This window comes from Flavobacterium turcicum, assembly GCF_011365745.1.
In the GTDB taxonomy this organism is placed as follows: domain Bacteria; phylum Bacteroidota; class Bacteroidia; order Flavobacteriales; family Flavobacteriaceae; genus Flavobacterium; species Flavobacterium turcicum.
Genome location: NZ_JAAOBY010000006.1, coordinates 73,741 through 189,083 on the forward strand (window position 1 = coordinate 73,741; position 115,343 = coordinate 189,083).

General features: G+C 35.4%; 104 protein-coding genes and 2 tRNA genes (1 of these 106 running past the window's edge). 51 read left to right on the top strand and 55 right to left on the bottom strand.

The window, feature by feature from the left end; all coding sequences use genetic code 11:
* Window positions 1-4: 4 nt before the first annotated feature.
* Together G9Q29_RS11080 and G9Q29_RS11085 are read right to left on the bottom strand one after the other, a co-directional pair.
* Window positions 5-77, bottom strand: a tRNA-Lys gene (locus G9Q29_RS11080).
* A 39-nt stretch (window positions 78-116) separates the two neighbouring features.
* Window positions 117-189, bottom strand: a tRNA-Lys gene (locus G9Q29_RS11085).
* Between the two features lie 127 nt (window positions 190-316).
* On the opposite strand from G9Q29_RS11085, the gene G9Q29_RS11090 reads away from it, so the two are divergent.
* On the top strand, window positions 317-835 hold the full coding sequence (locus G9Q29_RS11090; RefSeq protein WP_166137195.1) for a shikimate kinase: 519 nt from the start codon (window positions 317-319) through the stop codon (window positions 833-835).
* Here the strand turns inward: G9Q29_RS11090 and G9Q29_RS11095 are convergent.
* Window positions 827-1,327 carry a phosphoribosyltransferase domain-containing protein gene (locus tag G9Q29_RS11095; RefSeq protein ID WP_166137198.1) on the bottom strand — a complete coding sequence of 167 codons (501 nt, stop codon included), beginning with the start codon at window positions 1,325-1,327 and terminating at the stop codon, window positions 827-829. The genes G9Q29_RS11090 and G9Q29_RS11095 overlap by 9 nt on opposite strands.
* Window positions 1,328-1,396: 69 nt before the next feature.
* Window positions 1,397-1,786, bottom strand: coding sequence for an RNA-binding S4 domain-containing protein (locus G9Q29_RS11100; protein WP_166137201.1), 390 nt, complete (start codon window positions 1,784-1,786; stop codon window positions 1,397-1,399).
* An 80-nt stretch (window positions 1,787-1,866) separates the two neighbouring features.
* Between G9Q29_RS11100 and G9Q29_RS11105 the strand changes: the two genes are divergently transcribed.
* Complete coding sequence (locus G9Q29_RS11105; RefSeq protein WP_166137204.1) at window positions 1,867-2,859, top strand: FKBP-type peptidyl-prolyl cis-trans isomerase; 993 nt, start codon at window positions 1,867-1,869, stop codon at window positions 2,857-2,859.
* A gap of 70 nt (window positions 2,860-2,929) precedes the next feature.
* Here the strand turns inward: G9Q29_RS11105 and G9Q29_RS11110 are convergent, their stop codons facing one another.
* Together G9Q29_RS11110 and G9Q29_RS11115 are read right to left on the bottom strand one after the other, a co-directional pair.
* The gene (locus G9Q29_RS11110; protein WP_166137207.1) at window positions 2,930-3,883 is read right to left on the bottom strand and encodes a transketolase family protein; all 954 of its coding nucleotides are present in this window, start codon (window positions 3,881-3,883) and stop codon (window positions 2,930-2,932) included.
* Between the two features lie 103 nt (window positions 3,884-3,986).
* Window positions 3,987-4,841: a transketolase gene (locus G9Q29_RS11115; protein WP_166137210.1), complete on the bottom strand. Its 855-nt coding sequence runs from the start codon at window positions 4,839-4,841 to the stop codon at window positions 3,987-3,989.
* Between the two features lie 151 nt (window positions 4,842-4,992).
* On the opposite strand from G9Q29_RS11115, the gene G9Q29_RS11120 reads away from it, so the two are divergent.
* Window positions 4,993-5,568, top strand: a complete 576-nt coding sequence (locus G9Q29_RS11120; protein WP_166137213.1) for a Crp/Fnr family transcriptional regulator — start codon at window positions 4,993-4,995, stop codon at window positions 5,566-5,568.
* 218 nt (window positions 5,569-5,786) lie between these two features.
* Entirely contained in the window at window positions 5,787-6,881 is a 1,095-nt protein-coding gene (locus G9Q29_RS11125) for an alkene reductase (protein WP_166137216.1), read from the top strand.
* A gap of 114 nt (window positions 6,882-6,995) precedes the next feature.
* Here G9Q29_RS11125 and G9Q29_RS11130 read toward each other — a convergent pair whose 3' ends face one another.
* Window positions 6,996-7,280, bottom strand: a complete 285-nt coding sequence (locus G9Q29_RS11130) for a rhodanese-like domain-containing protein (RefSeq protein ID WP_166137218.1) — start codon at window positions 7,278-7,280, stop codon at window positions 6,996-6,998.
* 356 nt (window positions 7,281-7,636) lie between these two features.
* Between G9Q29_RS11130 and G9Q29_RS11135 the strand changes: the two genes are divergently transcribed.
* Together G9Q29_RS11135 and G9Q29_RS11140 are read left to right on the top strand one after the other, a co-directional pair.
* Window positions 7,637-8,014 carry a hypothetical protein gene (locus G9Q29_RS11135; RefSeq protein ID WP_166137221.1) on the top strand — a complete coding sequence of 126 codons (378 nt, stop codon included), beginning with the start codon at window positions 7,637-7,639 and terminating at the stop codon, window positions 8,012-8,014.
* 195 nt (window positions 8,015-8,209) lie between these two features.
* Entirely contained in the window at window positions 8,210-9,067 is an 858-nt protein-coding gene (locus G9Q29_RS11140; RefSeq protein ID WP_317164743.1) for an alpha/beta hydrolase, read from the top strand.
* Between the two features lie 53 nt (window positions 9,068-9,120).
* On the opposite strand, the gene G9Q29_RS11145 is transcribed toward G9Q29_RS11140, so the two are convergent.
* Complete coding sequence (locus tag G9Q29_RS11145; protein WP_166137224.1) at window positions 9,121-13,167, bottom strand: chemotaxis protein CheB; 4,047 nt, start codon at window positions 13,165-13,167, stop codon at window positions 9,121-9,123.
* Between the two features lie 626 nt (window positions 13,168-13,793).
* Between G9Q29_RS11145 and tgt the strand changes: the two genes are divergently transcribed.
* The 9 genes from tgt to G9Q29_RS11190 all read left to right on the top strand — a co-directional run bounded on the left by tgt (window position 13,794) and on the right by G9Q29_RS11190 (window position 22,389).
* Window positions 13,794-14,924, top strand: coding sequence for a tRNA guanosine(34) transglycosylase Tgt (gene tgt / locus G9Q29_RS11150; protein ID WP_166137227.1), 1,131 nt, complete (start codon window positions 13,794-13,796; stop codon window positions 14,922-14,924).
* Window positions 14,925-14,999: 75 nt separating this feature from the next.
* Window positions 15,000-16,088, top strand: a complete 1,089-nt coding sequence (locus G9Q29_RS11155; protein WP_166137230.1) for an LptF/LptG family permease — start codon at window positions 15,000-15,002, stop codon at window positions 16,086-16,088.
* The gene (locus G9Q29_RS11160) at window positions 16,075-16,965 is read left to right on the top strand and encodes a DMT family transporter (RefSeq protein WP_166137233.1); all 891 of its coding nucleotides are present in this window, start codon (window positions 16,075-16,077) and stop codon (window positions 16,963-16,965) included. Before G9Q29_RS11155 ends, G9Q29_RS11160 begins: the two co-directional genes overlap by 14 nt.
* A 112-nt stretch (window positions 16,966-17,077) precedes the next feature.
* Complete coding sequence (locus tag G9Q29_RS11165) at window positions 17,078-18,031, top strand: acetyl-CoA carboxylase carboxyltransferase subunit alpha (protein ID WP_166137236.1); 954 nt, start codon at window positions 17,078-17,080, stop codon at window positions 18,029-18,031.
* Between the two features lie 146 nt (window positions 18,032-18,177).
* Window positions 18,178-19,722, top strand: a complete 1,545-nt coding sequence (gene dnaB, locus G9Q29_RS11170; RefSeq protein WP_166137239.1) for a replicative DNA helicase — start codon at window positions 18,178-18,180, stop codon at window positions 19,720-19,722.
* A 167-nt stretch (window positions 19,723-19,889) separates the two neighbouring features.
* Window positions 19,890-20,285, top strand: a complete 396-nt coding sequence (locus G9Q29_RS11175) for a hypothetical protein (RefSeq protein WP_166137242.1) — start codon at window positions 19,890-19,892, stop codon at window positions 20,283-20,285.
* 2 nt (window positions 20,286-20,287) lie between these two features.
* Entirely contained in the window at window positions 20,288-20,929 is a 642-nt protein-coding gene (locus G9Q29_RS11180) for a hypothetical protein (RefSeq protein ID WP_166137245.1), read from the top strand.
* Window positions 20,926-21,717 carry a sensor histidine kinase gene (locus G9Q29_RS11185; protein ID WP_166137248.1) on the top strand — a complete coding sequence of 264 codons (792 nt, stop codon included), beginning with the start codon at window positions 20,926-20,928 and terminating at the stop codon, window positions 21,715-21,717. The genes G9Q29_RS11180 and G9Q29_RS11185 overlap by 4 nt, the downstream gene beginning before the upstream one ends.
* Before the next feature lie 3 nt (window positions 21,718-21,720).
* On the top strand, window positions 21,721-22,389 hold the full coding sequence (locus G9Q29_RS11190; RefSeq protein ID WP_166137251.1) for a response regulator transcription factor: 669 nt from the start codon (window positions 21,721-21,723) through the stop codon (window positions 22,387-22,389).
* Between the two features lie 14 nt (window positions 22,390-22,403).
* Here the strand turns inward: G9Q29_RS11190 and G9Q29_RS11195 are convergent, their stop codons facing one another.
* Entirely contained in the window at window positions 22,404-23,060 is a 657-nt protein-coding gene (locus tag G9Q29_RS11195; RefSeq protein WP_166137254.1) for a DUF547 domain-containing protein, read from the bottom strand.
* 336 nt (window positions 23,061-23,396) lie between these two features.
* On the opposite strand from G9Q29_RS11195, the gene G9Q29_RS11200 reads away from it, so the two are divergent.
* Window positions 23,397-24,653, top strand: a complete 1,257-nt coding sequence (locus tag G9Q29_RS11200; RefSeq protein WP_166137623.1) for an asparagine synthetase B — start codon at window positions 23,397-23,399, stop codon at window positions 24,651-24,653.
* 77 nt (window positions 24,654-24,730) lie between these two features.
* Here G9Q29_RS11200 and G9Q29_RS11205 read toward each other — a convergent pair whose 3' ends face one another.
* The 11 genes from G9Q29_RS11205 to G9Q29_RS11255 form a co-directional block, all read right to left on the bottom strand.
* A complete protein-coding gene (locus tag G9Q29_RS11205) occupies window positions 24,731-25,537 on the bottom strand; it encodes an endonuclease/exonuclease/phosphatase family protein (RefSeq protein WP_166137257.1) in 807 nt (268 codons plus the stop codon).
* Window positions 25,538-25,612: 75 nt separating this feature from the next.
* Window positions 25,613-25,909, bottom strand: a complete 297-nt coding sequence (locus G9Q29_RS11210) for a hypothetical protein (RefSeq protein ID WP_166137260.1) — start codon at window positions 25,907-25,909, stop codon at window positions 25,613-25,615.
* A 191-nt stretch (window positions 25,910-26,100) separates the two neighbouring features.
* Window positions 26,101-26,388, bottom strand: a complete 288-nt coding sequence (locus tag G9Q29_RS11215; protein WP_166137263.1) for a hypothetical protein — start codon at window positions 26,386-26,388, stop codon at window positions 26,101-26,103.
* Between the two features lie 176 nt (window positions 26,389-26,564).
* Entirely contained in the window at window positions 26,565-27,233 is a 669-nt protein-coding gene (locus G9Q29_RS11220) for a response regulator transcription factor (protein WP_166137266.1), read from the bottom strand.
* 9 nt (window positions 27,234-27,242) lie between these two features.
* Entirely contained in the window at window positions 27,243-28,925 is a 1,683-nt protein-coding gene (locus G9Q29_RS11225; RefSeq protein ID WP_166137269.1) for a tetratricopeptide repeat-containing sensor histidine kinase, read from the bottom strand.
* A gap of 178 nt (window positions 28,926-29,103) precedes the next feature.
* Window positions 29,104-29,448 (bottom strand): 50S ribosomal protein L20, encoded by a 345-nt coding sequence (gene rplT / locus G9Q29_RS11230; protein WP_086453231.1) that lies wholly within the window; start codon window positions 29,446-29,448, stop codon window positions 29,104-29,106.
* A 173-nt stretch (window positions 29,449-29,621) separates the two neighbouring features.
* Window positions 29,622-29,819, bottom strand: coding sequence for a 50S ribosomal protein L35 (rpmI, locus tag G9Q29_RS11235; protein WP_022827375.1), 198 nt, complete (start codon window positions 29,817-29,819; stop codon window positions 29,622-29,624).
* A 118-nt stretch (window positions 29,820-29,937) separates the two neighbouring features.
* Window positions 29,938-30,495: a translation initiation factor IF-3 gene (infC, locus tag G9Q29_RS11240; RefSeq protein WP_370637578.1), complete on the bottom strand. Its 558-nt coding sequence runs from the start codon at window positions 30,493-30,495 to the stop codon at window positions 29,938-29,940.
* 16 nt (window positions 30,496-30,511) lie between these two features.
* On the bottom strand, window positions 30,512-32,458 hold the full coding sequence (thrS, locus tag G9Q29_RS11245) for a threonine--tRNA ligase (RefSeq protein WP_166137272.1): 1,947 nt from the start codon (window positions 32,456-32,458) through the stop codon (window positions 30,512-30,514).
* Between the two features lie 294 nt (window positions 32,459-32,752).
* A complete protein-coding gene (locus G9Q29_RS11250; RefSeq protein WP_166137275.1) occupies window positions 32,753-33,361 on the bottom strand; it encodes a hypothetical protein in 609 nt (202 codons plus the stop codon).
* Window positions 33,361-33,861 carry an RNA polymerase sigma factor gene (locus tag G9Q29_RS11255; protein WP_166137278.1) on the bottom strand — a complete coding sequence of 167 codons (501 nt, stop codon included), beginning with the start codon at window positions 33,859-33,861 and terminating at the stop codon, window positions 33,361-33,363. The genes G9Q29_RS11250 and G9Q29_RS11255 overlap by 1 nt, the downstream gene beginning before the upstream one ends.
* A 267-nt stretch (window positions 33,862-34,128) precedes the next feature.
* On the opposite strand from G9Q29_RS11255, the gene G9Q29_RS11260 reads away from it, so the two are divergent.
* A complete protein-coding gene (locus G9Q29_RS11260; protein WP_166137281.1) occupies window positions 34,129-35,433 on the top strand; it encodes an NAD(P)/FAD-dependent oxidoreductase in 1,305 nt (434 codons plus the stop codon).
* Between the two features lie 48 nt (window positions 35,434-35,481).
* Here G9Q29_RS11260 and G9Q29_RS11265 read toward each other — a convergent pair whose 3' ends face one another.
* Window positions 35,482-36,543, bottom strand: a complete 1,062-nt coding sequence (locus tag G9Q29_RS11265) for a DUF3810 domain-containing protein (RefSeq protein ID WP_166137284.1) — start codon at window positions 36,541-36,543, stop codon at window positions 35,482-35,484.
* Between the two features lie 110 nt (window positions 36,544-36,653).
* On the opposite strand from G9Q29_RS11265, the gene G9Q29_RS11270 reads away from it, so the two are divergent.
* The gene (locus G9Q29_RS11270; protein ID WP_166137287.1) at window positions 36,654-38,117 is read left to right on the top strand and encodes an aminoacyl-histidine dipeptidase; all 1,464 of its coding nucleotides are present in this window, start codon (window positions 36,654-36,656) and stop codon (window positions 38,115-38,117) included.
* A 167-nt stretch (window positions 38,118-38,284) separates the two neighbouring features.
* Here G9Q29_RS11270 and G9Q29_RS11275 read toward each other — a convergent pair whose 3' ends face one another.
* The 3 genes from G9Q29_RS11275 to G9Q29_RS11285 all read right to left on the bottom strand — a co-directional run bounded on the left by G9Q29_RS11275 (window position 38,285) and on the right by G9Q29_RS11285 (window position 41,840).
* Complete coding sequence (locus tag G9Q29_RS11275) at window positions 38,285-39,052, bottom strand: carboxypeptidase-like regulatory domain-containing protein (RefSeq protein WP_166137290.1); 768 nt, start codon at window positions 39,050-39,052, stop codon at window positions 38,285-38,287.
* Between the two features lie 84 nt (window positions 39,053-39,136).
* A complete protein-coding gene (locus G9Q29_RS11280) occupies window positions 39,137-41,056 on the bottom strand; it encodes a DEAD/DEAH box helicase (RefSeq protein WP_166137293.1) in 1,920 nt (639 codons plus the stop codon).
* A gap of 205 nt (window positions 41,057-41,261) precedes the next feature.
* Window positions 41,262-41,840 (bottom strand): non-canonical purine NTP diphosphatase, encoded by a 579-nt coding sequence (locus G9Q29_RS11285; protein ID WP_166137296.1) that lies wholly within the window; start codon window positions 41,838-41,840, stop codon window positions 41,262-41,264.
* Window positions 41,841-42,102: 262 nt separating this feature from the next.
* On the opposite strand from G9Q29_RS11285, the gene G9Q29_RS11290 reads away from it, so the two are divergent.
* Window positions 42,103-44,487 (top strand): hybrid sensor histidine kinase/response regulator, encoded by a 2,385-nt coding sequence (locus G9Q29_RS11290; protein ID WP_166137299.1) that lies wholly within the window; start codon window positions 42,103-42,105, stop codon window positions 44,485-44,487.
* Here G9Q29_RS11290 and G9Q29_RS11295 read toward each other — a convergent pair.
* Entirely contained in the window at window positions 44,480-45,244 is a 765-nt protein-coding gene (locus G9Q29_RS11295) for an NYN domain-containing protein (RefSeq protein WP_187038256.1), read from the bottom strand. The genes G9Q29_RS11290 and G9Q29_RS11295 overlap by 8 nt on opposite strands.
* A 259-nt stretch (window positions 45,245-45,503) precedes the next feature.
* Between G9Q29_RS11295 and G9Q29_RS11300 the strand changes: the two genes are divergently transcribed.
* Window positions 45,504-46,766 (top strand): aminotransferase class I/II-fold pyridoxal phosphate-dependent enzyme, encoded by a 1,263-nt coding sequence (locus G9Q29_RS11300; protein ID WP_166137302.1) that lies wholly within the window; start codon window positions 45,504-45,506, stop codon window positions 46,764-46,766.
* A gap of 132 nt (window positions 46,767-46,898) precedes the next feature.
* On the opposite strand, the gene G9Q29_RS11305 is transcribed toward G9Q29_RS11300, so the two are convergent.
* Together G9Q29_RS11305 and G9Q29_RS11310 are read right to left on the bottom strand one after the other, a co-directional pair.
* On the bottom strand, window positions 46,899-48,017 hold the full coding sequence (locus G9Q29_RS11305) for a GTP cyclohydrolase (RefSeq protein WP_166137305.1): 1,119 nt from the start codon (window positions 48,015-48,017) through the stop codon (window positions 46,899-46,901).
* A 22-nt stretch (window positions 48,018-48,039) separates the two neighbouring features.
* Window positions 48,040-48,984 (bottom strand): transporter, encoded by a 945-nt coding sequence (locus G9Q29_RS11310; RefSeq protein ID WP_166137308.1) that lies wholly within the window; start codon window positions 48,982-48,984, stop codon window positions 48,040-48,042.
* 120 nt (window positions 48,985-49,104) lie between these two features.
* Here G9Q29_RS11310 and G9Q29_RS11315 point away from each other — a divergent pair, with 120 nt between their 5' ends.
* The 6 genes from G9Q29_RS11315 to G9Q29_RS11340 all read left to right on the top strand — a co-directional run bounded on the left by G9Q29_RS11315 (window position 49,105) and on the right by G9Q29_RS11340 (window position 56,008).
* A complete protein-coding gene (locus G9Q29_RS11315) occupies window positions 49,105-49,383 on the top strand; it encodes a DUF4834 family protein (protein WP_166137311.1) in 279 nt (92 codons plus the stop codon).
* 48 nt (window positions 49,384-49,431) lie between these two features.
* Window positions 49,432-51,849, top strand: a complete 2,418-nt coding sequence (locus tag G9Q29_RS11320; RefSeq protein ID WP_166137314.1) for a YfhO family protein — start codon at window positions 49,432-49,434, stop codon at window positions 51,847-51,849.
* 89 nt (window positions 51,850-51,938) lie between these two features.
* Window positions 51,939-53,228 (top strand): glycosyltransferase family 4 protein, encoded by a 1,290-nt coding sequence (locus G9Q29_RS11325; protein ID WP_166137317.1) that lies wholly within the window; start codon window positions 51,939-51,941, stop codon window positions 53,226-53,228.
* Between the two features lie 40 nt (window positions 53,229-53,268).
* Complete coding sequence (locus G9Q29_RS11330) at window positions 53,269-54,738, top strand: lipopolysaccharide biosynthesis protein (protein ID WP_166137320.1); 1,470 nt, start codon at window positions 53,269-53,271, stop codon at window positions 54,736-54,738.
* 161 nt (window positions 54,739-54,899) lie between these two features.
* Window positions 54,900-55,208 carry a hypothetical protein gene (locus tag G9Q29_RS11335; protein ID WP_205729861.1) on the top strand — a complete coding sequence of 103 codons (309 nt, stop codon included), beginning with the start codon at window positions 54,900-54,902 and terminating at the stop codon, window positions 55,206-55,208.
* Window positions 55,209-55,246: 38 nt separating this feature from the next.
* Window positions 55,247-56,008, top strand: a complete 762-nt coding sequence (locus tag G9Q29_RS11340) for a DUF3575 domain-containing protein (RefSeq protein WP_166137323.1) — start codon at window positions 55,247-55,249, stop codon at window positions 56,006-56,008.
* 72 nt (window positions 56,009-56,080) lie between these two features.
* On the opposite strand, the gene uvrA is transcribed toward G9Q29_RS11340, so the two are convergent.
* Window positions 56,081-58,864 (bottom strand): excinuclease ABC subunit UvrA, encoded by a 2,784-nt coding sequence (uvrA, locus tag G9Q29_RS11345; protein WP_166137631.1) that lies wholly within the window; start codon window positions 58,862-58,864, stop codon window positions 56,081-56,083.
* 182 nt (window positions 58,865-59,046) lie between these two features.
* On the opposite strand from uvrA, the gene G9Q29_RS11350 reads away from it, so the two are divergent.
* The 9 genes from G9Q29_RS11350 (at window position 59,047) to G9Q29_RS11390 (ending at window position 74,195) form a co-directional block, all read left to right on the top strand.
* Window positions 59,047-61,848, top strand: a complete 2,802-nt coding sequence (locus G9Q29_RS11350) for a helix-turn-helix and ligand-binding sensor domain-containing protein (protein WP_317164744.1) — start codon at window positions 59,047-59,049, stop codon at window positions 61,846-61,848.
* Window positions 61,849-62,084: 236 nt separating this feature from the next.
* On the top strand, window positions 62,085-65,135 hold the full coding sequence (locus tag G9Q29_RS11355; RefSeq protein WP_166137327.1) for a SusC/RagA family TonB-linked outer membrane protein: 3,051 nt from the start codon (window positions 62,085-62,087) through the stop codon (window positions 65,133-65,135).
* 11 nt (window positions 65,136-65,146) lie between these two features.
* On the top strand, window positions 65,147-66,625 hold the full coding sequence (locus G9Q29_RS11360; protein ID WP_166137329.1) for a RagB/SusD family nutrient uptake outer membrane protein: 1,479 nt from the start codon (window positions 65,147-65,149) through the stop codon (window positions 66,623-66,625).
* A gap of 19 nt (window positions 66,626-66,644) precedes the next feature.
* On the top strand, window positions 66,645-68,240 hold the full coding sequence (locus G9Q29_RS11365; protein WP_166137332.1) for a hypothetical protein: 1,596 nt from the start codon (window positions 66,645-66,647) through the stop codon (window positions 68,238-68,240).
* Window positions 68,241-68,269: 29 nt separating this feature from the next.
* The gene (locus tag G9Q29_RS11370) at window positions 68,270-69,919 is read left to right on the top strand and encodes a glycoside hydrolase family 16 protein (protein ID WP_166137335.1); all 1,650 of its coding nucleotides are present in this window, start codon (window positions 68,270-68,272) and stop codon (window positions 69,917-69,919) included.
* 73 nt (window positions 69,920-69,992) lie between these two features.
* Window positions 69,993-72,287 carry a beta-glucosidase BglX gene (gene bglX, locus G9Q29_RS11375; RefSeq protein WP_166137338.1) on the top strand — a complete coding sequence of 765 codons (2,295 nt, stop codon included), beginning with the start codon at window positions 69,993-69,995 and terminating at the stop codon, window positions 72,285-72,287.
* A gap of 6 nt (window positions 72,288-72,293) precedes the next feature.
* A complete protein-coding gene (locus tag G9Q29_RS11380) occupies window positions 72,294-73,049 on the top strand; it encodes a glycoside hydrolase family 16 protein (RefSeq protein ID WP_166137340.1) in 756 nt (251 codons plus the stop codon).
* A gap of 367 nt (window positions 73,050-73,416) precedes the next feature.
* Entirely contained in the window at window positions 73,417-74,001 is a 585-nt protein-coding gene (locus G9Q29_RS11385; RefSeq protein ID WP_166137343.1) for an RNA polymerase sigma factor, read from the top strand.
* Between the two features lie 50 nt (window positions 74,002-74,051).
* Complete coding sequence (locus G9Q29_RS11390) at window positions 74,052-74,195, top strand: hypothetical protein (RefSeq protein ID WP_166137346.1); 144 nt, start codon at window positions 74,052-74,054, stop codon at window positions 74,193-74,195.
* 77 nt (window positions 74,196-74,272) lie between these two features.
* On the opposite strand, the gene G9Q29_RS11395 is transcribed toward G9Q29_RS11390, so the two are convergent.
* Window positions 74,273-74,926, bottom strand: a complete 654-nt coding sequence (locus G9Q29_RS11395; RefSeq protein ID WP_166137349.1) for an endonuclease III domain-containing protein — start codon at window positions 74,924-74,926, stop codon at window positions 74,273-74,275.
* 230 nt (window positions 74,927-75,156) lie between these two features.
* Between G9Q29_RS11395 and bcp the strand changes: the two genes are divergently transcribed.
* Window positions 75,157-75,609, top strand: a complete 453-nt coding sequence (gene bcp / locus G9Q29_RS11400) for a thioredoxin-dependent thiol peroxidase (RefSeq protein ID WP_166137352.1) — start codon at window positions 75,157-75,159, stop codon at window positions 75,607-75,609.
* Between the two features lie 118 nt (window positions 75,610-75,727).
* Here bcp and G9Q29_RS11405 read toward each other — a convergent pair whose 3' ends face one another.
* Window positions 75,728-77,188, bottom strand: a complete 1,461-nt coding sequence (locus tag G9Q29_RS11405) for a TonB-dependent receptor (RefSeq protein WP_166137355.1) — start codon at window positions 77,186-77,188, stop codon at window positions 75,728-75,730.
* 94 nt (window positions 77,189-77,282) lie between these two features.
* On the opposite strand from G9Q29_RS11405, the gene G9Q29_RS11410 reads away from it, so the two are divergent.
* Entirely contained in the window at window positions 77,283-78,047 is a 765-nt protein-coding gene (locus tag G9Q29_RS11410) for an MBL fold metallo-hydrolase (protein ID WP_166137357.1), read from the top strand.
* An 11-nt stretch (window positions 78,048-78,058) separates the two neighbouring features.
* Entirely contained in the window at window positions 78,059-78,559 is a 501-nt protein-coding gene (locus tag G9Q29_RS11415; RefSeq protein ID WP_166137360.1) for a hypothetical protein, read from the top strand.
* A gap of 56 nt (window positions 78,560-78,615) precedes the next feature.
* Here G9Q29_RS11415 and G9Q29_RS11420 read toward each other — a convergent pair whose 3' ends face one another.
* From G9Q29_RS11420 to G9Q29_RS11435, 4 genes are all read right to left on the bottom strand, one after another.
* Complete coding sequence (locus G9Q29_RS11420; protein ID WP_166137363.1) at window positions 78,616-79,260, bottom strand: alpha/beta hydrolase; 645 nt, start codon at window positions 79,258-79,260, stop codon at window positions 78,616-78,618.
* Window positions 79,261-79,324: 64 nt separating this feature from the next.
* Window positions 79,325-79,657, bottom strand: coding sequence for a hypothetical protein (locus G9Q29_RS11425; RefSeq protein WP_166137366.1), 333 nt, complete (start codon window positions 79,655-79,657; stop codon window positions 79,325-79,327).
* The gene (locus tag G9Q29_RS11430) at window positions 79,657-80,913 is read right to left on the bottom strand and encodes a dihydroorotase (RefSeq protein WP_166137369.1); all 1,257 of its coding nucleotides are present in this window, start codon (window positions 80,911-80,913) and stop codon (window positions 79,657-79,659) included. Before G9Q29_RS11430 ends, G9Q29_RS11425 begins: the two co-directional genes overlap by 1 nt.
* A gap of 31 nt (window positions 80,914-80,944) precedes the next feature.
* A complete protein-coding gene (locus G9Q29_RS11435; protein ID WP_166137372.1) occupies window positions 80,945-82,867 on the bottom strand; it encodes a vWA domain-containing protein in 1,923 nt (640 codons plus the stop codon).
* Window positions 82,868-83,048: 181 nt separating this feature from the next.
* On the opposite strand from G9Q29_RS11435, the gene G9Q29_RS11440 reads away from it, so the two are divergent.
* The gene (locus G9Q29_RS11440) at window positions 83,049-84,161 is read left to right on the top strand and encodes a lactonase family protein (RefSeq protein ID WP_166137375.1); all 1,113 of its coding nucleotides are present in this window, start codon (window positions 83,049-83,051) and stop codon (window positions 84,159-84,161) included.
* A gap of 45 nt (window positions 84,162-84,206) precedes the next feature.
* Window positions 84,207-84,500, top strand: coding sequence for a hypothetical protein (locus G9Q29_RS11445; protein ID WP_166137379.1), 294 nt, complete (start codon window positions 84,207-84,209; stop codon window positions 84,498-84,500).
* A 261-nt stretch (window positions 84,501-84,761) separates the two neighbouring features.
* Here G9Q29_RS11445 and G9Q29_RS11450 read toward each other — a convergent pair whose 3' ends face one another.
* The 3 genes from G9Q29_RS11450 to G9Q29_RS11460 all read right to left on the bottom strand — a co-directional run bounded on the left by G9Q29_RS11450 (window position 84,762) and on the right by G9Q29_RS11460 (window position 87,784).
* Window positions 84,762-86,114, bottom strand: a complete 1,353-nt coding sequence (locus tag G9Q29_RS11450) for a DEAD/DEAH box helicase (protein ID WP_166137382.1) — start codon at window positions 86,112-86,114, stop codon at window positions 84,762-84,764.
* 65 nt (window positions 86,115-86,179) lie between these two features.
* Window positions 86,180-86,944 (bottom strand): TIGR02757 family protein, encoded by a 765-nt coding sequence (locus G9Q29_RS11455; protein WP_166137385.1) that lies wholly within the window; start codon window positions 86,942-86,944, stop codon window positions 86,180-86,182.
* A gap of 153 nt (window positions 86,945-87,097) precedes the next feature.
* On the bottom strand, window positions 87,098-87,784 hold the full coding sequence (locus G9Q29_RS11460; RefSeq protein ID WP_166137388.1) for an ABC transporter ATP-binding protein: 687 nt from the start codon (window positions 87,782-87,784) through the stop codon (window positions 87,098-87,100).
* Window positions 87,785-88,031: 247 nt separating this feature from the next.
* Here G9Q29_RS11460 and msrA point away from each other — a divergent pair, with 247 nt between their 5' ends.
* A complete protein-coding gene (gene msrA / locus G9Q29_RS11465) occupies window positions 88,032-88,580 on the top strand; it encodes a peptide-methionine (S)-S-oxide reductase MsrA (RefSeq protein WP_166137635.1) in 549 nt (182 codons plus the stop codon).
* 49 nt (window positions 88,581-88,629) lie between these two features.
* Window positions 88,630-88,929 carry a hypothetical protein gene (locus G9Q29_RS11470; RefSeq protein ID WP_166137391.1) on the top strand — a complete coding sequence of 100 codons (300 nt, stop codon included), beginning with the start codon at window positions 88,630-88,632 and terminating at the stop codon, window positions 88,927-88,929.
* A gap of 10 nt (window positions 88,930-88,939) precedes the next feature.
* Here G9Q29_RS11470 and G9Q29_RS11475 read toward each other — a convergent pair whose 3' ends face one another.
* The 6 genes from G9Q29_RS11475 to G9Q29_RS11500 all read right to left on the bottom strand — a co-directional run bounded on the left by G9Q29_RS11475 (window position 88,940) and on the right by G9Q29_RS11500 (window position 93,809).
* On the bottom strand, window positions 88,940-89,242 hold the full coding sequence (locus G9Q29_RS11475) for a DUF6787 family protein (protein WP_166137394.1): 303 nt from the start codon (window positions 89,240-89,242) through the stop codon (window positions 88,940-88,942).
* A 33-nt stretch (window positions 89,243-89,275) separates the two neighbouring features.
* Entirely contained in the window at window positions 89,276-89,716 is a 441-nt protein-coding gene (locus tag G9Q29_RS11480) for a DUF6146 family protein (RefSeq protein ID WP_205729862.1), read from the bottom strand.
* A gap of 89 nt (window positions 89,717-89,805) precedes the next feature.
* The gene (locus tag G9Q29_RS11485) at window positions 89,806-90,369 is read right to left on the bottom strand and encodes a DUF937 domain-containing protein (RefSeq protein WP_166137397.1); all 564 of its coding nucleotides are present in this window, start codon (window positions 90,367-90,369) and stop codon (window positions 89,806-89,808) included.
* Between the two features lie 96 nt (window positions 90,370-90,465).
* The gene (locus G9Q29_RS11490) at window positions 90,466-91,416 is read right to left on the bottom strand and encodes a D-2-hydroxyacid dehydrogenase (protein WP_166137400.1); all 951 of its coding nucleotides are present in this window, start codon (window positions 91,414-91,416) and stop codon (window positions 90,466-90,468) included.
* A 170-nt stretch (window positions 91,417-91,586) separates the two neighbouring features.
* Window positions 91,587-92,657 carry a 3-phosphoserine/phosphohydroxythreonine transaminase gene (serC, locus tag G9Q29_RS11495; protein ID WP_166137403.1) on the bottom strand — a complete coding sequence of 357 codons (1,071 nt, stop codon included), beginning with the start codon at window positions 92,655-92,657 and terminating at the stop codon, window positions 91,587-91,589.
* Between the two features lie 90 nt (window positions 92,658-92,747).
* The gene (locus tag G9Q29_RS11500) at window positions 92,748-93,809 is read right to left on the bottom strand and encodes an acyl-CoA reductase (RefSeq protein WP_166137406.1); all 1,062 of its coding nucleotides are present in this window, start codon (window positions 93,807-93,809) and stop codon (window positions 92,748-92,750) included.
* Window positions 93,810-93,943: 134 nt separating this feature from the next.
* Between G9Q29_RS11500 and G9Q29_RS11505 the strand changes: the two genes are divergently transcribed.
* Window positions 93,944-94,294 (top strand): 4Fe-4S dicluster domain-containing protein, encoded by a 351-nt coding sequence (locus G9Q29_RS11505; protein WP_166137409.1) that lies wholly within the window; start codon window positions 93,944-93,946, stop codon window positions 94,292-94,294.
* Window positions 94,295-94,425: 131 nt separating this feature from the next.
* Here G9Q29_RS11505 and G9Q29_RS11510 read toward each other — a convergent pair whose 3' ends face one another.
* The gene (locus G9Q29_RS11510) at window positions 94,426-97,074 is read right to left on the bottom strand and encodes a TonB-dependent receptor (RefSeq protein ID WP_166137412.1); all 2,649 of its coding nucleotides are present in this window, start codon (window positions 97,072-97,074) and stop codon (window positions 94,426-94,428) included.
* A gap of 285 nt (window positions 97,075-97,359) precedes the next feature.
* Here G9Q29_RS11510 and ychF point away from each other — a divergent pair, with 285 nt between their 5' ends.
* From ychF to G9Q29_RS11540, 6 genes are all read left to right on the top strand, one after another.
* Window positions 97,360-98,454, top strand: coding sequence for a redox-regulated ATPase YchF (ychF, locus tag G9Q29_RS11515; protein WP_166137415.1), 1,095 nt, complete (start codon window positions 97,360-97,362; stop codon window positions 98,452-98,454).
* Window positions 98,455-98,731: 277 nt separating this feature from the next.
* Window positions 98,732-99,397: a hypothetical protein gene (locus tag G9Q29_RS11520; RefSeq protein ID WP_166137417.1), complete on the top strand. Its 666-nt coding sequence runs from the start codon at window positions 98,732-98,734 to the stop codon at window positions 99,395-99,397.
* A 31-nt stretch (window positions 99,398-99,428) separates the two neighbouring features.
* Window positions 99,429-99,950, top strand: a complete 522-nt coding sequence (locus G9Q29_RS11525; protein ID WP_166137419.1) for an NADPH-dependent FMN reductase — start codon at window positions 99,429-99,431, stop codon at window positions 99,948-99,950.
* A 359-nt stretch (window positions 99,951-100,309) separates the two neighbouring features.
* Complete coding sequence (locus tag G9Q29_RS11530) at window positions 100,310-102,178, top strand: DNA topoisomerase IV subunit B (RefSeq protein WP_166137422.1); 1,869 nt, start codon at window positions 100,310-100,312, stop codon at window positions 102,176-102,178.
* 13 nt (window positions 102,179-102,191) lie between these two features.
* Window positions 102,192-103,298 (top strand): PDDEXK nuclease domain-containing protein, encoded by a 1,107-nt coding sequence (locus G9Q29_RS14950; RefSeq protein WP_166137424.1) that lies wholly within the window; start codon window positions 102,192-102,194, stop codon window positions 103,296-103,298.
* Complete coding sequence (locus G9Q29_RS11540; protein ID WP_166137427.1) at window positions 103,299-105,986, top strand: DNA gyrase/topoisomerase IV subunit A; 2,688 nt, start codon at window positions 103,299-103,301, stop codon at window positions 105,984-105,986. It begins immediately after the preceding gene.
* A gap of 98 nt (window positions 105,987-106,084) precedes the next feature.
* Here G9Q29_RS11540 and G9Q29_RS11545 read toward each other — a convergent pair whose 3' ends face one another.
* From G9Q29_RS11545 to G9Q29_RS11580, 8 genes are all read right to left on the bottom strand, one after another.
* Window positions 106,085-106,864, bottom strand: a complete 780-nt coding sequence (locus G9Q29_RS11545; RefSeq protein ID WP_166137430.1) for a TerC family protein — start codon at window positions 106,862-106,864, stop codon at window positions 106,085-106,087.
* A gap of 23 nt (window positions 106,865-106,887) precedes the next feature.
* On the bottom strand, window positions 106,888-107,262 hold the full coding sequence (locus tag G9Q29_RS11550; protein WP_166137433.1) for a DNA topoisomerase IV: 375 nt from the start codon (window positions 107,260-107,262) through the stop codon (window positions 106,888-106,890).
* Between the two features lie 162 nt (window positions 107,263-107,424).
* On the bottom strand, window positions 107,425-107,997 hold the full coding sequence (locus G9Q29_RS11555; protein ID WP_166137436.1) for a pentapeptide repeat-containing protein: 573 nt from the start codon (window positions 107,995-107,997) through the stop codon (window positions 107,425-107,427).
* A complete protein-coding gene (locus G9Q29_RS11560) occupies window positions 107,997-108,218 on the bottom strand; it encodes a DUF6095 family protein (protein ID WP_166137439.1) in 222 nt (73 codons plus the stop codon). Before G9Q29_RS11560 ends, G9Q29_RS11555 begins: the two co-directional genes overlap by 1 nt.
* Before the next feature lie 131 nt (window positions 108,219-108,349).
* A complete protein-coding gene (locus tag G9Q29_RS11565) occupies window positions 108,350-109,000 on the bottom strand; it encodes a hypothetical protein (RefSeq protein ID WP_166137442.1) in 651 nt (216 codons plus the stop codon).
* A gap of 50 nt (window positions 109,001-109,050) precedes the next feature.
* Entirely contained in the window at window positions 109,051-109,872 is an 822-nt protein-coding gene (gene murQ / locus G9Q29_RS11570) for an N-acetylmuramic acid 6-phosphate etherase (protein WP_166137445.1), read from the bottom strand.
* 166 nt (window positions 109,873-110,038) lie between these two features.
* Window positions 110,039-110,707: a ZIP family metal transporter gene (locus G9Q29_RS11575; RefSeq protein ID WP_166137448.1), complete on the bottom strand. Its 669-nt coding sequence runs from the start codon at window positions 110,705-110,707 to the stop codon at window positions 110,039-110,041.
* 82 nt (window positions 110,708-110,789) lie between these two features.
* The gene (locus G9Q29_RS11580; protein WP_166137451.1) at window positions 110,790-111,554 is read right to left on the bottom strand and encodes a class I SAM-dependent methyltransferase; all 765 of its coding nucleotides are present in this window, start codon (window positions 111,552-111,554) and stop codon (window positions 110,790-110,792) included.
* 69 nt (window positions 111,555-111,623) lie between these two features.
* On the opposite strand from G9Q29_RS11580, the gene G9Q29_RS11585 reads away from it, so the two are divergent.
* Complete coding sequence (locus G9Q29_RS11585; protein ID WP_166137454.1) at window positions 111,624-112,820, top strand: THUMP domain-containing class I SAM-dependent RNA methyltransferase; 1,197 nt, start codon at window positions 111,624-111,626, stop codon at window positions 112,818-112,820.
* 38 nt (window positions 112,821-112,858) lie between these two features.
* Window positions 112,859-113,098 (top strand): hypothetical protein, encoded by a 240-nt coding sequence (locus G9Q29_RS11590; protein ID WP_166137457.1) that lies wholly within the window; start codon window positions 112,859-112,861, stop codon window positions 113,096-113,098.
* Between the two features lie 37 nt (window positions 113,099-113,135).
* Here G9Q29_RS11590 and G9Q29_RS11595 read toward each other — a convergent pair whose 3' ends face one another.
* The 3 genes from G9Q29_RS11595 to rlmD form a co-directional block, all read right to left on the bottom strand.
* Window positions 113,136-113,969, bottom strand: coding sequence for a DUF6048 family protein (locus G9Q29_RS11595; protein WP_166137460.1), 834 nt, complete (start codon window positions 113,967-113,969; stop codon window positions 113,136-113,138).
* Window positions 113,941-114,492, bottom strand: a complete 552-nt coding sequence (locus G9Q29_RS11600) for a DUF6452 family protein (protein WP_225872930.1) — start codon at window positions 114,490-114,492, stop codon at window positions 113,941-113,943. Before G9Q29_RS11600 ends, G9Q29_RS11595 begins: the two co-directional genes overlap by 29 nt.
* Window positions 114,493-114,553: 61 nt before the next feature.
* Window positions 114,554-115,343 carry the 3' portion of a 23S rRNA (uracil(1939)-C(5))-methyltransferase RlmD gene (gene rlmD, locus G9Q29_RS11605; RefSeq protein WP_166137463.1) on the bottom strand. The gene runs 623 nt beyond the window's last position, so only the last 790 of its 1,413 coding nucleotides appear in the window; its start codon lies off the right edge, out of view — the gene reads right to left on this strand; its stop codon occupies window positions 114,554-114,556.

Genomic DNA, 115,343 nt, shown 5'->3' on the forward strand with positions numbered 1-115,343 from the left:
TTTGTGACCCGACTGGGGCTCGAACCCAGGACCCCATCATTAAAAGTGATGTGCTCTACCGACTGAGCTATCGAGTCATTGCTTTCAAGGAAATTATGTGTTGATCACTAAATTTGTGACCCGACTGGGGCTCGAACCCAGGACCCCATCATTAAAAGTGATGTGCTCTACCGACTGAGCTATCGAGTCATATTCTTTCCTTGAATGCGGGTGCAAATATAAGAACTAATTTCGGATTATTGCAAGCATTTTTATTATAAATTTGTCTTTTTTAAACAAAAAAACACAACACCTTAATTTGTAAGGTTTTATTAAGATGAAAAAAATCATATTATTAGGCTATATGGGCTGCGGGAAGTCTACTATTGCTAAAAAATTGTCAAAAAGTATTCAAGTCCCTTTTGTAGATTTAGATGAAATGATCGAAAAAAAGCTCAATTTATCTGTAAATGCTATTTTTGAAAAGCACGGAGAAATCTATTTTCGTAAAATAGAACACGAAGTTTTTGCCGATTTGATGCAATCAACAGAAGAAATGGTCATAGGTTTGGGCGGAGGAACGCCTTGTTATGCCAATAATCATGAATTTTTTAAAGGAGAAAACGTTTTTTCGATCTATTTGAAAGCTTCAATTGAGACTTTGTTTCAAAGATTGCATCAAAATAAAAGCAAACGACCACTTATAGCGAGTAAAAACGAAGAAGAAATGAGGGAATTTATAGCAAAACATTTGTTCGATAGAAGTTTTTACTATAATCAAGCACAGTATAAAATTGTGGTTGATGAGAAATCTATCGAACAAACGGTTTCTGAAGTTATTGCTCTATTAGCTTAAATAGGCGTAGTTGTCGCCGTTTTCGTCAAACACAACTTGTACATGCTCAAAAAGTGAGGTAGAAAGGGAGATACCTTTGAAATCGGCTTTTACAGGGTACTTTTTGTGATTTCGATCTACCAATACCGCTGTTTTGAATTTTTTCAGTGGTACATCAATAAAGTGTTTTACAGCATATATCAGTGTAGTGCCTGAATTGAGAACATCATCTACTAAAACTAGTCCTTTATTAGCGTATTGTTCTTGCGTTATCGAGGTCTCAATAGGCGACTGCGGATGTTGTTTGTTAATTTGTACCTCGCAAAGCGTAACCGTAAGTGGCGAAATAGTTTCTAGAACTGCTGCAATTTTTTTAGCAAATGTAAAACCGTTGCTTGCAATGCCAGCAATCACAATTTCTTGCTCATCAACAAAGGTTTCGTAGATTTGATAGGCAATTCGTTTTATTTTATGTTCTATTTCTTGATTGTTCAAGATGATATTTTTGCTCATTATATAAAGTTGTTGTTTTGCAGTATTATGTTGTAAAAATGATTTTTTTATTTGATGAGAAATTATGGTTTAATCCTCTTCTTCATCGGTGATTATCTCGTTCCCAAATTCATCAATGTCACGGCGGTCTTTTTTGGTTGGTCTTCCAGTTCCGTTTTTACGGTAATGTTCCTTGGATAATTTCAGCAATTCTAAATGCTGAAAAGCTTCGGCAGGCGTGTCGTTGCGGCGGTACATATCGACTAATTTCGCACCTATACGATTTTCAGGAATGTCAAGAACGGTTATGATTTGCGTTATTTGATCTTTTCTAAAGGTAATTTTATCGGTAGGGAAAACTTCCTTGGAGGCTTTGGCTACTTGGCCATTAACGGTAATATGGTTTTTTTTACAGGCCTCCGTTACCATGTTTCTGGTTTTATAATAACGAACACACCATAAATATTTATCTATTCTCATAATTTTTCTAAAATCAGCGTTAAATTGTTTACAAAAATCAATCAATATTGTATCTTGCGCACTTAAAAAATTTAGCTATAATGAACAAATTTAAGTATTATTTTATTTTATTAATTACAACAGTCTCTTTATTTTCATGTTCAAAAGATGAAGCGGCGGCATTGACACCACCACGAGAGTATGCTGCACAGTATAAGACTGAAAAAGCAGATATTGAGGAATACTTGACAACGTATTATATCGAAGATTTGAATCCTGATGTAGTTACTAAAATTAGTAAAATTCCTTCTGGTGGAACACAAAGATCCATTTTTAGTTATTTAAATAATGCCTCCTTTCCTAAATTATTGATGAAAGAGATAAGCTTTCACGATATAAAATATGAAGTATACTACATGGTATTGCGTGAAGGAGTAGGGCAAAGACCAACAAATACTGATGAGGTATTAGCTGCGTATAGCGGATCATATTTGTCTAGAAAAAAAGTGGCAGATGTAGAAACCTTGGAGGCTACTTTTTTTGAAGCTTCAAACACTCCTCAAAGTTTTTTTAATTTAACTACTACTATTTCGGGTTGGGGATTGACTTTTCCGGAATTTAAAACAGGAAATTATTCATCAAACCCTGATGGAACGATTTCGTATTCTGATTTCGGAGCCGGGATTTTGTTCTTGCCTTCAGGTTTAAGTTATTACTCACAAGGTCAAAATACTATTCCTGCTTATGCACCATTAATTTTTAGTATCAAATTGTTTGAAATTAATAGAACTGACAGCGATCTTGACGGTATTCCTAATTATTTAGAAGACTTAGATGGTGATGGTTATATGTACAATTATGCTAATACAACTAATTATCCTACTACTCCAGCAGATAATATTCGATATGCAGATGATACAGATAAAGACGGAATTCCAAATTTCCTAGATACTGATGATGATGGCGATGGTGTAAGTACACGAACTGAAATTACAGTTAACGGCAAGTTAATTCCTTTTGCTGACATTCCTAGTTGTGATGGTAATGTCACCAATCCAGCAAGAATAAAAAGGCATTTGGTTAAATGTAACTAGAAATTAAAAGGCATAAAAAAACCAGATTGCTAAGGCAGTCTGGTTTTTTTTATGGAATAAATCGAAAAGATTATTTTCTTTTCATTACTCTTTCTACTGCTTCGATAATGGCTTGATCGTTCAGTTTGTATTTCTCCATTAATTGTTCTGGAGTTCCTGATTCACCAAAGCTGTCATTTACCGCAACAAATTCTTGTGGAGCCGGACTGTTTAAAGCCAATACTCTAGAGATGCTTTCGCCAAGACCACCTAAAATATTGTGTTCTTCAGCAGTAACAATACATTTTGTTTTTGCTAAAGAATTCAAAATTGCTTCTTCGTCTAATGGCTTGATAGTGTGGATGTTGATTACCTCTGCAGAAATTCCTTTTTCTTCAAGAGCTTCAGCAGCTTGCAACGCTTCCCAAACCAAATGTCCTGTAGCCACAATAGTCACATCAGATCCTTCAGTTAAGGTGATTGCTTTACCAATTACGAATGGTTCGTCAGCTGGCATAAAGTTAGGCACAACCGGACGACCAAAACGCAAATAAGCTGGTCCGTTATGATCTGCAAGTGCTAATGTTGCTGCTTTGGTCTGGTTGTAATCACAAGTGTTAATTACGGTCATTCCAGGTAGCATTTTCATCAATCCGATATCTTCAAGGATTTGGTGTGTAGCACCGTCTTCTCCTAAAGTCAATCCAGCGTGTGAGGCGCAAATTTTTACATTTTTCTCAGAGTAAGCTACTGATTGACGAATTTGATCGTACACTCTTCCTGTAGAAAAGTTAGCAAAAGTTCCAGTAAAAGGAATTTTTCCTCCTACGGTTAATCCTGCTGCAATTCCGATCATGTTCGCCTCTGCGATTCCAATTTGGAAAAAACGCTCTGGATGGTTTTTCTTAAAATCGTCAAATTTTAAAGAACCAATTAAATCGGCACAAAGCGCCACCACATTTTCGTTTTTTTGACCTAGTTCAGTCATTCCCGCTCCAAAACCTGAGCGCGTATCTTTACTTCCTGTATTTGTATATTTTTTCATTATCGCTTTTTAAAATTGAAAGATTAAAAAATTGAAAGATTAAAATTTCTGAACTATTTCGCCATTGCGTCGGACAGAAATTGGCACTCCATAATTTTAATACTTAATAATCTGAGTTATCTCCGGTAGTTTCGTTTTGACTCAATGCAGTAGCCAATTGATCGTTGTTAGGTGCTTTACCATGCCATGCATGACTGTACATCATAAAATCGACACCGTTACCCATTTCTGTGTGCAACAATACGCAAACTGGTTTTCCTTTTCCAGTTCTTGATTTAGCATCGTTCATACCGGCAATAATAGCCTCGATATCGTTTCCTTTTTCAATTTCTAAAACATCCCAATCAAAAGCTTCAAATTTAGCACGGATACTTCCCATAGCTAAAACTTCGTCAGTAGTTCCATCAATTTGTTTCCCGTTCAAATCGATTGTTGCAATTAAGTTATCTACTTTTTTAGCAGATGCGTACATGATGGCCTCCCAGTTTTGACCTTCTTGTAATTCACCATCGCCATGTAGTGTGTAGATGATGTGATTATCACCATTCAATTTTTTAGCTTGGGCAGCACCAATACCTACAGATAATCCTTGACCTAAAGAACCAGATGCAATACGAACACCAGGAAGATGGTCGTGTGTAGTTGGGTGACCTTGTAATCTAGAGTTGATCAAACGGAAAGTAGCTAATTCAGCAACTGGAAAATAACCGCTTCGTGCCAATACACTGTACAATACAGGTGAAATATGACCATTAGAAAGAAAGAAAAGATCTTCACCTATTCCGTCCATTTCAAAACCTTCTTTGCGATCCATAATGTTTTGGTACAATACTACAAGAAATTCAGCACAACCTAATGAACCACCTGGGTGTCCTGAGTTGACTGCGTGTACCATGCGAAGAATATCTCTTCTAACTTGGATTGTTAAATCCTTTAATTGTTGTGTGTTTGGTTTCATTTGTGTGTTAAATTAGACTCCGCAAATATAATCAGATAATTTGATTAATATAAGGTTCCATTTTTAGATTTATCATTAGTTATCAAGGTTAAATTGTTATTAGTTGTAAATGCTACGCTACTGTTTTTACAGTATTTTGTAACTTGCAAACATGTTTGATCAATTGTTTAAAAGTATTCAAGAAAAGGTAGCTTTGAGTGAAGCAGAGCGCGAGTTGTGTAAAACTTATTTTGTGCCTAAGAAGGTGTTAAAAAAAGAAATGTTACAAGTTTCTGGCGGACTTTGCCAGTATAATATTTTTGTTGAAAAAGGAGTACTTCGATCTTTTTATGTCGATGAAAAAGGCAATGAACATACGATTCAATTTGCAGTCGAAGGCTGGTGGATTACTGATTTAGCTAGTTTTTTGACCCAAAGCACTTCTATTTACACGATTCAGGCGCTTGAGGATTCAGAGGTATTATTACTAACTTCAGCCACTCGTGAGGCTTTAATGGAGCAAGTGCCTTTATTTGAAAGATACCAGCGTTTGCTTTTGCAAAATGCCTACGTTGCCAATCAAGAGCGCATTAACAGTGTGCTGACTGCTACAGTAGAGGAGAAATACGTTCAATTGCTTCATCGTTATCCAAATATTGTTCAAAGAGTTCCGCAACACATGATAGCTTCTTATTTGGGTTGTACTCCGGCTACACTTAGTAGGGTTCGGAGAAAAATTAGCAGTTAAATTTTTTTATTTCAAACACGTTTCTTGTCCTAGGTCAACGAAATGAGTTTGGTTTCTGCTTTACCTTTGTACCATAAAGAAAGGAGATAGAACTTGTATCTGAACTGACTTGCATCAAGAAAATAATGTGTGTCTGTTTATTTTCTTCTCTTACTGACCGTTTTACAGCATAATTTGAATTTATGTAGTTGCGGTTTTAATTATCTAAAAAAAATCAAATGAGTAAATCAATTTTATTTCAGCCTTACACTTTAGGAAACAGTGTTTTAAAAAATCGAATGGTGATGGCGCCTATGACTCGCAGCCGTTCTAATAATGAAGGAAACGTTCCTACAGCACTTACAGCAGAATATTATGCACAAAGAGCAACAGCAGGTTTAATAGTTTCTGAAGGAACTTTTGTAAGCACGAAAGCAGTAGGTTTTATTAATGTACCAGGAATTTATAGTGAAGCGCAAACAGAAGGGTGGAAGCTGGTTACCAAAGCGGTACACGAAAAAGGCGGGACTATTTTTGCACAATTGTGGCATACAGGTCGCATGTCGCACCCTGATTTGCACAACGGCGAATTGCCTCATGCACCATCGGCATTGAATCCTTTTGCGCAAGCGTATACTAAAGATGGTTTTCAAGATACCGTAGTGCCAAAAGAAATGACAATCGAAGATATCAAACAAACTGTTTTAGATTTCAAAAATGGAGCGAAAAATGCAATTGCTGCAGGATTTGATGGTGTTGAATTGCATGCTGCTAATGGCTATTTGTTGCAACAATTTTTTAACGGTTATTCTAATCATCGTACCGATGCATACGGCGGATCTATTGAAAACAAATCAAAAATCCTTTTTGAGATTTTAGATGCTTTAAAAGAAGTTATCGATTATTCAAAAGTGGGAGTACGTTTGAATCCATCCTTGCATAATGCGCAAGGGATGATGTTGGATGAAGAAACAATTCCGACCTACGAATATATTGTTAACAAACTGAACGATTACGGATTAGCGTATGTTCACTTAACGGAACCTTTTACAGATGTTTCTGAAGTGCCTTTTGCAGTAACTCAAGTAGCCAAACATTTCAGACCATTGTACAAAGGAACTTTGATTATTAACAAAGGTTTCAATAAGGAAACAGGAATGAAAGTGTTAGAAGATGGTGATGCTGATTTGGTAGCTTATGGCGTTCCTTTTATTGCAAATCCTGATTTGGTAGCACGATATGAAACGGATGCGCCTTTGAACACACCTGATCCAACTACATTTTACACCGATACTGTAAAAGGATATACCGATTATCCAGCTTTGAATGACTAAGTCTTTTGATTATTGAAAAAATTGATTTAGACGAATCAATAAAATGCAAAAGCCCGCAAGTAGCGGGCTTTTACATTTTATTATTTCAATTGAAAATAATCATCATTTTAAATATTACTCAGCTTGTGCTTGCATAAAATTAACATCCAGCCAAGAACCTCCGTTATAACATTCAATTCCCTGAGCAGTGAGGAATACTTGTGCTTGACCGCTTCTGTTTCCAGAGGCACAAAATAAAATTAAAGGTGTTCTGAGTTCTTGAATTTCCTGTATTCTGTGTGGTATTTCTTGAATCGGGATATTTAAAGATCCTGCAACATGACCTCCAGTAAATTCTGCATAAGAGCGCACGTCAATTAAGGTTCCTCTTTCTTCTTTAATAATTTGGGCTATTTCCATTGGGATTATTTTTGTTTTGAATCTAGATTTTAATGGTACAAAAATAAAGCTTTATAGGTAACATTTTATTCAAACAGAAAAGTAGTGTTTATTCTTTTGTATGTTCAACTTAATTTAATGCTCCTGTTGCTAATTTTCTGGTGAATTTTGTTTAAGCTTTTGTGTGTTCATTGTAAGTTTCTGATCAATTTTAAATTAGTTTGTATAAACCTATGAAACGCACAAATACTATTTAGAGAGCATAAGACTTTGTTAAATACAACTTTATTAAAAATAGATAGGCTACCTTTATTAGAATACTAATAGTCAGTAAAATATAGCTGGTACAAAAGGTGTTATAACTTAAACAAACAATCATGTCACAGAACAGCAAAAAGCAGTTTGGAGTGTGGATGGATTCCCATCACGCTACCATTGTAGGAAGAGAAAATGTAGATTCCGGAGATTTTTTAGTACTAGGTCATGAAACCGTTGAGGCACAAGGTTACAATACCAGTGAAAATGCCGCTAATAATGCTGAGAGAGATCAGCTGCGAAAACTTTTTAAGAATATTACTGCTCACATGCAAAACGTAGATGAATTACACGTAACAGGAACAGGAACTGCTCAGGAGCAATTCATAAATTTTTTGAGTGAAACACCTCAGTACAAAAATGTAGTAGCTACAGAAAGTACTTCGAATAAAATGTCAGATCAAAGTTTAGTTGAATATGTGACAGCGCAATTTAATTAATCTAAATACCTCTTATTTGATTATTATTTGTTAATCAAAAGCGTCATTAAAAACGGTTGGTATCCTTGATATGGACCGTTTTTTTTGGGTTTTAAATCTACCAAAACTAAAAATGACTCTGAATCGAAAGGCCTATTTTAGAGACTTGCTAATGTCTATGAATTTTATAAATAGTATATTCGTAAAAAAAAATACATGATGCGTTTGTTTAAAATCTCTACTGTTTTAATATCGGTTTTTCTGATAACGAGTTGTGCCTCCAAAAAGACTACTAATATCGTTTACCAACCAACTACGGTTGAAAACGCAAGCACAGCGCCCAAGCTAAATATTTTTGTTCCTCGAAAAGTAAATCAAGCAGGTGCCAAAGTTTTGATTTTTGTTCATGGTGGAAATTGGAATAGCGGGCGTAAGGAAACTTATAATTTACTAGGTCGTAATTTTGCTAAAAGAGGAATTATTACCGTTATACCAGATTATAGCTTGAGTCCTGCGGTAAATTATGATGTCATGGCACAGCAAATTGCAACTGTAATTGAGTGGACTAAAAAGAATATTGGTCAATACAACGGTAATGCGAACCAAATTTTTGTAACTGGACATTCAGCAGGCGGACATCTCGGTGCCTTGGCGGTTATGAATCCTAAATATGGAGTACAACCTGCGAGTGTTGCCGGAATTATTTTAAACGATGCGGCTGGACTCGATATGAAAAACTATCTCGAGAAATTTCCTCCTACTAATCAAGATGATTATTTAGCAACTTGGACTGCAAATCCTGAACAATGGAAAGTAGCTTCGCCAATTTACTATGTTAATGCCCAAACACCGCCATTTTTATTGTATGTTGGTACAAAAACCTATCCCTCCATTATTGAGGGAACCCAACGTTTTGAAAAGGCTATCAAAGTTTTTCAGCCTGAGGTACAAACCATTCGTTTGAGGAAAAAGCATGTTCCTATGGTGGTACAATATTTTAAACCTTGGAGCGCCAGATTTGAAGAAATGATTAGTTTTATGGAAGAAAATTCAAAAGAGCGTTCATCAAAATAGTTTGATATACCCTCTTTAAATAGTATTAATTCATTTGACAAGTAAATGTCTTTTTAAGCCATCCATTTCCCAAGTGTTTCAATTAATTTTTCTTTGGTAATGGGTTTTGGTATGTAATCTACAAATCCGATTTCAAGGCATTTATCCTTGTCTCCAGACATTGCATTGGCGGTTTGTGCAATTACTTTGGCTTCAGGTTTAATGTCAAGTAACATTCGGGTAGCTTGATAACCATCCAAAAGAGGCATTCTAATATCCATTAAAACAATGGCAATATTGCTTTCTTTTTTGAAAATAGTTACTGCTTCTAGTCCGTTTTTAGCCCAGAGTACTTGTAGCGGAAACTCTTGAAGAATCGCTTTTAAATATAGTTGGTTGTTAATTTCATCCTCTACAACTAATATTTTTTTACCCTCAAAAATCGGGATTATGGAATCGAGGTTGGTGTTTTTTGCCTTGGAATTACTTTTTATAGGACGGTATGGAATTTCGAAAGCAAAAGTACTTCCTTTGCCAAATTGAGATGTAACCACGATTTTTCCTCCTAATAAATGAACAATTCCTTTTGAAATGGTAAGACCCAAACCAGTCCCGTCATACTTTATTTTGGTGTCATGTTCTACTTGCTGAAAACGTTCAAAAATAAGGTCTAATTGATCTTGCGACATTCCAATTCCTGTATCTACTACAGTAAATATAATGGAATGATCATTTATTTGGTAACCAAATTCAATACTTCCTTCATTAGTAAATTTGAGTGCGTTTCCAATCAAATTGGTAAGTACTTGTTTTAATCGAGCACTATCAGTAGTGATTATTAATTCTTGGTTAGGGTTAAAAACTTTTTTAATTAACCTAATGTCATTTTTTTCTTTTTGATGCTGAATATTATTAAAAGTGATTTCTAGTTCATTAAAAATTTTATTGATGTCACAATTTTCTAATTCTATTTTTAATTCACCTGCTTCGATTTTTGCTACATCAATTATATCGTTTATTAAGTTTAGTAATTGGTTCGAACAACTTTCAACAATAGAAACGTATTGATTTTTGGTTTCTTGATCTAAATCTTCACTGCCTAATAAAGAGGCGAAACCAACTAAGCCGTTAATTGGTGTTCGTATTTCGTGGCTCATATTGGCAAGAAACTGGTTTTTATAAATATTTGCAGTTTCTGCATTTTGAAGTGCGCTAAAAAGTTCTAACTCAATTTGTTTTTTGATGTTTATGTCAACTACAATACCTGACATAATGGTTTCATGATTATTTTTTAATACAATTTTCCCAATATCTTGAAACCATTGGTAATCACCATTATGATTTTTGATCCGGTATTGGCAGTCGTAACTTTGCGTTTTACCTGCCAAATGATTTTGAAAAGCTTGAACAGTTTTAGCATAATCATCGGGATGGATAAGTGCTAGTAAATCATCGTGATTTTTAACATCATTAGGATTTAAACCAAGCATTTCAACCCATGATTTAGAAAAAAATAATCCATTTGGTGTTGATTTCAATTCCCACCAAGCCATGTTTCCGGCTACCAAAGCTGTTTCTAAACGAGCTTCAATTGCATTGAGTTCTGATTTTACTTTTTTCAAGTTGTTAATATCGACGAAGGTGATCACCACACCATCAATTTTTTTATCAGAGGTTATAAAAGGACTAATTCGTTTTAAATACCAGTTGCCTTTTAGATCTCTTACTTCTTTTTCAACATTGGTTAAATTATCTAATGCTGCCTTCGCATCTGTAAGAATTGATTTTTGAATGGCAGTATCAAACTCAGATGCAAAACTCATAACTGATCTACCAATATCGCTTTCTTCTAAATGAAATAAACGTTTTACCGCAGGTGTAAATTTTCTAATATTGAGTTGATTGTCAAGAAAAAGAGTGCCAATATCAGTGCTGTTTAACAAATTATTGATATCGTTGTTTAAGTTTTCGAGTTCTTTGTTTTTCTCTTGAAATTCAGAGTTAACCGTGTATAATTCTTCGTTTACGGATTGTAATTCTTCGTTTGAACTTTGTAATTCTTCATTTGAGGACATCAATTCTTCATTAGAACTTTGTAACTCCTCATTACTCGTTTCTAGCTCTTCAACAACGTTTTGCAATTGGGCTCTGTTCTCTTTCAAATCAAGCTCCAAGTCTTCAATGCGTTGTTTTGAAAAATTGGAGACATCTTCATTAGACAATACAATCTTTTCTTCAGATTGATTATTAGCACCCATATCAAATTGCACCATATATACATTGTCTGTTGTATCGGTGCTGTTGACAGATTCAAAATACAAATCGGTTGTTATTTTGTCTTCCTTAATGTCATATACCAAATTTTTAATACTCAATGAATTATTTGTTTCAATTACTCTTCTAATTCCGTTGCGAATGATAGTAGCCAGTTCAGGCTCTACCATTTGTAAAAGATTATTAGAAAATAGTCCATCTGTTTGACGAAACCATTTTTTAAATTCTCCTAAAATGAATTGAACATTAAATTCTTTATCAACAAATACAGTAACTGGCGAATGTTTTTTGCTGAGGTATTTGTAATAAAAAAGTTCGTTTTGCTTTTTACTTGTCACAATTTGATTGTTTTGGCTTACCAAATATTGAGCAGTTCCTGCGCTAATATTGTATAAATTTTCATCACCGTTATCCTCACGGGTGAGTCTTTTATTCTCGAACATACTCTGGAAAATTTTATTTTTTTGGTCGTGAACCGCAAATAAATTACTTAAGGTTCCTAGTGATTCACTGCTGCCAAGGAATAAAAAAGCATCTTTATTCAATGCAAATTGAAAACTAGATAAAACGGTTTTTTGTGTGGTTGTAGAAAAGTAAATGAGCAAATTTCGACATGAAATTAAATCTACTTTAATGAAGGGTGGATCTTTGATAACATCGTGATATGAGAAAACAATTTTTTCTCGAATGCGTTTTATAATTTGAATTTTTTCTCCTGTTTTTACAAAATAATCTTGTAAGTACTCCTTTTTAATTTCAGTACTGTTATTTACTGAATAGGACCCTATGCTGGCTCTCCGTAGGGCTTTGCGGTCTATGTCTGTTGCAAAAATTTTATAATCAATGGTGAGTTTGTTGGTTCTTATGTAGTCTTCAATCAATATGGCTATTGAATATACTTCTTCGCCACTAGAACAAGCGGGAATCCAAATTCGGATATTATTTTGGTGGTTTGTACGATTGCAAATTGCAGGGATAACGGATTTTTCTAAGATTTCAAAAGCTTCACGATCTCTAAAAAAGCAAGTGACACCTATTAAAAATTCTTGGTTAATTGCGGTTATTTCCTCGGTATTTGCTCGAAGAAACTTTAGGTACTCTTCAAATGAGCTTAGGTTATGTAAGTTCATTCGTCGTTCTAAGCGACGCAATAAGGTATTGACTTTGTATTTTTTAAAATTTACTCCGGTGTGTTTGTAAATAACAGAGAGTATTTCTTGAAAAACGGTTTCGTTTTTTTCATAAATATCTTCTTGAATAGAACCAATTTTATTGCTTTGGGTAAATTGAACTACTTTTTGCGCTAATTCATGAGGTGGCAAAATAAAATCAGCGAGATTAGTTAGAATGGCCGAATTAGGCATTCCGTCAAATTGTGCAGATCCGGGTTCTTGCACTAATATGATTCCGCCAGCTTCTTTGATCGTTTTAATGCCGCGCGAACCGTCTGATCCCGTACCAGATAAAATAACACCTATTGCTTTCTCTCGATAGGATTCACCCAGCATATGAAAAAGAATTTCAATGGGTAAATTCAAATGGTTTTTAGGAGCTTTGTCAAGCAGGATGAATTTATTATTTTCAATTCCAATATTTTTATTTCGTTGATTTAGGTAAATGCAGTTGGGTTTAATTTCTTGACCATCTTCGGCAGTGTAAATGTTTAAACCAGTATGTTTAGCCAACAACTCAGGCATTAAACTTTTAAAATCTGGAGACAAATGCTGAATGATAATATAGGCTACATTATCGCTTTGTGGTATGTTGTCAAAAAAATGCTGAACAGCATCTAATCCTCCTGCAGATGCTCCTACACCTACGATATAAAAATCGTTTTCTTGCTTCATAAATTCAAGTTATCCAATGGAATATTTAATAAATATTGTTTTGTTCAGTTGTTTATTATAGATATGTATAATAGCGTTACAACACAAAACTATTTCCAAATTTACTATTAATTGTTTAATATTTTACTTTGCAGTTTTTATTTTGTTAAAATTGCGTTTTTAAAAAATTGTTTACGGTTTATTTTGTGGTATTAAATCGCAATTAGCTTGTAATTGGATTTTTTGTTTTACTGTAAATAATTTTGCAGAGTTAGTATAATTACTATTCAAATTAGGTTGTGCAAGACAGTTTTTTTGCGCGAGGGATAGCAGTGGAAATCCTTTTTTAGAGAACAGCGACTAGCTGTGCACTAAAAAAGATTGCAACGAATAGCCCGACCCCAAATGTAACGCTAGTGAAATGGGGTCGCGCCCAAAGAAATAAGGTGTTTGATGCTACTGTAGTTCACAAAATGAGTATGTATACGGCTTGGAATATTTTTTTTGATGCGGATTTCTATTTAACCTATCTTTGCCAGCCGAACAAACGGGTGAAATAGGTTCGCACGAAAGGCGTTACGCAGGCTGATTTTGTTAAAGAAAGTCTTTGCGGAAGGTTTAGGCGACTGAAAAAATAGAAGTACCAGATGAAATTTGATTTATTAAAAAAAGATCCGCTATCGAAAGCTAGAGCGGGAAGTATAACTACTGATCATGGGGTGATTGAGACCCCAATTTTTATGCCTGTAGGTACTGTAGCCTCTGTAAAAGGAGTGCATCAACGTGAATTAAAAAACGATATCAACCCAGATATTATCTTAGGAAATACCTATCACTTGTACTTGCGTCCGCAAACTGAAATTCTCGAAAAAGCAGGCGGATTGCATAAATTCATGAATTGGGACCGTAATATTTTGACCGATTCAGGCGGATACCAAGTCTATTCACTTTCAGCAAATCGTAAAATTAAAGAAGAAGGGGTAAAGTTTAAATCGCATATTGACGGTTCGTACCACTTTTTTACACCAGAGAATGTAATGGAAATTCAGCGTACCATTGGTGCTGATATTATCATGGCTTTTGATGAGTGCACGCCTTATCCTTGTGATTACCGCTACGCGCAACGCTCTATGAAAATGACGCACAGGTGGTTGGATAGATGTATCAGTCATTTGGATAAATTACCTTTTAAATACGGGTACGAACAAACTTTTTTCCCAATTGTTCAAGGTAGCACGTACAAAGATTTGCGTATGCAATCTGCAGAGTATATTGCCAATTCAAATCAGCAAGGAAATGCCATTGGAGGTTTATCAGTAGGAGAACCTGCCGAGGAAATGTATGCCATGACCGAGGTGGTTTGCGAAATTTTACCCGAAGACAAACCTCGCTACTTAATGGGTGTAGGTACGCCAATAAATATTCTAGAAAATATTGCGTTAGGTGTTGATATGTTTGACTGTGTAATGCCTACTCGTAACGCGAGAAACGGAATGTTGTTTACAGCGAACGGTACCATCAATATTAAAAATAAAAAGTGGGAAGCCGATTTTTCACCACTTGACGAAATGGGAATCACTTTCGTGGATACCGAGTATACCAAAGCGTATTTGCGCCATTTGTTTGCTGCTAATGAATACTTGGGTAAACAAATTGCTACAATACACAACCTTGGTTTTTATATGTGGTTGGTTCGTGAGGCTAGAAAGCATATTTTAGCTGGCGATTTCAAGCCATGGAAAGAAATGATGGTAAAAAACATGAGTCAACGTTTGTAAAAAAATGTTTAAGGTTTCAAGTTTAACGTTCTAGCGCTGACTTTAAACCTGAAACTTTAAACTTTAAACAAAAAAATGCTTACAATAATAGACAAGTACATCCTAAAAAGATATTTGGCCACTTTTGTGGTCATGTTATTGTTGTTTATCCCAATCGGAATCGTGGTTGACGTATCTGAAAAGATTAATAAGTTACTCGAAAACAAGGTTCCGTTTTCAGAAATAGCCCTATACTATTACAACTTTACGGTGTACTTTGCTAATTCGCTGTTTCCTATCTTTTTGTTTTTGTCGGTGATTTGGTTTACGTCAAAATTGGCCAATGATACAGAGATTATTGCTATTTTGAGTTCCGGAACTTCATTTACTCGTTTTTTACGACCGTATTTGATTGGTGCCTCGATTGTATCGGTTTTTGTCTTGTTGATGGGTTTTTACGTAGTGCCGTCAGCAAGTGAAGGTTATAATAATTTTAGGTACACTTATTTAAAAGGAAATGGTAAAGAAGCCATGCGTGGCGACAATACGGATGTTTATCGCCAATTAAATGACAATGAGTTTATCTACGTAAACAGTTTTAATACAGAAACTAAAACAGCCTATAGTTTTACTTTAGAGAAATTTAAAAACAATAAGTTGCAGCAGAAAATAACTGCTACTCGAATCACTTGGAACCCAAAAGACAGTACCTACACATTATACGATTATACTAAAAGAACGGTAGGCAAATTAAGTGATGTTATTGTGAAGTTACCTGAAAAAAAAGCCACTTTTGCTTTTGACTTAGAAGATTTGACACCTGTTGTTTATATTGCAGAGACCTTAAATTTGGGCAAATTGAATGCTTTTATTGCCAAAGAACGAGAACGTGGTTCTTCAAATATCAATGTGTATTTGGTGGTGTTGTACAAAAAATACAGTATTCCAGTTTCAGCTTTTATCTTAACTATTATAGCGGTTGCAGTTTCGTCAATGAAACGCAGAGGCGGTATGGGAACTAATTTGGCAACAGGTATTGCATTGGCATTTGCCTTTGTGTTCTTTGATAAAATATTTGGTGTACTGGCCGAAAAATCGAGTATACCGCCTTTATTAGCCGTTTGGTTGCCAAATATTGCCTTCGGAATTTTAGCCATTTACTTATTACGAAATGCAAAACGATAATTTAAAAAGTTACTTAAACCTTCATTTAATTGTTTTTATTTGGGGTTTTACGGCCATTTTAGGCGCATTGATTACCATTCAATCGGATGCTTTGGTTTGGTTCAGAATGTTTTTTGCCGGATTGTTTTTGGCACTTTTTATTGTGGCTACCAAAAAATCGTTTCGGGTACCTTTACGATCTTTCTTCAAACTACTTTTTGTTGGCTTGTTAATAGCCTTGCATTGGATTTTCTTTTTTCAAGCTATAAAAGTTTCTAACGTGTCCATCACGCTTTCTGTATTTTCTTTGGGAGCCTTTTTTGCCTCATTACTAGAACCACTGTTTTATGGACGTAAAGTACTCTGGTACGAGGTGTTTTTTGGACTAATAATTATCGCTGGTTTGGCTTTAATCATGCAAGTTGAGGTAAATTACATCAACGGAATGTTGTTTGCTTTAGCTTCGATAGTGCTAGGTGTTTTATTTACGCTTAGTAACGGGAAATTAATTGCTCAGCACGATCCCGCTGTAATTTCTTTTTATGAATTTGTAGCTGGAGTTTTCTTTATTTCAATTTATTTAATGTATCAAGGCGTTTTTACAGCTGACTTTTTTACGTTAACCGCTAAAAATTGGGTGCTAATTTTAGTTTTGGCTTCAGTTTGTACTGCCTATGCTTTTACAGCGTCGGTCAAAGTAATGCAAAAACTTACTCCTTACACGGTTATGCTAACCACTAACTTAGAGCCTGTGTACGGAATTGTCTTGGCCTATTTTATCTTGGGCGGAAAAGAAAAAATGAGTTTCGAGTTTTATGTTGGTGCTGTCATTATTGTGCTTACCGTCTTGTTGAATGGGGTAATCAAACATTATCAAAAAGCAAAAATTAAGGAATAGAAACCCATTCAAATCATTCAAAAAAATACACATTAACACAATAATTACCTTTTCGAACGATTTAAAATTTTATATTTGCGGTTCGAAATAAAAACAAAAACGCAAAAATCCTATGGAATATTTAGATTTTGAGCTTCCTATAAAAGAGTTAGAAGAGCAGTTAGAAAAATGTCTTGTTATTGGTGCAGAATCAGATGTAGACGTTACAAATACCTGTAAACAAATCAATAAAAAACTAGAAGAAACTAAAAAAAATATCTACAAAAATCTTACGGCTTGGCAACGTGTTCAGCTTTCGAGACACCCAAATAGACCTTATGTTTTAGAGCATATCACTAATCTTACAAAAGGTACATTTTTAGAACTTTTTGGGGATAGAGCATTTAAAGATGATAAAGCCATGATAGGTGGTTTAGGCCAAATAAACGGGCAATCATTTATGTTTGTTGGTCAACAAAAAGGGATCAATACTAAAATGCGTCAGTTCCGTAATTTCGGGATGGCAAATCCTGAAGGGTACCGCAAAGCATTGCGCTTGATGAAAATGGCTGAAAAATTTGGTATCCCTGTAGTAACTCTTATTGATACTCCAGGTGCTTATCCAGGTCTTGAGGCTGAAGAGCGCGGACAAGGAGAAGCTATCGCGAGAAACATTTTTGAGATGGTTAACTTGAAAGTGCCAATTATTACTGTCATTGTGGGTGAAGGAGCATCAGGTGGTGCACTAGGAATAGGAGTGGGAGATAGAGTTTACATGATGGAAAACACTTGGTACTCTGTTATTTCACCTGAATCTTGCTCGTCTATATTATGGAAAAGTTGGGAGTACAAAGAACAAGCTGCAGAGGCTTTGAAATTGACATCAGCTGATATGAAAAAACAAAAATTAGTTGACGATATCATTCCAGAACCTCTTGGAGGAGCGCACTACGACAGAGAAACTACATTTAAAACCGTAGAACAATACATCTTGAAAGGTTATAATGAGCTGAAAGACTTATCAACAGCTGATTTAATTGCGCAAAGAATGGAGAAATATAGCAAAATGGGAGAGTACAAGGAATAAGCACTCCAAACTTATATTTACCTAACCGTCTCGTACTGCTATGAGACGGTTTTTTTTGGGGTTATAAACAAAAAATAGTTACTTATGAACATTTATTTGTAATAACTCCGGCTTAATCTTTTTTATAATTTTGTTACTTTCGTGCTATGGAAAACTTCAGAAACATCAATCCAGTGAAGGTTGATAAATCGACAATTATAAGCCTAGAAAAAGGAAAATTACAACCTCAAGTTATTGAATTAGAAGAGGCTGTACTTGGCGCCATGATGATTGATAAAAAAGGAGTAGATGATGTTATTGATATTCTGCAACCTGATGCTTTTTACAAAGAAGCGCACAAGCATATTTTTGAAGCAATTACGCAATTGTTTACTGATACACAACCTATTGATTTGTTGACTGTATCGGCACAATTAAAAAAGAATGCCAAATTAGAACTTGCTGGTGGCGATTTATATTTAATTCAACTGACCCAAAAAATATCATCTTCGGCACACATTGAATTTCACTCGCGAATCATTTTGCAAAAATTCATTCAGCGTAGCTTGATTCGAATTTCAACTGAAATTATCGAAGACTCTTACGATGAAACTACAGATGTATTTGATTTATTAGACAGAGCTGAATCTAAACTCTACGAAGTTACGCAAGGAAATATCAAACGTAGTTCTGAAACAGCACAAAGTTTGGTTTTACAAGCTAAAAAGCGAATCGAAGAAATTGCTGGTCAAGAAGGCTTGAGTGGTGTAGCCACTGGTTTTGACAAATTAGATAAAGTAACTTCTGGTTGGCAGCCTAGTGATTTAATTATCATTGCTGCGAGACCTGCGATGGGAAAAACGGCATTCGTATTGTCTATGGCTCGTAATATGGCAATCGATTTTAAAATGCCAGTAGCTTTATTCTCGCTCGAGATGGCATCGGTGCAATTGATTACACGTTTGATATCGTCAGAAACAGGTTTGTCTTCAGAAAAATTACGTACCGGAAAGTTAGAAAAACACGAATGGGAGCAGTTGAGTACCAAGGTTAAAAATTTAGAGAAAGCACCGCTTTTTATTGATGATACTCCATCGTTATCTATTTTTGATTTGCGTGCCAAAGCCAGACGTTTGGTTTCGCAGCATGGAATTCGAATTATCATTGTCGATTATTTGCAATTAATGACTGCTGGAGGTAGCGGAAAAGGAGGAGGAAATCGAGAGCAAGAGATTTCGACAATTTCTCGAAACTTGAAGGCATTAGCAAAAGAATTAAATGTACCAGTAATTGCACTTTCGCAATTGTCTCGTGCTGTTGAAACTCGTGGCTCAAGTAAAAGACCATTGCTTTCTGACCTTCGTGAATCTGGAGCGATTGAGCAAGATGCCGATATTGTATCGTTCCTGTACCGTCCGGAATATTATAAAATTGATGAATGGGATGATGACGAGGCAGCGCCAACGGCAGGTCAAGCCGAAATTATGATTGCCAAGCACCGTAATGGTAGTATCGAGAACGTTCGTTTAAAATTCTTAGGACATCTAGGTAAATTTGATAACTTGGAAGATTACAGCGGAGGATATGATGATTTACCTTCGAGTATGAATCAAGATGATAATCCGTTTATTACAAAAAATTTACCATCAGCAAATGAGGCTTTTGGTAGTAATTTTAATGATGATGAAGACGATAGTGATGTTCCGTTTTAATTAAATTGTTCGAAAAAAATATTTGAATCATATAAAAGCCTAAATTTCAAAAAGTTTAGGCTTTTTTAGTAAGTTGTAAAATTATACTGTTTTTGTTAAAATAATAAAAAAACGTTAGTTTAGCCTATCTTTTCTCGAACCAATAGAAACCACCTAATTTTAAAATAATGGATAAAGAAACCAATTCAAAAGAAAGAATTAAGAGTAAAAAACCAAATTCAATTTCATTAAAAACTGCTCAAAAATGGGCCAAACGTTGGTCTAAAAAAGAAGGTGATTATAACAAGCACCATCGATTAAATGCATTTTTAATTCCAAAAGAGGACTTGCTTGAAGTTTTGGCCGAGGGTGTTGATGCGGTAAGGGCTTATATTGGAGTTGATGATAATAATGTAGAAAAATTAATGATTGTAGGCACTAAGTTTAATGCAGCAACAAATACATACGTTGACATGATTACTGTTGGCGTTGATGGTGTTGGTCAAGGCGAAGACGATATTTATGATTTTACCAGACCCTGTCCAACTGTATGTGATGAAAGTAGTCCATTATTACAAAAATAGAAATGATTAAAATTCTCGCATACACAGGATATTTTGTTTTATTTCTTAATCTAATGCTTTTTTCTACTCAATTTTTTAAAGAAACCAAGGCCTATAAAATCTTTACAATTTATCTCGCGCTCTCCTTTATTATTCAAGTGTGGGCTGAATTTTTAATTTTGCAAAAGAGTAGTAATTTATTCCTTTCCCATTTTTATTTTATAGGACAATTCATCTTGTTAAGTGGGTTTTACAAGCAAATATTAAAACAAGATGGTATGCAAAATAAAATTGTAATAGCTTGTTTCGTAGTTGTTTTGTTGATTTTAGGCGTACAATTTGCTTCTGATAACACTTTGTTTTTTAGGTTCAATTTATTAGAAATTGTAATTACTTCAATTGTATTAGTTGTGTTGGCAAGTTTTCATTTTTATAATTTGTTAAATGAAAAAAAAGAATTTTATTACATGAACATAGGGATTCTAATTTATCTATTAGGAAGTACTATTTTATTTCTTGTAGGTAATTTAATGACGTCTTTGAGTGCAGAATTTAATAAAATACCATGGGTTTTGAATAGTTTTATGTATCTGTTGTATCAAATAATTATTTTGATCGATTGGAAAACAAGATTTTCAAACAACGAAATTAAGAACGAATTATGAAACCAAACACCCTTGCTGAAAATGAAATAATAGAGATTATTATCTATAGTTGCATTACATTTATCTTAATGGGAATTGTTTTGGTTTTGTTTTTTTATTTTTCAAGAAAAAAGATCATTCAAAAAGAATTGGAAAAAAAAGATCTAGAAATTCAATACCAAAAAGAACTATTGAGTGCTGTAATTCTTACTCAAGAAGAGGAAAGAAAACGCATTGCACAAGATTTACATGATGATATTAGTTCTAAATTGAACATTGTTTCCTTGAATAGTCATTTGCTTAACACGCCAAAATTATCAGAATTGCAAGTCAAGGAAATCACAACTACCATTATTGACTTAACAGGTAAAGCACTTGATAATTCGCGAAAAATAGCTCATAACTTACTGCCTCCAGTTTTGGAGAAATTTGGTTTGCAAGCAGGAATCGAAGAACTCTGTGAGGAGTTCAGTAGTAGTAAAGCAGTTAAAGTAAACTTTACTTGCAACACTAGTTTTGATCTTGCCGAAATTGATAGACATTTACATGTTTTTAGAATTCTGCAAGAATTAATGAATAATTCTTTACGTCATGGTAAAGCAACTCAAATTAATCTTGTGTTAGAAGAAAAAAATGGAAAAAAACATGGTCTTTATAGTGACAATGGAGTTGGTTTCGATCAAAAGTCATTTGAGAATCAAAAAGGACTAGGAATGAAAAACATCGAGAGCCGTGTCGCTTTTTTGAATGGAAATTTGCAATTGCAATCAGGAATTAATGAAGGAGTAAAAGTAAATTTTAATTTTTAAAAAATGAAAAACGATGTAAAAATTGCGCTTGTAGATGATGAAATTTTATTTCGCAAGGGAATATTATTTTTATTAGACCGCGAAGAAAATATCAACGTTGTTTTTGAAGCGGCAAACGGACAAGAGCTACTAGATGCCTTACATGATCAAAATGTAAAACTGCCAGATGTCATAATTATGGATCTTAAAATGCCTGAAATAAATGGGGTCGAGGCAACTAAAATTATTCATAGCACTTTTCCAAATATAAAAATAATAGCGCTTACAAGTTACCACACTAAATCTTTTATAGCAAATATGATTGCTGTTGGTGCCGTGGCTTATTTAATCAAAAATGCTACTCCGCAAGAACTTTTACTTACAATAAATGAAGTTGCTGAAAAAGGATTTTATTACACAGACGATGTGTTAAAAATTATTCAAGAAGATGGTTTTAATTCTAAAAAAACAAAATCTGTATTTGATGCAAATTTTTTGACCACTCGTGAATTAGAAGTTTTAAGATTAATTTGCGCACAAAAAAGTACAGCAGAAATTGCTGAGATTCTTTTTATAAGTCCTAGAACTGTTGAAGGACATCGAAATAATTTACTTTTAAAAACAGAATCTAAAAATAGTGCAGGCTTGGTAGTTTTTGCAGTTCAAAATGACTTAATGATCTACGACTTATAGGAAGGGGATGTTTTTTAGACCGTGAATTTTTTAAATCGCAACCGATGTTTTTGTAAATCCTTGTTTAAAATTAATTGCAGTATATTTTTGATACTGCCAAATCCACCAAAATCACCTGCATATTGACGTAAAAAAGAAGGGGTAAAGAGTATATTGTGTTGTGCGTTTTCTTGCGTTTGCTCTTGTAACAATGTAAGGGCAATGTTTTTTAGCTGTGTTTGTAAGCTTTCTGCATCATAGATTATTGTTGCGCTGGAGTTTGTTTTGATGTGTTGTAATGCAAAATGCACGTTGTAATTCAATTGATCAACAGCCATATTTTTAATGAACTGAGAGTAAAAAGGATTTTTTAAATACCCGAAACCTACATTTAGTTTTGTTTTTCTTAAAATGCCATGTTCGATATCATGTAAAGAAAGTAATGACCGAGCAACTTTGATCTTTTTTAGTTTATAATAATCCTTATTTTTTGTAACCTCATTTTGTTGTAGTAGGCAAAAAGCACTGTATAAATTGAGCCAAAATACAATTTTTAAACAATCGGTTGTTAGACTATTTTGAAGATTAGATGCTCGAATGTAGTATAGTTGTCTGCGATGCGCACTGGTATCGCCGCCTTTTTGAGCAAGAGAAAGCATTTCTTGGGCGATATTGACGTGGTAATTTTTCAAAAGAAAAAGTGTTTATTAAATTTAGTTACTGGCTTAAAAACTGGAAGCACAAAATATAGAATAACACTATGCTCCCAATTAGCACAATAATTCCTATTTTTTTTAAAAGTGTCAACATTTTTAATGGTGAGTTGTTTGGGTTTGGCATCATTACTAAGGTTCGCATAGTTTTGGTTTTAACTACTTGCGAATTTAGTACTAGACTGTAAACCATTTGTACGTGTTTTTACGTGTTTTGAAGTAAATTTTATGTGCAGAGTCATTTTATAGTTAAAATTAGATTTACTATTCTCCTTAGTTTCTATCTTTGAAATATCAAAAAAAAAATATCCTATGATGCAGCGACTTCTCTTTTTAGTGGTAGTGTTCCTTTCGATACAGGCAAAAGCTTCTTTTATTTTGTTGCCAATGGATGAAAGCTCGCAGAAAAATCATCTTAAAGCCTATGGAATCACTTTTTGGTGTATAGAAAAAAGTTACAAAGCTAGCTGGCTTTTAAATTACCGTGGTGGATCTTTTTTACTGCCTGATGCTGATGAAATTAGAAAAGAATGTCAAATTCGTGGAGTGAGTTTTGAAGTAATTTCAGATAACGAGCAACAAACAATTTTAAATGAAATTAATAGTCCGTCGCAAAATATGGAAGCTGTTATCCTCGAAAAAGCACCAAAAATTGCGGTTTATACCCCAAAAGGCAAACAACCTTGGGATGATGCGGTAACGCTAGTGCTTACGTATGCCGAAATTCCTTTTACAGCCATATATGATTCTGAGGTTTTGACAGATCAATTGCTTTTATATGATTGGTTGCACTTACATCACGAAGATTTCACGGGGCAATATGGCAAGTTTTATGGTGCTTATAAAAATACGCCTTGGTACATTGAGCAAAAAAAAGAAGCCGAAACTTTGGCCTCCTCTTTAGGTTATGCAAAAGTCTCTGAAGAAAAGGGTTTTGTGGCAAAAAAAATCAGAGATTTTGTAATTGGTGGAGGATTTATGTTTGCTATGTGCTCAGCAACTGACAGTTTTGATATTGCATTGGCAGCTGATGGATTAGACATTTGCGAAACTATGTTTGATGGCGATGCTAGTGAGGCCAATTATCAATCAAAATTGAATTACACGGGCGCTTTCGCTTTCAAGGATTTTACTTTAGAGCGTAAACCGGAACAATATGAATTTTCTGATATTGACATGACTTCTAAACGTCGTATTCCGATGGATAAAGACTATTTTACATTAATGGAATTTTCTGCAAAATGGGATCCTATTCCAAGTATGTTGTGTCAAAATCATACGCAGTTAGTAAAAGGCTTTATGGGGCAAACCACTGCTTATGATTCTAGTTTGATTAAGTCTAATGTTTTGGTCATGGGATCCTGTGAACTCAACAACGAAGCACGTTACATTCATGGGCAAAAAGGCAAAGGAATGTTTACTTTTTACGGAGGTCATGATCCTGAAGATTACCAACATCAAGTGGGTGATGCGCCAACCGTGCTAGATTTGCATCCTAATTCTCCTGGTTTCAGATTAATTTTGAACAATGTTTTATTTCCTGCTGCAAAGAAAAAGAAGTTAAAAACCTAAATTAATTCGGTTAAGAATCTTAATCCTTTATCATATTGTATAAAGAGTTTGAGACAGGTAAAGAATTTTTTTTTTAATTAGAGCAAAGAAAATTGAAACCAAATAGGAATGTGGTCTGAAATTTTTCTTGCTTCAAGTAACGTAGTGAAACTTGTATAAAAAGGCAATACGCCTTTTTGATCTACTTTTACCTTTGCTTTGTTGTAAAAAATGTTGTCAAATTCTGATGCTAAACAATTTCCTGCTACACATTTCTTTTTTAACGAAGTTTTTTGGCCTTTAAAAACTGGTTCATAGCCCATTTTTTTTAAAGGATTAAATACGCTGTGAGATTGCGGACAATTAAAATCGCCCAGGAATACCAAGTTTAAATTTGGGTATTGTTCGGGTAATAATTTAAAAAATTTGATTTCTGTTTCGGGTTGACGTTGCTTGGTTATGGCATGAAAATTTACCAAAGTAAAGGTTTTATTCTCGTATCTGAATGTACAGTAAAAAGGTTCTCGGTCAATTTCTTTATTGTATTTTTTTTCAAGCCAAGCATTTCCTAGCTTCTTAACTTTTGATGCTTGCCAAATAAAAGCATAACGTTCGGTTTTATAGGCACTACTACTTGTAGGATCGCTTACAACATAATCCCATTGCTTCCCCTTTCGATTGAGGTTGTCAACTAGTTGAGCGATAGCTTGGGCTCCTCCGGGTCCAGCAACGACCTCCTGGATGGCAATAATATCAAAATCTTTTACGGTATTAACTATGAAAAGGATTTCGTTTGCAGATTTTGACTTACCAAGATTTTCAATATTCCACGAGGCTACTCTTAATTGAGCAAAAGTGTAAAATGAAATAAAAAATAGCAGCAATAGAGGTATAAATCTTTTCAAACTAGTAAGTGGTGCTACAGTTAAATAATTTTCAAATACAAGGGATTTACGCCCTTTGTAATAGTAGTCATTCGGCTATTTTTTGGTTTTAAAATCATTTCTTGATTCCGATTGCAAAAGTACAGGATTCTCGAAAATAATCTTTCCTTTTTTACGTCGAGTACGATGTTTTGGATCACCTTTTGTTCGATTTGCGTTGTTGATGTCATCAGAGGGTAATTTGAAATCATCATTTTCTTTGAAGTGCTGCTTGAACAAAATTGTATTAGAGTTTGTATAATCGGACTTTAGTGTTTCAATGTGTATTTGATTTGCAGGTAATGAAAAGATAATAATTAAAACTAAGCACAAAATCCAAAGTGTTTTTTTCATTTTCTATGGTTGTAGCAGTCTAGTTGATAATTTTTGATTTACAAGAAACAAAAGTATGCTTGAAAATAATTCGTTTATTGTTTTATGTTTGTAAACAACATTAAATTGGTAACCAATCCATAAAGAAAACAGGAACTGGAGAAATTAGTATTGTAATAACAGTAGGAAGGGCTGAAGCATTGAAAGAACTTCTAAAGTTTGATCCAATTGGTAGCAATCCAATCTTGTAACTGACTTCTATGTATTTCGTTTTCTAGTGCTTCGTGATGTAAAAAATGTTCTACTTTTTGAAAACTAGCTTTAGTTTTTGGAACTTTATATTTTTCAAGAAATTGATTGCAAAAATTAACGACCTCGGCTTCTTCTGATTTGTCAACATATTCACCTTGCAAAACACTGATAGCATCAGGATGAGTACTATCTATAATTGATTGTGAATAACCTGAATAAGATAAATCTTTAGTAGTAAAAAGGGCCATTATTTGTTGTCTTAAAGTTTTCGAGTACAAACGTACCATCTTTGTAAAACAAAAGTTTACGGGAATCCGTAAAGGGCCACTTTTTTTTGGACTAAATGGGTAGAAAAACTGTTAAAAAAACGATTATTGGTTTATTATATCAGTTCAAAAGTAAAATACAATGGTTGAAAACGAAATTAGATTAAGCCTAAATCTTTGGTAATGGCTATTAACTGTACATTATTGTTGGCTTTAAAAGATAATTTTAGTTTGTTTATCCTTTTTTCAATGCTACTATGCCCGTTGGGTGTAAGATCTGATTGTTTGAATAGTAGCCCTATTTCTTCAATTGTACAACCGTCAGCAAGTGCCTTTAACAATTTAATATCGTACGCTTCGATTTCAAAAATAGATTTTTCTTGTAAAGCGTTGGATACAAAACTAGTTGGGGTATATGTTGCGTTGTTATAAAGTTGCTCAATTGCCCTCTTTAATTCAGGTATACTATCGCGACCTTTAAGCACGTAGGCATTAATACCAATGTTTTTGTATAATGATTGTATGCGATAAGACTTGTCTTCTATTGAAAAGACAATGGTTTTGATGTTTTTTTGAAGTTTTTTAATAGCAACGAGTAATTCCTCTCCAGATTTAATTCTAATTTCTCGATGATCTGGTTTAAATGATAAATCACAGATAAGAAGTTCAAAAGGTTTCTTATCATTTAATGCTTTTTTAATTTGCAAATAGGCGTCGTCACAATGCTTTGTATACTGAATCTCGTGAACTCCAATTTCTTTTAGAGCGGCTGTGAGTGAAAGAGCAATCGTGTCTAAATCTTCAGCAATTAAAACTTTATTAAACATAGAAGTAATTTATATCGGAATTTGAAATTGTACTTTAAAACCGGAGGTATTCATCGTTTCAAAAATAACGGTACCATCAATGCTCTGTATTCTGTTCTCTAAGTTTAATAATCCGTTTTTTCGGTGAAGTGATTTATTTTGTAATCCTACTCCATTATCATTATACGAGAGTGATAATTGATTTGAATTGGTTTCAAAAGTAAACACAGCAACAGAGCAATTGCTGTGCTTTTTCATGTTGACTAATAATTCCTGCACGATTCTAAAGATAGTAATTTTTGTATGGTTTTCGATACTGTTCCATTTTATAATGTCTAGTCCAACGGTAATAATATGCTGTTTTTGCGTATTAAAGTCAAAAAACAGTCCTTTTAAATTGGGTAAATAACTCGCTTCAGTCTCTATGCTATTATTTTCTCGTGAAATATTTCGAGTATGATTGTAAATTATATCCAAATTAGCAATGAGTGTTTCCTTATTTTCTTTTGTTGATAAATCTTGACCTTCGGCAAATGCTATAGTTTGAAATAAATCATTCGCCAACTCGTCATGTAGTTTTTGTGACAATCGTACTTCAGTAGAGTACGCAGCATTTACTTTTTCTTTTTTGCTATTAAGTCGGATTTTCTTAATGATAAAAAATCCAATCAAGGTCATTGTCGCAATGGTGAGGACAATGGTTATATTGCGTTTTTGTATTTTTTGTGCTTGCTGAATACTTTCGTTTTTAAGACGTAAATTTTCATCTTTTTCACGCTTGGAGTCGTATTTAATCCTTGCAAATGTATTTTTGGCTTTTTGTCTTGCTCCAACAAGACTGTCATTAATCCTTATGTAATCATTGGTGTATTTTATTAGCTCATCTCCTGGCTGAGTTTTGATTAATAATTTTAAAAACTCTAAAACGGAATCAGGATGACTAATTTTAAGTGCTGTTTGATATCCTTTTTTTGCATATGCTATTGCTAGTTTAGGTTCAGAATTAGCATGATAAAGAGAGAGATTATTGTAACTAGAAAGTAAGCCGTAATTATCTTTGATAGCTTCTCTTATTTTGAAGGATTCCATCATGTTTACAAGAGAATTGGGTTTGTTTAATTTGTATTGCACAAAGCCCAAATTATCTTTTATAGTTGCTACTAAGGATGAATCTTGATATATTATTTTTTTGGAAGAAAGAGGTTTTAATATAGACTCAGCTTGATTGTAAAGCTCCTGATATTTGTAAGCTAGTGCAATATTGTTGTAAATCGTTCCTTTAAATAATTCATCAGTTTTATAGTTAATTGCTTTTTTTAAATAGTAAATAGCGTTTTTATAATCTTGGGTAGCGATGTAATTTGAACCAATGTGAGCATAGATATTGGTTTCTCCATAAGGGAATCTTCTTGGTCCACTTAAATAGGGTAGTGCTTCAGTACTTGTAGCTTCGCTACCGACGTAGTCTCCTTGATTGTGCTCTATTGTCGCCATCCAAGTCAAAGAATAAACAATTCTAGAAGTATCTTGAATTTGCTCGGCTAAGTTTTTGGCTTTATTAAAATAGTAAAAAGCACTGTCGTGCTTGGCTTCATCGAAAACAGAATATCCACGTTCAAATAGTTTTTCAATCTTTGCTAGTTTTTTCTTTTTAAAAGCAGGATCTACTTTCTCTTTTTGGCAAGAAAAAGAGATAAATATAATTGTAAACAATAAAAAAAGGTTGGAAATTTTGTGGTATTTCATATCACGAAAATACCTATTTTATTTTAAAATCAAAACAATTTTAATCTTCTAATTCTTCCATTTAGAACAATTAAAAAACCCCATCTCACGAACGTGGATGGGGTTTTTTTATAAGTAAGTAATCTAAATTGAGTTGATAAAACGTTTATTTTACTTTATTAAGTACTGCTTTGAAGGCTTCTGGGTGATTCATTGCTAAATCAGCAAGAACTTTACGGTTCAATTCGATACCGTTAGCTTTTACTTTACCCATAAACTGTGAGTAAGACATTCCTTCTAATCTAGCTCCTGCGTTAATACGCTGAATCCACAATGAACGGAAATTTCTCTTATTCACTTTTCTATCGCGGTAAGCGTAGCACATTGCTTTCTCTACTGCGTTCTTTGCAACTGTCCAAACGTTTTTACGTCTACCAAAGAAACCTTTGGCTTGCTTCATTATTTTTTTTCTTCTTGCTCTTTTAGCAACTGAATTTACCGATCTTGGCATAATTTTTAATTTTTTTTTGTAGCAGGCGTCCCGAATTTAATCAAGAGAACTTAAAGGCCATACTCCAAGGTTATTGAAATTGTTTTAACCTAAAGAAATCTTTAGTCAAATGTCAAAAGCCGAATATCGAAAGTGTGAACTTTAGACTTTAAGACTTTCTAACTTTGGACTTATTAGATAATTCTTAATTGTTGTTTGATGCTTTTCATATCTGTTTTGTGAACTAACGCTGAGTGTGTCAAAGCTAATTTACGTTTTTTAGATTTTTTAGTCAAGATGTGACTTTTAAAAGCATGCTTTCTTTTAATCTTTCCAGAACCAGTAACTTTAAAACGTTTCTTGGCGCTAGATTTGGTTTTCATTTTAGGCATTTTTTCCTAGTGTTTTTAATTTATTCTTACTTACTTATATTGCAATAGTCGCAAATTTTTTAAAGTTTTAAAACCTAAAGTTGTTTACTTTTGACTTTAAGACTTTTGACTTTGAGACTTACTTTTTCTTCTTAGGAGCAATGAACATGATCATTCTCTTTCCTTCCAATACCGGCATCGCTTCTACCTTACCAAATTCTTCTAAATCTGTTGCTAATCTTAATAACAAAATTTGACCTTGGTCTTTGTAGATGATAGAACGTCCTTTGAAAAATACAAACGCTTTTAATTTAGCTCCTTCTTTTAGGAATTTTTCAGCATTTTTTCTTTTAAATTCATAATCATGCTCATCTGTTTGAGGTCCGAAACGGATTTCTTTTACCACAACTTGTGTAGATTTCGCTTTCAGCGCTTTGTCACGTTTCTTTTGCTCGTAAACAAATTTCTTGTAATCCATGATTTTACAAACTGGCGGCTCTGCATTTGGCGAGATCTCAACTAAATCTAGTTCAAACTGATCGGCTAAACGCAATGCTTCTGCTAGTTTAAAAACACCTGGTTCGATGTTTTCTCCTACAAGCCTCACTTCTTGTACACCACGAATAAGATTATTTATTCTGTGTGCATCTTTTTTTTCTACGCGAGGTTGGTAACCTCTGTTGCTTCTTATTGCTATGACTTTATAATTTAAGTTAAACTGTAAATACTTTCAATGTTTTGCTAATTTCCTCATTTACAATAGCTGCAAATTCTTCTATTGTAACGGTAACATTACCTTTTCCTTCTTGTCCGTGACGTCGAATTGAAATGGTTCCGTTCTTTTCTTCTTCTTCACCTACAATCAACATGAACGGTGTTTTTTGCATCTCGGCATCTCTAATTTTCTTACCGATAGTCTCATTTCTATTGTCAATGAGGGCGCGAATTTCGTGATTTTCTAGCAAATCTAAAACTTTTTTCGCATATATTTCATATTTCTCGCTCAAAGACAATATTATAGCTTGTTCAGGCATTAACCAAAGCGGGAAATTTCCTGCTGTGTGTTCTAATAAAATAGCTATAAAACGTTCCATCGATCCAAATGGTGCTCTATGAATCATTACCGGACGGTGCAATTCATTATCAGAACCCTTGTAAGTCAAGTCAAAACGCTCCGGTAGGTTGTAATCTACTTGGATGGTCCCTAACTGCCATTGTCTTCCTAAAGCATCCTTCACCATGAAATCTAACTTTGGTCCGTAAAACGCAGCTTCGCCGTACTCCACAACAGTGTTTAAACCTTTATCTGCTGCGGCATTGATGATGGCATTTTCTGCTTTTTCCCAATTTTCATCTGTACCAATGTATTTGTCTCTGTTCTCTTTATCGCGTAATGATATTTGAGCGGTAAAGTTCTCGAAACCAAGTGATCCAAATACGTAAAGAACCAAGTCAATTACTTTTTTGAATTCTTCGTCTAATTGTTCTGGTGTACAAAAAATGTGTGCATCATCTTGAGTAAATCCACGTACTCGGGTCAAACCGTGCAATTCTCCACTTTGTTCGTAACGATATACAGTTCCGAATTCAGCGTAACGCTTTGGTAAATCTTTATATGACCAAGGACGAACGTTGTAAATTTCACAGTGATGCGGACAGTTCATCGGTTTTAATAAAAACTCTTCTCCTTCAGCAGGTGTGTTTATCGGTTGAAAACTATCAGCTCCGTATTTTGCATAGTGACCTGATGTTACATACAATTCTTTTTGACCAATATGTGGCGTAACTACTTGCTCGTAACCCGCTTTTTTCTGCGCTTTTTTCAAAAATTGCTCCAAACGGTCTCTCAATGCAGCTCCTTTTGGTAACCACAATGGTAATCCTTGTCCAACTTTTTGTGAAAAAGCAAATAATTCTAATTCTTTACCTAGTTTTCTGTGGTCGCGTCTTTTCGCTTCTTCGAGTAATTCTAAGTATTCAGTCAGGTCTTTTTGTTTTGGGAATGAGGTACCGTAAACACGAGTCAACTGTTTGTTTTTCTCGTCTCCACGCCAGTAAGCTCCGGCAACACTCATGATTTTCATGGCTTTGATAATTCCTGTGTTCGGAATATGTCCACCACGGCATAAATCTGTGAAAGTATCGTGATCACAAAAGGTAATCGTTCCGTCTTCCAGATTAGTAATTAACTCAGTTTTGTAAACGTTGTCTTTGTATAGTTCAAGTGCTTCCGCTTTTGTTACCGGACGTAATTTAAATTCGTGTTTTCCTCTTGATATTTCTAAAACTCTGTCTTCGATTTTTTTGAAATCAGCATCAGTAATTTTGTGATTTTCAAAGTCTACATCGTAGTAAAATCCATTAGAAACAGCTGGTCCTAGAGTTAACTTTATACCTGGGTACATTTCTTCTAAAACCTGAGCCATTACGTGTGAAGTCGAGTGCCAAAAAGCTTTCTTTCCTTCTGCATCGTTCCAAGTGTACAATGTTAGACTTCCGTCGGTGGTCAATGCAGTGGTGGTTTCAACAGTGGTACCATTGAAAGAAGCCGAAATTACATTTCTTGCAAATCCTTCGCTTATGCTTTTAGCAACATCCATGGGAGTCGCTCCTGGAGCAAACTCTCTAATTGACCCGTCGGGCAAAGTAATCTTAATCATTGTTTGATAGTTTTATACTGCAAATATAGCCCTTTACAAAAACACAAGCAATAGTTGGCCTAGGTTTGTTTCAGTAAATGATGCGATTGTGGAAGTAAATATAAATCAGATTTTATTTGAAACTAATTATACTCTAATTTCACATAAAAAAAGGAACCAAAAAACAGTGCGATTGTTTTTTGGTTCCTTGGTTTTATAAAACGTTTTCCGTGCTTACGAACTTTTATTTTTTAAGTGAATCTCCATAATGAAAAACTTTGTCTGTTTGTATTTCATTGAGGTCATAACTTCATATTATAAGTCAATTTTTTTCAATTCGGTGTAATTTTTTGATAATCTCGACAAGAAACTACCGTAAATGAGCTTGTAAAAACACCAAATTAAACCCATGATAATCACTGCAAAAATCAATATTACAATTATGTTTTCGCTATCTAAAAGCTCTGCTTGTGAATTTGCTGCTTTTTGCCCTTCATTGAAACCTTCTATTGCTGTATAGGTACCTGTGAGTCCACCAAACACTATATTCCACAAAATATAAAATTTAACGACTTTACGTGTGGTCAAAATTTGTTTTATGAGTTCTTTAGCCGAGGTTAGGGTGGATATTAATCTGTAGTTCCTGAAAAACAATACAATAAAACCAAAAATTACAACGTAATTGATGATCTCAATCGTTTTGATAATCGGATGTGCCAACACAAAAGCATCGTACTCTTTACTGTTCATGAAAAACGATAGACCATTCAATAGTACAAATTCCAGTATACTTACAATCAATATCCATTTCACTACCGATGATGATTTTTTGTGAATCATCTGGTAGATAGCGTCTGCGCTCACTTGTTCGAAAGAGTTTTCACTCCTTTGCCAGTCTTTTTTTAGTAAATCCAGTTCTTTCATTATCCTAATGGATTTAATATTTTTTTTAATTTCCCTTTAATTCTGTTCATTTTTACCCTTGCGTTAACTTCGCTAATACCCAATGTTTCTGATATTTCTTGGTAATCTTTATCTTCTAAATACATAAAAATTAACGCCTTTTCAATATCATTCAACTGGTACACTGCGGCATACATTAATTTTAATTGTTCTTCCTCCTCATAATTGTACTCCACCTCATTTAAAAAATGCTGCCTTCCCTCAAATTCAACGGTATTTATTGAGCGTTTGGTTTTGCGGTAAAGCGTAATGGCTGTGTTTAAGGCCACGCGGTAGGCCCAAGTGCTAAACTTGCTATCTCCTCTAAATTTAGGATACGCCTTCCATAATTGAATCGTGATTTCTTGAAACAAGTCTTTATGCGCATCGTCACCATTGGTATACAACCTACAAATCTTGTGGATTATATTCTGGTTTTCTTGCAATTGCTGCACAAAGGATTGTTCTAATTGTGTACTCATATTTACGTTAGTACTGCGCTTCTGGATTTTGTTACAAAACTGCTGTTTTTTTCTAGGAGCAGGAATTTTTCCTTTCTATAAGTCGCCCAGTCCCGCTTTCCGCTGTATCCTCGCCCAAAAAAAGGCGAGGGATGCCGCTGCTATCGGGGCTCTAAAGTCGATTAATTTTCATAAAACTAATAATTTTATTTTGGCTTTTTACTGCTTTGATCTTGCTACTTACAAAATAAATGTACCTTTGATTACACCATTTTCATTTTGAATACTATGAATATTCCTAAATCTACTTTGCCGCGCGTTGTTATCATTGGAGGCGGATTTGCTGGTTTAGCAGTTGCTAAAAAACTCAAAAACAAAAATTTGCAAGTCGTTTTGCTTGATAAACACAACTACCATACGTTTCAACCTTTGTTGTATCAAGTGGCTACAGGAGGTTTAGAGGCGGGCTCGATTGCTTATCCCATCCGAAAAGTAATTCAGGAGTACCGCGACTTTTATTTCAGGTTAACCAATGTGCAAGAAATTGATACGCAAAACCAGAAAGTTAGTACCGAAATTGGTGATTTAAGCTATGATTATCTGGTGATTGCCACTGGTTCTAAAACCAATTTTTTTGGTAATAAAGAAATTGAACGCAACAGTATGTCAATGAAAACCATACCGCAATCGCTTAATATTCGCAGTTTGATTCTTGAAAATTTTGAACAAGCGGTGCTCACACAAGATCCTACAGAGCAAAAAGCGTTGATGAACTTTGTTCTTGTAGGCGGTGGTCCAACGGGTGTAGAATTAGCAGGTGCTTTGGCCGAAATGAAAAAGGCCATTTTGCAAAAGGATTATCCCGATTTAGATATGGGCAAAATGCAAATTAATCTCATTCAAAGTGGTGATCGCATTTTAAATACTATGAGCGAAGAATCATCTGCAGCGGCGCACCAATTTCTGGAAAGCTTAGGTGTGGTGATTTGGAAAAATGTACGTGTGACCAATTATGATGGCCGAACCATTACTACAAATTCTGACCTGCAATTTGAAACCGCTACAGTGATCTGGACCGCGGGCGTACAAGGTGCTTTACTCGCCGGAATCAAAGGGAGTGAATTGGTAGATAAAGCAGCCAGAATTAGAGTCAACGAATTCAATCAAGTTCGCGGACTTAATAATGTTTTTGCCATTGGTGATATCGCTACTATGGAGTCAGACTTGTTTCCGCAAGGGCATCCTATGATGGCGCAGCCTGCTTTACAGCAAGGAGAATTATTGGGCGAAAACTTAGTGCAACTCATTCATAACAAACCCATGAAAGCTTTTGAATACAATGACAAAGGTTCTATGGCAACTATCGGAAGGAACAAAGCGGTAGTAGACTTGCCAAAATATCATTTTCATGGTGTTTTTGCTTGGTTCGTTTGGATGTTTGTGCATTTATTTGCCTTGATTGGTTTTAAAAACCGAGCCGTTGTTTTCTTGAATTGGGTGTACAACTACATTCGATTTGATCGTGAAGGCCGATTAATTATTAGACCCTATAAAAAAAGAAGTTTTACCACTTTTACCACTGATGAATTGTAGTCCAATGTAGCTTGTTTTTCTGTTCAATGTGCCGAATTTATTGTTTTGTTACAGCGGTTTGTCTTTGTAGAAGTTCACCATCAAATCAACATATTTGCTGTAGCTATTTAAGCCGTCTTGTTGCTGATTGAGTTTTAAAAATTGATCATAAAAAGCGTGAAAAGCGGTGTCAATAAAAGTGTCGTATTGTTCCCAAAAAGCAATACTTTCTTTGTAATTCTGAATGATTCCAGGATTTATTTTTTTTAGTAAAAGTTGGTACTGTTTTCCATCACGAGCCTGCCAATTAGCCAAGCAATACCGCAGCGCAAGGCTGTAGCCAGAATATTTGATGTAAAGATTACTGTTTTTAGTAGAAGCCATAAATCCAATAAAATTACATTCGCTTTCGCTTGCATATCCTATCTGATGAGCCATTTCATGATTGGTAGTCATGGCAAAACTGTACAGCGGTCCAAGCGAGTTTACTTGAGCTTCATTCGTAAAAGGATTCAAATAACCACCAAAACCCATGTAAGTTAAGGGTGTACTCCAAAGCGATTTTTTTATGCTCGCTTTTTCGTATTTCAAGAAGGGAAATTCTTTTGCTAAGTTGTCGTAACCGTTTTGATTCATTTTAAAAATAGCCGCCGCACTATAAGGTATCATCACTTTTTTGTTTTTTACTCCCGTAATTTGATGATGAATAGCGTTGGTTTTAACGATTAATTTTTCTGTGAAAAGCAGTAACTCTTCGTTGGTGTATTCTTTTTGAAGCTGTAGTTTTTCGTGCAAAGGTTGTCGGTAATAATTGTATCCCCACAAAAAGTGAAAACAAAAATAAAGCACCGAACAAAAGTTTAGTATTCCCAGAATGGTTTTCTTTCGATTGGAAAGCCAAGATTTTTTTAAATTCCAAACCCATCGTATTAAAAACAATATCAAAATAAAATAGAGAACATCTCCCACTGAAAAAGGAATTTTTCCCAAACTGCTTCTTAAAAATCGCGAAAGAATAGGGTATAACGTTTGACTGTACTTTGTTTCGACCTCTTCAGGGAAATACGGCAAAATTTGTAATAGTACAATTTGAAAAAATAGTAAAAGGGACAAGAAGTAGGATTTGCGCACGAGTGTTTTTTTTATTCCCGTAAATATAATTACAATATCAATTCTATCGTAATCGATTTTAAACTTTGTAACTTTGAACTTTCATTAATGTAAACATCTAAATATACGACATGAGTCAAGAAATAAGAAACCTGGAGCCGAAAGCGCTTTGGAATAAATTTGCAGATTTGAATGCAGTACCTCGACCTTCAAAAAAAGAAGATCGTGTAATTGCTTTCATGAAAAACTTCGGCGAAAGCCTTGGTTTGGAAACTTTTGAAGACGAAATTCGCAATGTGATTATTCGTAAACCTGCTACTGCCGGAATGGAAAACCGCAAACCAATTGTGCTTCAAGGACATTTGGATATGGTGCATCAAAAAAACGGAGACACCGCATTTGATTTTGATACGCAAGGTATTGACATGTATGTTGATGGCGACTGGGTTCGTGCGCGCGGTACCACTTTAGGTGCCGATAATGGTTTAGGAGTAGCAGCAATTATGGCTATTTTAGAGAGCACTACAATTGCGCATCCAGCTATTGAAGCTTTGTTTACCATTGATGAAGAGACAGGTATGACGGGAGCGTTAAACCTGCAAGGCGGTATTTTGCAAGGTCAAATTTTATTGAACTTAGATACTGAAGAAGATGATGAAATTGACATAGGTTGTGCTGGTGGCATTGATGTTACGGCCACTGCCGAATATGACGAAGAGGATACTACTGAAGGATCAGTAGGCTACAGTATTACGGTAAAAGGCTTGAATGGTGGGCACTCTGGTATGGATATTCACAAAGGATTAGGCAATGCTAACAAAATTATGAATCGTTTGTTATTTGACGGATTTGATAATTTTGGATTGCAAATTGCTGAAATAAAAGGTGGTAGCTTGCGCAACGCTATTCCGAGAGAAAGTGTGGCTAAAGTAATCATTGCCGAAGTTTACGATGAAGCTTTTGTTTTTGACATGCAGCAAATTGTAAACGAAATCAAAACCGAACTAAAAACTACCGAGCCTAATTTAGAAGTTGTTTTTGAAAAATTAGAAACAACTCCTGCTAAAGTAATGCCTTCGATTGCGCAGTTTTATTTTGTGCGCGCTATGTACACGGCACACAATGGCGTGTACAGTATGAGTGCCGACTTTGATAATTTAGTTGAAACTTCCAATAACATTGCAAAAGTGATGCTAGGAGAGGGGCAACTTACAGTTCAGTGTTTAACTCGTTCATCTGTTGAAACAGCTAAGTTTGACTTGGCTAATGGTTTGCGATCTGCATTTGAATTAATGGGCTGCGAGGTGGAGTTTTCAGGCTCTTATCCGGGTTGGACACCGAATTCTAAATCTGAAATTTTAGATGTTTTGGTGCCGCTTTATGAAAAGCAAAATGGCGAAAAACCACGAGTTGTTGCTTGTCATGCTGGTTTAGAATGTGGTATTTTGGGAACAAATTATCCAGATATGGATATGATTTCGTTTGGGCCAACGATTCATGGAGCACACTCGCCAGATGAAAGAGCGAGCATTTCATCTTCTCAAAAGTTTTGGAAATTCTTCGTTGAAATATTGGCTAATATTCCTCTTAAATAAAATAATTTTTGACCGCAGTTCTTGATGAAATTAGGAGCTGCAGATTGTCATAAAATCTTTTTGAAAACACTTCTTTTAGGAGTGTTTTTTTTGTTTGAAATTCTTTTAAATAAAAAATCCTCTTTTTGTTTTATCAAAAGAGGATTTTATCGCTGAATAATTTTATTTTATTTCTTTTTTAGCACTTTGTAATCTTCGTAACAAGCGCTTATGGCATCCATAATTTGCAAGTCGTTGGCAGTTTTAATGAACGATTCAGAGTAGTTGCAACGTTGTAATATTTCAGGAATTTCGTTTTTATCTATACCAAGCAAAACGGCAATGGTTTCTCGGTCAAACTTAGATTCTAGTAGTTTACGCACGGTATCGTCTTTTTTCATCTCCTTTAATTTCTTCAATTCCTTCGGATTTTTACCAAAGAAATTATAGAGTAAATCGGCGGGATTGAATATCGATCCTAAAACTTTTCCAAATGCGTTTGGAGAATATTGCCCAGCTTCATAGCCTTGTGTTAAGCCTGAAATACTGTAGCGGTAGTTTTCCTTTACAGGGATTATCTTGCTGTCTACCTCTAAATATCCAGTTAAATTGAAAGGTCTAATAACAACTTCTTCCAATGCAATAGCCTTTTCTGTCAATTGAATTTTAGTAGTTCTGTTTTTGATCCAGTCATTAGTAACGCGCACGCGCAAGGATTGAAATCCTAGACTAGTAATGTGTAAAGTGTCATTTACTTGTACATCCAGTTCAAAATGGCCGCTCTCATCAGTTGTGGCTCCTCGTACTTTATTGACGTTGATGATGTTTACGCTCGAAAGCGGTTGCTTGGTCGTGTTACTCAGGATGATTCCTTCTACTCTTTGCGATGGCTCTCTAACTTGCGAAAAAGCAGATATTGAAAGTGTTATAAATAGAAAAACTACAAAATATTTCATACTTAGATTTAAGACTTTAAAAGTAATAAATCAAGATTAAATATTTTGTAGTTCTCTTATAATTATAAGAAAATTAACTAAACGTTAGTCTCTTCTTGGTCTTCTTGGTCTAGGAGCGTCTCCAAAACTTTCAGAACGTCTTGGTGCTCTGTCAGATCCGCCTTCGCTTCTTGATCTATCCGATGAAAAACCACCTTCTCTTCTTGAAGAAAAACCGCCTCTATCACTTTTAAATCCGCCTTCTCTTGGAGCAGCACTTCTGTCGCTTCTAAATCCGCCAGAACCTTCTCTTCTTGGTGCAAAACTTCCTTCTCTTCTTGGAGCTGAACTTCTTCCGCCAAAACCACCACCAGAATTTCTTCCGTTATGATCACGTCTTCCGCCACCGTCATTTTTAGAAATTTCAACATTGATTCTACGTCCTTCTAATTGTACGTTATTCAATATCTCCATTACTTTATCAGTGTGTTCTGGATCAGTGTTAAAGAAAGAGAAACCTTCTTTTACGTCTACTTTGAAAACGTCATCACGACCTAAGTCTAATGTTTCTTTCAAGTAATCTTTCAAAGACATCCAATCAAAGTTATCTCTTGATCCGATATTTACAAAATAACGAGTTGCTCCACCATTGTTGTTTTCTCTCGGTTCTCTGTCGTCGCTTCTTTCACGTCTTTCTCCAGATTGTGACGAAATGTCTCTTGTTTTCTTGTAGTAATTGATGAAACGGTTGAATTCAACTGAAACCATTTTCTTGATCAACTCTTCTTTAGATAAACCTTCAAGAACACTGTTGATAGCTGGTAAATAGTTGTCAATTTCGTGATCAACCTCAGTATCTTTTATTTTTGTAGCTAAGTGCAACAATTGAATTTCGCAGATTTCGATTCCTGATGGAATAACTTTTTCTTCGAATTTTTGCTTGATAATTCTTTCAATAGAAGAAATTTTACGCAATTCACTTTTGGTAACAATAACAATTGATGTACCTAAACGACCAGCACGACCTGTACGGCCAGAACGGTGGTTATAAGTTTCAATTTCGTCAGGTAATTGATAGTTTACTACGTGTGTAATGTTATCAACGTCAATTCCACGAGCGGCAACGTCAGTAGCAACAAGCATTTGAATTTGACGACCACGGAACGATTTCATAACGCCATCACGTTGTGCTTGAGATAAATCTCCGTGCAATGCTGCGGCGCTGTATCCGTCTTCAATTAATTTTTCAGCAACTGCTTGTGTGTCTCTTTTGGTACGACAAAAAACAACTGAAAAGATATCGGGATTTGCATCAGCTAAACGTTTTAAAGCTTCGTAACGATCACGCGCGTTAACTAAGTAAAATTCGTGTGATACTGTGTTTGAACCAGAGTTTTTTGCACCTACAGTCACTTCAACTGGATCGGTCATAAATTGCTTTCCAATGCGTGCTACTTCAGCAGGCATAGTTGCAGAGAATAACCAAGTGTTTTTGTCGTCTGGAGTTGTAGATAAAATGTTAACAATGTCTTCGTAGAATCCCATGTTTAGCATTTCATCTGCTTCATCTAAAATGCAGTAGTTGATTCCAGTGATGTTTACTAAACCTCTGTTAATCATATCTTGCATTCTTCCTGGAGTGGCCACAATGATTTGTGCGCCTCTCTTTATTTCTCTAGCTTGTTCTGTAATGCTAGCTCCACCGTAAACTGCTACCACATTAATACCTTTTTCGTATTTAGAGTAGTTTTTAAGTTCGTTGGTAATCTGCAAACACAACTCGCGCGTTGGAGATAAAATTAATGCTTGTGTGTTTCTGTTGTTAGCATCAATTTTTTGGATAACTGGAAAACCAAAAGCTGCCGTTTTCCCTGTCCCTGTCTGAGCCAACGCAACCATATCTGTATCTTTTTCCAATAATAGGGGAATCGCTTTCTCCTGTACTTCGCTCGGATTTTCAAATCCTAGATCTAAAACCGCCTTCAGTAACGATTCACTCAATCCTAATTGTTCAAATTTATTCATATGTATTTTTAAAATAGGGTGCAAAATTACTCTAAAATATCCATATAAACTAATGCAATCTGAAGATTTGTGGTTTTATTACAATTTGATTATCAGAAAGTTATCTTTTGTTATTCAAAAGGTTAATGAGTTTTGTAAAATTAGTATGTTAAATTATGACTTGTTTAGTGTAGAATTGTTGTAAAAATGTTATGCTTTGGCGGTGCTATCTTTTTTCATGAAGAAAATCAAGCAATTGCTGTGTAGCTTTACCTCGGTGGCTGATTTTGTTTTTCAAGCTCAGTGGTAATTGAGCAAACGTTTCTTGATATCCTTCGGGTTGAAAAATAGGGTCATAGCCAAAACCTTGATTTCCAGTTTTTTCATGAGTGATTTCTCCTTTTGCAATTCCTGTAAAAAGATGCTGTTCTCCGTTAATGTTAAGTGCAATAACTGTTTTAAACTGAGCACTTCGATCATTTTTGGTTGAAAGTGCTCCTAAAAGTTTGTTCATATTATCATCAGCATTGCGTTGTTCGCCTGCATATCTGGCGCTATAAACTCCTGGTTCGCCATTCAATGCAGCTACTTCAAGACCTGTGTCATCGGCAAAACAATCATAACCGTAGTTTTGGGTAACGTAATTCGCTTTTAAAATCGCATTGCCTTCAATTGTGGATGCAGTTTCGGGGATTTCTTCATGACAGCCAATACTTTCCAGTGACATTATGGTAATGCTGTCTGGCATTATGCTTTGTAATTCGGCTATTTTATTTGGGTTGTTGGAGGCAAAAACTATTTTCATGAGTTATATTTCGTTTAAACAAAGATAATAATTTGAAGAAGGCTTCGATAGCCTTTACTTGTAAATAACTTTCTTGTTTTGAAATCAGGTGAGTGTATTCACAAATTAATTTCATTTTGTTTTTAAATGGTGTTTTTTACTAAAACCTTTTATTAAATCTTATTTTTGCTTCCATTTTATGATTAACTTTATCTTGTGATGTAAAACCAAATGTGCGCTCTGCACGTAGATAAGAATACAGGAATTTAAGTAGAATAGCAGTATGGGAGAAAAAAAGACAAAAAATAATTTCGCTTTTTTGGGTTTGGTTTTAGTTATCTTATTTTCTGTCAATTCCCGGGCACAATTTATTGTAAAAAATTATACTTCTTTAAGTACATTTTCATTACACGAGCATACCTCTATAATTGATATGCAGGATCGTGTTTTAACAATTGAGCAAGTAATCAAAGGTTTTGATAGTTTTAAACCTGTTCCCTTAAAATCTGAAAATGACGATTTAGGTTTTTCGCAACATCATTTTTGGGCAAAAACGGGTTTAGTAAATGCTACAAATGTAGAGTTTCACTATTATATGGAAACAGCTAGACCGATGACTGACGTGGTTGAGTTGTTTATTGTTAATCGTGCAACGGGTAAAATAACCAAAAAAATTAGTGGCGATGCTAAGCCTTTCGAGGATCGTGATTTTACCAGTCGAAAATCAATTTTTGAGCTAACTCTACCTCCAAAAGCACAGTTCGATTTGTATTTGCATTTGAAGAGCGACGGCGAAGTGGTTAAAATCCCAATGCTTATTTATTCGACTGAAAGTTACATTGCCCTGATGTCTAAGGAAAATTTGTTTTTTGGTGTCTTTTACGGCATGCTTCTTATAGTTGCGGTAATTTACTTCTTTTTTTATCTCGCTTTAAAAGAGAAAATTTTTCTTTTTTACAGTTTGTATGTAACTTCTGTGGGTTTGTTGCAGTTTTCTTTGGATGGTTTCTTTTATAAACTAGTAGTTTCAGATGGTAGTTGGTTTTCTAAACATGCCATTTTACTCATTGCAATTGTCGCCGTATTCATGTCGGGTATGTACAGTCAGTTATACCTGAGAATTAAAGAAAATAGTAAAACAATTTACCAACTTTTTAAGGTTGCGTATGGTTTGTTAATTTTTCTCCTATTTTCAGTAATTTTCTTGCCAAGCATATTGTTGTTTTCCTACATATTAGTTAATGTTTTAACTTTAGTTTTTCTTTTGCTGATTGTTTATTCGATAGGGTTTTTGTATTACACGAAAAAGCCTGTTGATTCCTATTTTACGACTGGAATTTTGTTTTTGATTTTAGGTTTTGGTGTATTTATTTTATACAATTTTGGATTGTTACCTATTAATTTTTTTACACAAAACAGCTCTAAATTAGGTACTGCACTTGAGGTAATTTTTCTGTCGTTGTCAATGTCTAATCTAATTCGAAATCTGAAAAACGAAAAAAACGAATTGAATCGTCTTGCTTTGGTTCGTTCTGAAGAAATGAATGATTTGAAATCTTACTTCTTATCGAATATTAGTCATGAATTGCGAACTCCTTTGAATGCTATTTTAAATTTAATTGAAAACATTTCAACAGAGGTTCAAGATGACAAAATCCGAGAAAATTGTCAAATTATCAAATACTCTTCACATAGTTTACTGAGTTCTGTAAACGATATTTTAGACTTTTCTAAAATTGAAAAAGGAGAACTTAAACTGGATAAAAGTCCGTTTAATCCCCTTGAAGTCTTAAATAATTTAAAAAACAATGCCATTTATCGGGCCAAAGACAAAGGACTTGAGTTTGAGTTTGTACAAAGTGGTACTTTTCCGGATCGTGTGGAAGGAGATGTAAATAGATTTGTACAAATTGTAAATAATGTGCTTAATAATGCTATAAAATTTACAGGTCGAGGTCATGTCAAATTTGTTGTAAGTTGTGAACTTACCGAGGGAGACAAGGCTCATATTGTATTGAATGTTTCGGACACTGGGATTGGAATTTCAAAAAGAAAGATCGGTAGTATTTTTGATTCTTTTTCCCAAAATAATATCAATAATAAACGAAAATTTGGTGGCTTAGGTTTGGGCTTGTATATCGTTAAAACCTTGGTTGATATGCAAAAAGGACAGGTTCAAATTGATAGCAAAGTTGATGTAGGTACAACCTGCGTTATTGCTCTTGACTTTCCAATTTTAAAAGCTATTGAAATAGTAGAAGCAAGTAAAATCGCGATTGAATATGATTTATCAGGTAAATCTATTTTGGTTGTAGAGGATAATCCTATTAATCAGATGGTTATAAAAATGATCACAAAAAAATGGCTAAATACCAATGTGACATACGCAAATAATGGGCAAGAGGCACTAGATTTTCTTTTGGGAACCACTTATGATTTGATATTGATGGACCTGCAAATGCCTGTGATGGATGGTTACGAGGCTACAATTGCTATTAGAAAAGGTGATGCCGGATTGCAAAATACCAATGTGCCAATTGTTGCCGTTACCGCGGATGTAATGGAAACTACCAGAGATCGAGTTAAAGAAATTGGTATGAATGATTACATTACAAAACCAATTAAAAAAGAAACTTTATTTGCTATTGTACAGCGATTGCTTAGCTAAAACGCAAGCGTACATACACATGTTTGATTCCTTTTTTATCGGAGTCACGTTCGTCAATCTCTAAAATGTCAGTCAAAGATTTTAACATGGGTGTGAGTTTAGTATATCCATAATTTCTGGGGTCAAATTCAGGTTTTTTCTTAACGATTAAATTGCCTACATCACCAAGAAAAGCCCAACCGCTTTCGTCACCAATATCTTCGATAGTTGCTTCAATAAGTTCAATGGTTTGCAAATCAATTTTATTTAAGCTTTTGGTTACGGTCTTTTTCGTATCGGTGTTGGCTCTTTTAGGAGATACTTTTTTAGTTGCGCCATCCAAAACTTCGATATAAACAAATCGGTCACATGCCACAATAAATGAATTTGGTGTTTTTTGTTCGCCAATTCCAATTACTTTCATGCCTGATTCACGCAATCGAATGGCTAAGCGAGTAAAGTCAGAATCGCTGGATACAATACAAAAACCATCCACTTTATCAGAGTATAATAAATCCATGGCATCAATAATCATTGCTGAATCGGATGAATTTTTACCAACCGTATAGCTGTATTGCTGAATAGGAGTTATGGCGTGCTCTAATAAAACACTTTTCCAACCTGCCGCATTTGGTTTGGTCCAATCTGCATAAATGCGTTTGGTAGTGGGTGTGCCAAATTTGGCAATTTCCTCCATCATACCTTTTACGTTGCTGTAAGGCACATTGTCGGCATCTATTAATACGGCTAATTTTAATTCTTTAGTGTTTTGTGACATGATGTATTACTTTTTAACAAGCTGCAGCCAAATATACAAAGTTTAAATGGCACCGATACTATGAAAATTGTAATCTATCTTATTATTAATAGGTCGAAAATTGCTTTCATAATTTGTAAAGTTTTTACTTGTTTACTGTAATTACTAATGATTTTAAGCTATTTATAACCAAAAAAAATAAATTTATTTTCAAGTCCTTTGTAAAATTAAATAATTATTTTTGCAACTTCTTAAAATTAAAATTATTACTTGATATATTATGGTAAAAGATTTATTCGAAAGGATTCAAAACAATAAAGGACCTTTAGGGAAATGGGCTTCTCAAGCCGAAGGTTATTTTGTTTTTCCAAAATTAGAAGGTGAATTAGGACCAAGAATGCAGTTTGGTGGAAAAAATATTTTGAATTGGAGTTTGAATGACTACCTAGGACTAGCGAATCACCCTGAAGTACGTAAAGCAGACACTGAAGCCGCTGTGCAATTTGGAGCTGCTTACCCAATGGGTGCGCGTATGATGAGTGGACACACTAAATATCACGAGCAATTAGAACAAGAATTGGCTGCTTTTGTAATGAAAGAATCAGCATATCTATTGAATTTTGGTTACCAAGGAATCATGTCAGCAATTGATGCTCTTGTAACAAGAAACGATATTATTGTGTATGATGTTGATGCGCACGCATGTATCATCGATGGTGTACGTTTACACAGTGGTAAGCGTTTTACATACAAGCATAACGATATCGAGAGTATGGAGAAAAACCTTCAGCGTGCTACTAAAATGGCTACTGAAACTGGCGGCGGAATTTTGTTCATTACCGAAGGTGTTTTTGGAATGCGTGGTCAACAAGGTAAATTAAAAGAGATTGTTGCGTTAAAAGAAAAATACAATTTCCGTTTGTTAGTGGATGATGCGCATGGTTTTGGAACTTTAGGTAAAACCGGTGCTGGTGCAGGTGAGGAACAAGGTTGTCAAGACGGAATTGATGTGTATTTTTCGACTTTTGCAAAATCAATGGCTAATATTGGTGCTTTTTTAGCAGCAGATAAAGACATTATTGATTATTTGAAATACAACATGCGTTCTCAAATGTTTGCAAAAGCATTGCCAATGATTCAAACCATTGGTTCGTTAAAACGTTTACAATTATTGCGTGAATCTTCTGCGATTAAAGATAAATTATGGGAGAATGTTAATGCGTTGCAAAACGGATTAAAAGAGAAAGGCTTTAATATTGGAGATACGAACACTTGTATTACTCCTGTTTACCTAGAAGGAAGTATTCCTGAAGCAATGGTGATGGTAAACGACTTAAGAGAAAACTATGGCATTTTCTTGTCAATTGTTGTGTATCCAGTAATTCCAAAGGGAATTATTTTATTGCGTATGATTCCAACTGCTTCACATACTTTAGCCGATATCGATGAAACTTTAGCAGCTTTTGAAGCTATCCGCGAAAAATTAGTAAACGGAACTTACAAACAAATTGCAGCAACCACTACTGTAGATATGGAAGCATAATTCAGTAGTGAATTATAAATAATAATCTCCAGAAGTTAACTATTTTAAGTTCTTGGCGATAAATAAAAAAAGGAGTAAAACATTGTTTTACTCCTTTTTTTATAGTGTCGTCTATTAGTTTCATCACTAGTTCTACAAATCTTTTTTGTAGGTACATCTGCGTTTGTGAATTTTTGGATCAAAATGTTTCCATAAATTCAAACTAGCCGCATTGTCTGCAAGTTCAGGTGTTCTAAAACAATCTTGAATATTCAACTTTTTAAAAGTTTCATAATATTCCTTAAAGATGATGGCGGTTACTGCCTTGTTTTGGTATTCGGGTAAAACACCAATTAGATAAAAAATGACATTTTTGCTCTGTTTTTTGGCTTTTAAAAGATGGATGAATCCAAATGGGAATAACTTTCCTTTTGCCTTTTTTAAAGCAGGAGCAAAGTCAGGCATAACAATGCTAAAAGCAACGATATTGTGGTCCTTGTCCTCTACAAACTTGATGTACTCAGGATTTATAAAACTAATGTATTTCTTTTTGAAATATTCTTTTTGAGTGTCAGAAATAGCTACAAACGACGATAACGATGCGTAAGACTTGTTAAATAAATCGAACATTTTATCTACATGAGGCATTACCTCTGCAGTAGTTTTGAAATTAAGTGGACTAAGTTGGTATCTTTTGCGAACCAAGTCATTCGCTTTCTCAAAAAACTCAAGTTTTACATTAACAAAAGGAAAGGTACTTTCGATATATTCTTTTTCTTTGATAAAGCCTAATTGTTCAAAATGCTTGGCATAATAGGGATGGTTGTACCAAGTAATCATCGTGCCAATTTGATCAAAACCTTCGGTTAAAACACCTACTTTGTCAAGGTTTGAAAAACCCATCGGCCCTTCAGCATAGATCATTTGGTGCTTTCTACCTAATTCGTAAACCTTTTCTAATAGTGCTTTTGTAACTTCGATATCATCAATTACGTCAAACCAGCCAAAACGTACTTTGCGTTTGTCTTGATCGTTTACTTCGCTCCAATTAATTATAGCAGCAATTCGTCCTACTATTTCTTGATTTCTTTTGGCAACGTAGAAATACGCCTCAGCGTTTTCAAAAGCTGGATTGTTTTTTTTATCAAAACCTTCTAATTCATCAGCAATTAGTGGCGGAATCCAGTTTTCGTTGTTTTTGTAAATGGTAAAAGGGAACTTAATAAAATCAGTTAATTCTTTTTTTGTAATCGCTTCGTGTATTGTAATCATTTTATGAAAAAAAAGTCTAGTGTTAATTTTTTGATCCTGTTTTGGATGTGTTGTTGTTTTTGGATTTTTTTGATCCCGATTTTGGACTATCGATATTGATGCGTACCTCTTTGTAATTAGCATCGTATCTCCAAGAAAAACCTAGTCCTCCGTAAAAAATAGAGGGTGTGTTTTTTAAACTCGTACTAATTGATGCGTCAATTTGCATGTCCTTATTTAGTAAGTAAGCGGTACCACCTCGAACAATGGCATCACTGTAAAAGTCACTTTTATACCCTTGATTTTCTACAAACCCCGACCATTTTTGTGTAATGCCTCTGGTTAAAGTAAGTACGTAGCCATAACTTGGGAATTCTGTGCCAATATAATCAGCAATAATATTAGTTACAAAAACCCATTTGCCATCACCCAAATGGTTTTGAGTAATCAGCATGATTTTTGGTGAAATACTCGATTGTAAATCAAAAGCATAGGGATTGTCTGCCATAGTAACATTTGCGCCAGCAAAAACGGAAACTGCAGGTACTAATTGTCTCCAATTAAAAGCTCTATTGGCCTTCCAGCTATAGACATTTACCTTTTTTTCATAATTTTTGAACGGGTCGTAAATCAAGTATTTAGCACCAAGTACGGTTTGTTTTAAATTAGATATTTTTGTTGAACTAAATAAACTATTGATTGTTTCGTTTTGATACTGCAAATCGGCAATAAGTTCTAATTTTTCTGAAAAAACTCCCCAACGCAACACAGCGTCAACGCCAAAGCCATTTGATTCATAATTTAAAATGGAATGCTTTTGACGAATGCCGTATACTCCCGTTTCTACTTGAATAACAGATTTACCGACTGAAAAAGCAGACATAGTTTCTCCAGGACGATTTGAGTTGATTTCATCAGTATGTTGTGCGTAATTGATGCTGCAAAAGGCCATCATTGTGCAAGATAGAAAGAGTTTTAAATGCTTCATTGTTTTTTGAGTTTAAAATTAACAAGGCTCTTCAAATGTACTATTTTTTATTATTTATTTAAGACTGATAACTTACTTTTGAACTTTGGATTTAGTAATTTTGAAAAAAAATATACCAATATGCAAACAGCTTCATTTTCTGGATTTATCAGAGCGATTTTTTACATGATTGCTTTTTATTATATTTTTCGTTTTTTAGCTAAATTATTTTTACCTCTTGTTGTGAAAAAAGTAGTTGAAAAAGCAGGTCAAAATATGCAGCAACAGCAATACCAGCAACAAAATAATTGGAATAAGTCACGCGCTAATGAGGATGTTGTATACAATACCGAAAATGTGAAAAAACCTCGTGAGACCAAAAAAGTAGGAGAGTATGTGGATTACGAAGAAATAGACTAAATTTGCGCTTTTTAGCATTAGATTTATTTAATTCAAATTCTTTTTACATTGAAAATAGTACAAAAGTTCTATCCGCACGCTCTTGCTTTACTGGGATTCGTTTTGGTCTCTGTTCTTTATTTTTACCCTGTTTTACAAGGTAAACAAATATTTCAATCGGATATTGTTCAATATACCGGAATGGCAAAGGAGCAAAACGACTTCAGAGCGGCTGAAAATATAGAACCTTATTGGACTAATTCTGCTTTTGGCGGAATGCCAACTTATCAATTGGGAGCGCAATATCCGCATGATTACGTGGGAGTTTTAGATGATATTTTGCGTTTTTTACCGCGTCCAGCCGATTATTTATTTTTATATTTCCTAGGTTTTTACGGATTGATGTTAGTGCTTAAGGTAGATCCGCTTAAAGCATTTTTTGGTGCTTTAGCTTTTGGTTTGTCTACATATTTAATCGTAATTCTTGGTGTTGGACATAATGCAAAAGCGCACGCCATTGCCTATATGCCGCTAGTTGTAGCTGGTTTTATACTAGTTTTTCAAAAAAGGTACATCTTGGGTGGATTATTAACATTGATTGCTACAGCTTTAGAGATCAATGCGAACCATTTCCAAATGACGTATTATTTGTTGTTTTTGTTATTATTCGTAGTTGCTTTTTATTCCTATCAATTTATCAAGTCAAAAGATTACAAAGGCTTAGGTATCGCTTTTGGGGTGCTTTTGATTGCTGGAATATTGTCTCTTGGGGCCAACGCTACAAGTCTTTTAGCTACTAAAGAATATACCGATTACAGTATTCGTGGTAAAAGCGAGTTGACTTATAATCCGGATGGCAGTAAAAATGAAACTACTTCGGCTATGTCAACAGAGTATATAACGGAGTACAGTTACGGCATAACAGAAAGTTTTAACTTAATTGCTCCAAGGCTTTTTGGTGGATCAAATAGTGAAGCAGTAGGCACAGATAGCAATGTTTACGAGTATTTAATTGGTCAAGGAGCTCGAGAAGATCAAGTACGAGAGTTTGTAGATGCCATGCCAACCTATTGGGGCGACCAACCAATTGTGGCTGCTCCAGCTTATATTGGCGCAATTGTATTTTTTCTCGCCATTTTAGCTTTGTTTCTTGATAAACGAAAAATTAAATACGTTTTTGCATGTGGTGCTGCCGTAGCATTAATTCTTTCTTGGGGTAAGAACTTTAGCCTAATCACTGACTTTTTTATCTCCTACGTTCCTTTGTATGATAAATTTAGGGCTGTTTCATCGATTCAAGTGGTTTTAGAATTATGTTTCCCTGTTTTGGCAATTATGGGGTTGCAAGCCTTCTTTTTAGCAGATAAAAAAGCGCAATGGAAAGCACTTTATGAGACAACAATTTTAGGTGCAGGTATTCTCATTATTTTATTTTTGAGCAAAGGAATGTTTAATTTCTCAGGGCCATCTGATGCACTTTTTGTTAAAAATTTCGGTCCTGAATTTATAACTGCATTAAAGCAGGATCGTATAAATTTGTATACTGCAGATTTGCTTCGATCTGGATTCTTTATTTTGGTTGCTGCAGGTGTATTATGGTTGTTTATTAAAAACTTTTTTGTGCAACGTACTGCAATTATTCTAGTTGGGCTATTTATGGTTTTCGACTTGTTTTTTGTAGATAAAAAATACGTTTCAGCTAAGGATTTTGTTAGTAAATACGAAGTAGAAGTACCGTTTCAAGAAACGCCTGTTGATAGCCAGATTTTAAAGGATACTACCAATTTCCGAGTATTTGAAGTAGCAAATGTTATGGGTTCGCGTACTTCTTATTTCCACAAATCAATTGGAGGTTATAGTGCGGTACGACCAAGACGCATGCAGCAATTATTGGATTATCAAATAGCCAAAAATAATATTGAAGTACTCAATATGCTTAATGTGGTTTACGTGATTCAAAAGGATGAAAAAGACAATGATTTTGTAGTTGCTAATCCAGATGCAAATGGAAATGCTTGGTTTGTGAGCCAAGTTAAAAAAGTAAATTCTCCTGATGAGGAAATGAAAGCGTTGACAAATTTAAACTCTAAAGAAGTTGCTGTTGTAAACCAGAAGGAGTTTCAAGTTCCGACAGTGGCTTTCGCCAAAGATAGTAGCGCTAGTATTACGTTAGAGAGTTATAATCCGAATGCATTAAAGTATAAATCTGTGAATGCAAACGATGGCTTGGCTGTTTTCTCAGAGATGTATTATGCCGATGGTTGGAATGCCTACATTGATAATAAATTAGTTGATCATTTGCGAGTAGATTATACCTTACGTGGGCTAATGGTTCCAAAAGGAAATCACATTATCGAGTTTAAATTTGAACCTCAAGTGGTAAAAACCGGGAGTACCATAACGCTTATCAGTTCTATTTTAATCTTGCTTTTGATTGTGGCAGGAATTTATTTTGAACGTAAAAAGATTGCAACAGCAAACCAATAAATCGAAATTTTCGTTAGAATTTTCAATAACACTGTTGAACTAATCTTGTTTATTTTGTTGTTGCGTATAAAGTTTAAAAAAAACACATTTTGTCTCAAAAAAAGGTACTTATTATCACGTATTATTGGCCGCCGGCAGGAGGACCAGGAGTGCAACGTTGGTTAAAATTTGTCAAATATTTACCTGAGTTCGGTGTACAACCAATTGTTTATATCCCTGAAAACCCAACGTATCCTATCATTGATGAACAATTGACACAAGAGGTTTCTAATGAGATTGTTATTATTCGAAATAAGATTTTTGAACCTTATCAATTGGCATCGTTTTTATCTAAGAATAAAACGAAAAAGATGAATTCGGGAATTATTCCTAACCAAAAAAAGCAATCATTTCTAGATAAAGCTTTTTTATGGATACGAGGTAATTTGTTTATACCAGATGCACGCGTTTTTTGGGTAAAACCGTCTGTGAACTTTTTACAACAGTACATAAAAGAAAATCAAATTGATACAATTGTAACATCCGGACCGCCACACAGTTTGCATCTTATTGGATTGGAATTACAGAAAAGATTGGCTGTAAAATGGATTGCTGATTTTAGAGATCCTTGGACAACTATTGGCTATCATAAGGCATTACGCTTGTGTAATTTTGCCGCATCGACTCACAAAAAGTTGGAAAAACAAGTTCTGAATGCTGCTGATTCGATTTTAGTAACCAGCAAAACTACGAAAGCTGAGTTTGAAGCGATAACATCAAAACCAATCACAGTAATTACCAATGGCTATGACAGCGAAGAGGTGTCAGCGCAAGTTTTGGATAGTAAGTTTTCATTGGCGCATATTGGTTCATTTTTATCAGAACGTAACCCTTTGGCACTATGGGAAAGTTTGGTAGAATTATGTGAAGAACACGCCACATTCAAATCAGATTTGGAGATAAAGCTAATTGGTGCTGTAAGTCAGGATGTTTTAGGAACTATAGAGCGAGTTGGCTTGAATTCCTACGTGAACAACTTAGGTTATGTGTCGCATAAAGAAGCTATTGCTCACCAACGCAAATCGCAAGTACTACTGCTTATCGAAATAGATTCAGTTGACACCAAAAGTATTATTCCTGGTAAATTATTTGAATATATGGTTTCCAACAGGCCAATAATCGCAATTGGTCCGAAAGATTCTGATTTTGCCGAAATTATTACTCAGACTAATACGGGCGTATTTTTTGAGTACTCAGATAAAGTGAAGCTGAAAAGTGTAATTTTGGACCATTATAACCAATTTTTACAAGGGAAATTACAATCACATCCTGTTGGTTTACAGCAATATTCGCGTAAAAATTTAACTCAAGAACTAGCAATTTTATTAAAAAAAGTCTAAAAATAAAAGCAAAGTAAGTAACACTTTGCACAAAATCACAATGGGAATAGTTCTTAATCAATCTTTAAAAAATACAATAATTACCTATGTAGGTTTTGGTATCGGTGCAATTAATACACTTTATTTATATCCATTTTTTTTAGGAACTGTATTTTATGCTCTAACTAATTACATACTTTCTTGGGCAAATATTATTATGCCTTTGTTAGCCTTTGGGATGCAAAACACTTTAGTAAAGTTTTATACGCAATATGAAACAGAGGAGGAACGCTCTCGTTTTTTATCTTTTACTGTTTTAATTCCTCTATTGTTGTGTGTTCCGTTAGGATTGATAGGATTGTTCTTTTTTGAACCCATTTCGCTATACTTGAGTAAAGAAAACCCTGTTGTTAAAGACTATTTGTGGCTTATTCCATTTATCGGCCTCAGTATGGCTTACTTCGAGATTTTTTATGCTTGGGCTAGAGTACACATGCATTCAGTTTTTGGCAATTTTGTTAAAGAGGTTGGCCTAAGATTATTTTCTTTATTTGCTTTGATTGGAGTTTATTACGGATGGATTTCTGTTGTTGAATTTATTTATGTCACTGCTATTATTTATTTTCTGGCTTTTATTATTACCATGCTTTATGCTTTCCGTATAAAAAAACCTGTGTTCCAGTTCTCTATTCCGCAAAATGTGAAAGATGTTTTAGTGTATACTTTTTTCATTATTTTGTCAGGTAGTGTTGCGGTAATGTTGTTAGATATCGATAAGATAATGCTCAATCAATATATTAAAATTGAGAATATAGCCTATTATTCAGTTGCTACTTACATTGCTTCTGTGATTGCAGTTCCCAGTCGTGCAATGCATCAGATCACTTATCCAATAACTGCTAAATTGATGCATGAGAATAAACATGATGAATTAAATGATTTGTATAAAAAGACTTCTATTAATCTGCAAGTGGTTGGTGGTTTTGTAATGCTGTGTATTTTTGTTAACATCAATCAGCTTTATGTTATGGTTCCAAAAGAATATGGCGGTGGAATTCTTGTGGTATTTTTGATTGGTATATCTAAATATTTTGATTTGATTTTGGGAAATAATAATGCGATTATTTTCAATTCAAAATACTATCGCATGGTCTTGTTTTTAGGATTATTGCTTGTTTTTTTGACAGTTGGGTTAAATATGTTTTTTATACCAAGATTTGCAATTACAGGAACTGCAGTCGCTACGCTTTTATCTATAACTTTATATAGTTTGGCTAAATTACTTTTTGTTGTCAAACGAATGCATTTGTATCCATTTACAAAACAAACTGTGTATTCCTTAGGAATTACGCTCTTACTATTTTTGTTGTTTTATTTTTGGGACTTTTCATTTGTACCAATTTTGAACATCATGTTAAAATCGATATTAATTACAGTTGTTTACATAGGTGTTAACTATAAACTAGTTATTTCTCCCGAGATTAACAATGCTATTGATATGGTTCTAGTTAAGTTGAAAATTCGTTCCTAGTACAGGTAAATAATTACGTTTTTCGTTCTAAAGTCGGTTTTGTAATAAAGCACTTCTTTTTGTGGTGTAAATATCACCTAAAGTTGGTATTGCCAGTCCTGCATTTTGGAGGTAAATTTGCGGAGTTAATTTTTAGCAAATCAAAAAAATTACAACCAAGTATGGAATCAGAAATTATACTTCAAGACGTTTCAGAAGTTCAAAAAAAGAATTTCTATTTTACCTTAAAAAATAAGATTGCAGATGGTTTTGTTATTTTAGAACAAAATGACAAATTGCCTTACATTGTTCTACGCAGAGAAAAACAACAAATTGATCACTTATTTAATTTTGTATTATGTTGTATTACATTGGGGTTATGGTCATTTGTTTGGCTGTATCATGCAAGAGTAAGCGCGAAGCCGCGGGAGATTATTATTGCGATTGATGAGGACGGTAATATTTTTGAAGAAAATTGCTACATGGCGTAAAAAATACTATTTTTGGGTCCATAAACAACCCCAAACCTATGAAAAAAAGTATCCTTTTAGTAGCATTGCTACTTTTGGCCATTGCGCCAGTTGTTGCACAAACAAAAAATGACTCAATTGTAATACCGAAAAACAATTTTAAAATTAGTTTGACAAGTTTGGCATTCAAAAACATTCAACTTCAGTACGAAAGAAGCGTTTCAAAACGAATCGGAATAGTATTAGGTTACAGTTTTATTCCCTCAGGTGCCTTACCGTTCCAAAAAACAATTAATGAATTCGCATCTGATAATCAAGATACACAAGGGATTTTTGAAAACGCTACTTTAGGCTATACAGCGATAACTCCTGAGGTTCGATTTTATCTTGGAAAAGGATACGGAAAAGGATTTTACATTGCTCCTTTTTACAGAAATGTAAAGTATGATATTTCAAATATAAATTTTACGTTTGATACAAGTCAAGTTGGAGCTACACAAGAAAATCTGGCTGTTGGAGGTAAATTAACTGCCAACTCATTCGGGTTACAATTGGGAGCACAATTTAATTTAGGCAAACATTTTATTTTAGATTGGTGGATTGTAGGACCTCATTACGGTACATCTGATGGAAATTTTCAGGGTGTTACAGATCGTGATTTGAATGCTTTTGAGCAAAATGAATTGCGCAACCAATTAGAAGATATTGAGTTACCTTTATCTGATGTGACTTCAACTGTAACTGCTCGTGGAGCAACCATTAAAGTAAGCGGCCCTTGGGGCGGTGTACGCAGTGGTATTAGTTTAGGTTACCGATTTTAAGCAAAGAAAGTTTATCAATAAAAAAAGCCGATTCTTTTAGGGAATCGGCTTTTTGCTTTTATAAATCGGCCTTTATAAAACTGCTTTCAAATAACTTGCAGTAATCGATTTTTTATTTTTTACAATTTGTTCTGGTGTACCAACAGCGAGTAATTGGCCGCCATTTTCGCCTCCTTCTGGACCCAAATCAATAATCCAATCGGCGCACTTAATCAAATCTAAATTGTGTTCAATTACGATGATGGAATGTCCTTTGTCAATTAACGCGTCAAATGAAGCTAAGAGTTTTTTAATATCGTGAAAATGCAGTCCTGTTGTAGGTTCATCAAACACAAACAAAGCTTTGTCTTTTGTGGCTCCTTTGACTAAAAATGAAGCTAATTTGATTCGCTGTGCCTCACCACCAGAAAGGGTAGAAGAGGACTGTCCTAATTGTACATAACCCAAACCTACATCCTGTAATGGCTGTAGTTTTTGAGTGATTTTAGTTTGTTTGTGAGCGGCAAAAAAGGCAAGAGCATCATCTATGGTTAAACTCAATATTTCATGGATGTTTTTGCCCTCAAAAGTCACTTCTAGTACTTCCTTTTTAAAGCGTTTCCCTTGGCAAGTTTCGCAAGGTAATTGAACATCGGCCATAAAGACCATTTCTACATTAATACTACCTTCTCCTTTGCATGTTTCGCAGCGTCCGCCATCTACATTAAATGAGAAATGTTTGGCTTGGTATGCTCTCAGTTTAGAGAGTTTTTCTCGAGCATACAAATCTCTGATATCGTCGTATGCTTTGATATAAGTAACAGGATTAGATCGCGAACTCCGACCAATCGGGTTTTGATCTACATATTCAATGTGTTTTATTTGTGAAAACGAGCCTGTCATTTCACTAAACTGCCCTGCTTTGTCTCCTACATTTTCCAGCTTTTTTTGCATAGCAGGAAACAGAATCTTTTTTATCAAGGTACTTTTTCCACTTCCTGAAACTCCAGTAATAACAGTTAGGACATCTAATGGAAAAGTAACATCTATATTTTGTAAATTATTTTCTCTAGCTCCTTTTATTTCGATATGATTTTTAAACAACCTTCTTTTTTTAGGCACTTCAATGGCTAAATCTCCGTTCAGGTATTTGGCTGTAAGCGAATCGGCTTTCAGAATTTCTGGATAAGTACCTTGCGCCACCAAATTTCCGCCTAATGTTCCTGCTTCGGGACCAATATCAATAATCATATCAGCCGCTTTCATGATGTCCTCGTCGTGTTCTACTACAATTACGGTATTTCCTAAATCACGTAACGAAAGCAATACCTGAATCAATCGTTCGGTATCTTTTGGGTGTAAACCAATACTAGGTTCGTCCAAGATATACATGGATCCTACCAAGCTACTACCAAGAGAAGTTGCTAAATTGATTCGCTGCGACTCACCGCCTGATAAGGTAGCGGAGTTTCGGTTTAAGGTCAAATAATCGAGTCCTACTTGCGTTAAAAATGACAATCGGTTATTGATTTCAACTAGCAATCGTTTGGCAATTTGTTGCTCATAAGTATCTAGTTGAATGTCTTTAAAAAACGTAACCAAGTGTTTTATTGGTAAGTCAACTAAGTCAGAAACAGTTTTTCCGTTAATTTTAACGTAAGAGGCCTCCACACGAAGGCGTTTGCCTTTACATGCCGTACATTTTGTTTTACCTCGGTAACGCGACAGCATTACTCGGTTTTGTATTTTGTAATTTTTCTCTTCTAATTCTTTAAAAAAGGCATTCAAACCAATAAAATAAGAATTTCCAGTCCACAACAACTCTTTTTGTGCGTCGCTCAATTGGTAATAAGGTTTGTGAATAGGGAAATCAAATTTATAAGCTTTGTTAACCAATTCATCTCTGTACCATCCCATACTTTCACCTCGCCACGGATAAATAGCGTTTTCAAATACGGATAAGGTAGTGTTCGGCACAACTAATTCAGCATCTACACCAATAATGTTTCCGTAGCCTTCGCACACCGGACAAGCTCCATATGGATTATTGAAGCTGAATAGATGTACATTGGGCTCTAAAAAAGCAATGCCATCTAACTCAAAATTGTTTGAGAAAGAGTACTTTTTATCGCCGGTTAAGTCTTGCAAATAACAAATTCCTTTCCCTTCAAAAAAGGCAGTCTGAACTGCATCAGCCAATCGGTTAAAGAATTCTTCTTCGTCTTTGACTACAATTCGGTCAACAATTAAAAAGATCGTTTTTTTATCTAAATTATCTGGTAATTCATCAAGTCGAACCATTTCGTTATCAACCAAAATCCTTGCGAAACCTTGCTGCAGGAGTACATTTAATTTGTCTTTGAGAAGTCTGCCTTCTTCGAGATGAATCGGGGCAAGGAGTAGCCATTTACTGTCTAATGGAAGCGATTTTACTTCGTTTACAACATCAGTAACAGTGTTTTTTTTAACCTCTTGACCAGAAATTGGTGAAAATGTACGACCAATACGAGCGTACAACAATTTCATATAATCATAAATCTCGGTTGATGTACCAACTGTTGATCTCGCGTTTGTAGTATTCACTTTTTGCTCAATCGCAATTGCAGGAGCTATACCTTTGATATATTCTACTTTTGGTTTGTCTAAACGACCGAGAAATTGACGTGCATACGATGATAAACTTTCTACATACCTGCGCTGTCCTTCTGCATAAAGCGTATCAAATGCCAAACTAGATTTTCCTGAGCCTGAAAGTCCCGTTATTACAACTAATTTATTACGCGGTATGGCCACATCCACATTTTTTAAATTGTGAACTTGAGCTCCTTTGATAATAATATTTTTCTTTGGATCTAGCTGAGAAAGGTCAATTTGCATACAAATGATAATTTTTACAAAAGTAAGCATTTTTGAACAGAGTTTTGAGCGTGAACAACTCACAAATAATATTTAAAACAGGTATTCTGACAGGTTTAATACGTCATCCCAATTTTATGAGGCTGATATGTGTAATAAATACTATTTTTAGATTTACTTTTGAAAAAATAAACTTTTGAACCTTGAAAACACCTATTTACTTCCTAATTCTATTTTGTTATTCTGTTGCATTTTCGCAGGAATTGCCACCTATTGTAAAGTATAACTCGGCAACTTATGGTGCGGGAAATCAAAACTGGATGATTGCGCAAGATGAAAATCATTTTGTTTTTTTTGCAAACAATGAGGGTTTACTTGAATATAATGGCGCTAGTTGGGAGTTGTATCCTTCGCCAAACGAAACAATTTTACGTTCGGTTAAAGTGATAGGCAATAAAGTTTACACTGGTTGTTACATGGAATTTGGCTTTTGGTCAAGGCAAGCGAACGGAAAATTGAAGTACAATTCGTTAAGTAAAAAGATAAAATCAAAAATTTTAGATGACGAACAGTTTTGGAACATCTTGCAATACGAGCATTGGGTTGTTTTTCAATCGTTAAACAGGATTTATATTTACGACTCAAAATTAAATAGTTTTAAGATTATTAGTCCTAAAAATACGATTACGAAGTCATTTTGGACCAAGAACGGCATCTTTTTTCAAACAGTTAATCAAGGTTTGTTTGAAATAGAGAATGGCAAAGCTCGTTTGGTTTCGAACAGTCCGATTTTACAGAATAATAAAATTGTAAATCTTTTTTCAGATGCGGATGGTTTGCTGATTCAAACGCAGCTAAATGGTTTTTACAAGTTAGTTGGAAATACCGTAACTAAGTTTAGCACCGAAGTAGATGCTGAATTGGCGGCCAGTAGCGTGTATAGTAGTCAACGGCTTTCTGATGGAAGTTTTGCACTGGGAACAGTGTCTAACGGAATTTACATTATTAGTTCTACAGGTCGATTCCAATATCATATCACTCAAAACAAAGGATTAAGTAACAATACTGCACTTTCATTATTTGAGGATGATGATAAAAATTTATGGGTTGGCCTCGATAACGGTATCAATTGTATCAACTTGCAATCTCCTGTTCAAAATTATGTAGACGATACGGGTACTTTAGGAACAGTTTACGCTTCAAAGTTGTACAAAGGAATCCTTTACATTGGTACCAACCAAGGTTTGTTTTACAAAAAATATGGTGGTAATGATTCTTTTAAGTTCATTCCAGGAACTAAGGGGCAAGTATGGTCGTTATTCACTTTTGACAATACTTTATTTTGTGGCCATGACTCGGGTACTTTTGTTGTTGATATAGGAGTAGCACAATCTATTTTTTCGGCCTCAGGAACATGGAAATTTGAGTCTGTTCCTAACCAAAAGGGACTCTTGCTACAAGGAAATTATTACGGAATTTCAGTCCTACAAAAGACTGCTTCTGGTTGGCGTTTTAAAAACAAAATCGCCGGTTTTAATAATTCTTCAAAATATTTTGAAGCTACTGCGAAAAATCAAATTTTTATAAGCCACGAATATAAAGGAGTCTATCGCTTAAACGTGGACGCTAACTGGAGCAAAATTACATCTTTATACACGTATCAATCTCCGAGCAAAGGCAAACATGCCAGTTTAACGCAATTTAATAATGCTATTTATTACGCTAACAAGCAAGGGATATATAAATTGAATGTAGCAACCAATCAATTTGCTAAAGACAGTTTGTTAAGTAATGTATTTGCCAAAGACGAATACACCTCAGGTAAGTTAATTGTAGACGAGTCGAACAAAATCTGGCTTTTTTCTAAAAATTACATCCACTATTTTTCAATTGGCAAATTAAGTAGCCAACTAAAACAAAATGTAATCCCAATTCCAGCATTTTTAACCAATTCGATGTTAGGATATGAAAACATAACTCAAATTTCTAATGCAAATTATTTAATAGGAACAACAGACGGTTACTACATTTTAAATCTGAATGATTTGACTTTTAAAAACTACAAAGTTGCTATTACGTCAGTTACAATCAACAAACAGAACGAGGCTAATAAAAATCAAGAAATTCAGGGCAAAGGTCTTTTTAAATATGATGAAAACAACATTACGATAAATTACACCGTTCCGGAGTACAATAAGTACATTAATACAGAATTTCAATATCTGTTGACAGGTTTTCAAGAAGAGTGGAGCGAATGGAATTCTAAAACGTCTATTAATTTTAAAAATTTACCACCAGGTGATTATGTTCTAAAAGTACGTGCCAAATATGCCAATGGTACGCTTGATGAGGGTGTAAGTTATAGTTTTACGGTAAAAAAACCTTGGTATTTAACCAACCTTGCTTTGCTGATTTATTTCGTTCTCTTTGTCATTTCAGCTAGATTCATCCACAAAGCATACAAAAAATATTATCAAGAAAAAGAGCTTAAGTTAATTGAAGAAAATAATCTTTTGTTGGAGATTAAAGAGTTAGAAAATGAACAAGAACTCATGCGCGTGCGCAACGAACAGCTTTCTCGCGATGTAGATACCAAAAACAGAGAACTAGCGGTGTCAACCATGAGTTTAAACAGTAAAAATGAATTGCTCGCTTTTATAAAAGAAGATTTAAAGAAAACTTCCGAAGAGGGAAGTAAAAGCATTAAATCTGTTATTTCTACAATCAATAAAAACATTTCTGAAGGCGATAGTTGGAGCGTTTTTAAAGAAGCTTTTGATAATGCTGATAAAGATTTCTTGAAGAAAGTAAAAGACGCACATCCAAATTTAACTCCAAACGATTTACGATTGTGCGCTTACTTACGATTGAATCTTTCGTCTAAGGAAGTTGCTCCATTGTTAAACATCTCTGTTCGAAGTGTCGAAATTAAAAGATATCGTTTGCGTAAAAAGATGGGATTATCACATGAACAAGGACTTGTTGAGTATATTTTAGCTGTATAGGTGAGTCGAATTTAATGGATATTACCTATACATCACCACAACATTAACGTTATTGTTGGATGATTTAACATTTTTGTGGGGGATATTTTTCTGTAAAAAGGCTCGCTTTTCAATGTATGTTTGGAGATTCTAAATTAATTAGATGTTTTTTTGCATTGTATGTTTTTTGTTGAGGTTCTTTTTGATTTATTATTAGTTGTTACTGCTAATTTTATCATTCACAAAAAACACAAATTATGAAGTCAAACTATCTACTCATTCTTTTTCTATTTCTGACCTCCTTTGGTTTTGCCCAAGGAAATGATATAGGAGGAGTTGTTAAAGAAGCAGGTTCTGGTTTACCTATTCCAGGAGTAAACATTCAAGTTAAAAATGCAACCTCAGGAACATCCACAGACATGGATGGACGTTTCTCTATTAAAAACGTGCCAGCAGGAGCAACTTTAGTGTTTTCATACGTTGGATACAAAAACCTTGAATTTAAAGTTACCTCTATAGATAATGCATTGAATATTGTGATGCAAGAGGATTCAAAAGTACTTGACGAGGTAGTCGTGATTGGTTACGGAAGTCAAAAAAAGCGTGAAGTAACTGGTGCTGTTTCAGTAGTGGACAGTAAAACTCTTGAAACATTAAAGCCCGTTCGTGTTGAGCAAGCCCTTCAAGGTACCGTTTCGGGAGTGAATGTAACTACTACATCAGGTGCTCCGGGTGCTTCATTAGATATCAGAATTAGAGGTATTGCTACCAATGGTGAGAACAGACCTACTACAATCATTGACGGTTATGTAGGAGAGTTGGGCTTATTAAATCCTAATGACATTGAATCGATCACTGTCTTGAAGGATGCTCAAGCAGCCATTTATGGAACAATTGGTGCTAATGGTATTATTTTAATTACGACAAAGTCTGGTAAAAAGAATTCCAAAGGTAAATTAAGTTACAATACTTACACTGGTTTTCAAGAAACATCAAGATCACTACCAACATTAAATGCTACTGAGTATGCTTTACTTTTAAATGAAAGTTATGCTAATGGTGGTGCTGCCATTCCTTTTACTAATGTATCAGGTTTAGGTAAAGGTACTGATTGGCAAAAAGAGATTTTTAGTACCAATGTCCCAGTTATAAGCCATGATTTGTCTTTTTCAGGTGGTTCTGATAAAATTACTTATTCTGTGAGTGGTTCACACATTGATCAAGAGGGAATTATCGGTCGAGCAAAATCAGGTTTTTTAAGAAATACTGCCAGAATTGGACTAAGTGCAGATGTTACTGATAAACTGAAATTGAAGACCAATGTAATTTACACTTACTTTAATAGAAAATCTTTAAATGAAAACGGACTAGGTTCAGTTTTATTCAATGCCTTGAATTTACCAGCAACACTTGCGCCTTATGATGCAAATGGCAATTTTACCAAAGTGCCAAGCCCAGCAGGTTTGGGTTTTGAAATTATCAACCCTCTAGAGCAAATGGCTAATACTTACAATGACTACAATTTCAAAAAAATCAACGGAAATTTTGGTTTAGAGTACAAAGCATTTAAAAATTTTGTGATTTCTAGTACCATTGGTTTCAATACAGCGAACAGTGAAGCAAAATCTTTTGCAAAGCAAGTATCCTACGGTGGTAAAGTTTTTGATGTATTGCGTAGTTCAGTATCTCAAAATGCGATTAATGATAACGATTATTCTTTCGATTTATTCGGAACTTACTCAAACAAATTTGGTGAAAATCATAATGTAACTGCAACGATAGGTAACACCATTTACAAGTCGTTTGGTAATGGTTTGTTTGCAACAGGATATGATGTGCCCTATAATTCATGGGAATTTGCTGATATTACTCTAACAAGAGGTGTTCCGCCGGAAGGTACGATTCCAGTTGGGTCTTATGTTTACGATGAGCGCAGACTGTCTTACTTTGCAAGAGGACAATATGATTATAAAGGAAAGTATTTATTCTCCGCTATGATTCGAAGAGATGCTTCAACAAAATTTGGTCCGGGTAACAGAGTGGGTTATTTCCCTTCATTAACTGCGGGTTGGGTAATTTCTGATGAAGGTTTTTTTGGAAAAGACAAACTTGTTAATTTTATGAAATTAAGAGGAAGTTATGGAACATTGGGTAATGACCAAATTCAAAATAATGGATACATTTCTCAATTAACTGGTGAGGCAACTTATGTTTTTGATGGGACTTTAATTAACGGTTTGGCTACGGGACAAATTCCTAATCCAAATTTAAAATGGGAAGAAGCTAGGAAATTTGATGTTGGTTTAGATTTGAGATTACTAAATGACAAAGTTTCAATTGTGGCTGATTATTTTATTGACACAAGAGCTGATTTATTGATCACTAATATACCAGTTTCTGGTATTAATGGAACCGCAGCGCCAGGAGCGTCTTCACCAACAATAAATGGAGGTACTGTGAGAAATTCAGGATTTGAGTTTGCTGTTGATTATAAAAATAAATTCTCGGATAGTTTTTCAGTTAATTTAGGGTACAATGTTACTTTTATTAAAAATGAAGTTCTAAGCACAAATGGAGTACCATTTATACCAAACGGATCTTTCGGGGTAGGTCAACAAGCACCATCAAGAATGCAAGTAGGTTTGCCAATCGGATATTTTTATGGTTATAAAACGGATGGAATCTTCCAAAATCAAGCTGAGGTCGATGCACATCCATCTCAATTAGCACTTGGTGCTGAAGCTAGTCCTGGAGATTTACGATTTGTAGATGTTAATGGTGATGGTACTTTAGACGACAAAGACAGAACCAACATCGGTGATCCTATTCCAACAGCAACAATGGGTTTCAATATTCAAATGAATTACAAGCAATTTGATTTTGCCATGTATACATTTGCTTCCGTTGGTAATGATATTGTTCGTAACTACGAAAGAAACCTTACAGATGTCAATAGATTAAACTACGTTTTAGGCCGTTGGACAGGTGAAGGAAGTACAAACTCGATTCCAAGAGTAACTACTGGAGCTACTGGAAATTCAAATTTCTCAAGCTATTTTGTAGAAGACGGATCTTATGCACGAATTCAAAATATTCAGTTAGGCTATTCAGTAAAACCGAGTTTTGTAGAAAAAGCGGGTATTTCAAAAGTACGTTTATACGCAGCGGTAAACAACCTTTATACATTTACAAAGTACCGTGGTTATGATCCAGGTGCTTCAAATGGAGCTCCAATTGGTGGAGGTATTGACAATGGTTTTTACCCTATTCCAAGAACCTATTTGTTAGGTTTAAATCTTAATTTTTAATTCTACACCCAATGAAAAAGTATATTTATATTAGTTTACTTTCGGTTGCTGTTAGCTCTACTTTAATCGTTTCTTGTAGCGATGAATTTATAGACAGACCGGTTCAGTATTCAATCGATTCAGAGAATTATTTTAATTCAAAATCTGATTATGACAACGCATTAATTGCAACCTATGATATTTTACAGTCAACTTACTTGAATGTTTTATTAGGAGAAATTGCTTCGGATAATACCTTAGCAGGTGGAGAAAGTCAATTAGATACTCCTGGTTTTCAGCAGATTGATGATATGATTCATACGCCAGTAAATAGTAATTTGAAAAATCTTTGGGATTTCATGTTTGCAGGAGTACAACGTGCCAACTATATCCTAGAGTTCAAAGACAAAACTGATTTTACAGGAAAAAATCAAGTGATTGCCGAAGCTCGTTTTTTGAGAGCCTATTTTCACTTTGAATTAGTAAAATGGTTTGGAGGAATCCCTATGAAAGGTGATGCACGCTTTAGTCCAGGTGATGAAAAATCAATCAAAAGATCGACTCCAGCAGAAGTGTATGCATCTATTGAGGCAGATTTGATTTTTGCATCTGAAAACTTACCAGTTACAGCTACCCAAAAAGGACGTGTAACTCGTGGTGCGGCATTAGCACTTTTGGGTAAAGCGTATTTGTATCAAAGTAAATTTGCACCTGCTGCTACCGCTCTAGAGCGCGTAATAAATTCTTCAGCATACTCATTAGTGGCTAATTACAATTCTATTTTTGAAGAAGCTGGTGAAAATGGTGTAGAATCAGTTTTCGAAGTTCAATACACCGATACCGAAGGTGCTGGTTTTGGCTGTTTGCAATGTAGTGAAGGAAACGTAGCTGTTGGTTTTAGCGGACCACGTAACTATACAGGTGATTTATTTAGCTCTGGATTTAGTTTTAATGTTCCTACACAAAAAATTGTAAACGCTTTTGAAGCGGGTGATAACAGAAAAGCAGTTGCTATTTTAGATATTGAAGCTTGGGCAGCAAGTACAGGCGCTACTTTTGGCAAAGGATATGAGCACACTGGATTTTTTAACAGAAAGTACATTCCAAGAAAAAGACGTACAAATGCACAAGGTGATTTGAACTTAACAAACCCTAACAATTACAGAGCCATTCGTTATGCTGATGTTTTATTGATGGCTGCTGAGGCTTTAAATCGCGGAAACATCGATGATGCCAAAGCAAGAGGCTATTTAAATCTAGTACGTCGTCGTGCGTTTGGCGATTTAAATCATGATATTTCTTCTTCGGGAGCGGCTTTAACAGATTTTATTTGGGCGGAAAGAAGAGTGGAACTCGCAGGAGAGGGTCATCGTTTCTTTGACTTAGTTCGTACCGGAAAAGCGGCTCAAGAAATTACAGGATTTACAGCAAATAAGCACGAATTGTTTCCAATTCCAATCGAAGAAATTCAGTTTGCTAACGGAAATTGGGCACAAAATCCAGGATACTAAAAACTAATACTATTTAGATATGAAAAAGTTAAAATTAATACTAAGTGTTTTTGTACTGACATTCGCTTTTGGGTGCTCAGAGGAAAATAACGATGTTGATTTAGACAGCATCGCTGCTCCATCTAATATCTCAGCACTAACAACGATTACGCAGGACAATACGGGTAATGTTACCTTTTTGCCGAAAGGTGATGGGGTGACGCAATTCGAAATTTATTTTGGCGACACAACTACAGCTCCAGTGTTTTTGAGAGCTGGTGAGACATACACACACAAATACAAGGAGGGGAAATACAATGCTCGTATTGTTGGTGTGACTTTGAATGGTAAAAGAACAGAAACTACTCAAGAAGTTATGGTTTCTTTCTTGGCGCCACGCAATTTAGTTACAAAAGTAGGAATCGGAAGTAATCTAGGAATTACAGTTTCTGCCGAAGCGGAATTAGAAACCTTCTTTCAAGTTTATTTTGGAGATGTTGCTAACGAAGTACCAGTTGACTTTATGCAAGGGGATGTCGTTTCTCATACGTACAAAGCAGCAGGTACTTATCAAGTGAGAGTGGTGGCACTAAGCGGTGGTGCAGCAAAAGCTGAAAAAACAGAAAGTGTTACAGTAACTAACTTATTTGCCGCTCCGGCTCCTACCATTCCTGCTGCAAATGTAATATCTATGTTTAGCAACAGCTACACAAATGTTGCAGTCGATACTTGGAGAACATCATGGTCACAAGCAACCCTTGAGGATATTAATATTAGTGGTAATGCTACTAAAAAATACAGCGCGTTGAATTTTGTTGGAATCGAAACTACATCTTCTCCTATAAATGCATCAGCGATGACTTTTTTCCATATCGATATTTGGTCAGCTGATTTAACTGAATTCAAAGTGAAGTTAGTCGATTTTGGTGCCAATGGTGTTTTTGCTGGAGGTGATGATAGAGAACACGAAATTACAATTGCCAACCCAAAAAGAGAACAATGGGTAAGTTTAGATCTACCTTTGAGTGATTTTATTGGTTTAACTACGCGTAGTCATATTGCACAATTGATTTTAGTTGGAGCACCAGCTTCAAATAATACAGTGTATGTTGATAATGTCTTCTTTTACAATTTAGCAGGATCAATTACTGCTTCGCCAAACCCTACTTTACCAGCATCCAAAGTAATCTCTATGTTTAGTGATGTTTACACCAATGTAGCAGTTGATACTTGGAGAACTTCTTGGTCTAGCGCTACATTAACAGATGTAAGTATTAGTGGCAACGCTGCAAAAAAATACAGTAATCTTGATTTCGTGGGTATCGAAACTACTAGTGCGCCAATCAATGCAACTAATATGACACATTTTCATACAGATGTATGGTCGTCTGATTTTACACAATTCAAAATTAAGTTAGTAGATTTTGGTGCTAATGGTGTTTTCGGTGGTGGTGACGATGTTGAACATGAAGTAGCTATTACATCACCTGCAAAAAATACTTGGGTAAGCCTTGATATTCCATTGACTCAGTTTACAGGTTTAACAACGAGAGCTCATATTGCACAACTAATTTATGTTGGAGTTCCATCCGGAAATACAACCGTTCATGTTGATAATGTTTATTTCCATAACTAAATCGAAATCAGATTTAAAATAATAAGAAAATGAAAAAATTAATATCAAACATTGTTGCTCTTTTTGCCCTTCTATTGATGGTCAATTGTCAAGAGGATAACCTAGGTTTTGGCGAAATTGATGCGCCTTCAGGCCTACAAGTAACTGTAGAGTTAGTTGGTAAAACGGCTGCTTTGCCTAACGGTGATGGATCAGGTAAAGTAAAGTTTATAAGCAAAGCTGATAATGCCATTTCATACCAGTATGTTTTTAGTGATGGTACTTCTAAAAATGTTCCTAGTGGCGTTTTCGAAAATACGTTTTTAACACCGGGCACCAACACTTACACAGTAACAGTGATTGCCTCTGGAGCAGGTGGAGTTAGTTCAAGTAGTACTATTGAAGTTACTGTTTTTAGTGATTTTAAGGATGAAATTGCGGTACAACGTCTTACAGGTGGTACATCTAGAAAATGGTATTGGGCACAAAGCGAGCCAGGCCACTTAGGTGTAGGACCGAACGTAGCTTGGGCTGATCCTACTTTTGGTATGCAAAATTACTACCCAGCTTTCTATAGCGCAGCAGCCAATGAAAAATCTGCCACATGTTTGTACAAAAGTGTAATGACATTCTCACTTGTTGGTCAACAAATGAAATTTGAATTGGATAACAAAGGTGAAACATACTATAACGGTGCTTTTAAAGGCGGCGGAGATGATGTTTGCGCACCTTTAAATACAAGTGGTCTAAAAACAGTAACTTTAAGTAAATCAGAATCTTTTGTTTCTAAAAATCCGGATGCGAAAACACAAACAAGAGGAACTGTGATTAATATTGCTGATGGCGGTTTCATGGGTTATTTTGTTGGAGCTAGCTCTTACGAAATTTTAAGTATTACTGACAATCGTATGACAGTTCGTGTAATTCAATCAGGAAATCCTTTCCTAGCTTGGTACCATACTTTTACGACATCGCCAGCGGGTTCAGTAGTGAATCCAACGCCTATAACGGATTATACTGTGTTAAAATTTTCAGACGAATTTAACGTAGATGGTGCTCCAGACCCTACAAAATGGGGTTACGATTTAGGTACTGGTACAAACGGTTGGGGTAATAACGAATCTCAAAGTTACACAAGCGCAGCCGATAACGTTGTGGTGTCAAACGGAACTTTGAAAATTACTGCCAAAAAAGTAGGTTCAAGTTATACATCTGCTCGTATCAAAACAGAAAATAAATTTGAATTTACTTACGGTAAAATTGAAGTAAGAGCCAAATTACCAATCGGGCGTGGCACTTGGCCTGCTATCTGGTCCCTTGGTGAAAATTATGCTACCAATCCTTGGCCTGCCTGTGGTGAAATTGATTATATGGAACACAGAGGAAACGAACAAAATGTAATTCATGGTTCTTTCCATTATCCAGGTAATTTTGGAGGTAGTGCGAATACAGCAAAAAAAACAATTCCTAATGTTTCGACAGAGTTTCATATTTACAAAACTCTTTGGACTCCTACATCGGTACAAATTTATGTTGATGATACCTTGGTACACTCCGTAAATAACACAAGTAGTTTACCATTCAATAAGGATTTTTTCTTGATAATGAATGTGGCAATGGGTGGTACTTTTGGTGGTGCAATTGATCCTGCTTTCGTACAATCAGCAATGGAGGTGGACTACGTTCGAGTTTACCAATAGCGGTATATTTATAAATCAATCAATAAAAGGTAGGTGTCATTACCTGCCTTTTGTTTTTTAAAAAAGACTAAAAATGAAACATTCATTTATATATCTGGCAGTTTGTGTAAGCGTTGCGGTGGCTTGTAGTAAGCAAACATTGCAAGCTCCAGTAACTATGAAAACGACCAATCTATTAGACCGTAAGGTTGATTCTGTTTTAAATTTAATGACGCTGTCTGAAAAAGTAGGTCAACTCAATCAGTACAATGGTTTTTGGGATATAACTGGGCCTACGCCAAAAGAAGGTCAAGCAGCCAAAAAATACGACGATTTAAAAAAGGGTTTGGTAGGATCTATGCTCAACGTAAAAGGGGTGAAGGATGTACGTGCCTTGCAAAAAATTGCTGTTGAAGAAACTCGTTTAGGTATTCCCCTAATTTTTGGGTTTGACGTCATTCATGGATACAAAACAATCAGCCCAATTCCGTTAGCCGAAGCAGCTAGTTGGGATTTAGTAGCGATCAAAAAATCAGCGGCAATTGCAGCCGAAGAAGCTGCTGCAGTAGGTTTAAATTGGACTTTTGCACCAATGGTTGATGTAGCGCGAGATGCCCGTTGGGGTCGCGTGATGGAAGGCGCTGGCGAAGACCCGTTTTTAGGAAGTAAAATCGCAGTAGCTCGTGTGCAAGGTTTTCAAGGAATGGATTTGGCAGCGACCAATACAATTTTGGCCTGTGCAAAACATTTTGCAGGTTATGCTTTCGCAGAATCAGGGCGCGATTATAATACAGTTGATATCAGCGAATCAGTTTTGCAAAACACTATTTTTCCTCCGTTCAAAGCTGCAGCTGATGCTGGCGTGCGTACCTTCATGAATTCATTCAATGAGTTAAATGGTGTGCCTGCAACGGGAAGTGCTTACCTGCAAAGAGAAATTTTGAAAAAAGATTGGAATTTCGACGGATTCGTAGTCTCTGATTGGGGTTCTATTAACGAAATGATTCCACACGGATTTGCAAAAGACAGCAGACATGCCGCTGAATTAGCTATCAACGCAGGTTCTGATATGGATATGGAATCTTCAGCATACGTGGATCATTTGGTTCAATTAGTTAAAGAAGGTAAGGTTAAAGAAGCGACAATCAACGATGCTGCAAGACGAATTTTGAAAGTAAAATTCGAATTGGGATTGTTTGATGATCCGTACAAATATTGTGATGAAAATCGTGAGAAAACAACAGTTGGAAAGCAAGAATTTCATGATGGCGTTTTAGATGTGGCTAAGAAGTCTATCGTTTTATTAAAAAATGAAAAAAACTTGTTGCCTTTACAAAAATCAGGTCAAAAAATTGCCATTATTGGCGCACTTGCGGCAGATAAAACAAGTCCGCTAGGAAGTTGGCGCATTGCTGCTGATGATAACACAGCAGTTTCCGTCGTGGAAGGGATGCAAAAGTATACCGGAAATCAAATTACCTACGTTAAAGGTGCTGATGTCGCTGTGGGAAGAACGCAGTTTATTTGGGAAACTAATATTAACATGACGGACAAAAGTGGTTTTCCTGAGGCGGTTGCTGCTGCAAAAAAAGCTGATGTGGTGGTAATGGTTTTAGGCGAGCACGGTTTGCAATCAGGGGAAGGACGCAGTAGGGCCAATATCGATTTACCGGGAGTACAACAAGAATTATTAGAAGAAGTGTACAAAGCAAACCCTAATGTTGTTTTGGTACTCAACAACGGTCGCCCACTAGCGCTACCATGGGCAGATGAAAATATTCCAGCAATTGTCGAGGCTTGGCAGCTGGGAACGCAAAGTGGTAATGCCATTGCGCAAGTACTTTATGGTGACTATAACCCAAGTGGTAAATTGCCAATGACTTTTCCACGTAGTGTAGGGCAGTTGCCTTTGTATTACAATGCTAAAAATACTGGCAGACCCACAATGAACGAACCTGAAAGTGTGTTTTGGTCGCATTTTATTGATGAGAAAAATACACCTTTGTATCCATTTGGACATGGTTTAAGCTATTCTAAATTTGAATATTCCGATTTAAAACTAAGCGCTAATTCTTTTGGTGTAAACGGAAAAATTGAAGTGTCAGTTACCTTGAAAAACAACAGTAAAATAGCTGGTAAAGAGGTGGTTCAATTGTATATTCGCGACTTAATTGGTAGTACAACACGTCCTATTAAAGAATTGAAAGGTTTTGAAATGATTGAACTTCAAGCTAACGAATCGAAAAAAGTAATTTTTACTATTGATGAAAAAACCATCGAATATTTTACCGCTAACCGTAAATGGGAGGCCGAAGCGGGCGATTTTAAAGTATTTGTAGGCGGAAGTTCCGCGACGGTTTTAGAAAGTAGTTTTCAATTTGTAAAGTAAGTTAAGATGAAAAAATATATCCTTTTTTTGATATTGATTGTGCAATATAGTTTTGCACAACAGCAACGAAAGTTAGTTTGGGAAGAGAATTTTAGCGGGTCAAGTTTGAATGAAAAAGATTGGAATTTTGAGCTCGGTGATGGTTGTCCAAACTGTGGCTGGGGCAATAATGAACGCCAATTGTACACGAAAACAAACCATAAAGTAGCTAACAATCAATTGACAATTGTGGGCAAAAAAGAAGGTAATACCTATTCTTCCACACGCATCACTACGCAAGGTAAAAAAGAATTCCAGTACGGACGTTTTGAAGCTCGAGCTAAATTGCCAGTGGGACAGGGAGTTTGGCCAGCATTCTGGATGTTAGGCTCTAATATCAAACAAGTAGGATGGCCACTTTGCGGTGAAATTGATATTCTTGAATACGTGGGTAAAGAGCCTCACATGGTTTTCACTTCATTACACACGCAGGCAAGTCATGGCAATACGATCAATACTAAAAAAACAAAGTTTGAAAATATTGAAAAGGGATTTCACATCTATGCAGTAGAATGGACAAAGGACAAAATGGATTTTTTCGTAGACGATCAATTGGTGTATACCTTTCAACCAGAACAAAAAACAGAGGCAACTTGGCCTTACAATCAACCATTTTATCTTATTGTAAATATGGCAATAGGTGGCAATTTTGGTGGTCCTGCAGTTGATGATAGCATCTTACCACAAGAATTTGTGATCGATTACATCAGAGTTTATCAATAACCAATTTAAATTTTTGAAGAAATGAGTTAATGCTTCTTTTCTTTTTAAAAATAGTTTCACATTATTAAAGCTGTTGTTCGTTTTACGAGCAACAGCTTTTTATTTGAACACAGTTTAGAAATTAAAAGATCTTCAATAGATGAAATACAAGGTCTTACATCTTATCTTTTAAGCACACAAAGTTAAATCTAGTTCTGTAAATTAACATTTTTTGCTATCAAAATGTTAACTTTTCTTGATTTTAGTTGCAACTTGAAAAAAAAAATAGCTACTTTTGATTAATAAATTAACGCAAAACATACTGCCTATAACTGAACAATACTTTTTAGAACATTATTTCAATAAATTACCACTAAAAAGTACTATTATGGTTAGTATACAACTTCCTGACGCGTCATTAATCAAAGAATATATCGATGGAAACGAGGATGCACTAGCAAAACTCATCAAAAGACACGAATCTAAGATATACGGTTTTATTTATTCAAAAGTCCCAGATCGCGACGTTACCAACGATATTTTTCAAGATACTTTCATAAAAGTCATCAACACCCTTAAGTCTAATTCGTATAACGAAGAAGGTAAATTTTTGCCTTGGGTCATGCGTATTGCTCACAATTTAATCATTGATCATTTTCGTAAATCTAAAAAAATGCCGCTTTTTAGAGAAACCGAAGAATTCTCTATTTTTTCGATCATGACTGATGAATCATTAACGGTAGAAAATCAAATTATTGCTGATCAAGTGCAATTAGATATCAAAAAATTAATCGAAGAACTACCTGATGATCAAAAAGAGGTTTTGATTATGCGCATGTATCAGGACATGAGCTTTAAAGAAATAGCCGAAACTACTGGGGTTAGTATCAATACTGCTCTCGGGCGCATGCGCTATGCCTTACTCAATTTACGTAAAGTGATTGATAAACATCAAATAGTTTTAACGGCTTAGCAATAATAGAGAAAGTAAAGCGTTATCATAGAAACAAAATCTTGTATTCTATGGCAAAAATTTACTCTAAAAAATTGCAGACAAGTGCTGTAATGAAACCCAAAAAAGAAACGATTTCTTTTTTACTCAATTATTCAAAAGCCTTGCATTTATTGCAAATCAAAGATCAAAAATTTCTGATAATAGCCAATTAAATGGTTTGAATAATCTATCGATTTTTAATAAGTATAAAAAAACCACTTTCTAGTTGATGAAAGTGGTTTTTTTATGCTTATTTCCCTTTGTAAAAACTATCAATAACTGTTTTTCTGCCAATAGTTTTGGTAATAATGTCGCGCTCTAAGTCCCAACCACGAGCCGGCGAATATTCGCGTCCGTACCAAATAATTTGCAAGTGCAAGTCGTTCCAAGTAGCTTCAGGAAAAAGGCGTTTGGCATCTTTTTCAGTCTGAACTACATTTTTACCATTCGTTAAATTCCATCGGTACATCAAGCGGTGAATGTGCGTATCAACCGGAAAAGCAGGCACGCCAAAAGCTTGTGACATCACCACACTCGCAGTTTTATGTCCCACAGCTGGCAATTCCTCCAAGGCTTCAAAACTTTGCGGTACTTCGCCATTGTACTTGTCAATTAAAATATGAGATAAACCATGAATTCCCTTCGATTTCATTGGCGATAAGCCACAAGGTCGAATGATTTCTTTAATTTCGTCAACGGTCATTTTCACCATGTCAAACGGGTTATCTGCCTTCGCAAAAAGTAAGGGTGTTATTTGATTGACCCTAACATCGGTGCACTGTGCCGAGAGTAAAACTGCAATCAATAGCGTATACGGATCCTTATGATCTAATGGAATCGGTATGGTAGGATATAATTCTTTTAACGTATTTATAACAAAAGTTACACGTTCCTGTTTGTTCATTTTCGTACTTTTAACTCAGGTAAAATTAACAAAAATTTTAAGAGGAGCCTAATCCAGCTGTACATTGCAAGTCCTCCTTCAAAACACTTTTTTTCTAGAATGCTAAAGGAGCTTCCTGCCGGTCGCTCTTTAGCATCCTGAAAAAAATAGTGTTTTTCAGTCCGGGCTTTCCATTACCATCTGGGGCATACCTCAATAAAAAACACAAATAGAAGTAAAATCCACAATCCATGACAACATTAAAAAAAGGCGATGTCGCTCCAGCGTTTACAGGAACCGATCAAGACGGAAATACCCATCAACTAGCTGATTATGCTGGTAAAAAATTAGTAGTTTTCTTTTATCCAAAAGCTAGTACACCAGGTTGTACCGCTGAGGCTTGCGATTTAAGAGATAATTTTGAGCGTTTTCAAGCAAATAACTATGCCATATTAGGCGTAAGCGCTGATTCGGCCAAAGCACAAGCAAAGTTCAAAGACAAGTATGAATTTCCTTTCCCTTTATTAGCTGACGAAGACAAATCTGTAATTCAGGCTTTCGGAGTTTGGGGTCCTAAAAAATTCATGGGTAAAGAGTACGATGGCATTCACCGTACCACCTTTATTATAGATGAAAACGGAATTATCGATGAGGTAATTGCAGATGTAAAAACTAAAGCGCACGCTGCTCAAATTTTGAAATAAAAATTACATATACATTTCAGCAAAGCCGTTAACTTCAACTATTGCTTCGTTTGGTGAAAACAAAAAACCTTGTTAGTAAATGCTAACAAGGTTTTTTTATATCGTTAAAAGGGGATCTTTAATTGACTTCTTTTAAAATTTTATTTGGGTCGTAACCAAACAATTGGTGTTCTTTGATAATTTCTGCAATACCTGAAGGAAGCATACTTTCCCAACCCGGTTTTCCATTGTTAATCATATTCAATACTTGACGAGAAAACACCTCCAAAATTGTAGGGTCATAGTCGTCAATATCAACTACTTTACCATTAAATTTAAAGAACTTGTAAAGCTCCTTCATTCTAGGATGTACTTTTAAGTTGTCAGAGTTGATGATTACACCATCTTCGCCCATCATAGGATATAAAAATACCTTCATATCGCGGTAAAATAATTTACCAAAGGCTTCCAATATTCCACCACTTAAATGGCGATAGTATTTTTCGTCAAAAATATCAACCAAGTTGTTTACACCTAGTGCCAATCCCATGCGGGCTTTGGTATAATTAGCAAAATATTCAACTACTTTGTAATATTCTTGAAAGTTCGATATCATTACCGTTTGTCCAAGAGAACAAAGTAATTCGGCACGATCCATAAAATCTCGTTCGTCAATTTCACCATCCGATCGCAAATTCGAAAGTGTTATTTCAAAAACCACCAAGGTATTGTCTTTATTTACTTTGTTTTCGTTCAGGAACATTTTTAATGATTTCTCATACATGTCCATATTTACCTTGGTAACCGGTCTAAAACTTCCTCTAAAAGCCAAAATGTTTTTCTTGTACAAAATGGCAGCAGGTAAAATATTTTTCCCATCAGGATTAAACATCACCGCATCAGTCATTCCGTTTTTAACCAACTGTAAACTCATCAATCGGTTATCTACATCTGCAAAACGCGGTCCCGAAAAGTTAATGGTATCAATTTCGAGTTGGTCCTTGTCTAAATGGTCGTACAGATAACGCAATAAACGCTTTGGATCATTGTATTTGTAAAAGGCGCCATAAATTAAGTTAACACCTAAAATACCTAAAGTTTCTTGTTGTAAACGCACATCGGTTTCTTTAAAACGGATATGCAGTATAATTTCGTTGTAGTCTTCGTCAGGTTCAATTTGGTAACTAATTCCTACCCAACCGTGGCCTTTAAATTGTTTCGCAAAATCGATAGTAGCTACAGTGTTGGCATAACTAAAAAACATTTTATTAGGATGCTTTTCTCTGCTTAAACGTTTTTCAATCAAATTGACCTCGTGGGTTAACATTTTTTTGAGTCGACTCTCGGTTACATAACGCCCATCCGATTCTACACCATAAACGGCATCACTAAAGTCTTTATCATAAGCTGACATTGCTTTTGCAATAGTTCCAGATGATCCACCAGCTCTAAAAAAATGACGCACTGTCTCTTGTCCAGCACCAATTTCAGCAAAAGTTCCGTATATATTTTCGTTCAAATTGATACGAAGTGCTTTGTCTTTAATCGAAGGTATTTGTTCGATGATTTTATCACCTTTTAATTTAATTGCTGTATCCATTTTTGTTTACTATGGCTAATATGTTGCAAAGTTAATGAAATAGGTTATCAAAGAAAGAGAATTAACCCTATTTTTGCAATAAAAAGCGATAAAGTTGAAGGTAAATTTTTTAGGAACTGGCACCTCACAAGGCATTCCCGTAATAGGTAGCGATCACCCTGTTTGTAAAAGTACTGATAGTAAGGATAAAAGGTTGCGCGTGTCTATTTGGTTGGCATGGGAGCAGCACTCTTTCGTAATTGATTGCGGACCCGATTTTAGGCAGCAAATGTTGCGTTCTAATTGCCAAAAAGTAGATGGTATTTTGTTTACTCACGAACATGCAGACCATACTTCAGGTTTAGATGATATTCGCCCTTTTAACTTCAAGCAGGGCGAAATTCCAGTATATGCGCATCAGCGAGTTTTAGATAACTTGCAGGAGCGTTTTGCTTACGTTTTTGAAACTGTAAACAAATATCCCGGAGCTCCTTCGGTGCGCACTATTCCTGTTCAAAATAACGTTCCATTTGTTTTAGGCGGAAAATCAATTATTCCAATCAATGTGCTACACGGAAACTTACAAGTTTTTGGGTACAGAGTGGATGATTTTGCATATTTAACGGACGTAAAAACGATTGAAGCAGCCGAAATTGAAAAGTTAAAAGGTGTAAAAGTATTGGTGGTGAATGCTTTGCGCGAAGAGCCACATGACACACATTTCAATTTGAAAGAAGCTTTAGATTTCATAAATTTGGTACAGCCAGAACAGGCTTATTTAACGCATATTAGTCATGTGATGGGCTTTCATGAGGAGGTACAAAAAAAATTACCACCTAATGTTTTTTTGGCATTTGATACCCTAGAAATTACTATTTAAAAAATTAGAAAATGAAAAATTCTTTCTTGCTTTATCTTACAATTTTGGCCGTTTTATCAACTCTTTTTACTTATATGTTTTTGAGTAATCAAGTAAATTTTGAGCAAAAGCGCTACGAAAAAACAACTAAAAAATTACGTGATAGTTTAACTTTAGTAACTAATCAATTGGCAGAAGCTGATTATTTTTCGTTAAACAAAAATGAAAATGCTCAAAATTATTTAGAAGCTAGTTTTCCTGATAAAACCATTCAATACGAAAAGTTAATTCCTGTGGTTACTGAAAAATTATTAGACTTTAACTCTAATCCAAAAGGGAATCCTTACACCGGTCAGGATCAAATTGGAGCTAATAAATTTGTGATTAATAAAGTGAAAATTTTAAACCACCGATGGATTATTGCAGATTATAGTGATGGCGAACGTTGGGGCGAAGTTCTTTTGAAATACTTTATCAATGAAGATGACAGTATTTCATTTGAAGTAAACCAGTCGTTTATTTATCAGAAGTAAAAATCAAAAAAAATCGCAGTAAAGAATTTAATTCCTACTGCGATTTTTTTATTTTTTTATTCTTGTAACCAAGCTTTAAAGTCATAAAAATTTTGTGGTGCTACTCCATGGCCAACAGCATATTCTTTGTAGGTTATAGGAATACCATATTTTTCGATTATTGCAGGTGTTTTTCTGGCCCAATCAATAGGGATTACTTGGTCTACCGTGCCATGTGAGGCAAATATTTTTAAGTTGTTAAAACAGTTTTTTAAGTAATCAGCGGTTGCCATTTCAAGATTTACATAACCACTCATAGCAACAATTCGTTGCACTGTTTCTGGGTACGATAAAGCTACGGCATAACTTAAAATTGCTCCTTGGCTAAAACCGATTAAAGAAACATCATGCTTATTGATTGGATAATTTTCAATTAACTCTTCAATAAATTTTTTGATACGATCTCTAGATTCTTGTCCTTGACCAACATCTGAAAATTTATTTTCGTCTGCATCAAAGTTGATGGCGTACCAAGCATAACTACCATACTGCAAATCATACGGAGCTCTTGCCGAAACTACATAATATTCGTCTGGCAATTCTTCTGCAAAAGAGAATAAATCAGCTTCATTGCTACCGTAACCGTGCAATAATAACAATAATGGATTTTGAGCTTCAATTTTTTTAGGCTCTCTAATTTTATATTCTAAAGATAAATTCATGATGTGTTTTTTAAGGAATACTGAAATCTTGTTTTTTCAGTTAAATAGTGGCTTCTAACTTCGTTTATGAAATATTAGAAAGCCATTTTTGATATAAGTTACCTAAGAGCGGTAATGGTTTCATTTCGCCTCTTATGGCAGATGTAATCCCATACGACCACAAAACTAAAATGAAAATCCACATTGGAGCGGAGATCATCATACTATCAAAGTTACTAATGATAAGCCCAAGTGAAAAGAAAGTAAGTGTGAGTCCAAGTCCTTGTCGGATGTGAAATGAGGCAAAGGCACTTTTATCTTCGGAGTTCATTGACATAGCAATAAAAACGCCAATCCCTAAAATATAACTTGTAATTGCGGCTGTTTTTCCTGAATTAGACTGATTTGTTGGTGTCATTATTTGTTTAAAATTAATTGTCCTTGGTTTACAATTCCGTATGCTTTTCCTTTAATTGCGCTACCTAAAAAAGCAGAATTCTTCGATTTTGATAGTATGTTTTCTTTTTGAAAGATAGCATCTCCATCAGGATTGAATAAGCTAAGTGAAGCTGCTGCTCCTTCCGTTATGCTGTGCGACTTGATGCTAAAAGTAGCTTTTCCAGCGGTTAATTTCTCAATAACTAGCTCTAGTGGAAGCACAGTTAGTAAGCTTGAAAAAGCGCTTTCTAAACCTATCGTTCCATATTTTGCGCCATCAAATTCCATTTTTTTGTGTTCAATATCAATTGGATTATGGTCAGATGTAATCATGTCAATGGTCCCATCGTGAATACCTTCCAAAAGCGCTTGTCGGTCAGTTTCGCTACGCAGCGGAGGCAAAACCTTAAAACGGGTATCAAAATCGTCAAGCTTTTCATCGGTCAAAACTAAGTTGTGAACAGCAACGCTACTAGTAACCTGCAATCCTTTTGCTTTAGCTTCTTTAATTAATTCAACCGATTTTTGAGTAGAAATGGTAGGAATGTGCAACTTTCCACTGGTGTATTCCAATAAATATAAATTTCGCGCTACTTGCAATTCTTCAGCTAAACTCGGTATTCCCTTTAGACCTAAACGAGTTGAAACAATACCTTCATGCACTACTCCATGTCCTTTTAGTGTGTTGTCTTGGCAAAAAGCGATGAGTAATCCATCAAAATCTTGTACGTATTGCAAAGCGATTTTCAGCAAGTTTGCATTCGAAATACTTTTGTTATAATCTCCAAACGCAATTGCACCCGCATTTTTCATATCGAACATTTCAGCCATATCAATTCCTTCGCTTCCTTTACTCAATGCACCAATCGGGTAGAGTTCAGTGGCTGCATTTTTAGCTTTTGAAAGTACAAAGTTGATTTGTGACTGATTGTCAATAACAGGGTTGGTGTTAGGTTGCAAAGCTACAGCTGTGAATCCGCTTTTAGCTGCTACCAAAAGCCCATTGGCTAAAGTTTCTCTTTCTTCAAAACCAGGTTCACCTAACGAAACACTACTGTCAAACCAACCTTGAGAAACGTGTAAATTTTCTAGTTGCAGTTCTTCAACATTATCAGGATTTGGTAATGTTTTTTCTATTTTTTGCAGGCAACCATCAACGATTAAAAGATCAGTAGTCTGGTTGTGAAATGGACTTGTAGGATCGATAATCTTGGCATTTCTGATGATTAATTTCATGATTGGATAAAGTTAAGCAAGGTGTGTGTTGTTATTTTACGAATCGAATTATCGCCATTTCAGTCAGTGCTAGCAATAGCGCAAAGATAGCAAACCATTTCCATATTTGATTATCGGATCTGTTGGTTTGTAGGGCATCAAAAAAGGATTCAATTGACGATTCAGTGTCAAAATCCGACGCAGCATTTTGATTAGTTTGAGACAGATCGCTTTCGTTTCGGTTGTAATTAAAGCTGATGTTTTCAATCCACTGTTTTTTATTGTAAATCCTGAAATTTCCGGCTTGTTGCGGATATTCTGTAAAACGCATTTTGACTTTGTTACTCAAAATTTGTTGTACCGGAATAAAGGGTTCGCCGGGACCTTTTACTTCAAGAATAGCATCTTTTGATAAGGTTACGGGCGTAATATGAGGTTGATCGTTTCCGATAGTCTGAGCTAAGCTACCATTTGATTGCTGTAAAGTAGCGAGTTTGTAAAAAGTAGGTACAATTAAAGGCGATTGCTGAAAATTAGAATTTTCAGTATTTAAAGGTGCCGCAAATACAGCTAAAGCACCAACTGGATTGATAATAGCTGTTAAAAATGCCGATTGATCTTCATACCATAAAGCCGAAGGATTGTTACTTGATAGCTTAAAGTTGCCTTTGGTTTTTGGAAACTGGAAGTTGGTAATTTTTTCTTCAAAAACAGCATAAAAAACTGGATGGTCAAAATTGATTTTGGTAATTTGTTTCTCATTCGTAGCCCAATCGGTCAACTGTATGTTAGACGTTTTTGCTAAAAATGGATTTGTATCCTTTGTATTGGCTGCAGGAATAAGAATAACACTTCCTCCCTTGTTAATAAATGATTGTAATGTAGTACTCAATGCTTGCGGTATGGCATCAATTTCATTTAAGACAATGGCATTTTGTTCTTCGATGCTGTTATAGTCCAAAGCAGAAAGTGCGCTATTGCGAAAACTAAATTCTGGAGCGGTGTAAATGCGGGATAAAAATTCGCTCTTTGATTCATCTCCAATGCTCAATACATTTACTTTTTTCATTTCGGCAATACTAAAATAGTAGGTATTGTCATAAGCTAAACCATCGTCGCTGATAGAAGCATAACCATGAAAAGCTTGTTTGGGAATAGTAAATGGAATGGATTGTTTGTTGCCTTTTAGTGTTACCGATGTTTTGGCTATCAATTTGTTTTCGTTGTATAAAGCAACCGGAATACGATCCATGTCTGAACCATAGTTTGAAATTTCAACACTAATTTCATAGAAATTGGAAACCGCTTTTTTGATAAAAACACTATCAATAGATACGTTAGTTTTTTGCTCTGCCTCCGGAATTATCAACAATGGAGTTAAGTCTTTCGATACGCTTTTAAGTGCTTTTACATCTAAATCTACCGCATCGCTGATAATTACAATATCTTTTTTGAAAGCTGATTTTCGGGCTTTGATTTGTGATAAAAGAGCTTCAACATTAAAAGGTGTTGCGCTATACTCTAAATTTTGTAAAGCGTTCGTAATTGTTTTGATATCAGTATTCCAAAAATTCTCTGTATTTGTGAGTAAGGAAAACGTAGTTTGCTCCGGTGCATGTTCCAATAAATCTTGCACAGCTCGTTTTAATAGTTCTCCTTTTTTGCCTTTGGCTTGCATGCTATAAGAATTGTCAAGCACGATGTACAATTCGTTATTAGCATTTTTACTGTCTTTGGATTCAAAAAAAGGTTGGGCAAAAGCCAAAATTAAAGCTGTTAAAAGCAAGCAACGACAAGCCAAGAGCAACCACTTTTTTAGGGTGGAGCTTTTTCTGGATTGAATAGAAAGTGCTTGTAAAAAGCGAACATTGGTGAAATATTCTTTTTTAAATCGTCTAAGTTGAAACAGATGCACCACGATGGGTATGAGGAGCAAAAACAGGAAATATAAAAATTCAGGATGTTTAAAGTGCATTAGTAAGCGGTGTTTAAAGCTTTGCAAGTCAATTGCAAGGGCATTTGTTTACTTTTCGGAATCAAAAATACAAATTTGTGAACAGATTAATGGTATTGCGCTTTTATTTTTCGGTGCTTGATTCAAAGTGTTAAACGTACACATATAATGTGTATTTTAGCTACTTAATACCATTTCAAACATGAAAAAAATAGTTTTATTTACCGTTGCGTTTCTGTTTTTAGGGGCTACTTATGCACAAAAAAACAAATTGAATTTACTCATAGGTACCTACACACAAGGTTGTGATAGTAAGGGAATTTATGTTTACGATTTTGATAGCAAGACAGGTGATTTTAAATTGAAAAACACTTCGGCTCCAACTGTGAATCCGAGTTTTTTGACAGTTTCCGATGACAACAAGTTTGTCTATGCGGTAAACGAATTTGGAAGTAAAAGTAGCGTTAGTGCTTTTAATTACGATAAGAGTTCTGCACAGTTGCAATTACTTAATACACAGCCATCGGAAGGGGCTGATCCTTGTCATATAATTACAGATGGTCCAAATGTGATGGTGGCCAATTATAGTGGTGGTAGTATTACTGTTTTTAAAAAGAAATCCGATGGAAGTCTTTCCGCAGCCAATCAAATTATTTCTCATGAAGGCAAAGGGCCAAATGCACAGCGACAAGAGGGACCTCATGTACATATGTTGCATTTTTCTCCTGATAAAAAGTATGTGCTAGCAACCGATTTAGGTACTGATACCGTGACGCTATATGCTTACAATCCTAATTCAGAAAAGATTGTTTTAACACAAACTGCTGTTGTTGCTATAAAATCGGGCAGCGGGCCAAGGCATTTAACCTTTAGTCCTGATGGGAAATACATTTATTTATTACAAGAACTTACTGCTGCTTTGTCCGTTTTTGAATATGGAAACGGTCAATTAAAATTAATTCAAGAAACTTCATTACTTTCTCCAGATTTTAAAGGTAGTTTTAGCGCAGCCGACTTGCATTTTTCTCCTGACGGAAAATTTTTGTATGCCTCAAATCGTGGAGAAGCCAATACCATTTCGATTTTTAAAGTCGAAAAAAACGGTTTGTTAAAAGTTCAAGAACATCAAAGTTCATTAGGTAAAGGGCCTCGCAACTTTGTGATTGATCCAAGCGGTAATTTTTTATTGGTTGGACACCAATATACGAATGAAGTGGTTGTTTTTAAACGAAATAAAAAAACAGGAAGTTTAACAGCAACGGGTAAGAAGATCTCTTTATGCGCACCAGTTTGTTTGGTTTTTACAAAGAAGTAAATAGTTGGCGGAAATGCGACGGCAGAACTTAACAAAACATTGAAAATGAATAGAATTTATATTTACATGTTACTTATTTTTTCTACATTTTGCCTCTCACAGAATGTGAAGCATAAGAACGCATCAGACGAGATTATATCTCAAATTGAACAGATTGAAAAAGGATATGAATATAATATTAAATTGCCAAATTCAATTGCATGCCTGACTGGTGTTTATCCGAAAAAAGTCGATGGAACTTATGTTGGAATTGTATATTATCCCACACTTGAAGAGCTAAAAATCTGGAAGAATTTTGTAAATGAAAACTATTTGAAAATAAAATATAAAGATATATAAGAGTCGAAATTAGATTCAGATATTTTTGACGTTAGAGAAATTTTATACGAATACGAATCAGGCAAATTCAAATCGAACTTTTGCAAATAATCACACAAAGTCGCTAACAGACGTTCGCACAATTGCGAATTGTGAGGAAAGTGCACGTTGACGTTTCGCAACTCATGCCAATCGGCAGTACATTTAAGGAAACAAAAAAGGCTAAAAATACAATTGCATTTTAGCCTTTTTTATGGTGTATGTAGAAAACTAATAAACGTATTATTTATTGCTGTCTTTTTTCTTTTTAGCTCGCGTTTTTAGCATGTTTCTATTCACTGATCCGTGTGTTTTTTTCTTTGTTACACCAGGACCTCCAAGATTTACCTTTTTGTTCTTTTTGCTTTTTTCCTGAAAAGCACCATCGCCGGCTAGTTTTTGTTTTTTCATCAAAAACTTAATCGGTTGTCTATCTTTTTCAGGTTCGATTAATTTGCTAGAAATCTCAACTACTTCTGGGAAAGGTTCTAAAGCCAATTCCATATTCATCAATAATTCTACTTCAATCTTCTTTTCTTCTTCGCGAGGAGCTATAAAACTTATTGCTGTACCTGTTGCATCGGCACGACCAGTTCTACCAATACGGTGCATGTACAATTCAGGTAGTTCAGGCATTTCAAAATTGACAACATGGGTGATGTTAGAAATGTCAAGTCCTCTTGCCATGATATCAGTAGTAATCAAGCCACGTAAATTGCCTTCTTGAAAAGAAGCCATAGTGCTCAAACGGTAATTTTGAGACTTATTAGAGTGAATTACCCCAAATTGACCTTCAAAATCTTCCTCGATGCGCTCGTGCAAGAGATCTGATATTTTTTTATTGTTTACAAATACCAACAAACGACTCATATCTTCCGTTGTCGAAAGTAAGTGTTTTAGTAAGTTAACTTTGGTGTTAAAATTTGGTACGTGATACGTAATTTGTGTAATGTTTTCAAGTGGTGTTCCTGATGCTGAAAGAGTAACTTCTTCAGGATAATCAAAATAATCATTCAAAATAGCATCTACCTCGTCTGTCATTGTAGCCGAGAAGAGAATGTTTTGACGTTTTTTAGGCATCATGGCCAAAATTGCAGTTAGTTGAGTGCGGAAACCCAAGTTGAGCATTTCATCAAACTCGTCAATAACTAATTTTTGCATTTCCTCAAATCGGATTACATTGTCCAAGGTAAGGTCCATGATACGTCCCGGAGTACCCACAAGAATATCACATCCTTGGTAGACAGTAGTTTTTTGGGTATTGATGTTAACACCACCGAAAATACCTATAGTACGAACCGACATGTATTTGGTTAGCTTTTCAACTTCTTCAACTACTTGTACAACCAGTTCACGTGTAGGAACTAAAATCACGATTTTTGGCGTATGGCCGGGCGTGAATTTATACAACTTTAGTAGTGGTAATAAGTAGGCAAATGTTTTTCCAGTACCTGTTTGTGCAATTCCCATCATATCACGTCCTGACATAATTACAGAAAAAGTTTTTTCCTGAATCGGAGTTGGAGTGGTAAATCCTAAATCATCAATTGCTTTTTGTACAGATTTAGGGAGTTTGAATTGTTCGAAAGTACTCATTTGCTTAAATTTTGTGCAAAGATAGTCTTTTTACAAGGAATGTGGCAAAGGCAGTTTGTTTTGGATTAAAAGCCTTCAAAAACACCCAGCCCAAACAAAGCAAAATCGTATTTTACAGGATCATTGGGATCAAATTCTCTTAGCTTGGCATCTAGCTCGGCTAAGGCTTTGCCATCATTTTGTTTTCGATTTAAAATACCCAATTTACGTGCTACATTGCCAGAGTGTACATCCAAAGGGCAGGATAGGGCAGCGGGTGAAATGCTTTTCCAAATGCCTAAATCTACTCCTTTATTGTCTTGTCGAACCATCCAACGAAGGTACATGTTGATGCGCTTGGCTGCCGAATTATTCAAAGGATCAGAGATGTGTTTTTGCGTGCGTGGCAAATGCGGAATAGAGAAAAACGTTTTCTTGAATTCAGATATGCTTTTTTGCATGGATTGTGCTTCTTGATTTTGCGCAAAAACAGCTTCAAGTCCACCGTGGTTTTTATAAATGTGTTGCAATGATTTTATGAATCCCATGAAATCTTGCCCGTTGAAGGTGCGGTGCACAAAATTATTGAGGCGTTCTACATCGCTTTCGCTGTGCGACATTACAAAATCAAAAGGTGCATTGCCCATTAAATCGAGCATGCGATGTGAATTTTGAATGATCATTTTGCGGTTGCCCCATGCAATAGTAGCACTCAGAAAGCCTGCAATTTCAATGTCTTCTTTTTGTGAAAAAAGATGCGGAATTTGAACGGGGTCACTGTCAATAAAATCAAGAGTGTTGTATTGTATGACTTTTTCGTCTAAAAAATCTTTGAGTTCAGTTGAAGTCATGTTTAAGAGGTAGCTTAATGAAATTAATTACGCATGTTTGGAGCAGTTTTCCTAGCCCAGATAGGAACGGCATCTCCCGATTTTTAAAAAAACAAGGCTTTTTCGGCCGTAGTTTTTTTGATCGGGAATATAGTGGATAGCTGGAAGTAGCTCCTAATTACTAATTTGCCCGTCTACCATAATTAATTTTCTGTCGGCCATGTTGGCGAGCTCCTCGTTGTGCGTAACGATGACAAAAGTCTGTCCGAATTCGTCACGTAATTTAAAAAATAGCTGGTGCAAATTTTCGGCTGAGGCGGTATCTAAATTTCCTGATGGCTCATCGGCAAAAATTACAGCTGGTTTGTTGATTAAAGCTCTAGCGACTGCCACACGCTGCTGCTCTCCGCCAGAAAGTGCGTTCGGTTTATGATGAATGCGGTGCGCTAAACCAAGATAGGTAAGGAGTTTTATTGCTTCGCCCTCGGTTTCTTTTTTTGATTTTTTGGCAATCAAAGCGGGTATGCATACATTCTCCAGAGCAGTGAACTCTGGTAAAAGTTGATGAAATTGAAAAATAAAACCCAAGTTGAGGTTTCTGAATTGCGACAAGGTCGTGTCATTCATTTTCGTGATATCCTGCCCGTTGATAAGTAATGAGGATTCGCCAGGCGCTACATGATGCTTGCTTGCCGCAACAGTGGGTTTGTCTAAAGTACCTAATAGTTGCAGTAAAGTGGTTTTTCCGGCTCCTGATGCACCGACAATTGAGACGATTTCACCTTGTTTGATATGTAAATCGACTCCTTTTAAAACGTGTAATTGGTCGTAATATTTATGCAAATTGGTAGCTTGAATCATTTTTTGAAACTGTTTTGACAAAGAAACAAAGATTTTAAGTATAATTAAAAAGATCCTTCGTAATTTTAGTTTAACAAACGATAAACTTTAGTTAATGACAAGGGCAAGACTGATGTATATCTTGTAACTTTGATTTAAAAATTACACTATGAAAAAAATGATAGGTGTTTTTTTGGCATTACTTCCTTTTTCATTTTGTGCCAAAGAAAAAATAGTAACAGTACCTAAAAGTATAGAAAAAAATAATATGGAAATTCAAAAAGATTGGGATGTTGCCACATTTGCGGGTGGCTGTTTTTGGTGTACCGAAGCGGTATTTTTACAGCTAGATGGCGTAACTAAAGTAGTTTCAGGATACATTGGCGGACGCACATTGAATCCGACTTATCAAGAAATAAGCGGCGGCATGACAGGTCACGCCGAGGCGATTGAAATTACTTTTGATCCAAAAAAAATAACGTATGGCGAATTGCTAGAAATATTTTTTGCCACACACGATCCAACAACATTGAATCGTCAGGGTGCTGATTCAGGAACCCAATACCGTAGCGAGGTTTTTTACCACAATGAGGCTCAAAAGCAATTAGTAACTGATTATATTGCGTTAATGACTAGCGAAAATACTTTTGGGAAACCGATTGTAACTCAAATTTCTCCTGCTACTGCATTCTATGTTGCAGAAGATTATCATCAAAATTATTACAATCAAAACAAAACGCAAGGTTATTGCAGTTATGTAATTACTCCTAAAATTGAGAAATTGCAAAAAATGTACAAAGACAAGCTCAAAAAATAATTGGCATTAGATTTGTAACTTCTTTGTGAAATATTAAAAAGTAATACAAATGAATAACCCTGTTGCTATTCCTGAAACCCAGTCCAAAATGCGTCTTTTGGCTCTGAGTATTTTATTTGATGCTATTGGAATGTTGTCTTTTACAATTCCATTTCTTGGCGAGTTTTCAGATGTGATTTGGGCGCCATTCGCTGGTTTTTTAATGACTCGGATGTACAAAGGAACATTAGGAAAAGTTGGTGGTATTTTGGCATTTGTCGAAGAGGTATTGCCATTCTCTGATTTTGTGCCCACCTTTACACTAGCTTGGCTTTATAAATATGTTATCAAAAAGGAAAACGCCCAATAAGGCGTTTTTTTTATTCCTTTAATAAAAATCCCAAGCCAATACGGCGAAGCATTTTCTTTTCAAATGTCCAAAAGAATTTGAATTGCCCGAATATAAAACCTATTAATACCAACAAAACCTGATAAATAGGAAATACTAACAAGAATCTTAGCGGATAATAACCCCAGCCAAGGGTTTCTTTGGTAATGCCTATCCACACGCACAGAGGCTTAGAAAGCCATGCAGAGGCAGAGCCCGTGATAGCGAAAACAATAAAAATTATCGTTAGTTGGTAATTGCTAGTAACACCCCAACGCTGTTTGAGTTTATTCATTTTTCTTTAAAAATCGATACAAATATACTGACATTATCTCACTGGAACAAAACCATAGAGCTGCTGTTTGTATGTGTTTTGAAAATAAATCATGTAATTGTAAATAAGATAATTCACTTCGTAGCCGTAGTTAATATTTGGATCGTAATTAATTGGCATTTCGTATAAATTAGGATTGTATCGCATGGGCTGTCTGGCACGGTTATTCCATTCGGTTACATACATAAAATTTTTGCTTTCTAAAAACGACTGTGAATGGTAATTTCGAGGCAGAGCTACAGATGTCAGCCAGGTATTAAAACCAGGTTCAATGATGATCACTTCGTATTCTAACTCTTCATTGGCAATACGAACGGTATCGCCTACTGTTGCGGTTAGCTTTTTAAAACTCGTATCATGTGGCTTTACAGCGGTACAGCTAAAAATAACGAGTGCAAATACAAGTAAAATCCAAGAGGTGTTTTTGATCGTCATGATTTTTATTTTAAAAGTACAATATAAAAACACCTACTACTAAATATTTAACAAAAAAAAATCACCCAATTGAGTGATTTTTAATGTTTTTATTTGCCAAATAGCTTTCCAAGTATACTGCCAATGCCGCCACCTTTACCAGATACAGCAGCCATGGCATCGCTGATATCTACCTTTCCGTCTGCATTTTGATCTAGTCCAAATTGGCCACCGTACTTAGAAACTGCATCCATAATGCTAGAACCATTCGCTCCGCCTCCTGAGATGGCAGCTATGATATCCGAAATTTGAAAACTACTATCGTTTGGATCTTTAGCTTTGTTCACGAGCGAGCCTAAAATTTGTGGTATTAAGTTTCCTGCTACACCAGCTGCGGTTTCACTATTAATTCCAAATTTTTGACCCAAGCTTCCTGTGAGTTGTTCGGTTAGTTTTTGAACTACAGGATTGGATGCGTTTTGAGCATTGTTACCCTGAAATAAGGATGCTAATTGTTCCACGCCGCCTTCTGAAGCTATTTTTTGTAAGCCAGCAAAAATAGAGCCGCTTGCTTCTTGAATTACGGCATCGTTTTGTTCATTTGGAATTGCGTTGTTATTTACAACTGATTCTAGTCCAAACTGTTTTGCTAATTGGGTTAATTGGTCTAACATAGGTTTTTGGTTTTGTTTAGATACCAAAGCTAAATAAAAAAAGGATTTATTTCATTGAAATAAATCCTTTTTAAGTTTAGCCTGAAATCCTTTTTGTTATGCCAAAAGGCTGATGATTTGTTGTGCCAATTCAGTACCAATTCGGTCTTGTGCTTCGCCAGTTGCTGCACCAATATGCGGTGTTAACGAAATTTTCGGGTGCATTAAAATGGCCATTTCAGGAGTTGGTTCGCTTTCAAAAACGTCTAATCCTGCAAACAATACTTTGCCGCTATCCAAGGCTTTTACCAAAGCTACTTCATCAATGACACCGCCACGTGCGCAGTTTACAATGCCCACTTCGTTTTTCATGATGCTCAATTCTTTTTCACCAATAATATATCCGTCTTGTGCAGGTACATGAAGGGTAATGAAATCAGCTTCTTTAAATACGCTTTCTAAACTTTGAGATACAATAGTAGTAGTAATTGATTGACCGTCAAAAAACGATACAGTAACATCCACTTGAGGAATAAAACTATCAGCTGCAATAACCTTCATGCCTAAGCCCAAAGCCATTTTTGCAGTAGCTTGACCAATGCGGCCAATACCTACAATTCCTAATGTTTTGCCTCTAAGTTCAATACCATTTGCGTATGCTTTTTTAAGTCCATCAAAGTTGGTATCGCCCTCAAGTGGCATATTTCTGTTCGAGTCATGCAAGAAACGAACTCCAGAAAATAAATGTGCAAATACTAATTCTGCAACCGATTCTGATGACGATGCTGGTGTATTTATCACATGAATGCCTTTGCTTTTAGCATAATCCACATCAATATTATCCATTCCTACGCCACCACGACCAATAATTTTTAGTCCCGGACAAGCATCAATAATATCCTTACGAACTTTGGTTGCGCTACGCACCAAAACAACGCTCACATTATTTTCATTGACAAAATTCGCTACTTGCTCTTGAGCTACTTTGGTTGTAATTACTTCAAATCCGCCTTGTTCTAAGGCAAGAATTCCGCTTTTTGAAATTCCGTCGTTTGCTAATACTTTCATTTTTTTATATTTTAAGAATTCTAAACGATTCTCTAGTTATTTATTTTTTAAGGAGCTATTTCCCGCTTTCCATTGTAATCTTTTATGTTTTTAAAGAAAAAACATAAAAGGATTTCCATTACAATCGGGGCTAGAGCCTTTTGCTTTTGTAGTTCGTTTTTTCTTGGCTTCTAAACTTTTGTTTCTAAAGCTTTCATAACATCAACTAAAACTTGTACGCTTTCAAGCGGTAATGCATTGTACATAGAGGCACGGTAACCACCTACACTGCGGTGACCCGGAAGTCCAGAGATACCAGCTGCTTTCCACATTTCATCAAAAATTGGGGCATGCGCCTCATCATTCAATAAAAAAGTAGCATTCATTGCTGATCTATCAGCAACTGCAGCGGCGCCTTTGAACAATGGGTTGCGATCAATTTCTGAATACAACAAATTTGCTTTAGCGTTGTTTTGCTTTTCAATAGCTGCAATTCCACCTAAATTTTTTAACCATTGCAAAGTCAATAATGAAGTGTACACCGGGAAAACAGGTGGCGTATTATACATACTTTCGGCTTTAATATGTTTGCTGTAATCCAACATGCTTGGAATCTCGCGTCCGCTTTTTCCTAGGATTGATTCTTTTACAACAACAAGGGTAGTTCCAGCAGGTCCCATGTTTTTTTGTGCGCCTGCATAAATCAAATCAAATTGAGAAAAGTCTAATACTCTCGAGAAAATATCCGAACTCATATCGCACACTACCGGCACTTCAGTAGTTGGAAAAGTTTTCATTTGTGTACCAAAAATGGTATTGTTGCTCGTGCAGTGAAAATAATCGGCATCAGTAGGAATGCTATAACCGGTTGGGATGTGGTTGTAGTTATCGTTTTTTGATGATCCTACCACTACGGTTTCACCAAATAGTTTGGCTTCTTTGATTGCCCCTGCTGCCCAAGTACCCGTATCTAAATAGGCAGCTTTTCCGCCTACTTTCATTAAATTGTAAGGAGCCATAACAAATTCTAAACTTGCTCCTCCTGCTAGAAATAAAGCTTGGTAGCCTTTTCCTTCAAGGCCTAACAATTCAAGAACCAAGGCTCTTGCTTGGTCCATCACTGCTACAAAGTCTTTGCTTCGGTGTGAGATTTCTAATAGTGATAGTCCGGAGTCGTTAAAATTAAGGATGGCTTGTGCTGATTTTTCGAAAACTTCTTGCGGTAAAATGCAAGGTCCTGCGCTGTAGTTGTGTTTTTTCATGGTGTAGTTTATATCCAAAAAATTAAAGTGCAAATTTCGGCAATACTTGCTTAATAAGGACTATTTAATTCGGAATAATTACACTTTTTTCTACGCCAAACTTGTTAAAAATGAAATTGTATCGATGTTATCTGCGTAATTCCACAATCGCGGATTTTGAGTTTCGCCAAAGGCTATACTGTTTTCAATCAAATCATCTGATACAATGCACTGTAGTAGGTCTTTTTCGTTTTCTAGACGATTTTTAAGGGCATCAAGGTTGTCGTAATATTCATAAAACACACTCGAAATTGGCGAGGCATGGCTCACATCTTCTTTAATGGTCAAAAAGCCATTGTCAAGCAATTTAAAATTACTCATCAAGAAAACGGCTTTGTTGTAATCGTAATTATTGGCATACTTCTCGTAATGAATCACATCTTGATAGGCAAAAATCGCTTCAAAAAACGGAACAAACGAGTAGTCCTTTGGAACAAACAGTTTAGAAACGTTACGGCAGCCCAAACCAAAATACCTAAAAATATCTTCACCCAATGCATGGAGTTGTGCTGCAGTTTCGTTACCGGTTAATACGGCTACCGAGTTGCGGCTTTTTCTAATGATAGCGGGTTTGTCTTTAAAATAATATTCAAAATAACGTGCTGTATTGTTACTTCCGGTGGCAATTACAGCGTCAAAATTTTCTAATTTGCCTTCTACAAAAGTAATTTTAGTGGCAAATTCAGGCTCAATTGCAATGAGGTATTTGGCTAAAAAGGGTAATAAATGTTGGTCGTTTGAAGAGGTTTTAATAACTACATTATGACCGCAAATTAACACTGATAAAAAATCATGAAAACCAACCAACGGAATATTACCTGCCAATATTAAGGCAATAGTTTTCGGTTGTTGCTGCTCAATTTCATAGGATTTTAACCACTGATCTAAATTCTCAGGAGTTAATGCTTGCGCCCATGAATTAATGGCATAGTACACATTCTCGGGAGTATACCAGCCGTTATGGCTTTGCGACAAATGAATCAAATCATGAAACGAGTCAAAAAAAGTATCGTTATGCAAAACTGCATCATTTTTTGAGGTGTTGTTGGCTGTAAATTGTCCGAGAAATTCACCTAATGCAACAAAAATACTTTTTTTTGTTTCTAATGTCATAATGTTTGCTTATGAATTGTTTTGATTGTAATTTTGCACAAAAATAAGCATAAATATGTCTAAAGTCAAAGGTCTAGCGTTCAAAAGAAATTGATCGTTGCCAGCAGACCGTCAGACTTTAAAAATTATATATCATGGCAATTATTATAACAGACGAGTGCATCAATTGTGGGGCCTGCGAACCAGAGTGCCCAAATACAGCAATTTACGAAGGTGCAGATGATTGGAGGTACAAGGACGGAACTAAATTATCGGGTACAATTATTCTTCCTGATGGAACTGAAGTAGATGCCGAGGCGGCTCAAACTCCAATCTCCGATGAGGTGTACTACATCGTTCCTGGAAAATGTACTGAGTGTAAAGGATTTCATGATGAGCCACAGTGTGCAGCAGTTTGTCCTGTTGATTGTTGTGTGCCTGATGATAACCACGTAGAAAGTGAAGAAACATTGTTAAACAGACAAGCTTTTTTACATAACGAATAACAGCTTTTTATTTTAAAGCAAAAAAAAACCTGAGATATTCTCAGGTTTTTTTGTGATTACTATTTTGAGAATGTGCAGAAAAAAAAGACCATCTTGCGACAGTCCTTTTTTGTTATTTGGATATTCTAAAATTAGAATTTGTAGTTCAAAGATAAATTGAACATCGTTCCTAATTGACTAAAGTGGTATCCATCGTAAGTCATTTGAGAGTAACGTTGGTTAAATGTGATCAAGTTAGATTGTGTTTTAACTTGTGCTGGGTCATTTAAGATCGCTACACCTGCTGCATTTTCAGCTTTGAAATTCCATTCTGGTAAAACATTCAGAAGGTTATTTACATTTAAAGCTAACGTCAATTTATCAGTAGCAGAGAACGTAACTCCTAAATCAGTAACAATTTTTGGTGTAAACTCAGTTCTTAAGTTTGCATTCATACCATCTTGTTTGAAAGTTGATTTTCCGAAATAGGTGTTATTCAAAGAAAAACCAAATTTGCCAATTTCATAGTTTGCTCCCAAAATCCATTTAGTTTCTGGTCTTGAAGTGAACATCAATGCATCTAAAGTTGCTCCAAATGAATTGTTTGTTACAGGAGAAATTCTTTCGTTTTGGAAAGTCACGTTACCAGATAAATTAAATCCTAATTTTCCTTCTCCAATTAGAATGTTACTGTAGTTTGTCACAACATCTAAACCTGCTGTTCTAGAATCAAATGAATTAGAGAAGTAAGCGATGTTACCAAATTGAGTATCTTGTCTGTCACCTAAAACAATTCTGTCTTTAACTTTAATATTGTAGTAGTCTACCGTAAGGCTAAAGTTTTTAGAAGGTTTAGCGCCAAAACCAATAGTAATGTTAGTTGATTTTTCAGCATCTAGTTGTGGTACACCCAAAATACGTGCTTGTGGTGAAACGTTATTAATGATACCGCTTACTTGAATTCCTTGACCAGCTACAAAAGAATATTGTGCTTTTTGCGTATAAATCTGGTGCAAAGTTGGTGCTCTAAATCCAGTAGAAACAGATCCTCTAAAAGTAATTTTGTCATCTAAAAATTTATATCTAGAGCTAATTTTCCAAACCGTAGCTCCACCAAAATCGCTATAATCTTCGTAACGAAGTGTTCCATTAATTAAGAAATCTTCGGTAACGTCATAAGCTAGATCAAAATAAGCTCCTAAATTGTAACGGTTCCATTTTCCAGAGTTTTCAGGTCTGTTTCCTGCAAATGAGTCAGCTCCAATTCCGTCCCATGAAGCTTTGTCACCTTCTGTTACTTCAAAAGTTTCTGTTCTAATTTCTGATCCAAAACCAATACTAACTTGGTCAGATAAGTTTTTAGAAATATCTAAGTTACCCACAATATGATTGAAAGAAGTTCCTCCAGGCTTGAATGTGATAGGGCTATTCTCTAAGTAAACATTGTTACCATCCTCATCTTGAATGTCAGAGCGGTTAAATGAATTTTCTACACTGTACGTCTGAGAGTTTCCTCCAACAGTAATACTTGCGTCAGTATTCCAACCATCTTTCACGGCTTTGTAACCTAGTGTTGCGTTGTAATCGTTCAAATCTCCCGTGAAAGTAGGTACGTAACCTTTGTAAGAAGCTGCAGTTCCGTTTCCGAAGAAATCAGCTAAGAAAGGATAATCAGCCAAAGTTCTCCAATATGGCGTTCTGTAGTTGGCAAATGAATTTACTTTTTTGTAAACATAAGCTGCATTATAGTACAATGAAGTATCGTCAGATAATCCAAATCCACCATTTACTAAAAATTTAGCAGCAGCGGTTTCAGGTGATCCATTGATATTTCCTGCATCTGGTTTTAATGCTAAAAACGATTGCACATCTGCTAGTGATGCTCCAAAATCAGCTGCTTCTCCAGCCGCATCTACCTTACCTGGTCTGTTAGCAAGGTTTACTTTAGAAAAATCTACTGTATAGTTGATGAATCCTTTTTCACCTACCTCAGAACCGTTATTTAAACTAATACCGATCATTTCTCCATCACCTTCGGAAGTCATTCCACTTCTCATAGTTACCGACGGGCCATTTGTGTTTTTCTTTAAGATGATGTTCATTACACCTGCAATTGCATCAGAGCCGTACTGCGCAGAAGCACCATCACGTAAGATCTCTACTTTTTCGATGGCGTCAGTAGGAATTGCTGATATGTCAGATCCTGTTTCTCCACGACCAGGTGAGGTCTGTACATATAATAATGAACTTAAGTTTTTTCTTTTACCGTTAATTAAGATCAAGGTTCTACTTGGTCCCATATTTCTAATCTCGTATGGATCAAGTAAAGAAGTTGCATCATTTACAGGAGTTTGTACCGTGTTAAATGACGGTATTTTGTACTGTAAAGCCTTGTCAAAAGTAGCTTGTCCTGTTGAGGTTAAGTCTTTTGCAGATAATACATCAATAGGTAATGCTGAAGTAGTGTTGCTTCGAGGAGCTGTTCTGGTTCCCGTTACTACAACTTCATTTAAGTTTTGTCCACCTTCTTCAGACATAACCACATTGATTGTAGTTTCAGTAGCGGCTCTTTCTACTTTATTAAAGCCCACGTAACTAAATACTAGGGTTGCGCCATCTTTCACTTTGATCTTGTAAGAACCATCGTTATCTGTTGCTACTCCGTTTTGTGTTCCTTTTTCAACAATGTTTACTCCTGGGAGTGTGTTGCCACTGTTGTCTTTTACAACTCCCGAAACCTGCTTCTGTGCAAAGGCAAAGGAGATGTTTAATAGAATTAATAAAAATGCGAATTTTTTCATAATACGTTGTGATTTTTTTGGTTGGATTAGAATTTGGTTGCAAGATATATATCTTTTAACAAAACATTAGTATCAAATTTTGATTTTTTTTCGATTTTAACAGTTCTTAATGTTTTAAGCCTTCTATTGCGTATTGAAAACCTATTTTAAAATGGTATATTTGCCAACTTTTAGCAACAAGCCACCTTCTTTATTTTTGTAACGTGGTCTAAAAGAGTAAAATCAATTAATGGCATTGCCCGAAACAAGTGGCAAGTCTCTTTATCATAGAAAAAGTATTTACACATGAAAGCAGGAATTGTAGGGTTACCTAATGTTGGAAAATCAACTTTGTTCAATTGTTTGTCAAACGCAAAAGCGCAAAGCGCTAACTTTCCTTTTTGTACCATCGAACCAAATATTGGTGTGGTAAACGTTCCCGATCCAAGAATTAACAAGTTAGAAGAATTGGTAAAACCAGAACGCGTGCAAATGGCAACTGTAGATATCGTTGACATTGCAGGTTTGGTAAAAGGAGCAAGTAAAGGGGAAGGTTTAGGAAATCAATTTCTTGGAAACATTAGAGAGTGTAATGCTATTATTCATGTTTTACGTTGTTTTGACAATGATAATATTGTACACGTAGATGGTAATGTAAACCCAATTCGTGACAAAGAAACTATTGATATCGAGTTGCAGTTAAAAGATCTAGAAACAGTTGAAAAACGTTTAGAAAAAGTAAATCGTGCTGCAAAAACAGGTAACAAAGAAGCGCAAACTGAAAAAGCGCTTTTAGATCGCATTCGTGAAGCTTTATTGCAGGCTAAATCAGCGCGTACTATTGTTCCTCAAAGCAATGACGAAGAGGTTTTGATGGAAGCTTTTCAATTGATCACTGCTAAACCAGTATTGTACGTTTGTAATGTTGACGAAAGTTCGGCTGTAAACGGAAACAAATATGTGGACCAAGTAAAAGAATTAGTTAAAGATGAAGATGCTGAGGTAATTATCCTTTCAGTAGGAGCCGAGGCTGATATTACCGAATTAGAAAGTTACGAAGAGCGTCAGGTTTTTCTTGAAGATATGGGACTTGAAGAGCCAGGAGCATCTGTTTTAATTCGTGCCGCATACAAATTGCTAAAGCAACAAACTTATTTCACTGCAGGTGTAAAAGAGGTTCGCGCTTGGACCATTAATATTGGTGCAACTGCACCACAGGCAGCAGGAGTAATTCACACTGACTTCGAAAAAGGTTTCATCCGTGCCGAGGTGATTTCTTATGAGGATTATGTAACTTACGGTTCAGAAGCTAAATGTAAAGAGGCTGGAAAATTTAAAGTTGAAGGTAAGGAATACGTTGTAAAAGATGGTGATGTCATGCACTTTAGATTTAACGTCTAGTTTTTAACTAGTCAAAAGTCAAAATTGAAAAGTCGAAAATTAGAAATAGCTTTCGACTTTTTTTTGAACCTAATCCCGCTTTCCGCTTCAAGATTTTCAGCTAAAGTCACTTTTTCTAAGCTCTAAAAGGAGCTTCCGATGGTCGCTCTTTTAGTGCAAGAAAAAATAGTAACTTTAGCTAAAAAAGCTTTCCGCTGCAATCGGGGGTAATTTTGTAATCTTTGTAAGTCCGATTCAATTAAAAAGTGTAAATTCACTTTAATTTTAAGCGGTTCAAATGAAGCAATTTCTTTTAATAGCAATATCTTTCCTTGTTTTTTCTTGCAAAAAAGCAAATTCGCCAGCAGATGAGAATGTGTTGTATTACGAACAACCACAGCCAATTCATGATGCTGAATTAACTCAAATTCCATTAAAGTTTAGAGGTGTTTTTGTAAATTCAGACTCTGTACACTTAACGATTTCTGAAAAAATGATCCTTAGAGAATTTGATAGAAAATTTAGAATTCACAAAACCGAGTTGGACTCTTTAAAACAAGAATTTGATTTTAAGAACGACAAATACTTTTTCAAAGGCGATAACCGTGCTTTTATTGCCAAAAACATTGGTGATTCTATTGAGTTTGTGCACACGGAAATTGATACCGTTTTTATTTTCTCAAAAACACAAAAAGCAAAAAGATTTAATGGAAAATTAGTACTGAACTACAAGGATTCATTGTACTGGGCAGTAAATACTATTGACTTAGCAAAAAATGTGCTGTACTGGAAAACATTAGGCACCAAAGACGATGTTAGACGAATGGATTCGCTAACTCAGGTTAAATCAATTCCTATTGATTCTTTAACGTATTTGGCAAAACCAACAAGAAATGAATTCAAAACCTTCATTAACTTAAAAAGGTTACAATCAGATGAAGTGTTTAAAAAATCAAATAAGTAATAGTTACATTATTCACACATAAACCAATCCTATGAAAATAATCGCTTTTGGCGCTAGCAACAGTAAAAACTCAATTAATAAACACTTGGCAACTTATGCAGCAAGTTTGTTTGGTGCAACTGAAGTTCAAGTTATTGATTTAAACGATTATCAAATGCCGCTTTATAGCGTTGATTTAGAAGCCGAAATTGGCCAACATGAATTGGCTAAAGCCTTTTTACATACGCTTTCTACAGCTGATTTGTTGGTGGTGTCAATGGCGGAGCACAATGGCAATTATTCGGCGGCCTTCAAAAATATTTACGATTGGTGTTCTCGAATTACTCCCAAAGTTTTTCAAGACAAACCAATGCTATTGCTAGCTACTTCGCCGGGAGCACGCGGTGGTGCTTCGGTTTTAGAAATTGCTAAAAATGCTTTTCCGCGCTACGGCGCTGATGTGAAAGCAACTTTCTCGTTGCCTAGTTTTAATGATAATTTCGATCTTGAAAAAGGCCTGATTACAGATGAAGAATATGATGCGGACTTAAGAAAATTGATTTTTCTTTTTTAATTGCAAACCGCTGGCTAAATAGCAAAAAAAAATATACTCGTCTCATTACCCCCGACAGCAGCGGCATCCTTGTGCCTGTGGCATTTATGCCGGCACAAGATATAGCGAATGGCGGGAGAGAGTGTCTTGAAAGGAGGATTTTGGTGGTCCTAAATGAAAAAAAGCAAGACTTTTAGAGTGAAGTAAATTCAGGCCCTGATTTCAAAATTGTTGGTGGGGTTTCGTTGTCAATATCATTTTTAATAACTTTGCCAGCATCTGCTTTTTATATAGTTTGAGATGCGCTATATTAGCGCTTTCGAGGGCTAGGCGGATAGCGAAGGCCTAACTGAACGAAGTTAAAATCCACAATTTTTACCATGTCCAATCAAAATCAATATACCGAAGATAATATTCGGTCACTCGACTGGAAAGAGCACATCCGTATGCGTCCCGGGATGTATATCGGGAAATTAGGTGATGGCTCCTCGCCAGATGACGGTATTTATATTTTATTAAAAGAAGTTCTTGACAACTGTATCGATGAGTTTGTCATGGGTTCGGGCAAAACGATTGAGGTAACTATTCGCGACAAAACGGTTTCGGTGCGTGATTACGGCCGCGGAATTCCGTTAGGGAAAGTCGTTGATGTGGTTTCGAAAATGAATACGGGTGGTAAATACGACTCTAAAGCATTCCAGAAATCGGTTGGTTTGAACGGTGTGGGTACCAAGGCTGTCAATGCTTTGTCGAATTATTTTAGGGTAGAATCAGTTCGAGATGACAAGCAAAAAGCTGCTGAGTTTTCGGCCGGAAATTTAGTCCTTGAAGAAGATATCATTGATACCACCAAGCGTAAAGGAACAAAAGTAACTTTTACGCCTGATGAAACCATTTTTAAAAATTACAAATTCCGAATGGAATATGTGATCAAAATGGTCAAAAACTATTGTTACTTGAACAATGGTTTGACGATTATTTTTAATGGTGAAAAATACATTTCGGAAAACGGGCTTCGCGATTTATTAGAAGAAACAATCAATGTCGAAGACCAAGAATACCCAATTATTCACCTCAAGGAACACGATATTGAAATTGCGCTTACTCACAGTAAAACGCAATACAGTGAGGAATACCACTCGTTTGTAAACGGTCAAAACACAACACAAGGAGGAACGCACTTGGCAGCTTACAGAGAAGCCATTGTAAAAACAATCAGAGAGTTTTATAACAAAAACTTCGAAGCATCGGATGTGCGAAAATCGATTGTGAGTGCTATAAGCATCAAGGTGATGGAACCGGTATTTGAGTCGCAGACTAAAACTAAATTAGGTTCCACAGATATGAGATCAGATGATGGCACGCCGCCAGTTTCTGTTCGTACGTTTGTAAACGATTTTATAAAAAATAAACTAGATAACTATTTACATAAAAATCCACCCACGGCAGAAGCTTTATTGCGTAAAATTTTGCAGGCGGAGCGCGAGCGAAAAGAGTTATCTGGAATTAGAAAACTAGCTACAGATCGTGCTAAAAAAGCCAATCTACACAATAAAAAATTGCGAGATTGTCGTGCGCACTTGCCCGATACTAAAAATCCTAGAAACTTAGAGAGTACACTTTTTATTACCGAGGGAGATTCGGCTTCGGGATCCATTACCAAGTCGCGCGATGTAAATACGCAAGCCGTGTTTAGTTTGCGTGGAAAGCCGCTGAACTCATACGGAATGAGTAAAAAAATTGTGTACGAAAACGAAGAGTTTAACTTGCTACAAGCTGCTTTAGATATTGAGGACGGTCTCGAAAAGCTGCGTTACAACAACATTGTAATCGCTACCGATGCAGATGTCGATGGAATGCACATTCGATTGTTGTTGATTACCTTCTTTTTGCAATTTTTCCCAGAATTAATTAAAGAAGGGCATTTGTATATTTTGCAAACGCCATTGTTTAGGGTTCGAAACAAGAAAGAAACCATTTATTGTTACTCTGAAGAAGAGCGAAAAGATGCCATCGAAAAACTAAAACCAAAACCAGAAATCACACGATTTAAAGGATTAGGTGAGATTTCACCAGATGAGTTCAAGAATTTTATTGGAGAAACCATTCGTTTAGATCCTATTATGATGGATAAAAATACGTCGATTGAGCAGTTATTGTCTTTCTACATGGGTAAAAATACACCAGATCGACAAGATTTTATTATTAAGAACTTGAAGGTGGAGTTGGATGCTTTGGTAGAGGAGTAATATAGGTTTTATTGTGTCAGAAAATCTTCAAAATAAAGTTTTATTTTCTCAAGTTGTTGAGTTACTACAAAATGCTCGAACGCAAGTTCTACGTACTGTAAACTCAACAATGGTGTATGCCTATTTTGAAATTGGAAGAATGATTGTTGAAGAAGAACAAAATGGAAACAACCGAGCTGAATATGGGAAGCAATTATTGAAAGGACTTTCTAAAGAGTTAACTACTGAGTTTGGGAAAGGGTTTTCAGTTGAAAATCTAGAGAGAATCAGAAAGTTTTATACAATTTATTCAAATTCGTTGACAGTGTCTACGATTTCTGAAAATATAAAATCACAGTCACTGTCTACGGAATTACAAATAAGAGAAAGTGAATTTAGATTATCACAAGATGACCGATTAAAATCAGCAAGACTAACTTTGATTTTCAAATTAACTTGGTCTCATTATAATTTTTTGATTCGAATAGATGATGAAAAAGAAAGACGTTTCTATGAAATAGAAGCCGAAAAATACAATTGGAGTGTTCGCGAATTAAAACGACAATATGATTCGGCACTTTACACACGATTGGCTTTGAGCAGAGATAAAGAAGGGATTTTGAAACTTTCTGAGAAGGGTCAAATTATTGAGAAACCAAAAGATATTATTAAAGATCCTTATATTTTAGAATTTCTAGGCTTACCTGAATTGCATCAGTATTCCGAATCGGAACTAGAAGAGGAAATCATTAATAAACTAGAGCATTTTCTATTAGAATTAGGTCACGGTTTTACTTTTGTAGCGAGACAAAACAGAATTACTTTTGATGATAAACATTTTCGAATCGATTTGGTTTTTTATAACCGAATATTAAAATGTTTTGTTCTAATTGATTTAAAAATAGGGGAACTGAAGCATCAAGACTTAGGACAAATGCAAATGTATGTCAATTATTATGACAGAGAAATGCGTTTGGAAGATGAAAATAAAACGATTGGCATTGTGCTTTGCCAAAACAAAAGCGATTTAGTAGTCGAGTATACTTTGCCTGAAAATAATGAGCAAATATTTGCCAGTAAATACAAAACAATTCTGCCTAGCAGAGAAGATTTAATACAATTAATTTCGGAATCAAAATAAATGAAAGACGAAGAAGACGAAAATACAATTCCTGAGGGAGAAGAAAATGAAGATGCAAGCAATGACGCTGGTTTCGAAGATATAAAAACTTCGAATGGCATGCAGCATTTTTACGAAAACAATAATGAAGAAGGCGATACCATAACCAAGGTTACGGGCATGTACAAAGACTGGTTTCTGGATTATGCTTCGTATGTAATTCTGGAACGCGCCGTACCAGCTATTGAAGATGGTTTCAAGCCCGTTCAACGCCGTATCATGCACTCGCTTAAAGAGTTGGATGACGGTCGCTACAATAAGGTAGCCAATGTAGTAGGGCACACGATGCAGTATCATCCACACGGAGATGCGAGTATTGGTGACGCGATGGTACAAATTGGTCAGAAAGATTTATTAATTGACTGCCAAGGAAACTGGGGAAATATCCTAACAGGTGATGGTGCTGCGGCTTCGCGTTACATTGAGGCGCGTTTGTCTAAATTTGCTTTGGAGGTTTTGTATTCTCCAAAAATTACCGATTGGGGTGTTTCGTATGACGGCCGTCGTGCTGAGCCAAACAATCTTCCTGTTAAGTTTCCATTGCTTTTGGCACAAGGAGCAGAAGGTATTGCAGTAGGACTTTCCACGAAAGTGTTGCCGCACAATTTCAACGAATTGCTCGATGCTTCGGTTAAAATATTAAAAGGAAAATCATTTACCTTATATCCAGATTTCTTGACGCAAGGTATTGCTGATGTATCGAATTACAATGACGGAATGCGTGGCGGACGTGTACGCGTTCGTGCTAAAATTGCCCAGTTGGATAAGAATACTTTGGTGATTACTCAAATTCCGTTTTCGACCAATACGACTACTTTGATTGATAGTATTTTGAAAGCCAATGAAAAAGGCAAAATTAAAATCAAAAAAATTGAAGACAATACTGCTGCCGAAGTTGAAATTTTAATTCATCTTTTTCCAGGAGTTTCTCCAGATAAAACCATTGATGCTTTGTTTGCTTTTACAGCTTGCGAAACATCAGTAGCGCCTTTGGGCTGTGTAATTGAGGATAACAAACCGTTGTTTATTGGAGTGTCTGAAATGTTGCGTATTTCCACTCACAGAACAGTTGATTTACTAAAACAAGAACTCGAAATTCAACTCGAAGAATTAAAAAACAAGTGGCATTTTTCTACTCTCGAAAAGATATTTATTCGAGAAGAAATGTACATTGATTTCAAATTGTATTCGGATAGAGAATCGCTTTACAAATACTTATACGATCGTTTTGAGCCTTTCAAAAAATCATTTGTCAGAGAAATTAATGATGACGATTTACAGCGCTTAACGCAAATTCCGATGATTCGTATCACGCGTTTTGATTCGGATAAGGCTGACGATATGATTGCCAAGTTAGAAGCTGAAATGCAAGAAGTAGAGCATCATTTAGCAAACTTAAACGATTTTGCAATTGCTTATTTTACCAAGTTAAAAGAGAAATACGGTAAAGGACGCGAACGCCAAACCGAATTGCGCATTTTTGATGATATCGAAGCAACAAAAGTAGTCTTACGCAACACCAAACTGTATGTCAATCGCGAAGAAGGTTTTGTGGGTACGAGTTTAAAGAAAGACGAATACGTTACTGATTGTTCTGATATTGACGATGTGATTGTGTTTTTGCGCGATGGAAAAATGATGATTACAAAAGTCGATGCAAAAACTTTTGTGGGTAAAGATATTATTCACGTAGCTATTTTTGACAAAAGCGACAAGCGTACGATTTACAACTTGATTTACCGAGATGGAAAATCGGGTCCATCGTACATCAAACGTTTTAATGTATCGGGCGTTACGCGTGATAAAGCGTATGATTTAACCAATGAAACTGCGGGATCTCAAATTGTATACTTTTCATGCAATCCAAACGGAGAGGCTGAGGTTATTACTATTTTGTTGCGTCAGGTGGGAACGATCAAAAAATTGAAATTTGATATTGACTTTGCTAACTTAGCCATCAAAGGGCGAAGTTCAAAAGGAAATTTAGTCACCAAATACCCAATCAAAAAGATTGAACTGAAAGAAAAAGGAATTTCTACTTTGTTACCTCGTAAAGTCTGGTTTGACGATACGGTACAACGATTAAATGTAGACGGACGTGGGGAATTGTTAGGCGAATTCAGACCTTCTGATAAAATTTTGATCGTTTCGCAATCAGGGAAATTAAAAGTGATTACACCTGAATTAACCACACATTTTGATCAAGACATGATTGTTTTGGAAAAATGGAATCCTAAAAAACCAATTTCGGCTATTTATTATGATGGCGAAAAAGAACGCTACTACATTAAACGCTTTTTGGTAGAAACCGAGAACAAAGAAGAAGCTTTCATTTCAGAGCATGCTAATTCCAGACTCGAAATTGTTTCAACCGACTACAGACCCGTAGCCGAATTGATTTTTGCAAAAGTAAAAGGCGTTCAAAAAGAAAATCAAATTGTAGATGTAGAGGCTTTTATCGCCGTAAAAGGATTTAAAGCACAGGGCAATCAATTGACTACGGATAAATTAAAACAAGTCAATTTGCTAGATCCACTGCCGTATGAAGAACCAGTAGAAGATGTTCCTGAACCAACTGTTTTAAGCGATGAAGATACCGGTCCTGTACAACTTGAAGATGATGGTCAAATCACCATGAGTTTAGATTAATTTTATTATCCATAAAAAATGCCCCCAAATAGTGCGATACTATTTGGGGGCATTCTATTTTATAAATGAATTTGAGTTCACTTCTCACAACTCACCATTCACGATTTACTTTTACTTTTATTCATTTTCATATTTAGTACTTCTACTAATAATGAGAATGAAATGGCAAAGTACAAGTAGCCTTTTGGCACCGGAGTCACATGACTTCCAAAGATTAAAGCGTTAGATAAATGTGCACTTTCTGTAAGTAGCATCATTCCAATCAAGATCAAAAATGACAATCCCAAAATTTGAATCGACGGATGTTTGTTTACAAAATTCCCAACAGGAACTGCAAACTGCATCATTATAAGTACCGAAATTACTACAGCAGTAATCATTATATAAAGAGCACCTTCAACGCCATTGGTCATTCCCACGGCAGTTAAAATACTATCAAAAGAAAAGACAAGGTCAATTAAAATAATCTGAAAAATTACATTTTGAAAGGATTTAGTAGCCGCTTTGCCCAACTCTTTTTCTTCATGGCCTTTTTCGTCCACTTTCTCTCTAATTTCATTGGTGCTTTTGTAAATTAAGAACAATCCACCGCCAAACAGAATCAAACTCTGTCCTGTAATTCCAGCTGAAAACCAAGAAAAATCAATATGAAACCAAGGCTCTTTCATTTGAATCAAAATATTGATACCAAATAATAGCGCAATACGCATGAACATGGCCAAAAACATACCAATTTTGGTGGCTTTCTTGCGTTGTTCTACTGGCAATTTACCCGTTGCAATCGAAATAAAAATAATGTTGTCAATTCCCAAAACAATTTCAAGAAAAGTCAACGTTAATAAGGCTACCCAAGCATCCGGGTTCAAAAATACTTCCATTTTATAGTGTTTAAAAGTCTAAATTAATCATTAATTTTCGTTACAGTACCGCGCTGCTTAGCATCAGAGCCTACCATCCCGAATTCAAATGTGTAAGAATCCTTAGTAGTGGTTAAAATTTTCATACCAATCGCTTTTTCTTCGGCCATATTTTTTGGATGCAATTTGAGCAAAACATATTCGCAATCATTCACCCATCTAATGCTGGCCGTATCCGTTTTTCCTTCAAAAGTTTCAATTTCAATACTGTCGTTGCGCTCAAAAACAGTCGTTTTTTTAACGCCATCTACCTCGTATTCAAACTTGAATTTTCCAGTTTTAAAATCCTTACAATTGCGTTCTTGCTCGTAGCAGGAAGCCAACATAAAAATACTTACTAATGCAATAATTTTTTTCATTCTTGTTTTTTTTAGAACCTATTCCAGCTGTTCGTTGCAACGTGTTGCGTTTTTTGCTTTTTTTCTACTGTCCCAAAAGGAGCTTCCGTTGGTCGCTCTTTTTGGGCAAGAAAAAGAACTCAAAAAACAGCAACCCTGTTTTCACTGCCATCTGGGGTAAAATTAAACTATTTTGATATCATATTTATCCAATAATCCCACAATTCCTTGCGCCGAAAATTTGGCTTTGCGCATGGGATTGTATTCGGGGTCAATCTTATAATTACTTGCTTTGGTAAAATCTACCGAGGCTAATTGCGTATTATTAAAAATTGCGCCTTCAAGCGTACTGTCTTCAAAACTAGAGCCTGTAAGTGTACTGCCAACAAAACTTACTTCTTTTAGGGAACAAGCAATAAAATTAGTTTTAGGCATTTTTTTATTGGCAAACGAGGCGTAATCTAGGTTGCAATCCTGAAAACTAACTTGAAACAAAAAATCAGCACATTGATCAAAAGCAATGCCTAATAATTTGCAATTGGTAAATTGTACATTTTTGAAACTGCAGCTAGCGGTTTGAATCAGCGCCAAATTACAATCGATAAACTCACAATCCATAAAAGTGGTTTGCGACCAATTGCTAGAAGAGAAATCGCAGTTAGTAAAAACACAATCTTCAAATTCACGGTTGGTGAGTTTGTATGAAGGCAGCACGATTTTATCGAATTTTTTTTGAAAATAGAGTAATTCTTCCATTAATCGTTAAATAAGCTTTGCATGATTATTTTTAGACCTTTAAACATGCAATACATCGCGGCACCGCAGGCTGCAATACCTATAGCAAGAATTAAATAATGCCAAACATTTCCTTGGTTCATGAAGGCATTATAAATCAAGGACGGTCCAATAAATAACAGCGGCAACGAACCCGCTAAATATTTAACTCCTTTGGATAAAAGTACTCTGTTGGTGCTCATAGTGATAGTTTATGCAGTTTGTAATTTTGAGGTCTTAGTTTTTGCAACTTTTAAACACAAAACAATTTTGTCGGTAATTTACGAAAGCAAATTGTTGGTATCGCGTATTAACAGTTGTCGTTTTATGTTGTTTAAATCAAAATTCTAACTAGTAACCAAAACGCCAAAAATATATAACCAATTGTTAAAATGCGATTTCCTTGTTTTCTGTCATTTTCTGAATAAGCATAAATTCGGTTTCCATTTGGTAGTGTTTTTTTATAAGTTAACAAATGCCACCCAATAAAAATCCCCAATAATCCGCCTAAAAAAGCAGTTATATATCCCAAAATTATGTATCCTTTTTGTCCTTCTTCTGGTTTTGATAATTCTATAATTCTTTGCCTTTTTATTTCTTCAATTTTTTCTGGCGTAATTTCTTTGCCTTTATCTTTAAGTAATTTTTTAGCAAGAGAAATGTCAAACTTGTTCCATTCATCACTTTTTGTAATCACTTCAATTAATTCGTCGTCGGTAAAACTCAATAAATAGTAATCGTTATCAATTTCATTTGTTTCGTTTTCCGACTTTTCTGCAAGTATCTTGTTAGCTTTTTCAAAGTCATTTTTCTTGAGTTTGATACAGTATTCTTTTCCAAAGCCATTGTTTGCAAAAGTTGGGTCGAAACTTAAAGAATTATCTACTAATACAAATTCAATATTTTGTTCAGCTATCAATTCGCCTAATTCTTTTGCTGAATTTTGGTCATTAAATTTTTCAAATGTGATAAATTCTTCGTTCATAGCTGTTTCAGTTTCTTGAATTGATTATTTTGCAGGATCCTTGAAGCTATCTACGACCTTGATGCACTATAATTCATCACCGCTTGTCGTACACTTTTGTGTTCCAATAATAAGGCAGATGCTTGCTCGTAGGTAACAGGAATTTCGTCCATGATCATTTTAATGCCACGATCAACAAGTTTGTTGTTGCTGAGTTGCATATCGACCATTTTGTTTCCTTTTACTTTTCCGAGCTGAATCATGCTTGTAGTCGAAATCATATTTAGAACCAGTTTTTGTGCTGTTCCGGCTTTCATGCGTGAACTACCAGTTACGAATTCAGGACCTACAACCACATCAATAGGGAATTGTGCGGTTTGCGAAAGCGGACTGTTGGCATTACACGAAATGCTTCCGGTTGTTATGTTGTTTAGGTTGCAAGCCTGTAAACCGCCAATTACGTAGGGCGTAGTGCCTGAAGCAGCGATTCCGATAACGACATCATTGGTATTGATGTTAAAAGCTTGCAAGTCAAGCCAGGCTTGTGTGGCATTGTCTTCGGCATTTTCAACGGCTTTGCGTATAGCTGCATCACCACCTGCAATGATACCCACAACTAAATCAAACGGAACTCCAAAAGTAGGTGGACACTCGGAGGCATCAACTACTCCTAATCGGCCGGATGTTCCTGCGCCAATGTAAAACAAACGCCCGCCTTGCTGCATTTTGCGCACAATTTCCTGTACAAGCGCTTCTATTTGCGGGATGGCTTTTGCCACTGCTTGTGGTACGGTTTGGTCTTCTTGGTTGATATTGGTTAACAATTCCTGAACCGACATTTTTTCTAAATGGTCGTATTTGGAGGCTTGTTCGGTGGTTTTTGTAAATTCCATTGCTACTATATTTTGAGTGCCAAAGCACAAAATTTTCTATTGATTCAGGTCGCGCGTGAGGGATAAAAGCGGAAATCCTTTTATCATGCAGCGGTAGCGAAATGAAAAAAGATTGCAGCGGATAGCCCGACCGCCTTTTTTTGGCGGGCACGCCCACCTTGTAAATTTATAAAAAATATGCCAATGCAATACCAATTACAATCATGGAAACCTTGGCGATATTGAATTTGTGGCCTTCGCTACTTTCAAAAATAATGGTGGAGGAAATGTGAAATAAAATTCCGATCACAATTGCGGTTAGCTCGGCGTAATACTGATTTAAAATAGGCAGATAATCAGATAAAAAGGTGCCCAAAGGTGTCATGACTGAAAAAGTGATCATGAAGAAAAAAATGGCCGTTTTATTGAGATTTCCGTTAATGAAAAACGTAGTCAAAATAATAGCGATTGGCAGGTGATGAATGGCTATTCCTAATGCTAAATCGTGGTGATGGCTTACCGGAAAGCCTTCGAGAAAGGCATGTATGCACAAACTGATGAATAGCAACCACGGAATTTGGCTCATGCTGGCTTTGCCGTGAACGTGTCCGTGCTCTGCGCCTTTGGAGAAGAATTCTAAGATAATTTGGAACAAAATCCCCAGCATGATAAACAAACCAATATTGCTTATGCTACTTTCGTAAATTTCAGGCAGCAAGTGCATGACTGTTAGCGACAACAAAAACGACCCGCTAAAGGCGAGTAGTAATTTTAAGTTGGTTTTGTTTTTTGGTTTTAGCGCAAGTGCTATGATGTAACCAAGTAAAACAGAAAGTAAGGGCAATAGGTAATTCATGGGCTTTGCTTAACGAATAAATTGTTGTTTTAATCTGCAACTACACTTTCATTTTGTAGCTGTGATACATAACAATCGTTTCCTATTTAAAAATCATAATCAATCGTTCGCTCTCTGTTTTATGGAATTTTTTCAATTTATAATCGCCAAAAAGGTCTAAGAGATAAATTCCGGCTTCTTCCATAAGGTTTTCAAAGTCGGTTAGGGTTAGAGCTTTTACTTTTTCGGTAAAATGGTAGTCTTGTCCTTGGTCTTGAAATTGAATTTCTTTGTAAATGTGTCCATCCTTCAAGTAACGGGTGATGTGAAAATCGATTCCGTCAACGGTTTTTGTTTCTTCGGGTACCAGTGTGTTCAACACCTGATTAACGTTCATGAAATCAATCACTGCAAAGCCGTACTCAGATAAACTTTCTTTGATGGCTTTTAGGGTTGTTAAATTGTCTTCGTCATTTTCAAAATACCCAAAACTGGTAAAAAGATTAAAGATAGCATCGAATTTTTCTTCAAAAGGAACGCGCATGTCGTGTTCTTTGAAGTGCAAATTGTTATTCTCGTTTTTCTTGGCTGTTTCAATGCTGTTGGTTGATAAATCGGCACCCAAAACATCAAATCCTAATTGATTCAAGTAAATAGAATGACGGCCTTTGCCACAGGCTAAATCCAAAACTTTTGCTTTTTCAGGTAAGTTAAGGTAGTGGGTTAAATTATCCATGAAAAGCTGCGCTTCTCGGTAATTACGGTCTTTGTAAAGGATGTGGTAATAAGGAGTGTCAAACCAGGAAGTGTACCAATTGGCTTTAGCAAGTTCTTGGTTTTCTTGAGACGTATTTTGATCTGCAGACATTTATTCTTTTTCAATTAATTCGATTGATGCAAATTTAGTGTATTTTTGCAACGAATACTTGATTTTACAATGGAAAATAATTTTAAAATGATTGCCAAAACCTTTTTTGGTTTTGAAGAAATATTAGCAAAAGAATTGCAAATGCTTGGCGCACAAAACGTGGAGCAAGGTGTAAGAATGGTTAGTTTTAAAGGGGATAAAGGTTTTATGTACAAAGCGAATTTGTCTTTGCGTACGGCTTTAAAAATTTTAAAACCTATATATTTCTTTAAAGCCAATAACGAACAAGGTTTGTATCGCGGTATTGCGAGCATGAATTGGTCAAAATTATTGCAAGCCAATCAAACTTTTGTGATTGATACAACGGTGCATTCTACCTATTTTAATCACTCGGAGTTTGTTTCACAAAAATGTAAAGATGCTATTGTAGATCAGTTTAGAGAACGTACGGGACAACGCCCAAGTATTGACAAAGTGCATCCTGATTTGCGCATCAACATTCATATTGACAAAGATCAAGTTTCGGTGGCATTAGATACTTCTGGAAATGCGTTGAACCAACGTGGTTATAGAACGGCTACCAATATAGCACCTATTAATGAAGTGTTGGCAGCGGGAATTTTATTGCTTTCTGGTTGGGATGGCCAATCGGATTTTTTAGATCCAATGTGTGGTTCAGGGACTTTCTTGGCCGAAGCAGCAATGATTGCTTGCAACATTCCGGCGAATATCAACAGAAAACAATTTGCATTTGAAAAATGGAACGATTGGGATAATGATTTATTCGATGCTATCACAGATAGTTTGCTTAAGCGTGTGCGCGAGTTTCATTACACTATAAAAGGCTATGACAAAGCGCCAAGTGCGGTTTTAAAAGCAAAAGAAAACATCAGGAATGCTAACCTTGAGGATTATGTATCGATAAGTGAAGCTAACTTTTTCGATTCGGAAAAAACTTCTGAAGGCAAATTGCATATCGTATTCAATCCGCCGTATGATGAGCGTTTGGATATTCACATGGAAGCATTTTACAAAAATATTGGTGACACTTTAAAGAAAAATTATCCGGGTACGAATGCTTGGATGATTACAGCAAATCTAGAAGCCTTAAAGTTTGTGGGATTGAAACCTTCTCGTAAAATTAAATTATTTAATGCCGGACTAGAAGCTCGATTGGCTAAATACGAAATGTACGAAGGTAGTAAGCGAACGAAATTTGCAGCAGTTGGTAAAGCCGACGGTGAACAAGCAGCAGAAGAGGCTTAATTATAAAAGTTGATTTATGTTTTCAAAAAAATAAAGAAATGACAAAAAAACAAGTACAAGCATTTGTTTATCAATTGGCTAGTTTTGCGGTTTTATTTATCGCAGCGCGTTACGCCATTGCAGAATACACCAATTTAACAGGGATTTGGATCCCGCTAACTGCATTTGTAATAGGAACATTAATCGCGCCTAAATTTCAAGCTGTTAAAACTAAAGATGGCGAGAAGTTGTATATGAAATGGCTTTTTGTAAAAGGATTTAAAGAAATAGGATCGTAGTTGAAACTACATGAAAAAAATAACCGCCAATTGGCGGTTATTTTTTTATCAATACTTTTGGTGCTACCTTCTTTTTAAAGATAGGAACAAAGTACGTCACGGTATAATTAAATCCTACTCCAAAATTACCATCATAAGTGCGGTTAAATCCCGGAATATATAGGTTTGAAAAATTATCAGGTTCTTTGTTTGTAACCAATCGGTTTAAGCGAAGGCTGAATCCCATAAAAACATTATCAAAAACTTTGGCTTTTATTCCTGCTACTACTTCGATCCAACTTGCTGACAATCCTTCAAATTTTCGTCCAGAAGCTATAGTTGGTGTTTCTTGAAAATACGGATTGGCATTGTAAATTCGATACGTATTCAATTGTTGATTGAAAGTACTGAATCCGTAGCGCAAACCAATCGAAATGATGTTTTCCATATCCAGCCAATTTTCGTAGCCGTTGTAATCAAAACCTACTTTCAGGTATGATCCTTTTGTGGTAAAGTTTACCCGATCGTCATCAGTGGTTTTGTTTTCGTTACCTAACTCTGCGGCTAAAAAATATTTTTTAGTCAAGCGGTAATCTCCAACAAGTTCTAGTCCTTTGTAATCGCGGTCATATAAACCTCTTGTAATTTTGTATAAATCAAGACCTACCCTTACCCCATAACGATCTGTTTTGGGTGGCACCACAGTAGCTTTTTTTACTGTATCATTTATAATTGTATTGCTCAGCGGTTTTTGATTACTAACTGTAGGTGCAGCAGTATTTGCTTTGGGTGCTTTCGGAATTTCTCCTTTTGTTGTTGTTTCTTGTGCAGTAGTGATCGCTATCGAAAAGAAAAGCAAACTACTAAAAAAAGATTTTAAGGTGTGTTTCATTTTCGTTAGTTATACTGTTTTTTTCAACTGAAATAAATCGGATCCATCTTTGGTTAGCCGCAATCGGATCTGTATGTGTAAAAGGCGTGGTTGGGTCTAATGTAAAGTTACTTTTGTAGCCGCACGCTCTAGATACAAATAGCTCCTGTGTACTGTAATCAAAACGGATAATATCTTCATCAATTAAAGCAGGATTTGAATTTCCGGAGTTAAGTGTCAGGCTGAATGTTGTGGTAGTACCGACAGTTCTCAAGGGCAAAGCGATTTTGTTTCCGCTAGTAGTAGGAGCACCACTAAACAATAGTGGCTCAGTCATTCCCTGGCCAATGACTCTCAAGTTGGATACGTTTTTTAGCACCGAAGGATTATCGAAATCATAGAATTCGATAATGAGTCGGGGAGTGGTTGGTGTATTCGCATCGCAAATATCATCCTTTTCACAAGATGAGAATACACACGCCAAGAGCATGATGAACACTACTATTTTTTTCATTTGCATATTTTTGTACTTGAGGGCAAACATTTTTTAAGCAAAATTATTGTGGTTACACAGCTAATTTTGACAAAAAATGAAACTGTCGCGTTTATCTTAGCTCTAAAAGAACAACATTTTCAACGTGATGCGTTTGCGGAAACATATCTACAGGACGCACACGCGTTACTTTATATTTTTCATCCATTAAAGCCAAATCACGAGCTTGTGTAGCCGAATTACAACTAACATAAACCACACGTTGAGGCGCAATTTTCATGATTTGTTCAATTACATCTTTGTGCATTCCGTCACGTGGTGGATCAGTGATAATTACATCTGGTTGTCCGTGTTGTGCAATGAAAGCATCGTTGAAAACCACTTTCATATCTCCAACAAAAAACTCACAATTGGTTATTTCGTTTCGTACGGCATTTGCTTTGGCGTCTTTAATTGCATCAGGAACACTTTCTACACCAATTACTTTTTTCGCTTTTTTAGATACGAATTGCGCAATAGTTCCCGTTCCCGTGTATAAATCATACACTACTTCATTACCGGTAAGTCCTGCAAAATCGCGGGTAATTTTGTATAATTCGTAGGCTTGGTCAGAGTTGGTTTGATAAAAAGACTTGGCATTAATGCTGAATTTTAAACCTTCCATTTCTTCAAGGATGTAATCTCTTCCTTTATATAATTCGATGGTCGTATCGTATAAAGTATCGTTAGCTTTGTTGTTGATTACAAACTGCAAAGAAGTAATTTGCGGGAATTTAGCATATAAATGGTCAAGTAATAATTCTCTTTGTTCTTTGTTATCTTCAAAAAACTGAATCAACACCATGATTTCTCCAGTAGAAGCTGTACGCAACATTAAAGTTCTCAGCAATCCAGCGTGCTCT

Excerpts from the sequence above, each read along its gene's own strand:
- G9Q29_RS11090 (WP_166137195.1), top strand. The coding sequence starts at position 317 with ATGAAAAAAATCATATTATTAGGCTATATGGGCTGCGGGAAGTCTACT.
- G9Q29_RS11095 (WP_166137198.1), bottom strand. The coding sequence starts at position 1,327 with ATGAGCAAAAATATCATCTTGAACAATCAAGAAATAGAACATAAAATA.
- G9Q29_RS11100 (WP_166137201.1), bottom strand. The coding sequence starts at position 1,786 with ATGAGAATAGATAAATATTTATGGTGTGTTCGTTATTATAAAACCAGA.
- G9Q29_RS11105 (WP_166137204.1), top strand. The coding sequence starts at position 1,867 with ATGAACAAATTTAAGTATTATTTTATTTTATTAATTACAACAGTCTCT.
- G9Q29_RS11110 (WP_166137207.1), bottom strand. The coding sequence starts at position 3,883 with ATGAAAAAATATACAAATACAGGAAGTAAAGATACGCGCTCAGGTTTT.
- G9Q29_RS11115 (WP_166137210.1), bottom strand. The coding sequence starts at position 4,841 with ATGAAACCAAACACACAACAATTAAAGGATTTAACAATCCAAGTTAGA.
- G9Q29_RS11120 (WP_166137213.1), top strand. The coding sequence starts at position 4,993 with ATGTTTGATCAATTGTTTAAAAGTATTCAAGAAAAGGTAGCTTTGAGT.
- G9Q29_RS11125 (WP_166137216.1), top strand. The coding sequence starts at position 5,787 with ATGAGTAAATCAATTTTATTTCAGCCTTACACTTTAGGAAACAGTGTT.
- G9Q29_RS11130 (WP_166137218.1), bottom strand. The coding sequence starts at position 7,280 with ATGGAAATAGCCCAAATTATTAAAGAAGAAAGAGGAACCTTAATTGAC.
- G9Q29_RS11135 (WP_166137221.1), top strand. The coding sequence starts at position 7,637 with ATGTCACAGAACAGCAAAAAGCAGTTTGGAGTGTGGATGGATTCCCAT.
- G9Q29_RS11140 (WP_317164743.1), top strand. The coding sequence starts at position 8,210 with ATGATGCGTTTGTTTAAAATCTCTACTGTTTTAATATCGGTTTTTCTG.
- G9Q29_RS11145 (WP_166137224.1), bottom strand. The coding sequence starts at position 13,167 with ATGAAGCAAGAAAACGATTTTTATATCGTAGGTGTAGGAGCATCTGCA.
- tgt (WP_166137227.1), top strand. The coding sequence starts at position 13,794 with ATGAAATTTGATTTATTAAAAAAAGATCCGCTATCGAAAGCTAGAGCG.
- G9Q29_RS11155 (WP_166137230.1), top strand. The coding sequence starts at position 15,000 with ATGCTTACAATAATAGACAAGTACATCCTAAAAAGATATTTGGCCACT.
- G9Q29_RS11160 (WP_166137233.1), top strand. The coding sequence starts at position 16,075 with ATGCAAAACGATAATTTAAAAAGTTACTTAAACCTTCATTTAATTGTT.
- G9Q29_RS11165 (WP_166137236.1), top strand. The coding sequence starts at position 17,078 with ATGGAATATTTAGATTTTGAGCTTCCTATAAAAGAGTTAGAAGAGCAG.
- dnaB (WP_166137239.1), top strand. The coding sequence starts at position 18,178 with ATGGAAAACTTCAGAAACATCAATCCAGTGAAGGTTGATAAATCGACA.
- G9Q29_RS11175 (WP_166137242.1), top strand. The coding sequence starts at position 19,890 with ATGGATAAAGAAACCAATTCAAAAGAAAGAATTAAGAGTAAAAAACCA.
- G9Q29_RS11180 (WP_166137245.1), top strand. The coding sequence starts at position 20,288 with ATGATTAAAATTCTCGCATACACAGGATATTTTGTTTTATTTCTTAAT.
- G9Q29_RS11185 (WP_166137248.1), top strand. The coding sequence starts at position 20,926 with ATGAAACCAAACACCCTTGCTGAAAATGAAATAATAGAGATTATTATC.
- G9Q29_RS11190 (WP_166137251.1), top strand. The coding sequence starts at position 21,721 with ATGAAAAACGATGTAAAAATTGCGCTTGTAGATGATGAAATTTTATTT.
- G9Q29_RS11200 (WP_166137623.1), top strand. The coding sequence starts at position 23,397 with ATGCAGCGACTTCTCTTTTTAGTGGTAGTGTTCCTTTCGATACAGGCA.
- G9Q29_RS11210 (WP_166137260.1), bottom strand. The coding sequence starts at position 25,909 with ATGAAAAAAACACTTTGGATTTTGTGCTTAGTTTTAATTATTATCTTT.
- G9Q29_RS11215 (WP_166137263.1), bottom strand. The coding sequence starts at position 26,388 with ATGGCCCTTTTTACTACTAAAGATTTATCTTATTCAGGTTATTCACAA.
- G9Q29_RS11220 (WP_166137266.1), bottom strand. The coding sequence starts at position 27,233 with ATGTTTAATAAAGTTTTAATTGCTGAAGATTTAGACACGATTGCTCTT.
- rplT (WP_086453231.1), bottom strand. The coding sequence starts at position 29,448 with ATGCCAAGATCGGTAAATTCAGTTGCTAAAAGAGCAAGAAGAAAAAAA.
- rpmI (WP_022827375.1), bottom strand. The coding sequence starts at position 29,819 with ATGCCTAAAATGAAAACCAAATCTAGCGCCAAGAAACGTTTTAAAGTT.
- thrS (WP_166137272.1), bottom strand. The coding sequence starts at position 32,458 with ATGATTAAGATTACTTTGCCCGACGGGTCAATTAGAGAGTTTGCTCCA.
- G9Q29_RS11250 (WP_166137275.1), bottom strand. The coding sequence starts at position 33,361 with ATGAAAGAACTGGATTTACTAAAAAAAGACTGGCAAAGGAGTGAAAAC.
- G9Q29_RS11255 (WP_166137278.1), bottom strand. The coding sequence starts at position 33,861 with ATGAGTACACAATTAGAACAATCCTTTGTGCAGCAATTGCAAGAAAAC.
- G9Q29_RS11260 (WP_166137281.1), top strand. The coding sequence starts at position 34,129 with ATGAATATTCCTAAATCTACTTTGCCGCGCGTTGTTATCATTGGAGGC.
- G9Q29_RS11270 (WP_166137287.1), top strand. The coding sequence starts at position 36,654 with ATGAGTCAAGAAATAAGAAACCTGGAGCCGAAAGCGCTTTGGAATAAA.
- G9Q29_RS11275 (WP_166137290.1), bottom strand. The coding sequence starts at position 39,052 with ATGAAATATTTTGTAGTTTTTCTATTTATAACACTTTCAATATCTGCT.
- G9Q29_RS11280 (WP_166137293.1), bottom strand. The coding sequence starts at position 41,056 with ATGAATAAATTTGAACAATTAGGATTGAGTGAATCGTTACTGAAGGCG.
- G9Q29_RS11285 (WP_166137296.1), bottom strand. The coding sequence starts at position 41,840 with ATGAAAATAGTTTTTGCCTCCAACAACCCAAATAAAATAGCCGAATTA.
- G9Q29_RS11290 (WP_166137299.1), top strand. The coding sequence starts at position 42,103 with ATGGGAGAAAAAAAGACAAAAAATAATTTCGCTTTTTTGGGTTTGGTT.
- G9Q29_RS11295 (WP_187038256.1), bottom strand. The coding sequence starts at position 45,244 with ATGTCACAAAACACTAAAGAATTAAAATTAGCCGTATTAATAGATGCC.
- G9Q29_RS11300 (WP_166137302.1), top strand. The coding sequence starts at position 45,504 with ATGGTAAAAGATTTATTCGAAAGGATTCAAAACAATAAAGGACCTTTA.
- G9Q29_RS11305 (WP_166137305.1), bottom strand. The coding sequence starts at position 48,017 with ATGATTACAATACACGAAGCGATTACAAAAAAAGAATTAACTGATTTT.
- G9Q29_RS11310 (WP_166137308.1), bottom strand. The coding sequence starts at position 48,984 with ATGAAGCATTTAAAACTCTTTCTATCTTGCACAATGATGGCCTTTTGC.
- G9Q29_RS11315 (WP_166137311.1), top strand. The coding sequence starts at position 49,105 with ATGCAAACAGCTTCATTTTCTGGATTTATCAGAGCGATTTTTTACATG.
- G9Q29_RS11330 (WP_166137320.1), top strand. The coding sequence starts at position 53,269 with ATGGGAATAGTTCTTAATCAATCTTTAAAAAATACAATAATTACCTAT.
- G9Q29_RS11335 (WP_205729861.1), top strand. The coding sequence starts at position 54,900 with ATGGAATCAGAAATTATACTTCAAGACGTTTCAGAAGTTCAAAAAAAG.
- G9Q29_RS11340 (WP_166137323.1), top strand. The coding sequence starts at position 55,247 with ATGAAAAAAAGTATCCTTTTAGTAGCATTGCTACTTTTGGCCATTGCG.
- uvrA (WP_166137631.1), bottom strand. The coding sequence starts at position 58,864 with ATGCAAATTGACCTTTCTCAGCTAGATCCAAAGAAAAATATTATTATC.
- G9Q29_RS11355 (WP_166137327.1), top strand. The coding sequence starts at position 62,085 with ATGAAGTCAAACTATCTACTCATTCTTTTTCTATTTCTGACCTCCTTT.
- G9Q29_RS11360 (WP_166137329.1), top strand. The coding sequence starts at position 65,147 with ATGAAAAAGTATATTTATATTAGTTTACTTTCGGTTGCTGTTAGCTCT.
- G9Q29_RS11365 (WP_166137332.1), top strand. The coding sequence starts at position 66,645 with ATGAAAAAGTTAAAATTAATACTAAGTGTTTTTGTACTGACATTCGCT.
- G9Q29_RS11370 (WP_166137335.1), top strand. The coding sequence starts at position 68,270 with ATGAAAAAATTAATATCAAACATTGTTGCTCTTTTTGCCCTTCTATTG.
- bglX (WP_166137338.1), top strand. The coding sequence starts at position 69,993 with ATGAAACATTCATTTATATATCTGGCAGTTTGTGTAAGCGTTGCGGTG.
- G9Q29_RS11380 (WP_166137340.1), top strand. The coding sequence starts at position 72,294 with ATGAAAAAATATATCCTTTTTTTGATATTGATTGTGCAATATAGTTTT.
- G9Q29_RS11385 (WP_166137343.1), top strand. The coding sequence starts at position 73,417 with ATGGTTAGTATACAACTTCCTGACGCGTCATTAATCAAAGAATATATC.
- G9Q29_RS11390 (WP_166137346.1), top strand. The coding sequence starts at position 74,052 with ATGGCAAAAATTTACTCTAAAAAATTGCAGACAAGTGCTGTAATGAAA.
- G9Q29_RS11395 (WP_166137349.1), bottom strand. The coding sequence starts at position 74,926 with ATGAACAAACAGGAACGTGTAACTTTTGTTATAAATACGTTAAAAGAA.
- bcp (WP_166137352.1), top strand. The coding sequence starts at position 75,157 with ATGACAACATTAAAAAAAGGCGATGTCGCTCCAGCGTTTACAGGAACC.
- G9Q29_RS11405 (WP_166137355.1), bottom strand. The coding sequence starts at position 77,188 with ATGGATACAGCAATTAAATTAAAAGGTGATAAAATCATCGAACAAATA.
- G9Q29_RS11415 (WP_166137360.1), top strand. The coding sequence starts at position 78,059 with ATGAAAAATTCTTTCTTGCTTTATCTTACAATTTTGGCCGTTTTATCA.
- G9Q29_RS11420 (WP_166137363.1), bottom strand. The coding sequence starts at position 79,260 with ATGAATTTATCTTTAGAATATAAAATTAGAGAGCCTAAAAAAATTGAA.
- G9Q29_RS11425 (WP_166137366.1), bottom strand. The coding sequence starts at position 79,657 with ATGACACCAACAAATCAGTCTAATTCAGGAAAAACAGCCGCAATTACA.
- G9Q29_RS11430 (WP_166137369.1), bottom strand. The coding sequence starts at position 80,913 with ATGAAATTAATCATCAGAAATGCCAAGATTATCGATCCTACAAGTCCA.
- G9Q29_RS11435 (WP_166137372.1), bottom strand. The coding sequence starts at position 82,867 with ATGCACTTTAAACATCCTGAATTTTTATATTTCCTGTTTTTGCTCCTC.
- G9Q29_RS11440 (WP_166137375.1), top strand. The coding sequence starts at position 83,049 with ATGAAAAAAATAGTTTTATTTACCGTTGCGTTTCTGTTTTTAGGGGCT.
- G9Q29_RS11445 (WP_166137379.1), top strand. The coding sequence starts at position 84,207 with ATGAATAGAATTTATATTTACATGTTACTTATTTTTTCTACATTTTGC.
- G9Q29_RS11450 (WP_166137382.1), bottom strand. The coding sequence starts at position 86,114 with ATGAGTACTTTCGAACAATTCAAACTCCCTAAATCTGTACAAAAAGCA.
- G9Q29_RS11455 (WP_166137385.1), bottom strand. The coding sequence starts at position 86,944 with ATGACTTCAACTGAACTCAAAGATTTTTTAGACGAAAAAGTCATACAA.
- G9Q29_RS11460 (WP_166137388.1), bottom strand. The coding sequence starts at position 87,784 with ATGATTCAAGCTACCAATTTGCATAAATATTACGACCAATTACACGTT.
- msrA (WP_166137635.1), top strand. The coding sequence starts at position 88,032 with ATGGAAATTCAAAAAGATTGGGATGTTGCCACATTTGCGGGTGGCTGT.
- G9Q29_RS11470 (WP_166137391.1), top strand. The coding sequence starts at position 88,630 with ATGAATAACCCTGTTGCTATTCCTGAAACCCAGTCCAAAATGCGTCTT.
- G9Q29_RS11475 (WP_166137394.1), bottom strand. The coding sequence starts at position 89,242 with ATGAATAAACTCAAACAGCGTTGGGGTGTTACTAGCAATTACCAACTA.
- G9Q29_RS11480 (WP_205729862.1), bottom strand. The coding sequence starts at position 89,716 with ATGACGATCAAAAACACCTCTTGGATTTTACTTGTATTTGCACTCGTT.
- G9Q29_RS11485 (WP_166137397.1), bottom strand. The coding sequence starts at position 90,369 with ATGTTAGACCAATTAACCCAATTAGCAAAACAGTTTGGACTAGAATCA.
- G9Q29_RS11490 (WP_166137400.1), bottom strand. The coding sequence starts at position 91,416 with ATGAAAGTATTAGCAAACGACGGAATTTCAAAAAGCGGAATTCTTGCC.
- serC (WP_166137403.1), bottom strand. The coding sequence starts at position 92,657 with ATGAAAAAACACAACTACAGCGCAGGACCTTGCATTTTACCGCAAGAA.
- G9Q29_RS11500 (WP_166137406.1), bottom strand. The coding sequence starts at position 93,809 with ATGACATTAGAAACAAAAAAAAGTATTTTTGTTGCATTAGGTGAATTT.
- G9Q29_RS11505 (WP_166137409.1), top strand. The coding sequence starts at position 93,944 with ATGGCAATTATTATAACAGACGAGTGCATCAATTGTGGGGCCTGCGAA.
- G9Q29_RS11510 (WP_166137412.1), bottom strand. The coding sequence starts at position 97,074 with ATGAAAAAATTCGCATTTTTATTAATTCTATTAAACATCTCCTTTGCC.
- ychF (WP_166137415.1), top strand. The coding sequence starts at position 97,360 with ATGAAAGCAGGAATTGTAGGGTTACCTAATGTTGGAAAATCAACTTTG.
- G9Q29_RS11520 (WP_166137417.1), top strand. The coding sequence starts at position 98,732 with ATGAAGCAATTTCTTTTAATAGCAATATCTTTCCTTGTTTTTTCTTGC.
- G9Q29_RS11525 (WP_166137419.1), top strand. The coding sequence starts at position 99,429 with ATGAAAATAATCGCTTTTGGCGCTAGCAACAGTAAAAACTCAATTAAT.
- G9Q29_RS11530 (WP_166137422.1), top strand. The coding sequence starts at position 100,310 with ATGTCCAATCAAAATCAATATACCGAAGATAATATTCGGTCACTCGAC.
- G9Q29_RS11540 (WP_166137427.1), top strand. The coding sequence starts at position 103,299 with ATGAAAGACGAAGAAGACGAAAATACAATTCCTGAGGGAGAAGAAAAT.
- G9Q29_RS11545 (WP_166137430.1), bottom strand. The coding sequence starts at position 106,864 with ATGGAAGTATTTTTGAACCCGGATGCTTGGGTAGCCTTATTAACGTTG.
- G9Q29_RS11550 (WP_166137433.1), bottom strand. The coding sequence starts at position 107,262 with ATGAAAAAAATTATTGCATTAGTAAGTATTTTTATGTTGGCTTCCTGC.
- G9Q29_RS11555 (WP_166137436.1), bottom strand. The coding sequence starts at position 107,997 with ATGGAAGAATTACTCTATTTTCAAAAAAAATTCGATAAAATCGTGCTG.
- G9Q29_RS11560 (WP_166137439.1), bottom strand. The coding sequence starts at position 108,218 with ATGAGCACCAACAGAGTACTTTTATCCAAAGGAGTTAAATATTTAGCG.
- G9Q29_RS11565 (WP_166137442.1), bottom strand. The coding sequence starts at position 109,000 with ATGAACGAAGAATTTATCACATTTGAAAAATTTAATGACCAAAATTCA.
- murQ (WP_166137445.1), bottom strand. The coding sequence starts at position 109,872 with ATGGAATTTACAAAAACCACCGAACAAGCCTCCAAATACGACCATTTA.
- G9Q29_RS11575 (WP_166137448.1), bottom strand. The coding sequence starts at position 110,707 with ATGAATTACCTATTGCCCTTACTTTCTGTTTTACTTGGTTACATCATA.
- G9Q29_RS11580 (WP_166137451.1), bottom strand. The coding sequence starts at position 111,554 with ATGTCTGCAGATCAAAATACGTCTCAAGAAAACCAAGAACTTGCTAAA.
- G9Q29_RS11585 (WP_166137454.1), top strand. The coding sequence starts at position 111,624 with ATGGAAAATAATTTTAAAATGATTGCCAAAACCTTTTTTGGTTTTGAA.
- G9Q29_RS11590 (WP_166137457.1), top strand. The coding sequence starts at position 112,859 with ATGACAAAAAAACAAGTACAAGCATTTGTTTATCAATTGGCTAGTTTT.
- G9Q29_RS11595 (WP_166137460.1), bottom strand. The coding sequence starts at position 113,969 with ATGAAACACACCTTAAAATCTTTTTTTAGTAGTTTGCTTTTCTTTTCG.
- G9Q29_RS11600 (WP_225872930.1), bottom strand. The coding sequence starts at position 114,492 with ATGTTTGCCCTCAAGTACAAAAATATGCAAATGAAAAAAATAGTAGTG.